This window comes from Brevibacterium salitolerans (genome assembly GCF_039531405.1).
GTDB lineage: Bacteria > Actinomycetota > Actinomycetes > Actinomycetales > Brevibacteriaceae > Brevibacterium > Brevibacterium salitolerans.
On sequence record NZ_BAAAPZ010000018.1, the window covers coordinates 26,108 to 108,523 of the forward strand.

68 protein-coding genes and 1 riboswitch are annotated in these 82,416 nt (G+C 70.9%); of the genes, 22 read left to right on the forward strand and 46 right to left on the reverse strand.

From position 1 onward, the window contains the following. Together ABD240_RS15060 and ABD240_RS15065 are read left to right on the forward strand one after the other, a co-directional pair. Nucleotides 1-441 (forward strand): type I pantothenate kinase (locus ABD240_RS15060; RefSeq protein ID WP_425547047.1); only part of this gene is annotated, 441 nt, incomplete at its 5' end. Between the two features lie 203 nt (nt 442-644). Then, nucleotides 645-2,624, forward strand: coding sequence for an ABC transporter ATP-binding protein (locus tag ABD240_RS15065; protein WP_344338191.1), 1,980 nt, complete (start codon nt 645-647; stop codon nt 2,622-2,624). Nucleotides 2,625-2,700: 76 nt separating this feature from the next. Here ABD240_RS15065 and glmM read toward each other — a convergent pair whose 3' ends face one another. The 3 genes from glmM to rplM form a co-directional block, all read right to left on the reverse strand. After that, nucleotides 2,701-4,065, reverse strand: a complete 1,365-nt coding sequence (gene glmM, locus ABD240_RS15070) for a phosphoglucosamine mutase (RefSeq protein ID WP_344338193.1) — start codon at nt 4,063-4,065, stop codon at nt 2,701-2,703. Between the two features lie 170 nt (nt 4,066-4,235). After that, on the reverse strand, nt 4,236-4,742 hold the full coding sequence (gene rpsI / locus ABD240_RS15075; RefSeq protein ID WP_291796417.1) for a 30S ribosomal protein S9: 507 nt from the start codon (nt 4,740-4,742) through the stop codon (nt 4,236-4,238). A 40-nt stretch (nt 4,743-4,782) separates the two neighbouring features. Continuing rightward, on the reverse strand, nt 4,783-5,226 hold the full coding sequence (gene rplM, locus ABD240_RS15080; protein WP_291796418.1) for a 50S ribosomal protein L13: 444 nt from the start codon (nt 5,224-5,226) through the stop codon (nt 4,783-4,785). 261 nt (nt 5,227-5,487) lie between these two features. Here rplM and ABD240_RS15085 point away from each other — a divergent pair, with 261 nt between their 5' ends. Then, nucleotides 5,488-8,223 carry a hypothetical protein gene (locus ABD240_RS15085; RefSeq protein ID WP_344338196.1) on the forward strand — a complete coding sequence of 912 codons (2,736 nt, stop codon included), beginning with the start codon at nt 5,488-5,490 and terminating at the stop codon, nt 8,221-8,223. Beyond that, entirely contained in the window at nt 8,220-10,331 is a 2,112-nt protein-coding gene (locus ABD240_RS15090) for a hypothetical protein (protein ID WP_344338198.1), read from the forward strand. The genes ABD240_RS15085 and ABD240_RS15090 overlap by 4 nt, the downstream gene beginning before the upstream one ends. A 156-nt stretch (nt 10,332-10,487) precedes the next feature. Here ABD240_RS15090 and ABD240_RS15095 read toward each other — a convergent pair whose 3' ends face one another. The 4 genes from ABD240_RS15095 to ABD240_RS15110 all read right to left on the reverse strand — a co-directional run bounded on the left by ABD240_RS15095 (nt 10,488) and on the right by ABD240_RS15110 (nt 15,348). Then, nucleotides 10,488-10,679, reverse strand: coding sequence for a hypothetical protein (locus ABD240_RS15095; protein ID WP_291796441.1), 192 nt, complete (start codon nt 10,677-10,679; stop codon nt 10,488-10,490). A gap of 258 nt (nt 10,680-10,937) precedes the next feature. Further along, nucleotides 10,938-13,436, reverse strand: a complete 2,499-nt coding sequence (locus ABD240_RS15100; RefSeq protein ID WP_344338201.1) for a 5'-nucleotidase C-terminal domain-containing protein — start codon at nt 13,434-13,436, stop codon at nt 10,938-10,940. A gap of 158 nt (nt 13,437-13,594) precedes the next feature. Continuing rightward, entirely contained in the window at nt 13,595-14,617 is a 1,023-nt protein-coding gene (gene truA, locus ABD240_RS15105) for a tRNA pseudouridine(38-40) synthase TruA (RefSeq protein WP_425547048.1), read from the reverse strand. Between the two features lie 104 nt (nt 14,618-14,721). Continuing rightward, complete coding sequence (locus tag ABD240_RS15110) at nt 14,722-15,348, reverse strand: hypothetical protein (protein WP_291796448.1); 627 nt, start codon at nt 15,346-15,348, stop codon at nt 14,722-14,724. A 141-nt stretch (nt 15,349-15,489) separates the two neighbouring features. On the opposite strand from ABD240_RS15110, the gene ABD240_RS15115 reads away from it, so the two are divergent. Continuing rightward, nucleotides 15,490-16,668, forward strand: coding sequence for a glycosyltransferase family 4 protein (locus ABD240_RS15115; RefSeq protein WP_344338204.1), 1,179 nt, complete (start codon nt 15,490-15,492; stop codon nt 16,666-16,668). A gap of 182 nt (nt 16,669-16,850) precedes the next feature. On the opposite strand, the gene ABD240_RS15120 is transcribed toward ABD240_RS15115, so the two are convergent. The 8 genes from ABD240_RS15120 to ABD240_RS15155 all read right to left on the reverse strand — a co-directional run bounded on the left by ABD240_RS15120 (nt 16,851) and on the right by ABD240_RS15155 (nt 24,346). Beyond that, the gene (locus tag ABD240_RS15120; RefSeq protein WP_291796452.1) at nt 16,851-17,462 is read right to left on the reverse strand and encodes an energy-coupling factor transporter transmembrane component T family protein; all 612 of its coding nucleotides are present in this window, start codon (nt 17,460-17,462) and stop codon (nt 16,851-16,853) included. Next, the gene (locus ABD240_RS15125) at nt 17,459-18,298 is read right to left on the reverse strand and encodes an energy-coupling factor ABC transporter ATP-binding protein (protein WP_425547049.1); all 840 of its coding nucleotides are present in this window, start codon (nt 18,296-18,298) and stop codon (nt 17,459-17,461) included. The genes ABD240_RS15120 and ABD240_RS15125 overlap by 4 nt, the downstream gene beginning before the upstream one ends. 164 nt (nt 18,299-18,462) lie before the next feature. After that, nucleotides 18,463-19,113, reverse strand: coding sequence for a biotin transporter BioY (locus tag ABD240_RS15130; protein WP_291796454.1), 651 nt, complete (start codon nt 19,111-19,113; stop codon nt 18,463-18,465). Between the two features lie 229 nt (nt 19,114-19,342). After that, nucleotides 19,343-20,971 carry a glutamine-hydrolyzing GMP synthase gene (guaA, locus tag ABD240_RS15135; RefSeq protein WP_291796455.1) on the reverse strand — a complete coding sequence of 543 codons (1,629 nt, stop codon included), beginning with the start codon at nt 20,969-20,971 and terminating at the stop codon, nt 19,343-19,345. A 153-nt stretch (nt 20,972-21,124) separates the two neighbouring features. Continuing rightward, entirely contained in the window at nt 21,125-21,523 is a 399-nt protein-coding gene (locus tag ABD240_RS15140; RefSeq protein WP_291796457.1) for a GntR family transcriptional regulator, read from the reverse strand. Nucleotides 21,524-21,709: 186 nt separating this feature from the next. After that, complete coding sequence (locus ABD240_RS15145; RefSeq protein WP_291796462.1) at nt 21,710-22,153, reverse strand: DUF3817 domain-containing protein; 444 nt, start codon at nt 22,151-22,153, stop codon at nt 21,710-21,712. After that, a complete protein-coding gene (locus ABD240_RS15150) occupies nt 22,150-23,205 on the reverse strand; it encodes an SURF1 family protein (RefSeq protein ID WP_344338208.1) in 1,056 nt (351 codons plus the stop codon). Before ABD240_RS15150 ends, ABD240_RS15145 begins: the two co-directional genes overlap by 4 nt. A 10-nt stretch (nt 23,206-23,215) precedes the next feature. Beyond that, nucleotides 23,216-24,346: a GuaB3 family IMP dehydrogenase-related protein gene (locus ABD240_RS15155; protein WP_291796468.1), complete on the reverse strand. Its 1,131-nt coding sequence runs from the start codon at nt 24,344-24,346 to the stop codon at nt 23,216-23,218. Nucleotides 24,347-24,547: 201 nt separating this feature from the next. Between ABD240_RS15155 and ABD240_RS15160 the strand changes: the two genes are divergently transcribed. Then, nucleotides 24,548-24,730 carry a hypothetical protein gene (locus ABD240_RS15160; protein WP_291796471.1) on the forward strand — a complete coding sequence of 61 codons (183 nt, stop codon included), beginning with the start codon at nt 24,548-24,550 and terminating at the stop codon, nt 24,728-24,730. Nucleotides 24,731-24,963: 233 nt separating this feature from the next. Here the strand turns inward: ABD240_RS15160 and ABD240_RS15165 are convergent, their stop codons facing one another. The 4 genes from ABD240_RS15165 to thiM form a co-directional block, all read right to left on the reverse strand. After that, nucleotides 24,964-25,761, reverse strand: coding sequence for a TenA family protein (locus ABD240_RS15165; RefSeq protein ID WP_344338211.1), 798 nt, complete (start codon nt 25,759-25,761; stop codon nt 24,964-24,966). Between the two features lie 11 nt (nt 25,762-25,772). Further along, complete coding sequence (gene thiD / locus ABD240_RS15170; protein WP_344338213.1) at nt 25,773-26,645, reverse strand: bifunctional hydroxymethylpyrimidine kinase/phosphomethylpyrimidine kinase; 873 nt, start codon at nt 26,643-26,645, stop codon at nt 25,773-25,775. 102 nt (nt 26,646-26,747) lie between these two features. Next, on the reverse strand, nt 26,748-27,485 hold the full coding sequence (locus tag ABD240_RS15175) for a thiamine phosphate synthase (protein ID WP_344338215.1): 738 nt from the start codon (nt 27,483-27,485) through the stop codon (nt 26,748-26,750). Further along, complete coding sequence (gene thiM, locus ABD240_RS15180; RefSeq protein WP_344338217.1) at nt 27,482-28,417, reverse strand: hydroxyethylthiazole kinase; 936 nt, start codon at nt 28,415-28,417, stop codon at nt 27,482-27,484. Before thiM ends, ABD240_RS15175 begins: the two co-directional genes overlap by 4 nt. Then, a riboswitch (TPP riboswitch) is annotated at nt 28,405-28,522 on the reverse strand. It overlaps the preceding gene by 13 nt. A gap of 159 nt (nt 28,523-28,681) precedes the next feature. Here thiM and ABD240_RS15185 point away from each other — a divergent pair. After that, nucleotides 28,682-29,491, forward strand: a complete 810-nt coding sequence (locus ABD240_RS15185) for an acyl-CoA thioesterase (protein WP_344338219.1) — start codon at nt 28,682-28,684, stop codon at nt 29,489-29,491. Nucleotides 29,492-29,511: 20 nt separating this feature from the next. On the opposite strand, the gene ABD240_RS15190 is transcribed toward ABD240_RS15185, so the two are convergent. The 6 genes from ABD240_RS15190 to guaB all read right to left on the reverse strand — a co-directional run bounded on the left by ABD240_RS15190 (nt 29,512) and on the right by guaB (nt 36,682). Then, nucleotides 29,512-30,204, reverse strand: coding sequence for a metal-dependent transcriptional regulator (locus ABD240_RS15190; protein WP_291794645.1), 693 nt, complete (start codon nt 30,202-30,204; stop codon nt 29,512-29,514). 140 nt (nt 30,205-30,344) lie between these two features. Beyond that, nucleotides 30,345-32,144, reverse strand: coding sequence for a peptidoglycan recognition protein family protein (locus tag ABD240_RS15195; protein WP_344338221.1), 1,800 nt, complete (start codon nt 32,142-32,144; stop codon nt 30,345-30,347). Between the two features lie 130 nt (nt 32,145-32,274). Next, entirely contained in the window at nt 32,275-33,135 is an 861-nt protein-coding gene (locus tag ABD240_RS15200; RefSeq protein WP_344338223.1) for a metal ABC transporter permease, read from the reverse strand. Then, on the reverse strand, nt 33,135-33,950 hold the full coding sequence (locus ABD240_RS15205) for a metal ABC transporter ATP-binding protein (protein WP_344338225.1): 816 nt from the start codon (nt 33,948-33,950) through the stop codon (nt 33,135-33,137). The genes ABD240_RS15200 and ABD240_RS15205 overlap by 1 nt, the downstream gene beginning before the upstream one ends. After that, nucleotides 33,947-34,921 carry a metal ABC transporter substrate-binding protein gene (locus tag ABD240_RS15210; protein WP_344338227.1) on the reverse strand — a complete coding sequence of 325 codons (975 nt, stop codon included), beginning with the start codon at nt 34,919-34,921 and terminating at the stop codon, nt 33,947-33,949. The genes ABD240_RS15205 and ABD240_RS15210 overlap by 4 nt, the downstream gene beginning before the upstream one ends. 228 nt (nt 34,922-35,149) lie before the next feature. Beyond that, complete coding sequence (gene guaB / locus ABD240_RS15215; RefSeq protein WP_291794748.1) at nt 35,150-36,682, reverse strand: IMP dehydrogenase; 1,533 nt, start codon at nt 36,680-36,682, stop codon at nt 35,150-35,152. A gap of 592 nt (nt 36,683-37,274) precedes the next feature. Here guaB and nrdI point away from each other — a divergent pair. The 3 genes from nrdI to ABD240_RS15230 all read left to right on the forward strand — a co-directional run bounded on the left by nrdI (nt 37,275) and on the right by ABD240_RS15230 (nt 39,951). Continuing rightward, a complete protein-coding gene (nrdI, locus tag ABD240_RS15220) occupies nt 37,275-37,769 on the forward strand; it encodes a class Ib ribonucleoside-diphosphate reductase assembly flavoprotein NrdI (RefSeq protein WP_344338230.1) in 495 nt (164 codons plus the stop codon). Nucleotides 37,770-37,825: 56 nt separating this feature from the next. Continuing rightward, entirely contained in the window at nt 37,826-38,863 is a 1,038-nt protein-coding gene (gene nrdF, locus ABD240_RS15225) for a class 1b ribonucleoside-diphosphate reductase subunit beta (protein ID WP_344338231.1), read from the forward strand. 170 nt (nt 38,864-39,033) lie between these two features. Continuing rightward, nucleotides 39,034-39,951 (forward strand): GNAT family N-acetyltransferase, encoded by a 918-nt coding sequence (locus ABD240_RS15230; protein WP_344338232.1) that lies wholly within the window; start codon nt 39,034-39,036, stop codon nt 39,949-39,951. Nucleotides 39,952-40,084: 133 nt separating this feature from the next. Here the strand turns inward: ABD240_RS15230 and ABD240_RS15235 are convergent, their stop codons facing one another. The 18 genes from ABD240_RS15235 to ABD240_RS15320 all read right to left on the reverse strand — a co-directional run bounded on the left by ABD240_RS15235 (nt 40,085) and on the right by ABD240_RS15320 (nt 61,525). Further along, a complete protein-coding gene (locus ABD240_RS15235; protein ID WP_344338234.1) occupies nt 40,085-40,954 on the reverse strand; it encodes a lytic transglycosylase domain-containing protein in 870 nt (289 codons plus the stop codon). Nucleotides 40,955-41,175: 221 nt separating this feature from the next. Next, nucleotides 41,176-41,889 carry an enoyl-CoA hydratase-related protein gene (locus ABD240_RS15240; protein ID WP_344338236.1) on the reverse strand — a complete coding sequence of 238 codons (714 nt, stop codon included), beginning with the start codon at nt 41,887-41,889 and terminating at the stop codon, nt 41,176-41,178. Nucleotides 41,890-42,047: 158 nt separating this feature from the next. Then, a complete protein-coding gene (locus ABD240_RS15245; RefSeq protein WP_344338238.1) occupies nt 42,048-43,307 on the reverse strand; it encodes a pseudouridine synthase in 1,260 nt (419 codons plus the stop codon). 158 nt (nt 43,308-43,465) lie between these two features. Continuing rightward, nucleotides 43,466-44,047: a phosphatase PAP2 family protein gene (locus tag ABD240_RS15250; protein ID WP_291794754.1), complete on the reverse strand. Its 582-nt coding sequence runs from the start codon at nt 44,045-44,047 to the stop codon at nt 43,466-43,468. Between the two features lie 286 nt (nt 44,048-44,333). Further along, a complete protein-coding gene (locus tag ABD240_RS15255) occupies nt 44,334-47,078 on the reverse strand; it encodes an ATP-dependent Clp protease ATP-binding subunit (protein ID WP_344338241.1) in 2,745 nt (914 codons plus the stop codon). 169 nt (nt 47,079-47,247) lie between these two features. After that, nucleotides 47,248-48,156, reverse strand: a complete 909-nt coding sequence (locus tag ABD240_RS15260) for a 3-hydroxyacyl-CoA dehydrogenase (protein WP_291794756.1) — start codon at nt 48,154-48,156, stop codon at nt 47,248-47,250. Between the two features lie 151 nt (nt 48,157-48,307). Beyond that, nucleotides 48,308-48,745 (reverse strand): type II toxin-antitoxin system VapC family toxin, encoded by a 438-nt coding sequence (locus ABD240_RS15265; RefSeq protein ID WP_344338244.1) that lies wholly within the window; start codon nt 48,743-48,745, stop codon nt 48,308-48,310. Next, nucleotides 48,742-49,017 carry an AbrB/MazE/SpoVT family DNA-binding domain-containing protein gene (locus ABD240_RS15270; RefSeq protein ID WP_291794758.1) on the reverse strand — a complete coding sequence of 92 codons (276 nt, stop codon included), beginning with the start codon at nt 49,015-49,017 and terminating at the stop codon, nt 48,742-48,744. The genes ABD240_RS15265 and ABD240_RS15270 overlap by 4 nt, the downstream gene beginning before the upstream one ends. A gap of 172 nt (nt 49,018-49,189) precedes the next feature. Beyond that, the gene (locus ABD240_RS15275) at nt 49,190-50,083 is read right to left on the reverse strand and encodes a tyrosine-protein phosphatase (RefSeq protein WP_344338246.1); all 894 of its coding nucleotides are present in this window, start codon (nt 50,081-50,083) and stop codon (nt 49,190-49,192) included. 2 nt (nt 50,084-50,085) lie between these two features. After that, nucleotides 50,086-51,387 carry an amidohydrolase family protein gene (locus ABD240_RS15280; RefSeq protein WP_344338248.1) on the reverse strand — a complete coding sequence of 434 codons (1,302 nt, stop codon included), beginning with the start codon at nt 51,385-51,387 and terminating at the stop codon, nt 50,086-50,088. 259 nt (nt 51,388-51,646) lie between these two features. Further along, complete coding sequence (gene groL / locus ABD240_RS15285; RefSeq protein WP_291794761.1) at nt 51,647-53,239, reverse strand: chaperonin GroEL; 1,593 nt, start codon at nt 53,237-53,239, stop codon at nt 51,647-51,649. An 83-nt stretch (nt 53,240-53,322) separates the two neighbouring features. Continuing rightward, complete coding sequence (groES, locus tag ABD240_RS15290) at nt 53,323-53,616, reverse strand: co-chaperone GroES (protein WP_029088098.1); 294 nt, start codon at nt 53,614-53,616, stop codon at nt 53,323-53,325. 337 nt (nt 53,617-53,953) lie between these two features. Continuing rightward, nucleotides 53,954-55,120 carry a ubiquitin-like domain-containing protein gene (locus ABD240_RS15295; protein ID WP_344338252.1) on the reverse strand — a complete coding sequence of 389 codons (1,167 nt, stop codon included), beginning with the start codon at nt 55,118-55,120 and terminating at the stop codon, nt 53,954-53,956. Nucleotides 55,121-55,421: 301 nt separating this feature from the next. Continuing rightward, on the reverse strand, nt 55,422-56,636 hold the full coding sequence (locus tag ABD240_RS15300) for a resuscitation-promoting factor (protein ID WP_291793240.1): 1,215 nt from the start codon (nt 56,634-56,636) through the stop codon (nt 55,422-55,424). A gap of 156 nt (nt 56,637-56,792) precedes the next feature. Next, nucleotides 56,793-57,746: a TatD family hydrolase gene (locus ABD240_RS15305; protein WP_291793243.1), complete on the reverse strand. Its 954-nt coding sequence runs from the start codon at nt 57,744-57,746 to the stop codon at nt 56,793-56,795. Further along, nucleotides 57,746-59,293 carry a methionine--tRNA ligase gene (gene metG, locus ABD240_RS15310; RefSeq protein WP_344338255.1) on the reverse strand — a complete coding sequence of 516 codons (1,548 nt, stop codon included), beginning with the start codon at nt 59,291-59,293 and terminating at the stop codon, nt 57,746-57,748. The genes ABD240_RS15305 and metG overlap by 1 nt, the downstream gene beginning before the upstream one ends. Before the next feature lie 374 nt (nt 59,294-59,667). Further along, entirely contained in the window at nt 59,668-60,576 is a 909-nt protein-coding gene (gene rsmI, locus ABD240_RS15315; RefSeq protein WP_425547050.1) for a 16S rRNA (cytidine(1402)-2'-O)-methyltransferase, read from the reverse strand. Between the two features lie 7 nt (nt 60,577-60,583). Next, on the reverse strand, nt 60,584-61,525 hold the full coding sequence (locus ABD240_RS15320; RefSeq protein WP_344338257.1) for a DUF4190 domain-containing protein: 942 nt from the start codon (nt 61,523-61,525) through the stop codon (nt 60,584-60,586). 146 nt (nt 61,526-61,671) lie between these two features. On the opposite strand from ABD240_RS15320, the gene ABD240_RS15325 reads away from it, so the two are divergent. From ABD240_RS15325 to ABD240_RS15360, 8 genes are all read left to right on the forward strand, one after another. Beyond that, on the forward strand, nt 61,672-63,492 hold the full coding sequence (locus ABD240_RS15325) for a dolichyl-phosphate-mannose--protein mannosyltransferase (RefSeq protein WP_344338259.1): 1,821 nt from the start codon (nt 61,672-61,674) through the stop codon (nt 63,490-63,492). A gap of 262 nt (nt 63,493-63,754) precedes the next feature. After that, nucleotides 63,755-64,795, forward strand: a complete 1,041-nt coding sequence (locus ABD240_RS15330) for an FAD-dependent monooxygenase (protein WP_344338261.1) — start codon at nt 63,755-63,757, stop codon at nt 64,793-64,795. A gap of 334 nt (nt 64,796-65,129) precedes the next feature. Then, nucleotides 65,130-66,467 (forward strand): cytidylyltransferase domain-containing protein, encoded by a 1,338-nt coding sequence (locus ABD240_RS15335; RefSeq protein ID WP_344338263.1) that lies wholly within the window; start codon nt 65,130-65,132, stop codon nt 66,465-66,467. Continuing rightward, the gene (locus ABD240_RS15340) at nt 66,464-67,402 is read left to right on the forward strand and encodes an N-acetylneuraminate synthase family protein (protein ID WP_344338266.1); all 939 of its coding nucleotides are present in this window, start codon (nt 66,464-66,466) and stop codon (nt 67,400-67,402) included. The genes ABD240_RS15335 and ABD240_RS15340 overlap by 4 nt, the downstream gene beginning before the upstream one ends. A 20-nt stretch (nt 67,403-67,422) precedes the next feature. Next, on the forward strand, nt 67,423-68,517 hold the full coding sequence (locus ABD240_RS15345; RefSeq protein WP_291795485.1) for a glycosyltransferase family 2 protein: 1,095 nt from the start codon (nt 67,423-67,425) through the stop codon (nt 68,515-68,517). Then, a complete protein-coding gene (locus ABD240_RS15350; RefSeq protein ID WP_344338271.1) occupies nt 68,514-70,103 on the forward strand; it encodes a polysialyltransferase family glycosyltransferase in 1,590 nt (529 codons plus the stop codon). Before ABD240_RS15345 ends, ABD240_RS15350 begins: the two co-directional genes overlap by 4 nt. Next, entirely contained in the window at nt 70,100-71,101 is a 1,002-nt protein-coding gene (locus ABD240_RS15355) for a hypothetical protein (RefSeq protein ID WP_344338274.1), read from the forward strand. Before ABD240_RS15350 ends, ABD240_RS15355 begins: the two co-directional genes overlap by 4 nt. Beyond that, complete coding sequence (locus ABD240_RS15360; protein ID WP_291795494.1) at nt 71,080-72,330, forward strand: DUF6716 putative glycosyltransferase; 1,251 nt, start codon at nt 71,080-71,082, stop codon at nt 72,328-72,330. The genes ABD240_RS15355 and ABD240_RS15360 overlap by 22 nt, the downstream gene beginning before the upstream one ends. 68 nt (nt 72,331-72,398) lie before the next feature. Here ABD240_RS15360 and ABD240_RS15365 read toward each other — a convergent pair whose 3' ends face one another. Next, nucleotides 72,399-72,947 (reverse strand): GtrA family protein, encoded by a 549-nt coding sequence (locus tag ABD240_RS15365; RefSeq protein WP_291795500.1) that lies wholly within the window; start codon nt 72,945-72,947, stop codon nt 72,399-72,401. A 66-nt stretch (nt 72,948-73,013) separates the two neighbouring features. Then, a complete protein-coding gene (locus ABD240_RS15370) occupies nt 73,014-74,084 on the reverse strand; it encodes an acyltransferase family protein (protein WP_344338279.1) in 1,071 nt (356 codons plus the stop codon). 266 nt (nt 74,085-74,350) lie between these two features. On the opposite strand from ABD240_RS15370, the gene ABD240_RS15375 reads away from it, so the two are divergent. The 3 genes from ABD240_RS15375 to ABD240_RS15385 all read left to right on the forward strand — a co-directional run bounded on the left by ABD240_RS15375 (nt 74,351) and on the right by ABD240_RS15385 (nt 79,273). Then, nucleotides 74,351-74,803, forward strand: a complete 453-nt coding sequence (locus tag ABD240_RS15375) for a CDP-glycerol glycerophosphotransferase family protein (RefSeq protein WP_344338281.1) — start codon at nt 74,351-74,353, stop codon at nt 74,801-74,803. Nucleotides 74,804-74,979: 176 nt separating this feature from the next. Beyond that, nucleotides 74,980-77,301, forward strand: coding sequence for a CDP-glycerol glycerophosphotransferase family protein (locus ABD240_RS15380; RefSeq protein ID WP_344338283.1), 2,322 nt, complete (start codon nt 74,980-74,982; stop codon nt 77,299-77,301). Nucleotides 77,302-77,320: 19 nt separating this feature from the next. Continuing rightward, the gene (locus ABD240_RS15385; RefSeq protein ID WP_344338285.1) at nt 77,321-79,273 is read left to right on the forward strand and encodes a capsular polysaccharide synthesis protein; all 1,953 of its coding nucleotides are present in this window, start codon (nt 77,321-77,323) and stop codon (nt 79,271-79,273) included. Between the two features lies 1 nt (nt 79,274). Here ABD240_RS15385 and ABD240_RS17135 read toward each other — a convergent pair whose 3' ends face one another. Continuing rightward, nucleotides 79,275-79,385, reverse strand: coding sequence for a formate--tetrahydrofolate ligase (locus tag ABD240_RS17135; RefSeq protein WP_425547052.1), 111 nt, complete (start codon nt 79,383-79,385; stop codon nt 79,275-79,277). Between the two features lie 128 nt (nt 79,386-79,513). Between ABD240_RS17135 and ABD240_RS15395 the strand changes: the two genes are divergently transcribed. Further along, on the forward strand, nt 79,514-82,027 hold the full coding sequence (locus ABD240_RS15395) for a CDP-glycerol glycerophosphotransferase family protein (protein ID WP_344338289.1): 2,514 nt from the start codon (nt 79,514-79,516) through the stop codon (nt 82,025-82,027). The last annotated feature ends 389 nt before the right edge of the window (nt 82,028-82,416 follow it).

Consider the following 82,416-nt stretch of genomic DNA (forward strand, 5'->3'; position numbering starts at 1 on the left):
GCACCCGTCTACTCCCATCACACCTACGACATCGTCCCCGGCGCCAGCGTCACCGTCCGGCGCCCGGACATCCTCATCGTGGAGGGCCTCAACGTGCTCCAGCCGCCACGGCCGCGGGCGGACGGCAAGGTCGGCGTCTCCGTGAGCGACTACTTCGACTTCTCCATCTACGTGGACGCGGCGGCCGCGGACATCCGCTCCTGGTACGTCAAGCGCTTCCTCCGCCTCAAGCACGGCGCGTTCACGGACCCGGACTCGTTCTTCCACCGCTACTCGGAGCTCTCCGACGACGAGGCCCGCGACCTCGCGCTCGAGATCTGGGACTCGATCAACTCCCCCAACCTCCGCGAGAACGTGCAGCCCTCCCGCGGCCGGGCGGATCTCCTGCTGCGCAAGTCCGCGAACCACTCCGTCTCCCGCATCCAGCTGCGCAAGCTCTGAGCCGCGCCCGGCGCTCCGTCCCCGCCGGACCCGCCGGGTGGGCATCCGGCCCTCTCCCAGGTGCACGCCCGCCTGCCCCTCCCGGTGAGCGGTGCGGCGGCATCCGCAGTACGCTCTGAGCGATATCCGCGGACGCTGCGGAAGCAACCCCCGCTCTGCGGTGTTGCCTGCGATGTCCGCGCCCCGCCCCGGAGGAGAACCGCATGAGCATGCCCAGTCCCCAGTCCCTCATGCACCTCCAGACCGCCAGCGCACGCAGGGCGGGTCAGGGGACCTCCGCCAAGCTGGACGGCGCCACCCTGCGCCGGATGCTGGCCTTCGCCACCCGTCAGCGCGGCAAGCTCGCAGTCTTCCTGGTGCTCTCCGTGCTGCTCTCCGTGGCCGGCGTCATCACCCCGGTGCTCTCCGGGCGCATCGTCAACGCCATCACCGCCGGTGGTCCGGTCTCCGTGATCGTGTGGCTGGCGCTGGCCATCGCCGGGCTCGCTCTCGCCGAGGCCGGTCTCACCCTCGTGAATCGCTGGCTGTCCGCGCGGGTGGGCGAAGGCCTGATCTTCGACCTCCGCACCGCGGTCTTCGACCATGTGCAGACGCTGCCGGTCGCCTTCTTCAACCGCACCCGCACGGGCGCGCTCGTGTCCCGGCTGAACACGGATGTGATCGGTGCGCAGCGCGCGTTCTCCAACACGCTCTCCGGGGTGGTCGCCAACTTCGTCTCCCTGCTCATCACGGTGGGTGTGATGGTGACGATCTCCTGGCAGGTCACCGTCCTCTCCATCCTCCTGCTGCCCATCTTCCTCATCCCGGCTCGCATGCTCGGCGGGAAGCTCGCACGCCTGCAGCACGAGGCGGCGGACCACAATGCGGCGATGTCCAACCGGATGACGGAGCGGTTCGGCGCGGGAGGCGCCACGCTCGTGAAGCTGTTCGGCTCACCGCGGGCGGAGTCCGAGGAGTTCGCCGCGCGGGCCGGGCGCGTGCGGGACATCGGCGTGCGGGTGGGGATGCTGCAGACCACCTTCGTCACCACGCTGACCCTCGTGAGCGCACTGGCGCTGGCGCTGGTCTACGGCCTCGGCGGATGGCAGGCCGTGGCGGGCCGGATGGACGCCGGCAGCGTCGTCTCGCTCGCCATGCTGCTCACCCGCCTCTACGGACCGCTCACCATGCTCGCCAATGCACGGATGGACATCATGAGCGCGGTGGTGAGCTTCCAGCGCGTGTTCGAGGTGCTGGACCTCAAGCCCCTCATCACGGAGCCGGCGCACCCCACACCGCTGCCGGGGGTGACGGGTCGGGCTGCGGATGCCGGGGCCCACAGGGCGGGAACGCAGTCCGCCAAGGATGGAGACGCCACCCGCACGGACCGCACCGTGGCCCGGCCGGATTCCGCCGAGGTCTCCCTCGCCTTCCGCGACGTGAGCTTCGCCTACCCCTCCGCCGCGGAGGTCTCCCTGGCGACGCTGGAGGAGGTGGCGGTCCTCGACGAGCGCGCCGGGCAGGAGGTGCTGCACGGCATCGACTTCGAGGTCCCCGCGGGGCGGACGGTGGCGCTCGTGGGCTCCTCCGGAGCGGGCAAGTCCACCATCGCGTCCCTGGTCCCCCGGCTCTACGACGTCACGGCCGGGGCGGTCGAGCTGGGCGGCGTGGATGTGCGCGAGCTCGGCTTCGACACCCTCAAGGCGGCCGTGGGCATGGTGACGCAGGACGGACACCTGTTCCACGAGTCGATCCGGGAGAACCTGCGCATCGCCCGCCCCGACGCCACGGACGCAGAGCTGGAGGACGCCGTGCACCGGGCGCGGCTGGACGAGGTGATCGGGCGCCTGCCGGAGGGACTGGACACCGTCATCGGCGAGCGCGGCTACCGGCTCTCCGGCGGCGAGCGCCAGCGGCTCACGATCGCCCGCCTGCTGCTGGCCGCTCCCCCGGTCGTGATCCTGGACGAGGCGACGAGTGCGCTGGACTCCACGAACGAGGCCGCCATCCAGCACGCCCTCGACGAGGCCATGCACGGACGCACCGTCCTGGTGATCGCGCACCGGCTCTCCACCGTGCAGAACGCGGACCAGATCCTCGTGGTGGACGACGGGCGGATCGCGGAGCGCGGGACGCACGCGGAGCTGCTCGCGGCGAACGGCCGCTATGCCGTGCTCTACCGCACCCAGTTCAAGGAGGGGTGAGGGGCCCGCAACGCCGCGAGAGCTCAGGATCGCCGCGCAGTTGCGCGGCGATCCTGAGCTCTCGTGCGCATGGGGCTCAGAGCGCCAGGCGCTCCTTGACCACGGCGGCCAGACGCTCGGCCTGGGACTGCGCCACGTCCTCGGCGGAGGCCTCGACCATCACGCGGATGAGAGGCTCCGTGCCGGAGGCGCGCAGCAGCACCCGCCCGGTGTCCCCCAGCTCCTGCTCGACCGTCGCGATCTCGCTCTGCACGCCCAGATCGTCGCCCGCGCGGTGCTTGTCCACGCCCTTGACGTTGATGAGCACCTGCGGGAGCTTGGGCACCTCCGCCGCCAGATCCGCCAGCGTGCGCTTGGCCGTGGCCATGCGGTGCATGAGGTGGAGCGCGGACTGCACGCCGTCACCGGTGGTGCCGTGGTCCAGCATGAGCACGTGGCCGGACTGCTCACCGCCCAGCGAGTAGCCGCCGGCCAGCATGCGCTCCAGCACGTAGCGGTCGCCCACCGCGGTCTCCTCGATGCGGATGTTCCGTTTGGCCATCGCCAGGCGCAGGCCCAGGTTGGACATGACCGTGACGACGAGGGTGTCGTCCTTGAGCCGGCCGTCCTCCTTCATGCCGAGGGCGAGGATGCCCATGATCTGGTCGCCGTCCACCTCGCGGCCCAGCGCGTCCACCGCCAGGCAACGGTCCGCGTCGCCGTCGAAGGCCACACCCAGATCCGCCTGGTGCTCCACCACGGCGCTCTTGAGATTGCTGATGTGGGTGGAGCCCACCCCGTCGTTGATGTTGTAGCCGTTGGGCTCCGCCGCCGTGACGATGACCTCCGCCCCGGCCTGCCGCAGCGCGGACGGACCCACCACGGAGGCCGCGCCGTGCGCGCAGTCCACCACGACCGTGAGGCCCGCCAGAGGGGTCTCCCCCTCCGCGGCGCCCAGGGTGCGGACCAGGTGCTCCGCGAACTCGTCCGAGGCCGCCGGGTAGCGCGCGATCCGCCCCACCTCCTGCCCCGTGGGCCGCTCCCACTCCGAGTCCAGGAGCGCGAGGATCTCGTCCTCCTGGGCATCCGTGAGCTTGGTGCCGCCGGGACCGAAGAACTTGATGCCGTTGTCCGGCATGGGGTTGTGGGAGGCGGACAGCACCACGCCGAAAGCGGCGCCCGTCGCCTTCACCGCATAGGCGATGCCGGGCGTGGGCAGCACGCCCACGTCACGCACGTCCACCCCGGTCGAGGCGATGCCCGCGGCGGTGGACGCGGAGAGGAACTCGCCGCTCACGCGGGTGTCCCGGCCCACGATCGCCACGGGGCGCGTGCCGAACGGCGCCGTCTCCGGGCGTGCGAGCACGCGGGAGCCCGCGACGGCCAGCTGCAGCGCCAGGCGTGCGGTGATGTCCTTGTTGGCCAGTCCTCGCACACCATCTGTGCCGAACAGTCGAGCCATTGCGGAAGATCCTTCCTTCGGGTTCTGCGTCAGTGTACGCGCGCCGCCCTGGAGCGCCTCCGAACCGCGCTACGGACGGCGGCCGCACCACGCGAGAAGCCCCCGCCCGGTGGGAACCACCTGACGAGGGCTTCTGCACTGCGCCGGGCGCAGCGGCGAGCGCGTGGGAATCAGCGCTTGGAGAACTGCGGCGCCTTGCGGGCCTTCTTGAGGCCGGCCTTCTTGCGCTCCGGGACGCGGGCGTCACGGGTGAGGTAGCCGGCCGCCTTGAGCTCGGCGCGGTTGGCCTCACGGTCGATCTGGTTGAGCGAGCGGGCCACGCCCAGGCGGACGGCGCCGGCCTGACCGGAGGGGCCGCCGCCTGCGATGCGGACGATCACATCGAAGCGACCCTCCAGATCGAGGAGTGCGAAGGGCTCGTTCACGAGCTGCTGGTGCAGCTTGTTGGGGAAGTAGGTCTCCAGGTCGCGACCGTTGATGGTCCACTGGCCGGAGCCGGGGACCAGGCGCACGCGGGCGATGGCCTGCTTGCGGCGGCCCACGCCGTTGCCGGGCGCGGTGAGCGACTCGCCGCGGCCGCCGGCCACGTTCTCGCCCAGGCCGGCCGACGCCGGGGTCTCGGTGCTGTATTCGGTGAGCTCGACGTCTGCGACGTCAGCGGTGATGTTGTCTGCCACGATTCTCCTCGGTGAAAGTTCCGTCAGCTGCTCAGCGCGCTTACTGCGCGACCTGGGTCAGCTCGTAGGGCTGCGGGTTCTGGGCGCTGTGCGGGTGCTCCGGACCTGTGTAGATCTTGAGCTTGTGCATCTGCGCCCGACCGAGGCGATTCTTGGGGATCATGCCCGCGATGGCCTTCTCCACCGCGCGCTCGGGGCGCGTGGCGAGGAGCTCGGCGTAGTTCACGCTCTTGAGGCCGCCGGGGTAGTTCGAGTGACGGTAGGCGCGCTTCTGCTCCAGCTTGGCACCGGTCAGGGCGACCTTGTCCGCGTTCACGATGATGACGAAGTCACCGGAGTCCACGTGCGGTGCGAAGGTGGGCTTGTGCTTGCCGCGGAGCAGACGAGCCGCCTGCGAGGCAAGGCGGCCGAGGACCACATCAGTGGCGTCGATGACGTGCCACTGGCGCTGGATGTCACCGGGCTTGGGGGTGTACGTACGCAAAGTTGCCTTCTTACATTCGTTGTCAGATGACCCGCACACACTCGCCCCTGCTCCGGTCGTGAGTCGGAGAGGACGAACGGGTCGTACCTTCGGTAGCTGCGCTCTCAGACACGGAAGACCCGCCACAGAACCTGCAACGCGACTAGAGGCCCAGCGGTAGAACGTGTTGACGCGGCAACGACGCTCAAATCTACCGCAGGCCGCACAGCTCCTGCAAACCGGATCCAGGCTCCGCCAAGGCCTCCCCGGTAGTCTTGTGCGGTGTTCGTCCGACTGCTCACCGCCCTCGCCTGCACCCTGGGCCTCGTCCTGCCCGCCCATGCGTGGCCGGGAACGGCCCACGCCGCACCCGTGCCCGCCCCGGCGGAGCAGACCGCACCGCTCGCCGCACCCGCGCAGGACGCGACATCGGCGCAGGTCACCGGTGCCGCACCCGTGTCCCTGACCGCGCAGCCCCCGCCCGAGGCCGTGCCGGCGGACGCGGACGCCCCGGCCTCGGGCACGGTGGTGATCGGCTCCTCCGGCCTCAGCCTCGAGGACCTCTCTCCGGAGACCACCCCGCACCTCTGGCGGATGGCCGAGGAGGGCGCGGCGGGCAACCTGGCCGTGCGCACTCTCACACCGGCGACCTGCGCGGCCTCCGGCTGGCTGTCCCTGGGGGCGGGGGCGCGCATGCGGGGTGCGGACCTCACCCCGGCCTGGCAGCACCCCCTCTTCCTCGACCGCGCGTGCCCGCGGATGCTCGAGCCCACCTCGGAGGCGGCGGACGCGCCGGAGAGCACGGGACCCCAGCCCACGGGCCTCGCCCCCGCGGCGTTCTCCGAGTTCCACCGGGTGGACGATCTCAATGCGACCGGGGGCTACGGCGCTTTGCCGGGCGCCTTCACCCATGCCGCGGACTCCGCCCTGGCGAGGGAGGGAGCGCCGGACGCGGATGCGACGCCGCCCGCTGCCGAGGGTGCGCAGGCGGACCGCAGCGCGGAACCGTCGTGGTGCACGGCCGCCGTGGGCACCGGCGCCAGCTACGCGGCCGCGGACCCGGAGGGCCAGGTGGGGCTCTGGTCCCCGCTGTCCACGCTGCTCGACGAGCCGGAGGACGCGGACGAGCGCACCCGTGAGAAGCGGGCGGCCGAACGCACCGCCCTGCTCTCCGCCTGCTCCCTCACGCTCGTGGACGCCGGCACCGCCGCCGATCCTCTGTGGGACCCGGCAGCCTCCGCCCTCTGGTCCGAGGCCACGCTGGGCACGCTGCGCTCCGCGCAGATCCAGGAGCTCGACGACCGCGTGGGCCTCATCCTCGAGTCCGTCCCGGACGACTACGACGTGGTCGTCGCGGGCCTCGGCGACTCCGCCTACCCCTCCCGGCTGCGCGCTCTGCTCGCCACCGGCCCCTCCTACCCCGAGGGGACGCTCACCGCCTCGTCCACGCGGCAGGCCGGCCTCACACAGCTCACGGACGTGCTGCCCGCCGTGCTGAGGAACACCGGGATGGAGGCCGCGGGCTCCTCCCCCGCCGCCTTCACCGTCGACACCGGCACCGCCGGGAAGCCCGCGCAGGAACGCCTCGACAGCCTCACGGCCGATGCGCGCAAGGCCGCGACGGTCCACACCCACGCACAGACCTTCGGGATCGTCCTCGACGTCCTCTTCTACGCGCTCTTCCTCTTCACGATGATCGGCTTCACGGTGCCGGTGGTCCGGTTCATGCGCCGGCGCAGCCTCGCGGCGCGGCGGCGCGCGGACTCCCTGCGCCCGGCTGCGGCCGTCGCCGCGGACGCCCCCGCCGTCCCGCTGAGCGGCTGGCGCACCGGCGTCTCCTGGGCCTGCTTCGCCCTCGGCCTCCTCCCGGCGGCCAGCTTCTTCGCCGGTTTCCTCCCCTGGGGCCGTGCGCCGGATCCCGCCCTCGCGCTCGCACTGTCGATCGCCGCGGCCGTCCTGGTGCTGCTGCTGGCGGCCGTCGCCGGCCCCTGGCGGCGGACCTGGGCCGGACGCATCGCGGCCGTGAGCCTGCTGAGTGCCCTCGTGCTCCTGGCGGACGTGGCCCTGGGCTCCCGCCTGCAGTTCAACTCCCTCATGGGCTACAACCCCATCGTCGCCGGGCGCTTCTACGGCCTGGGCAACCAGGGCGCCGCGCTGTTCCTCGTCGCCTCCCTGCTGGGCCTGGGCATCGTGGCCGCGCGGCTGGGCGCCCACGGCCGCGCCGGCTGGGCACGTGCGCTCACCGCCGTCTACGCCCTCGTGAGCGTGTGCGTGCTGGGCAACCCGGCGTGGGGCGCCAAGTTCGGCGGCACCGTGGCCGCGCTGGTGGGCTTCACCGTCCTCCTCCTCGCGCTGTTCCGCATCCGCGTGAACCTGCTCAAGCTCGCGGGGATCGGAGCAGGGGCCCTCGTCGTCATCATGGGCGTGGCCTGGCTGGACTACCTCCGTCCGCCGGCGGAGCGCTCGCACTTCGGCAGCTTCTTCGCCCAGGCTCTCGACGGTGAGCTGCTGGACGTCATCGGCCGCAAGCTGGGCGCCAACCTCCGCATCGCCGTCATCAACCCCGGCCTGGCGATCGTCGTGCCCCTGGCCGTCCTCATCGTCCTGTTCGCGCTGGCCTACCTGCGCCGGAGCAGGCGGACCGCCGTGCTCGCTCGGCCCTGGGACGGGTACCTCCCGGAGGCGCTCACGGACCCCCACGTGCACGCCGGCTTCCTGTCCGCCGTCCTCGCACTGGCCGTGGGCCTCGTCATCACGGACTCCGGGATCGCGGTGCCCGCGACGGGCGCCATGATGTTCGTCCCCTTCCTCGTGGTCCTCAGCCTCGACGCCGCACAGCGGGCGGAGGGCGAGGACGCTTCCAGCACGGCGGACGGCACGGTCCGGTCTGCACCTGCGTACGCGCCCGTCACGCCCGCCGCCGCAGAGACCGGCGAGGCCGGTGCGACCAGTGCGGCCAGCGCGAGCGGGAGCACGGAAACCGACAGGAATGCACCCGGGCCCGAGGCCACCGCATGATCCGCCGCCTGCTCACCACCCTCCTCGCACTGCTCCTGGCCGTGGGCGGGTTCGCCGCTCCGGCCTCGGGCACCGACCGCACGCCTGCCCGGACCGGCGAGGGACCCGTCATCCTCCTGGGCTTCGCCGGACTCACCTTCGAGGACGTCCACCCGGACCGCACGCCCCATCTCTGGCGCCTGGTCTCCGAGGGCGCGGTGGGCACCATGACCCCTCGCTCTGTGCGGGACACCAGCTGCGCCGCGGACGGCTGGCTGGGCGTGGCCTCCGGCAGGAGAGCGGCCGACGAGCCCCGCCCCACCTGCCGCGTCCTCGCCGACCCCATCGGAGGGTGGGTGCCCGACTGGGATGTGTACCTGGCCCAGGCCGCCGAGGACAACTACACACCCGGCGTGGGCGCACTCACCCAGACCGCGGAGGACGCGGGCGTGGCGGTGCGCGGCATCGGCCCCGGTGCGGCCGTGGGCACGGCCGCACCGGACGGCAGGGCCGAGGACTGGGAGCCGCTGGCCCCCGCCGGCGAGCGCGGCGCGCAGGTGGTCGACGCCGCCGAGGACGCCGGAATCGTGCTCGTGGACCTCGGCAGCGTCTACGCCCCCGGCAACTCGGTCACGGACCTCGACGCCGCGGTGGGAGAGGTGCTCACGGCGGTGGACGCCGCCGGGGCCGAGGGGCGGCACACCTCCCTCGTCGCCGCCTCCCTGGCCGACGGCCGCACGGACGAGTCCCGCATGCAGTTCTCCGCGGTCTACGGCGGGCGCGACGCCTCCGGCGCGTCCGCCGGCGAACCGGGAGCGGAACTGCTCACCTCGCCGTCCACCCGGCAGCCCGGCCTCGTCCAGGTCTCCGACCTCACCCCCACCCTCCTCTCGCTGGCGGGGGTGCAGGGCGGCTCCAACTTCGCGGGAGCGCCCATGCAGTTCCAGGACGGACCGGACGGGGCGGGCGGCAAGCACCAGCTCATGCTCGACCGGCAGACGGCCGTCCTCACCCAGCAGAGCATCTCCGCGTGGATGTACGCCGCGTGGGGAGGCCTGCTGCTGGTGGGCCTGGTCCTGTGCACCGTCATGGCGCGCCGCTCGGGCACCGCGCGGGTCGCGACGCTGCTCGCCGGAGGCGGCATGCTCATGGCCTCGCTGCCCGTCTCGACCTACCTGGTGAACCTGCTCCCCTGGGAGCGCTCCACCTCGCCGGACGTGGCGATGCTGGGCGGGGTGATCGGCTGGGCCATCGTGCTCACCGCGCTCGCCGTCGCAGGGCCGTGGCGCAGGCTGCGGGGCGGCAGCCTCGCCTTCGTCTCCGCAGTGACGGTCGCGGTGCTCGCCGCCGATGTGCTCACGGGCTCGCGGCTGCAGATGTCGACGATGCTGGGCGAACCGCTGCTCATCGCCTCCCGCTTCTACGGGATCGGCAATTCCGCGCTCGCCCTCTACTGCACCGCGCTGCTCGTGGGGCTGGGGCTGGCCTGCTCATGGCTGCGCAGCTCCACGTGGAGGCACCGCAGATGGGTGACGACGACGGTGGTCATCGCGGCGGTCCTGGCCTCGTGCGGGCTGCTCGCGGCTCCGGGGCTGGGCACCAAGTTCGGCTCCGTGCCCACGCTGGTGCTGGGCAGCGCCGTGTTCGCCCTCGCCGCCGCCGGCATCCGGCTCTCGTGGAAGCGTCTGCTGGTCTTCGGCGGAGGTGCCGCAGCACTCATGCTCGCCGTGCTCTTCCTCGACTGGCTGCGGCCGGCGGAGGCGCGCACGCACTTCGGCAGATTCTTCGACTCGATCCTCACCGGCGAGGCCGGTGCCGTGCTCATGCGCAAGATCGGCATGAACGTCGACATCCTCACCCAGAGCTGGATGACGCTGCTGCTGCCCCTGCTCATCGCCGTGGTGCTGTGGGCGGCGATCTCGCCGGCGCGCTTCCGCATCCCCGGCCTGGCGGAACAGTACCGGAGGCTCCCCCTTCTGCGTCCGGCCGTCATCTCGCTCGCCGTGCTGCTCGCGGTGGGGACCTTCATCAACGACTCCGGCGTGGTGGTGCCGGCCGTGGGGATGCTGTTCCTCGTGCCCGCGCTCGCCTCCTGTGCGGGCAGTTCCGAGGAGATGCGCCGGGGCTGAGCGAGGAGGCGCGGGGCGCAGGGAGGCGTGCGGCGAGCTTCACGGGCGACGTGCAGAGGTCTGACCGGGGCGTGCAGGAAGCCCACCAGCGACGTGCGGCGAGCTCATCGGCGTCATCGGCGACTTGCAGGGAGCTGTCCGCTGGCCTGCGGGGAGCTAGCCGGCGGCCTCGGCGGACAGGATCACCAGCCACACCGCGATGCCTGCGGGGAGGATCATCAGCGCCAGCGTCACCGTGCCCAGCCGGGCCATGCGCGCGTTGGACCTCTTGCGTCCCCAGCGTCGCAGTGCGCTGCCCAGCACCAGCAGCAGGGCGACGACGACCACGAGCACCTTGACGAACCCCATGCGCAGAAGGCTACCGGAGTCGAAGGGGTCCGGACGCCGCAGAAGGCCACGTACCCCTCACCCCCAATCCAGCCACGCACCCCAAGTTACGTCTGCGTACCGGCCGTGTAGGGCGGCCGGTACGCAGACGTAACTTGGGGATTGCGGCTCCGGACGGGGTGGACCGCTGTGCCGCGCGGCCGCGCGCCTCACCTCTGCGGCGCCGCGCGCCTCAGCCCTGCGCGGCTGCGGCGCCTCGCCCCGGCGGTGCCGCGGACCTCAGACGGTGCTCTTGCGGCGACGGGACGCCGCCAGAGCGGTGCCGCCCGCAGCGACGAGCACGGCGGCCAGACCCAGCGCACCGGCGAACTCCGCACCGGTGCGAGGCAGCCTGCCGTCGTCCTTCCGGTCATCGCCGGAGCCGCTGCCGTCACCGGAGCCGCTGCCGTCGTCCTGACCGTCACCGCTGCCGGAGCCGTCCCCGTTGCCGTCCTCGTCCCCGCTACCGGAACCGTCGTCGTTGCCCGAACCGTCGTCGTCTCCACCTTCACCGGCGGCCACGACCTGGACCTCGAACTCCACGGAGGAGGGCAGAGGCTTGGGGTTGTCGTCCCACCAGGCGTGCTCCGGATCCGCGACGAGGTTCGCCTGCACCGTGTAGGTGCCGGGAGCCACGTCGTCACCCGCCGTCACCGTGAGATCCGAACTGGTCGTTCCCTCTGCGATGGACGGCAGCACGGTCGACTCCGCAGTCTCCGCAGCGGCCGTGGAGACGGTGTCCACCGCGGTGAGGTCCGCGGAGAAGCCCGCGGGCAGCTCCAGAGAGAGGAGGAACGGCCCCTCGATCTCACGGGTGGCCTCGGTGTCGAAGGTGAGCGGCAGCTCTGCGCCCTGCTCCACCTGCGCCCGCTCCGGCGAACCCAGGCTCGCAGTGAGCTCCCCCGTGTTCATCACGTCCAGGGCGTAGTCCGCCTGGCGCTCCTGGTGGTCTGGGGAGACGGGCGTGTTCTCCTCGAAGTACTTCTCCCACACGTCGAAGTCCGTGAGACCGGACTGTTCGAAGGTGCCATTGGCGAAGCCCGCGTAGTTGTCCCCGCCGGAGGCGAGGAAGCTCAGCGTCGCCACACGATACGTGGCCTCGGGGTCGATCTCCTCACCGTCCACAGTCACGGAGAGGACCCGTTCGCCCTTCGGAGCGGTCGAGTCGTAGACCACACCCACCTCCTCGGAGACGCCCAGATGGAGCATCGGCCGCGAGGCGCCCTCCGGCTGCCACTGCTCCTCGAACACCTGCAGCACATCCGCACCCGTGAGCGTCACGACGCCGTGGTCGTTGGCGAAGGGCAGCACCGCGTTGAGCTCGGCCACCGTCACCTCGGCCGGCTTCTCGCCGTTGTAGATGTCATCCACGAGGAGGTCCGTGCGGAGTCCGCCGGAGTTGGTGAGGCCGAAGTCCGCCTCCTCCAGCTGCGAGTACTCGACGCCCTCCTTGAGCGCGTCCGCCACGAGGTTGCCCAGCGTGGACTCCTTGCCGCGGTCCTCGCTGCCGTCCGTCGTGGCCCGGGTGATGTCCTCGGTGATGGTGCCCACCACGGTGGAGCCGATCTCCTTGGCCTGCGCCTCCGCATCCGCCACGATGTCGCGGACCTCGTCCACCACGGGCGAGGTGACCTCGACGCCCTTGGTCTCCAGCAGCGAGGCGTCATCCGTCGTCCACTCACCACTGCCGTCCGCGGTGAGCGTGAGGCTGCCCACGGCCTCGCCGTACTTCTGCGACTGCAGGATGGGACGCTCGCGGTCCGTGCCGGGAACGGGCGCGGAGAAGTTGGCGGGCAGGTGCGAGTGGCCCATGAACATCGCGTCGATCGACGGGTCGGACTGCTCCACGATCGCCTTGAACTCCGCGTTGGAGGCCAGAGCGGAGTCCAAGTCCGAGGTCACGGCGGGCCCCGCATGCGCGTTGAGGACCGTGACGTCCGGCCGCTGCTCCTCGGGCAGTCCCTCCAGCTCGGCCGCCGCCCGGTTGATCGCCTCGACGGAGTCGCCGAACTCGATGTCCGCGATGCCGTCCGGGCTCACGAGCGTGGCGGTGTCCTGGGTGACCACACCGATCACGCCGACCTTGAGGTCACCGGCCTCGATGATCTCCCAGGGCTTCAGGCCCGCGGCGACGTCCTTGGTGCCCTTGGCGTAGACATTGGCACCCAGGTGCGCGAAGTCCGATTCCGCACCCACCCTGTCCCGGAGGTCCGCGTAGCCGCGGTCGAACTCGTGGTTGCCGGCAGCGGACACGTCCAGACCGATCGCGTTCAGGACATCCAGCGTGGGGGTGTCCTGCTGCGAGGAGGAGACGTAGGTGGAGGCTCCGATGTTGTCGCCGGAGGAGATGAAGGCGGTCTCCGCACCGGCCTCGGCCGCCGCGGCGCGCTCGCGCTCCACGACGCTCGCCACATTCACCCCCGCCTCGCTGATGCGGCCGTGGAAGTCCGTGATGTTGAGGAGCTGCAGCTCGGTGCCGGCGGCCGGGGCCGCGGCGGTCGCGAGTCCGTCGGTCTCCTCCGCAGCGGCCTCGCCGAGGCGGTCCCCGCCGTCCTGCTCCTGCTCGCCGAGGCCCTGGTCCTCCGAGGCGGAGGGGGCCTGTTCCGGGGCGGCCGGGGCGGAGTCGCGCTCAGCGCCGCCCAGCCCCGGTGCCGCCACGGCCGGCAGGGCTCCCAGCGGCACCAGCAGGCCCACTGCCGCGGCGCCGGCGACGGCCCCGCGGATGAGATTCTTCTTCATGTCCGTCCTTGACAGTCGAGGGAACGAGGTTGCGTGTCAGCTGTCATTATCCTGAGCGCAGACCCCGGAAATGCTGTACGCACCTGAACATACCGTGAACACTCCCTGAGCGCGCGCGAATCTCCGCAGAGCGGAATTCGGCACCGCACCGCAGACGCTCAGCCCTGCAGCTCCTCCGCGCTCCGCCTGTTGCGAGCCGTCCCCGCCTGCTCCGCCCATCCCGCGGGGCCCTCCGGATAGCCCACCTCCTCGAGCACGAGACCGTGCGCGGGCATGAGGTGCATGGGGGCGAGCGCCGTCTTCGCCGCACCGGCCTCCGCGCGGGCCAGCTGCTCCGCGGGTGCCGTGACGTCCCAGGAGCCATGCCCCACCTTCACGAGAGCGCCCACCAGCGCACGGACCATGTGATGGCAGAAGGCATCGGCCTGCAGTCCCAGCGTGATCGCACCGTCGCCCGCGCCGCGCGTGACCGTGAGCGCCTGCAGCGTGCGGATGGTGGTGGACTCCGGACGCGGCTTGCAGAAGGGCAGGAAGTCGTGGAGGCCCAGCAGTTCCGCGGCGGCAGCGGCCATGCGCTCGACGTCGAGCTCGCCCCGCAGCTGCACCGTGTGGCCGACGGCCAGCGGGTCAAGGAACGCGGCGGCATCCGCGATCCGGTAGGAGTAGCGGCGCCAGACCGCGGAGAAGCGCGCGTCGAACTCCGCGGGCACCTCCTGCGCCGCATGCACCACGACATCCGGGGCCTCCAGGTGCGCGAGCACTCCTCGCAGACGGCTCGTCAGCCCTTCCGCGGGCGTGCGCCGCCGCTTCCCCTGTGTGCCGCCCAGCCTGGCCGCAGTGGTCTCCGGCAGGTCCAGGTGCACCACCTGCCTGCGCGCATGCACCCCCGCGTCCGTGCGGCCGGCGACGACGGTCCGCACGGGCACGCCGCAGATCTTCGCGAGCGCGGCCTCGAGAGTTCCCTGCACCGTGCGCAGACCCGGCTGGGTCGCCCAGCCGTGGAACCCTCCCCCCGCATAGCCGAGGTCGAGACGGAACCGCACCGCGGCCTCGGCGACCGAGGCCGCGGCAGCAGGCACGCGCGCGTCTTGCCGGGATCCCAGCAGCCCGGGGGCCGTCGCCGACCGCTCGCGAACGGACTCGGCTGGCCCGCCCACGGATCCCGCCTCTGGGAGTGCCACCCCGGCCTCCTCGCCCGCAGGCCCCGAGTCCGCGTTCCCCGAGTTCGCAGGCCCCGAGTCCGCAGCCCCCGGCCTCGCAGGCCCCGATGCCACAGACTCCGGCTTCACAGGTCCTCGCTCAGCCGGCCGGGGCGGTAGTCCTCGCCGCCGTCCGGGGAGACGAGGTCCGCGGACGGGCCCGCCGCATCGTCGTCCCCCGCGTCCGCGAGGGAATAGCCGATCTCCGCAACGGGCCGGAACGCCCACCGCCAGGGCAGCGAGCCGAGCAGTCTGCGCCGGTCCTCGTAGGCACGGACGCTGCTGTTGTGATGCCGCGCTGCCGCGCCGATGTGCGTCTCCTGCGTGCGCAGCTGCTGGAACAGCTCCCGGGCCAGCGCCCGCGAGGCCGTGGGCCGCTCGCCCTCGCCGGAGGCCACGGAGCGCACCCGGGCGTGCACGGCGGCGACGCAGAGAGTGAGGCGGAACTCGGCGGGACCCGTGGCGCGGCTCTCCTCGGACTGCCCGGCGGCCCGCACCGCGCTCTCGAGCCGATGGGTCTCCACGGAGTCGCCCACGACCTCGCGCGCGGCGATGAGATAGGTGGGCACCAGTCCGTGCCGCGCACGGCGGGCCTCCGTGTACTGGCGCAGCGCCTCCGCCGTGAGCGAGCGGTTCATCGAGAGCTGGTTGAACCGGATGACCAGGAAGGTCACCAGCGCGGCGAGCACCACGAGGAGGACTGCGAGCAGCACCCACTTCATCCTTGTGTTCCACCTCTGTTCAGCTGATGAGCACTCGCAGAATACACAGTCCCCAGAACGTCTGCAGACGTTGGCCTGCCGGTCATCTGCCGCCGCAGACGTCCGCAACCTGCACCGGATGGAGTGGGGGACGTGAGAGTCGCAGTCATCGCAGAGTCCTTCCTGCCCCAGATGAATGGTGTCACGCACAGCCTCCTCCGCGTTCTCGACCACCTGGCCGAGCGCGGCGACGACGCGGTGGTGATCGCGCCCGGCACCCGCCGCAGCGGGCCCCACGAGGTCGCCGGGTTCCCGATCCTCCGCGTCCCCGGGTTCGCCATGCCCTCCTACCGCTCCGTGCGGGTGGCGCCCGGCGGTGTGCCGCGCATCCGCCGGATGCTCGCGGCCTTCGCACCGGACGTCGTCCACCTCGCCTCGCCGTTCGTGCTGGGCTGGCGCGGGGCGCTCGCGGCGCAGGACCTGGGTCTGCCCAGCGTGGCCGTCTACCAGACCGAGGTGCCGGCCTACGCCGCCCGCTACGGCATGCCCGGGGTCGAGACCGCCCTGTGGAACCACGTGCGCGCCCTCCACCAGCGCTCGTCCCTCACCCTCGCGCCGTCCTCGTACGCCCTGGCCCAGCTCGAGGGGCTCGGCGTGGACGATGTGCGCCTGTGGGCCCGGGGCGTGGACGCCTCCCGCTTCGACCCCGGTCACCGCTCCGCCGCCTTCCGCGCTCGGGTGGGCGTCTCACAGGACGGCTCCGGGCCCGAGGTGGTGGTGGGCTACGTGGGCCGCCTCGCCGCGGAGAAGCAGCTCGAGGACCTGCGGGTGCTGGACGCGCTGCCCCACGTCCGCCTCGTGATCGTGGGCGAGGGGCCGCGCAGGGCAAAGCTGGAGCGCCTGCTGCCGCATGCGCACTTCACCGGGTTCCTGGGCGGCGATGCGCTGGCGCAGGCCGTGGCGAGCTTCGACCTCATGGTCTCCCCCGGTGAGTTCGAGACGTTCTGCCAGACCATCCAGGAGGCGATGGCCTCGGGCGTGCCGGTCATCGCCCCCGCGCGCGGCGGACCCCTGGACCTCGTGGACTCCTCCCGCACCGGCTGGCTCTACGCACCCGGGGACCTCGCGGGGCTGCGCGCGCACGTCCGGGACCTGGCCGGCGACGCGGCCAAGCGACGCGCCTTCGGCATCGCCGCACGGAAGGCCGTGCGGGGGCGGTCGTGGAAGAGCGTGTGCTCGCAGCTGCGGGGCCACTACGCCACGGCGATCGAGCGGCCCGAGGCGCAGGTCACCGGCCGCTGGTCACTCGCCGAGGTCGCAGGGGCTCGGTGAGACGCAAGGGGCTCGGCGCAGTCACGAGGCCCGGAGACGTCACGGAGTCCTGGTACGGACGTGGAGACCTGGTCAGGACGCGGAGGTCCGGTGGGGTCCCGGAGTCCCGCTGAGGCCCCGGAACCCCGCTGAGAACACGGGTGCCCGGATGCGCGCGCGGCGCAGGCACCGGCCGCACACGCTCAGCCCAGGCCTCGGGCCTCCAGTGCCCGGCCGGTGTCCTGCGCGTACTTCACCGTCCCCAGCACGAGCGGCACGGTGCGGGCGCGCAGGTTCCGTTCGAGGCCTCGGGCGCGGGCGGAGTCCCCGGACACCCGCGCCAGATCGGCGAGCACGGGCAGGCTGCGGACCATGAGCGCGGCGGCGAGGCTCACCTTGTCCGGGTCCGCGCCCACGTACCGCAGCGGTGCGGCCAACACGCCGAACGCGGAGAGCAGGGCCGCCACGGAGGTCGTGAGCATGAGCAGGGATGCCGCCGTGAGGCAGACCGCGATGGTCGAGACAACGCGCAGGCCGTTCGTCCAGTCCGTGAGCAGGGCGTGGATGACCACCACGCCGGCCACGATCGGCCAGATCCTCAGCAGCGGTGCGAGCGTGCTGCGCAGCGGCACGCGAGCGGTGAGCGCGACCACGAGGAGCACGCCCAGAAGCACGGCGTTGACACGCGCGTCGCGGAACAGGAGGACGACGACGCTCACCGCCGCCACCGCGCCCAGCTTCCACCCCGGCCCCAGCCGGTGCAGCCAGCCGTCCCCGGGGATGCGCCGGCCCAGGAACTGCTGCCGCTCCCTCATCGCGGGGGCCTGACGGTGTGCCGGGCCTCCGCAGTGTCTCGAGCTCCGGACTCCCTCTCTCCCAAGACCAGGGCACGGTAGGCGGCGATGGTCCCGGCAGGAGCGCCGTCGGCGGCAAGACGGCCGTCGGCGATGCAGAGGGTGCGCTGCGCATCCGCGGCGAACTCGAGATCGTGGGTGGAGACGAGGATCCGCACCCCGCGCCGCTGTGCCAGATCCGCCAGCACGCCTCGCAGCAGCTCCCGGTTGGCGAGGTCCAGCAGGGTGGTGGGCTCGTCGAGCACGAGCACGGCGGGGTCCACCGCGAGCACGGCCGCCAGCGCCACCAGCTGCCGCTGCCCCCCGGAGAGCTCGTAGACGCTGCGGTGGGCCAGGTCCGCCACCCCCAGCTCGTCCAGCACCGCGAACGCCCGCTGGGTGCGCTCCTTCCGGTTCCGCACGCCGCGTCGCAGCGAGAGCTCCACGTCCTCCAGCGGAGTGGGCATCACCAGCTGCGCCGCGGGATCCGTGAAGACGAAGCCCACGCGCCGACGCACGGCAGCGCCCTTCGCCGCGACGTCCAGACCGTCGACCGTCACGGTGCCCGCATCTGCCGTCACGAGCCCGTTGACGAGCTGCAGGAGCGTGGACTTCCCGGACCCGTTCGCCCCCACGACGCTCACGGTCTGCTCCGTGAGGGTGCAGCTGATGTCCTCGAGCACCGGCCGCAGGCGCGTCTCACCGGGCCGCCCGCCGGGCACCGGTTCCGGAACGCCCACCGTGACGGAGTCGAACACCACGCCCGAGGCCTCGGCGGCTGTGCGCTGCCCGGCCGGCTCCGGCACTTCAGCGAGCACGAGGGCCTCCGGCGGTGCTGCACACGCGGCTTTCGCGGCGGCCTTCCCTGGGGTGCTCCCTGCGGTGTTCCCTGTGGCCTTCGCTGCGGTCCTCCCGGCGGCCGCCGCGGAGGCCGGGAGTGAGGCGGAGGCCGGGAGTGAGGTCGTCAGCGGGCGAGACGGGGTCATCGGCGGACGAGGACGGCGGGGAATGCACGATGGACCGTGACCGCCAGGACGGCGGCGAGCAGGTTCTTGAGGACATCACCGGGCCAGAATGCCATGTCCGCGAACAGCGCCTGCTGCAGGGTGAGGTCGAGGTTGATCGACATCCCCAGGATGCCGCCGGGGTGGTTGGTGAGGAAGCTCCCCAGCAGACCGCCGAGGGCCAGCACGCACCAGAGGCGCGGGCCGGTGAGGCGCTTGACCGCCCAGCGGGCGAGCAGACCGCAGATGAGCGCGTAGAGGGGGAAGGAGAGGACGTACCCGGCGGAGCCGCCGGCGAGCACTCCGAGGCCGCCGGAGAAGTTCGAGAAGATCGGCAGGCCCAGGAGCCCCAGGGCCACGTAGAGGAGTGCCGCGAGGAATCCGCGCAGCGGGCCCAGCACCATGCCGCAGAGGGCGATGCCGATCGTCTGCAGCGTGATGGGGACGCCGGAACCGCCCGTGGGGATGCCGGGCACCGCGGAGAGCGCGGCCGCGAGGGCGGCGAAGACGGCGATGAACGCCACGTCGCGGGAACCCAGTCGCGGGGTGCGCGCGGCGGCTGAGGCGGTGGCTGACGATGCGGAGGTCTCGGTGCGCACGGCCTGGGGCGACGATGCGGCAGAAGTCATGGCTCACTCGGCTTTCACGGACGGGAGGGAACGGCGAGGGCCTTCCGGCACCACTGAACACCGTTCAGGACACGCCACACGGTACCTGAACACCGTTCAGGGCGGCAACTGTGAACCCACGCAGCCCGCAGCACTCCCCCAAAAACAAGTTACGTCTGCGTAGCGGCCGTGGTGGGCGGCCGGTACGCAGACGTAACTCAGAGGAGGGGGAGCGTGGCTCCCTCGCGCTTCACTCCCACTCGATGGTGCCCGGCGGCTTCGAGGTCACGTCGAGGACGACGCGGTTGATCTCGTCGACCTCGTTGGTGATGCGGTTGGAGATGGCGGACAGCGTGTCGTAGGGGATGCGCGTCCAGTCCGCGGTCATGGCGTCCTCACTGCTCACCGGACGCAGCACGATGGGGTGGCCGTAGGTGCGGCCGTCGCCCTGCACGCCCACCGAGCGCACGTCCGCGAGCAGCACCACGGGGCACTGCCAGATCTGTGCGTCCAGCCCGGCGGCGGTGAGCTCCTCGCGGGCGATCGCATCCGCCTCACGCAGGATCTCCAGGCGCTCGCGGGTGACCTCGCCCACGATCCGGATGCCGAGGCCGGGGCCGGGGAACGGCTGGCGTCCCACGATCGCCTCGGGCAGGCCCAGCTCGCGGCCGATCGCCCGGACCTCGTCCTTGAACAGCGCGCGCAGGGGCTCCACGAGCTCGAAGTCGAGGTCGTCCGGGAGTCCGCCCACATTGTGGTGGGACTTGATGTTCGCGGTCCCCGCTCCCCCGCCGGACTCCACGACGTCCGGGTAGAGCGTGCCCTGCACGAGGAACTTCACCGGAGCGCCGCCGGAGGCCTTCGCCTCCTCGACGAGGTCGCGCTGGACCTGTTCGAAGGCGCGGATGAACTCCCGGCCGATGATCTTGCGCTTGGCCTCCGGATCCGTCACGCCCTCCAGGTGGCCCAGGAAGGTGTCCGCGGCGTCGACGGTGATGAGGCGCACGCCGGTGGACTCGACGTAGTCCTTCTCCACCTGCTCCCGCTCACCCTTGCGCAGCAGGCCGTGGTCCACGAAGACGGCGGTGAGCTGGTCGCCGATCGCCTTGTGCACCAGCGCGGTGGACACGGCGGAGTCCACGCCGCCGGAGAGCGCGGAGATCACGCGCGCCTCGCCCACCTGGGCGCGGATGCGCTCCACCTGGTCGTCGATGATGTTCTCGTTGGTCCAGTCCGGGGTGAGGCCGGCGACGTCGTAGAGGAAGTTCTCCAGGACCTTCTGGCCGTGCTCGGAGTGGAGGACCTCCGGGTGCCACTGGACCCCTGCGCACCGGCGCTCGAGGTTCTCGAACGCGGCGATGGGCGTGGACTCCGTGGAGGCGAGGACGGTGAAGCCCAGCGGTGCGCCGGTGACGGAGTCGCCGTGGGACATCCAGGTCGTCTGCTCCTGCGGCATGCCCTTGAGCAGCGTGCCCGGATCCGCGGCGAGCCGCGTGTGCGTGGAGCCGTACTCGCGCTTGTCGGTGCGCGCGACGGTGCCGCCCAGGCGCGCGGCCAGGGTCTGGAACCCGTAGCAGATGCCCAGGATGGGCACGTCGAGGTCGAGGACGCCGTCCGCCAGCCGCGGCGCGCCCTCGTCGTTGACGGAGGAGGGGCCGCCGGAGAGCACGATGGCGCGCGGGGCGCGGGCCGTGAACTCCTCAGGGGTGGCCGAGTAGGGGATCACCTCGGAGTACAGACCGGCTTCCCGCACACGGCGGGCGATGAGCTGGGCATACTGTGCGCCGAAGTCGACGACGAGGACGGGATTGTGCTGGGCCGAGGCCGAGGCGTCTGGCGCGCCCCCGCCCTCCGGCTGCGCGGATTGGGGTGAGGTCATACGTGCGATTCTAGACGGTGAGGACGGCCCTCCGGACGCGGAGGGCCGGGCCGGTTCGCGCCTGTTCCCACACCTGCACCGCACTCGTGACGGCCGCCACCACCCGCGGCCGTCGCCCGTGCCGCCGAGGCCGCTCGCAGCACCGACCGCCCCTCAGGCTCCGGCGGAGACGCGGGTCACTTCGTCACGGACGGCGGCGGCCAGCTGGTCGAGCGGCAGGCCCCTCTCAGCGGCGACGGCGACGACCTCGGCGGCGTAGCGCAGCACGGCAGGGTCCTCACCCTCCGCGGTGGGCAGCGCGGAGACGTCGAGCCCCTCCGCGATCCGCGTGCCGGCACCGCGGCGGGTCGTGATGATCCCGCCCTCCTCCAGCTCCCGGTAGGCACGGGCCACGGTGCCGGGGGCGAGGCCGAGGTCGGCGGCCAGCGCACGGATGGCGGGCAGGCGGTCGCCGGGCAGCAGCACTCCGCGCGCCGCCTGGTCGAGCACGCCCCTGCGGATCTGCTCGTAGGGCGGAGTGGAGTCGTCGGGATCGACGGTCAGCCGGGTCATGCGGGGACCTCCTCGGGGTCTGTAGGGCAGGGCGCGACGACGAATGGACGCACGCACCGTTCCCGGTGGGGTGACGCCGGACATGCAGGCCCCCGCCCCATCAGCGGCGCGGGGCTCACCAGCGGCGCGGGGCTCAGCAGTGAGGGGCGCGGGCAGACGTCCAGCAGGAGGCCGAACACTCCCGCCTCACTCCTTGGGCGCGACCACCACTGCCGCGTCCAGCTCCTCCTCCACCTGACGGTGGATGCGCCGCTCGAGGATGAAGGACATCACCGGCACGACGCCGGCCAGGGCGAGCACGAGCAGCCGTGCCAGCTTCCAGCGCATCGCCTGGTTCAGCCAGAAGCAGCCGATGAGGTAGACGACGTAGCACCAGCCGTGGCAGATGGCGATCGCCGCGGCGAGGTTGAAATCGCCGAACTGCAGCGCCTCACTGGGGGACCCGCCCAGCACCAGAGGCACGTAGACGTACTTGTACAGCATCTCCACCGTGAGGATGAGGAGCATGGTGCCGGTGAGCAGCGCCATGACGCGGTAGAACCGCATGGCGTTGCGCGCGGACGTGAACTGCTTGACCGTCCACACCTCGTCCGGGTCGAAGGCCGGGGCGGCATCGGGATTCTGACTCAACGTGGGGCTCCTTGGGCTCCGTGGTCCATGTCTGCGGGCTGCGCTCCGGCGGCGGGTTCGGCGGCGGTGCCACCACCGGCGGCCTCCGCATGGGTCGCACCACCGGCACCGGCGGCATCCGCCCCCGAGGCGGTGCCCACCGCCGCAGGCGCACGCATGTCCCGCTCACCGGCGCGTTTGACGACGACGTACTCCTGCGGGGCTCCCCCGCCGCGTTCGGCCTCCTGCCGGTGGTAGGCGTCACGCAGCAGCTGGAACCAGATGTAGAGGGCGAAGCCGGCGAAGAAGATCCACTCCAGCGCATAGATCGCCGACTGCAGATCGAGCCCTCCGCCGGTATCCTTCTCCAGCACCACCGGCTCCAGCGGCGTGTTCTCCGGCGACGCGACGACGGCCGCGACGTCCTCGGGGAAGAGGATGCCGGAGTACGAGTACACGTCGAAGAGGTTGACGAGCTGCGCGGTGGAGACGCTGTGCACCTGCCCCTCCGGCAGATCGCCGGTGGGCTCCGCGCCCTCCACCGGGCCCAGCCGCGCGGTCATCTCCTGCACGCCGGCGGGCGCGGGGGCATCCGCCGCCGAGGCCGCATCCGGGACCCAGCCCCGCACCACCGGGACGGCGATGGGCTTGGGACCGGCGGCCCCGGCCTCGGGAGCGGCCCCGGCATCCGTCCCGCCGGCGGCCTCCTCACCGTCGGCCGGCGCCAGCTGTGCCTCCTCGCCCAGCCTCGCGCCCTCCGGGACGAACATCGTCACCACCCAGAAGCCGGTCCGCCCGTCCTCGATGCGGTCGGCCACGAGCACCTGCGCGTCCGGCAGGTACTCGCCCGTGAGCGTCACCCGCTGGTCGGAGAGGTAGCCGGGCATCATCACCTGCGCGTCGAGCGTCTCCGTGAAGGGCCGCGGGGTGTCGACGTCCTGCGCGGAGACGACGTCGTTCTTGTGCTGGGCACGGTCCGCCTGCCATGCGGAGAGTCCCACGAAGCAGGTGGCCAGCACCAGCACGAGCGCGAGGAAAGCCAGCCAGCGCGGGGTGAGGGCGAGTCGTAGCACGTGGGCGGTCTCAGATCTCCGGAGCGGTCTGGGGCGTCACGACGACGTCCACCCGCTGGAACTCCTTGAGCTCCAGGTAACCGGCGGTGGACATGGAACGGCGCAGGGCCCCGGCGATGTTGACCTCACCCAGAGCCGTGTGGCCGGGGCCGAACAGGAGCTGCTCCAGCGGCCCCACGGAGCCCAGCTCCACCTTGCGGCCGCGGGGCAGCTGCAGGTGGTGGGCCTCGGCGCCCCAGTGGGAGCCGCGGCCGGGCGCCTCGTCCGCACGCGCGAGGGCCGCACCCAGCATGACGGCGTCCGCGCCCATGGCGAAGGCCTTGACGATGGAGCCGGAGTCGCCCAGGCCGCCGTCTGCGATGACGTGGACGTAGCGTCCGCCGGACTCGTCCATGTAGTCGCGGCGGGCGGCGTGGATGTCCGCGAGCGCCGTCGCCATGGGCACGTTGATGCCCAGAGCGCGGCGGGTCGTCGAGGAGGCGCCTCCGCCGAATCCCACGAGCACACCGGCCGCGCCCGCACGCATGAGGTGCAGGGCGGGCGTGTAGGAGGCGACGCCGCCCACGATCACGGGGACGTCCAGTTCGTAGATGAACTGCTTGAGATTGAGGGGCTCCTCCGCGCTGGAGACGTGTTCCGCGGAGACGGTGTTGCCCCGGATGACGAAGAGATCGCAGCCGGCCTCCACGACCGTCCGCCAGTGCTCCTGCGTCCGCGCGGGAGTGAGCGCGCCGGCGACGGTGACGCCCGCCTCGCGGATCTCCCCCAGCCGCGCCGTGATCAGCTCCGGCTGGATGGGGGCCGCATAGATCTCCTGCATGCGCACGGTCGCCGAGGCCGCGTCCAGGCCGGCGATCTCGTCCAGCAGCGGCTGCGGGTCCTCGTAGCGGGTCCAGAGCCCTTCGAGGTCGAGCACGCCCAGGCCGCCCAGGCGTCCCAGCTCGATGGCGGTCCGCGGTGACATCACCGAGTCCATGGGGGCGGCGATGAAGGGCAGGTCGAACCGGTAGGCGTCGATCTGCCAGGACAGATCGACGTCGCGGGGGTCGCGCGTGCGGCGGGCAGGGACGATGGCGATGTCGTCGAGGGTGTAGGCGCGGCGACCGCGCTTGCCCCGGCCGATCTCAATCTCTTGGCTCACGGCCCCAGGGTACCGGTCCACGCCTGGGAGGCCTCTGGGCGGGGCGGTATGTGAGAAGAAGCGGCCGTATGACGGAACTCTCACTCGGCCCTCTTGTCAGTGGGGCGACGGCGGTTCCATCCTGGATGTACGCGGACACCGCCGCCCGCCGAACCGCGCCACGGCGCCGCCTCCGCACCTCCTCCGCGCAAAGGAGCTGTCATGCTCTGCTCAGTCCTTCTCTTCCTGACCCTCGGCCAGCTCGCCTTCTGCTTCGTCATCGGCCACCTCGCCTGTCCCAAGCACGACAGGATCCGGCTGGCGGACATGACGCAGGACGACCTCACCGGCACCATCGCGCGCGGCTGGAACCAGCTGGGCGCCGCCACGGACCGCCGCGGCTGAGAGGCGGGGCGGCGCTGCCTGCGGCGCGGCGGCGCTGACGGTGCGGAGCGGCCGCGCTGACGGTGCGGAGCGGCCACGCGGGAGGCGTGCCGCGCTCCCCGTGCTCAATCAGACCGGAACGCCGCCGGCCTCGTTCCCGTCTGCAGATTCGCCGCTCCCGAGTCGTCCAAGCGGCGAATCCGCAGACATGAAGCCCCCGGGGCGGGCTTCCCGTCCGCTGCGAAAAGCGTAGGTCAGACGCTCCAGTCCTCCAGCGCACCGGCCCGCTGCCAGAAGTGGAGCTCGTAGACCGCAGCGCGGCGGAAGGCCTCCTCCATCTGCGCGCGGATCCGCTCCGTCGCGCCCGCGGCGAGACGTTCGTAGACCGCCACCGCCTCCTCCGCCGCACGGTCGAACTCCTCGGAGTCATAGGCGCGGATCCACGCCTCGTACGGGTTCCCGGCCAGGGCCGCACTCGCGTCGCCGCCGGAGTCCCCTGCGGCCGCCCGCGCCGTGAGCACCTTGCCCATGTGCGCGTAGATCCAGAAGCACGGCAGGATCGCCGCGACTCCCACCTCGTAGGGTTCGGTCGCGGCGGCGGCCACCAGGTACGAGGTGTAGCCCAGCGTCGTGGGGCTGGGTGCCGCCACGCCGTCTGTGGCCGGGCCGGTCGAGCCGCCCATAGCCAGGGCACCCGGAGCCGCACTGCCGGAGTCGCTTCCCACAGCCAGTTCCACCGCCAGGCCGGCGAACCTCGCGTCCGCGAGCAGGTCCGCCTGCATCGCCTCCTCGTCCGCGATGGCACCCGCCGCGGACGAGTTCCAGAACCGCGACTCCTCGCGGCTGCCCGCCTTGGCGGCCAGCAGGCTCATCGCCCGCGCGTAGCCCTGGAGGTAGATCCCGTCCTGGAGGATGTAGTTGACGAACCGGCGGGGCTCCAGGCTCCCGTCCAGCATCCTCGTGAGGAACTCCAGCTCCTCGATCTCCCGCAGCGTGCCGGCCACGGAGTCCCAGACCCGCAGCGAATGCGGGCCGCAGTGGTACGTGCGCATCTCTCCGCTCCTCACTCAGCAGTCCTCATCAGGTCGACCATGTGATCCACCGGCCCGTGCGCGCCGGCAGGCTCGTACATGACCTGCCACTCCGCCCCGGAGGCCAGCGCCCGCGCCAGATAGTCCAGCGAGGTGCCCACCACCTCGGCGAGCTCCTCCGGTTCGCGCGGGTCCCGTCCTGCGCGCGCACTCGCGGCGGCCTCGGCCGTGATCGCAGCCGAAAGGGTGCAGCCCGTGCCGTGCGTGTGCTCGGTGGCGACCTTGGGATGCCGGAACTCGCGCAGCACGATCCCCTCCCCCACGCGGACGGCCAGGACGTCCAGCAGCTCGTTCCCGGCCATGTGCCCGCCCTTGAGGAGGACGGCGCGGGAGCCTCGGGCCACGAGTTCGAGCGCGTGCGCGCGCTGTTCCTCCGCGTCCGAGGCCGGGGCCACATCGTCGCCCAGCAGCAGCGCCGCCTCCGGCAGGTTGGGGGTGATGAGGTCCGCGACGGGTGCGAGCAGTGTGCGCACGGCCTCGACGGCGTCCTCCTCCAGCAGCCTGTGACCGGAGGTGGCCACCATGACGGGGTCGACGGTGAGGAAGCCGAGGTCGCGGGTGCGCACCTGTTCGACTGTGAGTTCCACGAGCTCGCGGGAGCCGAGCATGCCGGTCTTCGCGGCGTCCACGGGCATGTCGTCGAGGACGGCGGCGAACTGGTCGGCGACGAAGTCCGCGTCCACGGGATAGACACGGCTCACGCCGTGGGTGTTCTGCGCGACGAGGGCGGTGATGACGGTGGTGCCGTAGACGCCGCGGGCGGAGAAGGCCTTGAGGTCGGCGTGGATGCCGGCGCCGCCGGAGGGATCGGTGCCGGCGATGGACAGTGCTGCGGGCGGACGCATGGGTGCCTTCCGTGAGGAGCGTGCAGGGGTGGCTGCGAGGAGCGTGCGGGGGTAGAGCCGCGAGGAGCGTGCGGGGCGAGGAGCAGGGAGGAACGCGGTTCCTCAGCCTGGGGCAGCACCCAGGTAGGCGGCCCGGATCGCGGCCGCGGCGGCCCGGGGATCCTCCGCGCGGCAGATCGCGGACACCACGCAGATGCCCAGCAGGGGCGCGGAGGCGAGTTCCGGGGCGCGTTCAGCGGTGATCCCGCCGATCCCCACGGCGGGCAGTCCCATCTGCACCGCGGCCGAGGCCAGCGCGGCGATGCCGTCCGGCCCGAAGCCCGCCGGCGCCCCGGCCTTGGTGGTGGTGTCGTAGGCGGGGCCGATGCCCAGGAGATCCACGAGGCCCGCCCCGGTGTCCTCGTCGTGCAGAGCCGCCGCCGCGGCGAACTGCTCAGGGGTGCGGGCGGACAGCCCCACGAGGGGTTCGGGTCCCAGCACACGCCGCACCTCGGCGATGGGCTCGTCCGTCTGGCCCACGTGGATGTGGACGTCCAGGCCCTCCTCGCGGAGTCTGCGCACCACGTCCAGTCTGTCGTCGACGAAGACCGGAACCCGGGCCGAGGCCCGCTCGGCCGCACCGCGCTCCACCGCCGTGAGGACCTCGCGGGTGAGCGCCTCGACCTCTGCGTCCGAGGCGTCCTTGTCCCGCACCTGGACGATGCCCGCACCGCCGGCCACGGCCTCGGCGACGGTCTCAGCCACGGTCCGGCCCACGGACGCGCACTGTGCGGTGTCCGTGACGAAGTAGAGCGTCCAGTCGTAGGGCGCCAGCCTGGGCGGGAGGGCGGACGTGCTCATGCCGTCACCTCCGCACCGTCGGCCGGCAGCGGGACGCGGGAGAGGGTGACCTCCGCCCCGGCCACGGCCTCGGGCCCGGCGGCCCAGAGCGCATCGAGGAACTCCGGCTGGAAGCTGCCCGGCCCCTGCGCACGGGCGCCCGCGGCTGCACCCGCCACCGCGAAGTGCGCGTGGGCGGCGATGACGGCGTGGAAGCGGGAGTCCGCCGCAGGATCCGCACCGGCAGAAGGGTCCGTACTGGCCGCAGCGTTCGCCTCAGCCTCCGCCGCGCCCAGATAGGCGGCCGTGAGCGCTCCCAGCGAGCAGCCGGTGCCCACGACGAGGGGCATGAAGCGGTGTCCGCCGGCTATGCGCGCGACGAGAGCGCTGTCACCGCGGGCGGTCACCACGGCGTCCACGGGCCCGGAGACGGCCACGACCGCACCGGTGCGCGCGGCGAGGACGGCGGCGGGAGCGAGGACGTCGTCCACCGTGTCGATCGACTCGATGCCGCGGCCGCCGGAGCCGGTGCCTGCCAGACCCGCGATCTCCGAGGCGTTGCCGCGGATGGCCGCCGGACCGGAGGCCGCGAGCCGGCGGATGTGCATGGAGCGGTGGTCCGCCGCGCCCAGCGAGACGGGATCGAGCACCCAGGGCGTACCCAGCACCCCGGCGGTGCCGACTGCGGCGTCCGCCGCGAGAAGCTGGTGGCTGGTGGCGGTGCCGAAGTTCACGAGGATGCCCCCGGCGAGGGAGGCGAACTGCGCGGCGTCCGCCTCGTGGTCGAGCATGGCCGGGGACCCGCCTGCGGCAAGGACCACGTTCGCGCTGAACTGCTGGACCACCGTGTTGGTGATGCACTGGACGAGGGGCACGGTGCCGCGCACCTGCGCGGCGGCCCGGCGGAGTGCCGAGGAGAGCTCCCCGGCGGAGGAGACGTCGACGCCTGTCATGACGATCCCTTCGCTAGTACTGGCTAGATCAGGTTCGATGGGTGTGTTCTCAGCTCGCTTCCGCACCCGCTGGGCCGGCAGTGACGAGCACCCCATGTCACTGCCCGCCACTGTATCCCGCAGGCGGGACGCCGTCACGTCGGCCGGGGTGCGACGCCTATCATCGTGGGCAGAGAGCCCGGCGCGGGCGGAACTCCCCCTCATGGGCGGATGGTGCCGCGCGGGCGGAACACCGCAGAGGAACATCGACGCAGGAGGAACACGATGACCGAGGTCGGCTTCACGCGGCTGGATCCGCTGGAGGGCTCCTTCGTCGAGATGATGGAGCTGGAGCGGATCGACCCCAACATCTACCGCGCCGGCTACGTCTTCGAGGAGCCCTACGCCCTCTACGGCGGGCAGGTGGCCGCGCAGTCGCTGCGTGCGGCCGGGCTCACGGTGGACGCGAACCGGCGGCCGCACTCGCTCCACGGCTACTTCCTGCGCCCGGGCGACGCCTCCCAGCCCACCGTCCTGCAGGTCCACCGTGACCGCGACGGACGCTCCTTCTCCGCCCGGCGGGTCGTGGCGCTGCAGAACGGGAAGGTCATCTTCAACATGTCCTGCTCCTTCGCCGCGCCCTTCGACAGCCCGGAGCACTCCGAGCACATGCCCGTCGAGGAGGCGCCGATGGGCACCACCTCTGCGCTGCCGCGCATGTTCGGGTTCGAAGCGCGTCTGACCGAGCAGGTCTACGAGTCCCGCGACTATCCACTGCGGTTCTGGGCGCGCTGCACGGAGGATCTGGGCGATCCGGCGGAGGACCAGCTCATGCACCTCTGCGCGCTCACCTACCTCTCCGACATCTCCAGCGGAGTGGGTGCCTGGAACACGGCGGAGTACCGCTCCGGCTCCAGCCTCGACCATGCGGTCTGGTTCCGCCAGGACGTGGACATGAACAGCTGGGTCCTCATGGACCTCCACCCGGAGTCCGTCTCCCGAGGCCGCGGCCTGTATCGCGGCAGGCTGGGCACAGAGTCCGGCGAGCAGGTGGCGACGATCGCGCAGGAGACGCTGTTCCGGCCGGTGCACTGATCTGCGCCGGACCGGCACCCTCAGCCCCTGACGGAGACGAACACCTGCGCGGCGGCCGTCGCGCCCAAGCTGGTGGCTTCGCCGCCGGCGGGAGCCGCAGTGCCGGCGGGAGCCACGGACAGGGCACCGGAGAACGGCTCCCCCTCCCCCACCTCGAGCACGGTGCCCACCGTGATCCCGCGCGAGGCGAGATGCTTCAGCAGGGCGGAGTCCGCATCGGAGATCCGCTCCACGACCACCCGCGCTCCGGGCTGCACATCCGTGAGCGGCACGGCAGAGGGCGAGGTGACGCGGCCCTGCGCATCAGGGATCGGATCGCCGTGGGGATCCCGCTCCGGCCTGCCCAGCAGCGCGTCGATCCGTTCGACCATGAGATCCGAGACGGCGTGCTCCAGGTGTTCGGCCTCCTCGTGGACCTCGTCCCAGCCGTAGCCGAGCGTCTGCACGAGGAACGTCTCCAGCAGCCGGTGGCGGCGCACCATCGCGACGGCGACCGCACGCCCCGCCTCCGTGAGCGCCACACCGCTGTACGGCTCGTGGACCACCAGACCCTGCTCGGCGAGCTTGGGCAGCGCGCCGGAGACCGTGGACAGCCGGAGACCCACCCTCTGAGCGATGAGGCTGGGAGTGGTGGGCGCCTCCGTCCACTCCTGGAGGCTCCAGATGGCCTTGAGGTAGTTCTGCGTGCTGATGGAGAAGCCGGAGACGGACATGCCTCCAGCCTATCCGTGGGGGCGGCACCAGGCGGGCGGTGCCCGGCAGGAGGCGAGCAGCGGGGGCACCCGGCGGGCACCACCCCGCAGGCGGCATCCGGCGGGCATCACCCCGCGGGCATTACCCCGCAGGCGGCGCCTCAGCTGAGGTCGGCGGCGCCTCCGGAGATCCCGTCGACGACTCCGCCCTCGAGGCCGCTGCCGTCCTTCTCGGAGTCCTTCTCCTTCTCCTCCTCGTCGGTCTTGTCCTTCTCGGCCTGCTCCTTCTCCGCCTTCTCCGCGGCCTTCTTCTCCTCGGCCTCCTTCACCGGATCCTTGCCCTCTTGGAAGGCGACCGCGGTCTTCCGGATCTCACCGAAGGTGTCGTAGAACGCCTCACCCGGGCAGTCCGTGTCCCCCACGTCCCGGTGACCGACGATCGTGTTCATCCGCTCGCCCTCGATAGTGGTCTTCCCGTCGGCCGGGGTGTCCGACTTCGCCAGCTTCCAGGCGATGACCTGGGCGACCGCATCACGCGTCTCCCGGGGCGGGGCCTTCTTGCTGTAGTCGCCCAGCACGGAGATGCCGAAGGTCCCGGAGTTGTATCCCTGCGCGTGTGCGCCCAGGACCGGCTTGGCGACTCCGCCGGCGCGTCCTTCCCACAGGCGCCCGTACTTGTCCGCGAGCACGTTGTAGCCCACGTCCGCCCAGCCGCGGCCCTTCACGTGGAAGGTGTAGATGCCGCGGAGGATCGAGGGCACGTCCTCCGCGTCGTAGTCGTTCTTGCCGTCCGTGTGGTGGATGACGGCTGCCGTGGGAGCACTCGTGTACTCCGGGGAGCCCGCCCGCAGCGACTCGTCCGCGCCCCAGTCCTTCCGGGAACGGATCGTGGGCTTCTTCACCTCCTTCTTGGAGGTGGGAACCGCCGCCGAGGCCGACCCCGGCTGGTAGACGGTCTGCGCCGCGCCTGCCCCCGCGCACTCCGGGCACGTGCATCCGCCGGTCGCGGTGCACTCGCGGCCGTGCTCGCCGCGCGCCGAGGTGCCGACGATGCCGGGGGCCGCAGCGCCGGCCTCACCAGAATCACCGGCCGAACCGGAATCACCGGACTGACCGGACTCCTCGCCTGCATCGTCGGCAGGGACGAGGGGCTGGTTGTCCCGGACCGCTTCGGCGTCGCTGTCGAGCTTCTTGGGATCGACGAGCATGATCGAGGTGCCCTCGGGCACTCCTGCGTCGCCGAGCACGCGGATCTGCAGGCTGGACGCCCCCGCCACGTAGTACGGGTCCGTCCCGGGCTCGCCCTCCCCGGAGTTCTCGACGTGGATGTGGGACCACTCGGACCACTGGCCGTCCGTCTTGGCCCGCACCTCGAACTCCACGTCCGCGTATTCGTCATAGGTGAGACCCACGACTGCGGGGTTGCCCTCCGGCACCTCCATCTCCTGCGAGAGCGCCGCGATCGCGATGCCGTCCTCCGTCGTCTCCGTGACGGAACCGGAGGCGTCCGGGAGCGGAACGGTCTCGTCCGCGGTCCGGATGTCGCTGGTCCCGGCGCTGCCGGTTCCAGCGTCGCCGGTGCCTGCACCGCCCGAGGCGACGGCCGCCTCGGCAGCAGTCCCGGCCTCGGCGGCGCCCTGCCCGCTCGCGGCGGAGGACGAGGCGACATGCGTGGCGACGGAGGCGGTGAACCCGCGGGAGACCTCGCCGTAGGCCGCCGGCGCCCGCAGCAGCGGCGGCAGATTGGTGGTGTCCGCACGCGTGACCGCGGAGGTGGCCTGCGATCCCGCACGTGCTCCGGCGAGTTCGAGCCCCTCCGGGTCGACCTCGGTGAGGGCGGATTCGGTGATGTCCGGGGCGTTCTCCGCAGCCAGCGCGCTGGTTCCGCTGAAGAGGCCGAGGGAGGTGACGATGGCCGCGGCGGTGCCGCACGCGGTCACCGCGGTGAGACGGTGGTGCATGGAAGAACCTCAGGTGTCGGGGAAGTGACGGCGCTGGGGCGAGGAGCGTGAGACCGCAAGGCGGCCTGGCACTCCTCGTACCGGCGTCGAAGGGTTCTGTGGGAGTCGATCCATCGGTCATGGTTGCACATCAGAGAGCGGCCGCCGTGGTGCGACGCGCCCGGAGCATCCCTGGAATGAGACCGTGCGCGGGTCCGAACAGGTAGGCGAGCGCGAACATCACGGACTGCGCCAGGACCACCGTTCCGCCCGAGGAGGCGTCCGCCCAGTAGCTCACGCAGATCCCCAGTACGGCGGCGGCCACGGAGATGCCGGAGGCGAGCAGGAGCATGCGTGGAAAGCTGTCCGTGAGCAGATGTGCGGCCGCGCCGGGGATGATGAGCATCGCGACCACGAGCACCACGCCCACGGCCTGCAGCGCCGCCACCGCGGTGAGGGCCAGGAGGCAGAGGAGCAGTGCGCTCAGCAGACGAGGGCTCAGTCCCACCGCGTGCGCGTGGACGGGATCGAAGGCGAACAGGGTGAGATCGCGCCGCTTGACGAGCAGGGCCGCCATCACCGCGCCCGCGAGGAGCGAGACCTGCACGACGTCCGCGCGGGAGACGCCCAGCAGGTTCCCGAACAGGATGTGGCTCAGATCCACGTGGCTGGGCGTGACGGAGACGAGGACGATCCCCAGCGCGAACAGCGAGGTGAACACGATGCCGATCACCGCGTCCTCGCGGATGCGGCTCGTGTCGCGCACCACGCCGATCAGCAGCACCGCGAGCAGACCGAAGACCACGGCCCCCACGGCGAAGGGCACCCCGAGGATGTAGGCGAGGACCACCCCGGGCAGCACGGCGTGCGAGACCGCGTCCCCCATGAGGGACCAGCCGATGAGCACCAGCCAGCAGGACAGCAGGGCACACACCAGCGCAGAGGCCACGGCCACGACCAGTGCCCGGAGCATGAAGTCGAAGGCGAACGGTTCGAGGAGGAGGTCGATCATCACCGGTCTCCTTCCGAGGCCGGGGCAGGAACGGGAATCGAGGCAGGGGCGGGCGCCGAGGCAGGGACGAGGCCGAAGGCCTGGCTCAGCACGTCCGGGGCGAGCACCGCCTGCGGAGTGCCCGCGGCGACGAGGCGGCGCAGGAGGAGTGCCGCCTCATCGGCGAGGGAGGGCAGGGTCGTGAGATCGTGCGTGGAGACGAGGACCGCCGCGCCCTCGGCCGCGAGTTCGCGCAGGAGTGCGGTGATGAGTGCCTGCGACTGGGCGTCGACCCCGGCGAAGGGTTCGTCGAGCAGGAGGACGCGCGCACCCTGCGCGATCCCGCGGGCCACGAACGCCCGTCGCCGCTGCCCTCCGGAGAGCTGTCCGATCTGCCGCCCGGCGAGTGCGCTCAGGCCCACGCGCTCGATCGCATCGCGCACAGCCTCTCGATCCTCCCGGCGCGGCGTGCGCATGACGCCCTGGCGGCCGTAGCGTCCCATCATCACGACCTCGCGGACGGAGACCGGGAAGTTCCAGTCCACCGCCTCGTGCTGCGGCACGTAGGAGAGCAGGTTGCGCCGCCGGGCACGGGACACGGGCTCACCGGCCACGCGCACGCTGCCGGCCTCCGGTCGCACCAGCCCCATGATCGCCTTGAACAGGGTCGACTTCCCGGAACCGTTCACTCCGATCAGCCCGCACACCCGGCCGAACTCCACGCGCAGGCTCACGTCCTCGAGCGCGGGGGCGGCGGAGCCGTAGCGGACAGTGAGCCCCGCGGCCTCGATGCCGATGTCGCTGCGGGCCGCGGGAGCATTGCCAGTCGCGCTCATGCGCCACTCCCCTCGAGCCCCGTTCCGTGTCCCGCCCCGAGCCCGGCGGCGATGACCTCCGCGTCGTGCCGGATGAGGTCCAGGTAGGTGGGCACCTCTCCCCCGGGTGCGGACAGGGAGTCGACGTAGAGGGTGCCGCCGAACTCCGCACCGGTGGCCTCCACCACGCGCTGCATGCCCCGGTCGGAGACCGTGGACTCGCAGAACACCGTGGGCACGTCCTCGGCCTCCACGTATTCGATGACGTCGCGGATCTGCTGCGGCGTGGCCTCGTTCTCCGCATTCACGGCCCAGAGGAACTCCTCTTCCAGACCCGCGTCCCGCGCGAGGTAGCTGAAGGCGCCCTCGCAGGTGACGAGCGTCCGCGTGCCTGCCGGCAGACCGTCGAGCGCCTCCGTGAGGGAGTCGTGGACGCTCTGGAGCTCCTCCTTGTAGGCGGTGGCGTTCTGCTCGAACTCCGCACGGGATCCCGGCACCAGCTCCGAGAACGCGTCCACCAGGTTGTCCGCGTAGTCCTGGACCACGAGGGGGCTCATCCATGCGTGCGGATTGGGGCGGCCCGCGTAGGCGTCCTCCGCGATGTCGATGGGCTCGATGCCCTCGGAGGCGACCGCGCGCGGGACGTCCAGCTCGGCGACGAACTGCTCGAACCAGGCCTCCAGGCCCAGTCCGTTGTCGATGAGGAGGTCCGCATCCGCGGCCGTGCGCAGATCACCGGGTGTGGGTTCGTAGCCGTGGATCTCCGCTCCGGGCTTGGTGAGCGAGGCTACCTCGACCTCATCCCCGGCGATGTTCTGCGCGATGTCCGCAAGCACCGTGAAGGTGGTGAGCGCGAGCGGCTTCGCGTCCGCCTCCTGGCGGTCTGCGGCTCCCGCCCCGGCACAGCCCGCGAGCAGGAGGCCTGTGAGAGCTCCGGCGACTGCGTGGAGGTACCGGCGCGGCCAAGTGCTGATGTCCATTGATCCGTTCATGCCCTGGACGGTAATTCAGATGTTTGGCAACAACAACATTAGAGTTGCGCAAGCGATTACATGACGGAAGAAGGGCGCAGCCGAGGCCGACGCACACACACGCGAACGGCGCACCCAGCAGTGCTGGGTGCGCCGTCTGCAGTCAGGCCGACGGGCGAGGAGCGCCGGGAACGGCTCCTCGCCGCCAGTCGCGGCCGTGCCCACCGGGCCGGACGCCCGGGGACACGCTCACTTGGAGTGGTAGTTGGGAGCCTCGACCGTCATCTGGATGTCGTGCGGGTGGCTCTCCTTGAGCCCGGCCGTCGTGAGGCGGACGAAGCGGCCGCGCTCCTTGAGCTCCGGGATGGTCCGCGCGCCCACGTAGAACATGGTCTGGCGCAGACCGCCGGTGAGCTGGTTGGCGACCTGCCGCAGCGGACCGCGGTAGGCCACGCGACCCTCGATGCCCTCGGGGATGAGGTCGGTGTCCGTCGCGACATCGGCCTGGAAGTAGCGGTCCTTGGAGTAGGACTTGCCCTTGCGCGGTGCCATCGCACCCAGGGAGCCCATGCCGCGATAGGCCTTGTACTGCTTCCCGTTGACGAGGATGAGATCGCCCGGGCTCTCCGCGGTGCCGGCGAAGAGGGAGCCCAGCATCACGGAGTCCGCGCCCGCCACGAGCGCCTTGCCGATGTCGCCGGAGTACTGGAGGCCGCCGTCGCCGATCACCGGCACACCGGCCTTCCGCGCAGCCTGCGCGGCGAGGTGGATCGCGGTGACCTGGGGGACACCTACACCGGCCACCACGCGGGTGGTGCAGATGGAGCCCGGGCCCACTCCCACCTTGATGGCGTCCGCGCCCGCGTCGATGAGCGCCTGCGCACCCTCCGTCGTGGCGACGTTGCCGCCGATCACCTGCACGTCACGGAACGCCGGGTCCTGCTTGAGACCGCGGATCATGTCCGTCACACCCCGGGCGTGGCCGTTGGCGGTGTCGACGACGAGCACGTCCACACCGGCCTCGGCGAGCAGCCCCGCACGCTCCTGGGCATCGCCGTAGAAGCCCACTGCCGCACCGACGAGGAGGCGCCCCTGGCCGTCCTTGGACGCCAGCGGGTACTCCTCCTTCTTCACGAAGTCCTTGACCGTGATGAGGCCGCGCAGCACGTTGTGCTCGTCCACGAGGGGGAGCTTCTCGATCTTGTGCTCGGCGAGGATCCGGTACGCCTCCTCGCGGCTCACCCCCACCGGCGCGGTGTGCAGCGGCGCGGTCGTCATGTGCTCGCCCACCGTGGCGGTGGAGAAGACGTCGTTGGGGATGAAGCGCAGATCGCGGTTGGTGATGATGCCCACGAGGACGCCGCTCTCGTCCACGACGGGCAGACCGGAGATGCGGTACTGGCCGCAGATCTCGTCGAGCTCCGCGATGGTCCGGTCCGGCGTGATGGTCACCGGGTTGTCGATCATGCCAGACTCGGAGCGCTTGACGTAGTCGACCTCCTCCGCCTGATCCTCCTTGGAGAGGTTGCGGTGGACGATGCCCATGCCGCCGATCCGCGCCATCGCGATCGCCATCCGCGATTCGGTGACGGTGTCCATCGCGGCGGAGACCAGCGGGATGCTGATGTCCAGCTCACGGGTGAGCTTCGTGGCGGTCGATGCCTCCGAGGGGATGACGTCCGTCTCTCCCGGAAGCAGCAGGATGTCGTCGTAGGTGAGGCCCGTGAGACCGAAGGGGTCCCCCTGTGCTGCCGCCGCGTTGCCCGTGTGCTCTGCCGCCATTTCTCCCTCTCGCGCAGTGTCCCGCCGGGGCAGGCGTCGCGCCTCCCGGCCTGACCGCAATCGTACTCTGCACACGGGCCCGCGCGGCAGGCCGCTGCGGCATGAGAGCCCTCACTCTGCGGAGGGTGCGCATGCACCGGAACACAGCACGCGAATCGGCGACATGCCCCGCGCCGAGGCCCGTGCCGTCATGGCGCACCTCCGGCGCCTGCCCCCGCGCACCGAGTGGGGCACTGAGACGCTCACCTGCCCCTTCGGGTCAAAGCGCAGGAACGGCGACCCCCTGCTGCAGAGATCCGATGCCCGCACCAGCGTTCCGGCGAGGAACAAGCGCTGCCGCCCAGATCCGGTTGAGGAGTGCGGATGGCATCGCCCCCTCCCCGCATCCGCCGAGCGGCGCACCGCCTCGGCTATGCGGAGTCTCATGCGCACGAGTCCACAGCCCGCGTGTTTGCAGCACCAAACTTTTTTTATTGTCACGCCGTTGTGACGAAGTTACATGGGATGGTAGAACTAGATATCGCGCTTCGATCACCCGATGAACACAAAATGTGGGGGCGCAGGACTGATGTCGAGGATGAGGAGACCGAACATGCCCGCACTGGACGACCGCAGACGGACCGCCCCGCCAGTCCGGAGAATCGCCGCCGCCGACTCCCCCAGCCTGGTGTACTTCTCCAGCGCCTCCGGGAACACGAAACGCTTCGTGGAGAAGCTGGGGCTCCGGGCCGCGCGCATCCCCCTGCGACCTCGCCGGGAGGGGATGATCCGCGTCGCGGCCCCGTACGTGCTCGTCGTCCCGACCTACGGCGGAGGTGAGCGCGGCGGGGCCGTCCCCCGACAGGTGATCGCGTTCCTCAACGACCCTGCCAACCGCGCTCAGCTGCGCGGTGTGATCACCGCGGGAAACACCAACTTCGGTGAGCACTACTGCCTCGCAGGCCCGGTCATCTCCGCGAAGTGCGGGGTGCCGGAGCTCTACCGGTTCGAGCTGCTGGGCACCCCGACGGACGTGGAGCGCGTGCGCGAGGGCCTCCCCGGGTTCTGGGAGCGGGAGCGCGTCCGCCGCCGGCCCACGGGGGCCTGACCCTCACCGCTCGTCGGAGCAGCACGGCAACCTGAGACACCTACGGAAGAGGAGCCATGACGACCACAGGAACCCCCGCACACCGCACAGACACTGCAACGGCGGCATCGATCACTCCGCCCGGGTATCGGCACGATCCCACAGCCCCGCTGAGACCGATCAATTGGAACCGGGTGCCGGACGAGAAGGACCTGGAAGTCTGGAACCGGCTCACCGCCAACTTCTGGCTTCCGGAGAAGGTGCCGCTGTCGAACGACCTGCAGGCCTGGCGGGGGCTGGCACCCGAGGAGCGCACGCTGACCATGCGCGTATTCACGGGACTCACGATGCTCGACACCCTCCAGGCGACCGTCGGAGAGATCTGCCAGATCCAGGACGCACGCACCGAGCACGAGGAGGCCGTCTACACCAACATCGCCTTCATGCAATCGGTGCACGCGCGCTCCTACTCCAGCGTGTTCTCCACTCTCACCAGCACCCCGGAGATCGATGACGCATACAGATGGGCAGTGGGCAACGGCCTGCTCCAGCAGAGGTGCAAAGCCGTGCTGAAGCACTACTACGGCGCTGATCCGCTCAAGCGGAAGGTCTCCTCCACACTGCTGTCGTCTCTCCTGCTCTATGCAGGGTTCTACCTGCCGCTGCACTTCTCCGTCCACGCGACCCTCACCAACACGGCGGACATGATCCGCCTCATCCTCCGCGACAAGGCCGTGCACGGCTACTACTCGGGCTACAAGTACCAGAGAGGACTCGAGGAACACCCGCGCGACAAGCAGGAGGAGATGAGGGAGTTCACCTACTCCCTCATCGAAGACCTCTACCGTCTGGAGCTCGAGTACTCCGGGGAGCTCTACGAGCCCCTCGGCCTCATGGACGATGTCGCCGCGTTTGTCCGCTACAACGCGAACAAGGCCCTCATGAACCTCGGCTGCCCTGCGCGCTTCACCCCGGAGGAGACAGAGGTGAGTCCGAAGATCCTCGCCGCGCTGTCCCCGGGAGCGGACGAGAATCACGACTTCTTCTCCGGGTCAGGTTCCTCGTACGTCATCGGCAAGGCCGTGGACACCAGTGACGAGGACTGGGCATTCTGAGCGCCCAGACGTTCTCGTGCACCCGGACCCTCATGCACCCGGACCGGCTCGCTGTGCGACCGGTGCCCTCCTCGCCTTCCGGACGAACGGCCGCTGGTCTCCCGCATCTCGGTCATACGCTTTCCGTGTCACTGAGGAATCTCTGAGACCCCTCACCTAGTCTCTGGAGCATGAGTGAACGCGACGGCACCACCGAGAGCACTCCCGCGCACACGGAGTCCGGACCGCCTTCCGCCCGCACGCTGCGGGTCTCCTCCGGCAGCGGCCAGGTCCGGCTCTCCTCGCCGTCCGGCTCACCCGCAGGTTCGCCGACCGCCGCGACCCACACGTCCGCAGCACAGGCAGACGCCGCTCATGCACAGGAGTCCTCAGTGCCCACATCACCCGTGCACGCTCCGCACACGCCCTCGCAGCACACCGCTGCACAGGCGGCACTCTCCCGCAGACGGCGCCGGCACGAAGCCCCTCCCGCGGAGCCTGCCCCCGAGGACTTCACCGCGGCCCCGGCAATGATCGGGGAGCGGGTGCGCCTCGAACAGCTCAGCCCGGATCACGCGGCCGACCTCGCAGAGGCCGCCGGTGAGCTCGGCGACGTCTGGGTCACCACGGTCCCCGCTCCGGAGGAGGTGCCCGCGGAGATCGCACGGCGCCTCGAGCTGCAGCACGAAGGGTCGATGGCGCCCTTCGCCGTCGTGGACACGGCGACCGACCGCGCGGTGGGCATGACGACGTTCATGCACATCGACGCGGAGAACCGGCGGGTGGAGATCGGCTCCACGTGGATCGCCCCCGGCGCGCAGGGCGGGAGCATCAACCCGGAGATGAAGCTCATGCTGCTCACGCGTGCGTTCGAGGAACTGAGGTGCATCGCCGTCGAGTTCCGGACGCACTTCCACAACCACCGCTCACGCCGCGCCATCGAGAAGCTGGGCGCCAAGCTGGACGGGGTCCTCCGCAGCCACCAGATGCACCGCGGGGTCCTCCGCGACACCGCCGTCTACTCGATCATCGCCGCGGAATGGCCCACCGTCCGGTTCGGGCTGGAGCATCGGCTCAGTCTGGAGCAGGGGCTCAGCCGCGAGAGCTGATCGCGGCAGGCCGCACGTCTGCGCTGGTCTCACACGTCAGTGCCGACCCGCACGTCTGCACCGATCCGGGCCAACCGCCTCGGGCGCGGACCGGCCTGGTCACACCTGCCCCGGTCCGCCCGCCGGCTCAGACTCACACGTCCGCGTAGTACTGCGCGGCGGTGAAGACGCTGTCCGCGTACTCCTGTGAGGCGTTGTAGGCGAAGACGGCGGCCATCCAATCGTCGTCCTGCGTGAGGTCGCGGTCTCCGCTGCACAGATAGCGGGCGGTGCTGAAGGCGGCGTCGTCGATGGAGTGCGGGTCTGCGAAACCGGTGCCGCGGGCGTCGACCTTGTAGCGCTCCCAGGTCTGCGGGATGAACTGCAGCGGCCCCACCGCCCGGTCATACTCCGCATCCCCGTCGAGTGCGCCGCCGTCCGTGTCCGGGATGCGCGCAGTCGCCCCCTCGCCGTCCAGGGGGACGCCGATGATCTTGGGCCGGGCGATGCCGTCGGCGTCCACGGCCGCCTCTCCCAGGGTCCCGTGGTGGCTCTCCACCCAGCCGATCCCCGCGATCGTGTTCCACCCGATCCCGCAGGTGGGGTACGCGGACTTGGCCCACTCAGCCGCTCCCGCGTAGGCGGAGAGTGCCCGTGCGCCGATTCCGGTGCGCGTGCTCATCTCCTGCGCCCACTCGGCGGAGACCGCGAACTCCGCGGCCGGTGATCCCGGGGTGTGCGGTTCGCCTGCGATCGCCCGGGCCGCCTGCCCCTCGCCGCCCACAGAGGCGTCCTCGCCCGAGGTGCCGTCATCCGCCGTGGCACCGTCCACCACCGGGACCGCGGGCAGGGCGGGCGCACCCTCCGCGGGACCGTAGTCCGCCCCGGCGGGGCCAGGCTGCTTCTCGAGAGGCGCCGGACCGGGTGCGGACAGGAGGGCACTCAGCGCCCACACCGCCGCCGCCAGGGCGAGCACGATGACGACTGCCACCGTCGTGATGAGCGCAGTCAGTCCCCGTCGCATCCGTCTCCTCTGGTCCACTGCCGCATGGCGGCCGTCTCACGCCGAGCGCCGTATGCGGTCCGTCTTCTGACGTCGACCGTCGACACCGGCACTCAAGAATATCGACCCCGGTGGAGTGCCCGCTGAATGCCGCTGAGAACCGGCTCAGAGCGCCGGCTCACAGAGCCGACCCGGAGTAGCAGGCTAGAGCAGCACGGTCGCGGCGATGCGGCGCAGTGCCCTCAACCGTTCCTGCGCGCGAAGGCGAGCGCGAACTCCTTCTGGCTGTCGGCCAGCGCCTCCCGTTCGAAGGCGTTCTTCCAGGTGCGGAACAGCCGCTTCTGCTGGGCGATGACGGCGCGGTCGGAGGCCATCGTGTCGCGCAGGTAGCCGAGTGCGCGCTCCTCCGTCTCCGCGTCCTCGACGAGCGCATTGAGGAACCCGCACCGGTCCATGTCGTCCGCGCTGAAGCGATTGCCGGTGAGGATGAGTTCGCTCGCCTTGGTCCAGCCCATCACCCGGTGCAGGTTCACGGCATCGAGCACGGAGGGGATGCCGATGCGCACCTCGGGCATCGAGTACCACGAGCTCCGCCCGCCCACTCGGAAGTCCGCCGCCGCGGCGATCTCCAGTGCACCGCCTACGCAGTAGCCCGTGAGTGCGACCGCGACCGGCGCCTCGCAGTCCTTCACGGCCTCGCACACCCTGCCCAGCTGGGCGATGGTCGCCGCGGCGCGCACCGCGCTCGAATGCTCGAACTGTGCGGTGTCCATCCCGGCGGAGAACCCCCCGCCGCCGGCCGAGGTGAGGAGCACTCCCCTCACGGATTCCTCGGCCGAGGCCGCTTCGAAGGCCGTGACGAGCTCCTCGAGCATGGCGGCCGTGAGGGCGTTGGCCTTGGAGGCGTTGTCGATGGTGAGGGTGACGATGCCGTCTGCGTGTGTCTGAGTGATCATGTGCTGAGTCTGCCGCACCTGGCCCCGCCCATTCGACGGAATCTCACTGCCGGAGGCTGCCAGGTCCTCGGCGGCCGCCGCCTGCCGGCCGCTGGCTGCTGGCTACTGGCGCACCGTGCTCAGCCCGCTCCCGCAGGTGCTCCAGCAGCGACTGTCCGCTATTCCATCGGCGGCCGCAGGCCGAGCCCGCTCTCGAACACCCGCTCCTCGCCGCTGAGCGGATCCCGGAACTCGAGGCGGCTGGCCAGCAGCTGCAGCGGCGAGGAGAAGTCATAGGGGTCCGGCTCCAGATCCACGGGATAGACGGGGTCACCCACCAGCGGCATCCCCCACGCATTCATGTGGACCCGCAGCTGATGCGTCCTGCCCGTGTGCGGGTGGAGTTCGAACTCCCCCACGCGGCCGCGCGCCGGTCTCCCGCTCCCGGCCGCTGCGGGGCCGCCGGCCGCCTGCTCCCCACTCCCGGTGGCCGCCGCAGTGCCCCCAGCAACCGCCGCCGCTGTACCGCCGGCCGCGGCGCCACCGCGCTCAGCAACCGCTGCCGCAGTGCCTCCGAGCCCCTCCGCCGGAGCTGACTCCCACACCCGCAGCAGCCGTGCCTCTGTGCGCGCATTGGGCGCGCCCGGCACCTCCACCACCTGCCGGCCACCGTTCGGCTTGTGCAGCCGGGAGACGCGGCAGGCGGCCCAGCCCGCAGACACCTCGGCGACGGGCTGCACCGGGCCGGCGCTGTCCAGGGCGGGGCCCGCCGCTCCTGTCACGGCCGGGCTTCCCGCGGCCCGCCTTGCAAGCGGACCACCGGCAATCTGCTCGCGTGCAGCGGCCTCGGGCCCGGCATACCCAGCTCCGCTCGGCCCGTCCAGCCACGCCAGCGCACGGTAGGTCTTGCGGATCCGGCGCTCCTGGAAGAGGCGCTGGTAGGCCCCACGGGTCTCAGGCCGGCGGGAGAGAACGAGCAATCCGGCGGTGACGCGGTCGAGGCGGTGGATGGCGACGAGATCCGGCTCGCCACGCTCCACCCGCAGGCGCGTGACGGCGCACTCACGCACGAACCTGCCGTTAGGGGTGCTGGCGAGGAAATGGGGCTTGTCGATCACCAGCAGCTCCGCGTCCTCGTGCACCACGGAGATCTCCACGGGTACGCGCTCCTCCGGTGGGAACTCGCGGTGGAAGAAGTAGATGCCGCCGGGTATGAGGAGGCTGGTCAGCGTGACGCGGCGGCCCGTCTCGTCGCTGAGCTCACCACGGGTGGTCAGGGCCTCGAGCTCCGCGTCCGAGGCCTCGGGGAAGTCCGCGCGCAGCCATTCCCCCACTGTCGCCGGAGGGGTCTCAGACGCCCGTGGATGGGTCCGGCGGCCGCCGGGAGCCCGGAGCCGCTGGGCGGTGATCCCGTCGCGCGGGGGCAGAGGCGAGCGCATGGCTGCTGACAGTAGCAGGTGCGCGGCGCCGGGGCGGGCACAGTGCGCGGGCGCGGCGCAGGAGTGCGGGGCGGCGGCGCGGCTATGACACCCGGTTCTCGTCCCAGACGCCCGCCTCGCTTCGGAGAAAAGCGGGTGTCCAGGACGCAAAGCGGGTGTCATGTGCGGCGGGACAGCCTCGCGGCCAGCGGGCGGAGGGCCACCACGAAGACGAGCACCACCAGCGCGCCCAGACACAGTCCGGTGGCGACGTCGTGGACGTAGTGGACCCCGCCGCCCACGCGTGAGGCGGCCGTGAGAAGCGCCAGCGGCACGGTCAGCCAGGTCAGCCGCGGCACGATGAGCAGGCAGGCGACGGCGAAGGACGCCGCGATCACGGAATGGTTGGACGGCCACGACCAGCTGCCGGGTTCCGGACAGGCGAGAGCGGCGTCCAGCACCACCTCCCGGCATGGGCGCTCCTCCCGCACCAGCGACTTCACCAGGTCATTGAGCAGATAGGCGACGATGGTCCCCGCCCCCGCAGCGGCCAGGATCCAGAACCGCTGCCGGTTGCGCAGCCAGGTCACGATCACCAGCACGCCGGTGACTCCCACCAGAAGCAGGAGGAGAGGATCGGCGAGCGGCGCGAGCACCCGCCCCGTCGCGCTGCCCGCAACGGCGCGGACCGCCGGCTCGTGCGCAGGGTACGAGAGGACCGCGGCCAGACCGCAGACCGCCGCCGAGGCCAGCACGGCCACCAGCACTCCTCGCGGTATCACAGGCGGCCGGTCGCGGAGACGAGGTGTCCGCGGTGGTGCAGCGTGCGGAGAGGTGTCGCTCGACGCGCCGGTGTGCGGAGCGCCGCTGCCCGGCGTGCTGTCGTACGGAGAACTCATGGCACGCGACCGTACGGGTTCTCCGGCCTCGACCCAAGTCAGCACAGCAGCGAAGACACCCGGTTCTCGTCCCGGACGCCCCTGATTCTCCGAAGAGAAGCGGGCGTCCGGGACGAGAACCGGGTGTCATGCGCGGGGGCTGCTGCGATCAGTGCGCGGCGGGAGCCTCCAGCTCACGCACCGGCTCCTCGACCGTGACCCGGAGCTCGCCGTCCGGCGCGGCCACCGTCACCCGTGCACCGGCGGTGAGCGCCGAGCTGAGGACGAGATCCGCGATCCTGTCGTCGAGCTCGTGCTGCAGGACGCGGCGCAGGGGCCGTGCTCCGTACTCCGGCTCGAAGCCGCGGTCCGCGAACCAGTCGAGCGCGTCCTCGGCCACCTCCAGCTCGAAGCCCTGCGCACGCAGCCGGCGTTCGGTGTCCCCGAGCTGCAGCTGCACGATCCTGCGCAGCTGCGCGCGGTCGAGCTTGCCGAACAGGACGATGTCGTCGATCCGGTTGAGGAACTCCGGCCGCATCGTCTCCCGCAGCCGGGACATCACCCGGCTGCGCACCCCCGCGTCCACCGCGTTCGCCGCGTGTCCGTCTGCGCCGCCGGCAGGCGCGGACTGCGACTCCGCGGAGAAGCCGATCGTGCCGATGGAGCTGGTGAGGAACTCCGCGCCGATGTTGGACGTCATGATGACCACCGTGTTCCGGAAGTCCACGGTGCGGCCCTGCCCGTCCGTGAGCCGGCCGTCGTCCAGCACCTGCAGGAGCAGGTTGAACACGTCCGGGTGCGCCTTCTCGATCTCGTCGAGGAGGATCACCGAGTACGGGCGGCGGCGCACCCGCTCCGTGAGCTGACCGGCCTCGTCGAAGCCCACGTAACCGGGAGGGGCGCCCACCAGCCGGCTGGCGGTGTGCCGCTCACCGAACTCGCTCATGTCGAAGCGGATCATGGCCTTCTCGTCGCCGAACAGCGAGGCGGCGAGCGCACGGGCCAGCTCCGTCTTCCCCACGCCCGTGGGGCCGAGGAAGAGGAACGAGCCCACCGGCCTGCTCTCGTCGCTCATGCCCGCGCGGCTGCGCCGGACGGCGCGCGCCACTGCGGAGACCGCATCGGACTGGCCGATCACCTGCTCGTGGAGCTCGTCCTCGAGGCGCGCCAGCCGGTCCCGCTCGCCCTCCGTGAGCCGGGCGACGGGGATGCCGGTGGAGCGGGCGACGATCTCCGCGATCTGGTGCTCGTCCACGATCTGGTTCGCCTCGCCTGCGGCGGCGGCTTCGGATGCGCCCGAGGCCGTGCTCCCCTGCGCGGCGGCACCCTCCGGGGCGCCCGAGGCCGCGGGGACGTCCTGGGCAGCCGTATCCCGCTGCGCGGTGCTCCCCTCGGCCGCGGCGATCCGCCGGTCCACCTCCTCGATCTCGTCACGGAGGCGGGCGGCCTCCTCGAAGCTCTCGGCGGCCACGGCCGCGGACTTCGCGGCGTCCAGCTGTGCGCGCTTCTCGCGCAGCTCCAGCAGCTCGCGACTGGGCCCACGGCGCAGGCTCATCCGTGCACCTGCCTGGTCGAGCAGGTCGATGGCCTTGTCCGGCAGGAACCGGTCCGTGATGTAGCGGGAGGACATCTCCACGGCCGCACGCACGGCCTCGTCCGTGAAGCGCACGCCGTGGTGCTCCTCGTAGCGGTCCTTCACTCCGGCGAGGATGCGGACGGCGTCCTCCTGCGAGGGCTCGTCCACCGTCACCTGCTGGAAGCGGCGGGCGAGGGCCTGGTCCTTCTCCACCCGGCGGAACTCGCTGAGGGTGGTGGCGCCCACCAGGTGCAGGTCGCCGCGGGCCAGCCGCGGCTTGAGGATGTTGCCGGCGTCCATGCCCTCACCGCTGCCGCCGGCGCCCAGCACCGTGTGCAGCTCGTCGATGAAGGCGATGACCTCGCCCTCACTGGCCGCGATCTCCTCGATCGCCTTCGTGAGACGCTCCTCGAAGTCCCCGCGGTAGCGGGTGCCGGCGAGCATGGCCGGGAGGTCGAGGGAGATGACGCGCTTGCCGAGCAGCTGCGCGGGCACCTCGTCCGCGACGATCGCCTGCGCGAGCCCCTCCACCACCGCGGTCTTGCCCACACCGGCCTCGCCGATCAGCACCGGGTTGTTCTTGGTGCGGCGCGCGAGGATCTCGACGGTCTGCTCGATCTCCTGCGCGCGGCCGATGACCGGATCGAGCCGCCCCTCGCGTGCCAGCGCGGTGAGGTCGAGACCGTACTGGTCCAGCACGGGCGTCTCCGAGGCACCGGGCGCGCCCTCTGCGGATCCCGCCGCCGAGGCGCCGCCCGCCGTGCCGCCGGCGGGAGCGGAGGCCTGCCGCGCCGCCTGCTCCGCGGCGGCCTGGTGCAGGGTCTGCGGGGTGACGCCCGCCTGGGCGAACAGCTGTCCTGCGGACAGATCCTGGTTGAGCACCAGCGCGAAGAACACGTGCTCGGGCTCGATGTAGGTGGAGCCGAAGCTGCGCGCCACCTGGTAGGCGTCGAGCAGAGCGCGCTGCGTGGCCGCCGTGAGGGAGACCTGCGCCGCGGCCTGGTCCTCGGAGCTCTCCGCGGCGCCCTCGGCGGGCTCCGGCATGCGGGACTCCGCCGCCTGTGCGATCGCCTGCGGGTCTGCGCCGGTGGCAGCGACGTGCCGGCCGATCTGGTCGTGGTCCATCATCACCCGGACCAGGTGGAGCACATCGAGTTCTGCGTGGCCGTGCTCTGCCGCGAATCTGCCGGCGACCTCGAGCAGCGCATGCGTGCGCCGGGTGAGGAGGCGCGTGATGTCGATGGGACGGCGCGCCTGTCCCTGGCTCTGCATGAGCCGGGCCAGGAAGCTCTCGAACGAGTCGCCGCCCGCACCGGACGGACCGAAGAAGGTGGGCAATTCAGCCTCCCATTGAGTTGAGCGTATGTCACTCAAGTCAACACTCGGGAGCGCTGGATATTCCCGCCCGTCCGCAGATCCGTCGTTCCTGCCCGAGGCCGCCGTTCAGCACCGCTCCGGCGCTCAGCCGCCGCTCCCCCGCGGGAGCCGCGGCCGCGCGCCCGGCGGCTCAGGAGTCCAGCCGCCACGCCTCGACGGGAGCCACGGCCTCACCGTCTTCGTTGTAGGTGTAGAAGCCCGCGCCGTCCGCCCTGCCGGCGCGCCCCTGCTTGATGCCGCGCTCCTCGAGCAGATCCGCGAACTTCTGCAGGGTGGCGTCCTGCGGATTGTTCCGGATGATGTTCACCGCCACGTTGAAGCCCACCGTGTCGTAGATCTCGAAGGGGCCGTTGGGGGCGCCGGTGGCGACCTTCCAGGTCTTGTCGATGTCCTCGGGGCTCGCGACTCCGCCCGCGTACAGGTAGGCGCCGGCGTTGAGCAGCGGGATGAGGAGGCTGTTGAGCACGTAGCCCGGCGTCTCCTTCCGGATGGCGATGGGCTCGAGCGCGATCTCCGCGGCGAACTCCAGCACGGTGTCGAAGACCGCGTCGTCCGTCTGCTCCGTCCGCATCACCTCTCCGGTGTTGTGCAGCCAGACCATGTTGGCGAAATGGAGGGCGAGGAACTTGGCGGGGCGACCCGTCGAATCCGCGAAGTCGCTGGGGCGCAGCGAGGAGGAGTTCGTGGCGAAGATCGTCCGCTCCGGGGCCGCTTCGCCGATCTGCGACCAGACCTTCTTCTTCAGTTCGAGGTTTTCCGGGACGGCCTCGATGACGAGGTCCGCGTCCGCGACGGCCTCGGCGATGTCAGTGGTGGTGCGGATGGAGGCGATGGCCTCGTCGAAGCGCTTCTCGTCGAAGTCCGGCAGGTCGCGGCGGTAGAAGCCGCGCATCCACTCCCAGCGGTCCGGGAGCTTGGCGAGGAGTTCGTCCGAGATGTCGTAGCCCGTGACCTTCTTGCCGTTGTAGGCCGCCTGCATGATGATCTGGGAACCCAGGACCCCAGTGCCGAATACGGTGACGTTCGCGATGTCCGTCATGTGCGCTCCTCCGTGCTTCCGGCCGAATCAGCCTGTCCGCGGGAGTGCGGGCAGCGCCTCGGTCACCTGGCACAACGCACGGAGACCCCGCAGGATTTCCTGATGTGAGACACGGATCAGCCTTCCAGGAACAGCCCACGGTTCCGGCGAGTCAGTGCGAACGCGGCTGGTCCGCACCGGCGAGCAGATCCCAACCGAGTCGCTGTGCGGCCCGTCTGTCAAAGGTCACCACTCGCTCCACTCCGAACAGCTCCATCGAGCTGGCGATAAGAGCATCTCCGAAGTCGGCTCCCTGCTCCGCGAGGACGAGGGCACGCATCGCACCCTCACCATCGTCGAATTCCAGGGACTCCGTTTCCAGGAGGCGACGCATGATTCCCAGCCCTTCCTGCGGTGACAGCCCGAACGAACGCCGGAGCACCCAATACATCTCCACGAGCGTGATCTGCGTGACGAATCCGGGAGCCTCACGAGAGAAGGACAGCAGCACTTCCGCCGCGACAGGCGACTGCGCCGCATCGTCCTGCAGAAGAGCCCGGAGAAGCACGTTGGTGTCCACTCCCGTCGACGGACGGCCGAGCGCGCTCACTCCCTCTCCCGCTGCTCCATGCCCTGCACACCACTGGCAGCCCAGCCGTCGGCAATCGCTTCATTCATCTCCTCGATCGTCATCGTCGGGCGATCCGGGTCGTGCAGGATACCGATGAGGTCCCGGACGCTCCCCGTCCGGGGAAACAGCCGATAGAGCCCTTCTCCCGCTCGGATGAACGCCACTTTCGAACCCGTGGTGAGATTGAGCTCGTCCCTGAGCTCCTTCGGCAGAGTGATCTGGCCCTTGCTGGTCACCGTCGCCTCAGACATCGGATCTCCTTTCAGAAGACACTCATATCTTACGATCGGCCTGCAAGTAAGGCAATGATGCGTGGAGCCGACGAATGCCGGCGAGGGCCGGCGAACCAGCATCATTCACCATCCGCCAGCAGCTCGCCAGGGTTCGCATGACCGAGAGTGCACGCTCAGCCGGCTCACCAGCTCAGCCTTCCAGGAACAGGCTCCGCAGGCGGGTGAGCTCGTCCTCGCTCAGACCCAGCCCCTCCCGCATATAGCCCTCGATGCCGCCGAACCGGGCGTCGGCCTCGGCGAGCGCCGTCACGAGGTACTCCTCCCGGACCCCCAGCACCGGCCGCAGCATCTCCGGACTGCCACCGGCCTCCGCGAACTGGTCGAAGACCGGCTGCAGCGCGGGCAGGAGGTCCGTGTTGGTGCGCAGGTAGTCGGCCATCACCGCATCAGGCTCAACTCCCAGCGTGAGCAGCAGCGAGGCCGCCGCCCATCCGGTGCGGTCCTTGCCCGTGGTGCAGTGCACGAGCGAGGCGGATCCGTCCGCCGCCAGCAGGCCGCGGAAATACCCGCTGTAGGCCTCGAGCGCGCTGGGCAGGGAGACGATGTCCCGGTACGCCTGCGCGAGGTGCTCGACCGCGCGCCCGCCGCCCAGGAACTCCTCCGCCTTCACCGCGTCCTCGAAGAACGTCGCCATCTGCGCGGGCGCGGTCTGCTGGGAGTCCCGCAGGACGTCGAGGGCGACTCGGTGTGCGCCTGCGGGCAGCCGGTCCGGCCTCTGCTCGCACTCCGGCGCCGTCCGCAGATCGAACACCGTGCGGATGCCCAGGCCCTGCAGCACGTCCAGACCATCCGCATCCACGCGGCTGAGATCCACGGACCGGTAGAGGATCCCTGCACGCACGCGCCTGCCGTCCGTGGTGCGGTGCCCGCCCAGATCGCGGAGGTTGGGCAGCGTGGGGATCACCGGCACTGCGGCGGAGGTGCCCGAGGCCCCAGCGGTGCCAACCGCGTCCGCTCCGGAAGCGTCCCGGGCCCCAGCGGCCTCCCAGTCCTGCGTGCTCGTCGCGGCATCGTCTGCAGCCATGCTCACTGTCCTTCCCGCTGGTGGAGGATGCGCCCGGCGCCCACCACGAGTTCACGCGCAGGGCCCCGGACCAGCAGGTCCATGGGGTTCTCCGCGTCCGCCAGCACCACGTCGCCGCGGCCGCCCACCACCAGGTCGTGGTCGTCCCGGCCCACCGCCCACGCGCCGTCGCTGCTGGCCAGACGCACCACCTGGGTGAGGTCCTCGTCCCGCACCCAGCCCCCGGCACGGGAGAACTGCCAGGCGATGCCCATGATGTCGCCGGTGCCGTAGGGGCTCCACAGATCGCGGATGCCGTCGGTGCCCAGCCCCAGGCGCACGCCCGCCTTCTCGAGCTCCCGCATGGGGAGCTGCTGTGCGCCCATGCGCGGCGGGGCGACCGTCGTCATCGACATGCCCAGTTCGCCCATGCGCGAGAGGAGTTCGCCTCGGCGGCCGGCGTCCACCTGTGCCACCGCGAAGCCGTGGGCGATGTTCACCTTCCCCTGGAGCCCGAACCGCTCCACCCGCTCGCAGACGAGCTCGATCTGGAAGACGCCCAGCTCAGCCGGATCGTGGAGGTGGATGTCCACGCCCGCCTCGGCCTCCCCCGCGATCTCCATGATGCCGTCGATCTGGCCCACGGGATCCCTGTCGATGGTGGCCGGGTCGAGGCCGCCGATGCTCTCCGCGCCGGCCTGCAGCGCGTCCTTCAGCAGGGACATCACACCCGGCCTGCGCAGCACGCCGTCCTGCGGGAAGGCCACGATCTGCAGCTCGAGCGCACCGGCATACTCCGCGGCCGCCTGCCGCACGGCCTCGATGCCGCGCAGGCCGAGCCCGAGGTCCACGTCCACGTGGCTCCGGATCGCCGTGGTCCCCTGCGCCACCATGCGCTCCAGCACGGTGCGGGTGATGCCCACACTGGGGATGCCCAGACCGTCGCGCTCCGCCCGTTCGTGCCGGATGCGGCCGTCCGTGCCCGGTTCGCCGCCGTAGGACTGCCACGGCAGCCCCCACCAGGACTTGTCCACGTGGGCGTGGGCGTTCACGAGGCCGGGGATCGCGAGGAGGCCGCGTCCGTCGATCTCCGGGACGGCCTCGGCGGAGGCGGGCACGGGGCCGGCGGGAGTGAGCGAGGCGATCCTGCCGTCCTCGATGAGGATGTCCTGGGCCGCGCCGCCCCAGGGACGGACGTTGCGGAGCAGGAGGCTGCCGCTCTGTGCAGAGCCGGAGGCAGCGGGGGCAGAGCCGGAGGCGGCGGGGGCAGAGCCGGAGGCGGCGGAGAAGCCGGCAGCGTGCGATGGGGTCTCAGCAGAACTCATACCTGCATCGTCGCACAGCTCACACTGCACGGCTCACACTGCACGCGCGGCCGCCGCATCGCCGCCCACCTGCGCGAAAGCTCAAAGCGCACACGCACCTGCACAGCGCTGACGAGCTTCCGCGCCGGCCGTTCAGCCGGATGCACGAAGGCTCGGGCTCGCCGTGCACGTGCACAGCAGGCCCGAGCCTTCGTGAACACCAGCGCCTCTCAGCGTCTGGGACACCAGCGCTTCGCAGCGCGAAGGGAGGGAGAGGAGATCAGTCCTCGTCCTCCTCGTCCTTCTTCTCCACGACCAGCGTCTCCGTGGTGAGCACGAGAGCCGCGATCGAGGCCGCGTTGCGCAGAGCGGAGCGGGTGACCTTGACCGGGTCGATGACGCCGGCGCCGATCAGGTCGCCGTACTCGCCGGTCGCGGCGTTGAAGCCCTGGCCGGGCTCCAGCTCTGCGACCTTGGAGACGACGACGTAGCCGTCCTCACCGGCGTTCTCCGCGATCCAGCGCAGCGGCTGGGCCACGCTGCGGCGGACGATGTTCACGCCCGTCGCCGCATCGCCGGTGAGCTCGAGGTCGTTGCCCTCGAGGACCTGGGCGGCGTGGATGAGCGCGGAACCGCCGCCCACCACGATGCCCTCCTCGATGGCCGCACGGGTCGCGGACACGGCGTCCTCGACACGGTGCTTGCGCTCCTTGAGCTCCACCTCGGTCGCGGCGCCCACCTTGATGACGGCCACGCCGCCGGCGAGCTTCGCGAGGCGCTCCTGGAGCTTCTCGCGGTCCCAGTCGGAGTCCGTGTTCTCCACCTCGGCGCGGATCTGCGCCACGCGGGCGGAGACCGCGGCCTCGTCGCCGGCACCGTCGACCACCGTGGTGGCGTCCTTGGTGACCGTGACGGTGCGCGCGGAGCCCAGCTGCTCGAGCGTGACCTGGTCGAGCTTCATGCCCATGTCCGGGGTCACGACCTCGCCGCCGGTGAGCGTCGCCAGGTCCTGCAGGATCGCCTTGCGGCGGTCGCCGAACCCGGGAGCCTTGACGGCCGCGACGTTGAGGATGCCGCGGATCTTGTTGACCACGAGCGTGGAGAGCGCCTCACCCTCGATGTCCTCGGCGACGATGAACAGCGGCTTGCCGGCCTGCTGCACCTTCTCCAGCACCGGGAGCAGATCCTGGATGTTGGAGATCTTGCCCTGGTTGATGAGGATGTACGGGTTCTCCAGGACGGCCTCCTGGCGATCCTGGTCCGTCACGAAGTAGGGCGACAGGAAGCCCTTGTCGAACTGCATGCCCTCGGTGAACTCGAGCTCCACCGAGGAGGCCTGCGACTCGTCGATCGTGATGACGCCGTCCTTGCCCACCTTCTCGAAGGCCTCGGCGATGAGCTCGCCGATCTCCTGCGACTGTGCGGACAGGGCTGCGACGAACGCGATCTCCTTGGAGCCGTCCACCTCGCGGGCGATCTCACGGAGCCGGCCCTCGACGGCGTCGACGGCCTTCTCGATGCCGGCCTTGAGCTGACCGGGAGCGGCGCCCGCGGCCACGTTGCGCAGACCCTCCTGGACCAGCGCCTGGGCCAGGACCGTGGCGGTGGTGGTGCCGTCGCCGGCCACGTCGTTGGTCTTGGTGGCGACTTCCTTGGCCAGCTGCGCGCCGAGGTTCTCGTACGGGTCGTTCAGCTCCACCTCACGGGCGATGGTCACGCCGTCGTTCGTGATGGTGGGTGCGCCCCATGCCTTGTCGAGGACGACGTTGCGGCCGCGGGGCCCCAGGGTCACCTTGACGGTGTCCGCGAGGACGTTGACGCCGCGCTCGAGGGCCTTGCGCGCCTCATCGTCGAACTGCAGGGTCTTTGCCATTCTTCACTTCCCCTTCGTATGCGTTGGTCCTGCGACGGTGCCGCGCCGCTCATGGGCGGGGCGGTGCGTCAGCGAGGAAGTGGTCAGGAGATGACTGCGAGGACGTCGCGCGCGGAGAGCACGAGGAACTCCTCGCCGCCGTACTTGAGCTCGGTGCCGCCGTACTTGGAGTAGACGACCTTGTCGCCCTCCTTGACGTCCAGCGGGATGCGAGAGCCGTTGTCAGCGACGCGGCCGGGGCCCACTGCCACGACCTCACCCTCCTGCGGCTTCTCCTTGGCGGTGTCGGGGATGACCAGGCCCGAGGCCGTGGTCTGCTCTGCCTCGACCTGGCGGATGACGATGCGATCCTCGAGCGGCTTGATGGAGACCGACATGTGCGGACACTCTCCTTATGACGAAGGTTTGTCTTGTCGTCGTGCGACAGTGAGCCTCAGGTCGCGGTGGTCCGCGATGCGCTGCCCGTCGTCGCGGGTGCCAGGCAGCAGGCCGGTGTCGCACAGTTAGCACTCACATGGTGCGTGTGCCAACTCGACTCTAGTGACGGCCTGGCACTCGCGCAACTCGAGTGCCAATCCTTCGCCCCGGTTCCGGGAACTCCCAGGAAACGCGGAGAGCCGCGGCCGAGGCGGCACTCACGTCCCGCCTCGGCCGCGGCTCTCCGCACCGCTGATCCGGCAGCGCCCGGCTGCCGCATCAGCCTCCCGGGAGCGGTCAGCCCACGCCCACCATGCCGGCGCACTCCCACTGGCTCCAGCCGGCGCGCTCCTGCAGCATCTTGGCGCGCATGAACTGCTCCTGCGGGCTGGCGTCCGCGGGGTTGCCGGAGCCGCCCACGCCCTCCCAGGTGGGGATGCCGAACTGGAAGAGGCCGAAGTACCTGTTGTTCGACCGGTTCACCGCCTTGGGGTTGAACTCGGACTCGCACTGGGCGATCTTGTACCAGGGGCTCGAGGGTCCGCCCAGCATCTCCTTGATGGCGGCGGTGGACATGGAGCCGCCCTCCTGACCGTCCGGGGAGATCTCGTAGCTGTCCGGGTCCGTGGGGTCTCCAGTGCCCACGAGCACGATCTCCTCCTTGGGCTTCTCGAGGACCTTCTCGTCCTTCTCGACGCGGGAGACCTCCTCGCCGTCGAGCAGGCCGACCTCGTAGGTCACCTCGCGCTTGCCGTTGTGGCCCTTCTGCTCGACCTTCTTCCCGCCCTCGACCATCTTGTCCGTCTTCTTCTCCGTGACCTTCTTCTTCACGGTCTCCTCGACGGTCTCCGTCTTGGTCTCCGTGCGCATGACGTCCACGGTCTGTCCGGAGGCGATGGGCGCGGTGAGCGGAGCGGAGACGACATCCGTCTCGTCGACGGCGACGCCGGCGAGTTCGAGCGCCTCACCCGTGGTGGCGGGGGTTCCCTCCACGGGAACGGTCTCACCGTCCGCGCGGACGGTGACGGTCTTGGGGGTGACCACGGTGAGCTCCGTGGCTCCTGCGGAGTCCAGGGGCGCATCACCGGCGACGGAGATCTCCGCGCCGGCGGGGTCCACACCCAGATCCGCCAGCGCCTCGTCCACCGTGTTGGCGTGCGTGGTCTCGTCGTAGGACACGCCATCGAGGGTGAGCGCCACGTCCTTCTCCGTGTTCACCACGATGTCCATGCCGCGGGTCACGGACGCGTCCGTGCCGGGCTGGACCCTGTCGTCCTGGGCGAGGTCCAGGTTCTGTCCGGCGAGCACCTCCTCCACGGAATCGGAGAAGGTGCGCACCTGCTGATGCTCACCGTCGACCACCAGATCGACGGTCTTGTTGAAGCCGACGAATGCGGCAGTGGCGCCCACCATTGCGGTGATGACGACGGCCTGCCCTGCGATGTGGATGCCCTTGCGCTTCATTTCTCCCCTGCGGCGTCTGCCGCGCTGTTCGTGGTGCCCGTGGTGTGGTGGTGGGTGGTGCGGGTGCTGCTGTGTCCGCGGTGAGGCGGGCGGTGCCCGAGGCCGGTGGTGCCGTGGTCTCGAGCGGGTGGTGCTGCGGTCGTGCGGGTGGTGCGGTGTGGCGTACGGGTCGTGCGGTGTGGCGTGGATCCGGCCCGGTGCGGCCGGTCACACCCGAGAGCCGGGTGCCGCGAACGCCGCCCTCACACGGCGGTGAGTGCGGCGTTCGCGGATGGTCAGCGGATCGGTACGGTGCAGAGCCTCAGGCGCATGCCCACTGGCCCCAGCCGGCCTTCTGCTGCAGGATCTTCGCGCGCTTGAACTGCTCCTGCGGGCTGGCATCGATCGGGTTGCCGGAGCCGCCCACGGACTGCCAGGTGGCGAGCTTGAACTGGAACAGGCCGTAGTGCCCGTTCGGGTTCACCGCGCGCGGGTTGAACTCGGATTCACACTTGGCGATCTTGTGCCAGCGGCTGCCGGGGCCGCCCAGCATCTCCTCGATCTCCGCCTTGCTCAGGTCGCCGGAGTAGTCGCCGCCTCCGCCGGAGCTGCCCTCGTCCGAGCCGCCGTCGGATCCGCCGTCACCGGAACCGCTGCCCTCGTCCTCCTTGGGAGCGGGTGCGGGCTCCGGCGCCTTGGTGCCCACGCGGACCACCTCGTCGACCGGCTTCTCCACGACCTTCTCGGACTTCTTGTCCTTGACGACCACTTCGCCGTTGACGGTGGTGACGGAGAAGACGATCTCCTTGGAGCCGTCCTTGCCCTTCGTCTCCACCTCGCGCTTGCCGCGCTCCAGCGAGTCGTCCTTCTTCTCCGTGACCTTCTTCTTGACGGTCTCGGTCTCCTTCTTGTCCTCCGTCTTGGTGCGCAGCACCTCGACGACCCCGCCGTCCGTCACGGGGGCGGAGGCAGGAAGGGAGAGGGTGTCGGTCTTGCCGAGCTTCACGCCGGCCTCGTCGATGACCTCCTGCGCGGTGGCGGCGGTGATCTCGACGGGCTTGCTCTTGCCGTCGGCCACGACGGTGACCGTCTTGGGCGTGACGACGGAGACGTCCTGGTTCTGCCCGTCGGCGAGGCTGGCCTCCAGATCCGTGGAGATGTCCGCGCCCTCCGGGTCCACGCCCAGCTCCGCGAGCGCCTGGCCCACGGTGTTGGCGGTGGTGGTCTCCTGGCTGGAGACGCCGTCGAGGGTGAGGTTCACGTCCTTGGCCGTGTTGACGACGACATCCATCCCACGGGTGATGTCCGCATCGGCGCCGGGCTGCACCTGGTCGCCGGCCGAGACCTCGATCTCCTGGGACTCGAGGAAGTCCGAGACGCTGCCGGAGAAGGTGCGCACCTGCTCCGACTGGCCGTCGACCACGAGGTTGACCTGCTTGTTGAGTCCCACGAAGGCAGCCGTGCCGCCCACCAGAGCGGTGATGACGACGGCCTGACCGGCGATCTGCACCTTTCGGTTGCGCAGAGCTGAGATCACGTGTTTGTCCAATCAGAAGACGGGAGGGAAGGAACGACTGCAACGAGTGTAACCGGTTCGTTATCTAACCGCTACCTCCGTTACAAAGGTTGTGAGCGAAGACTCAATCGCCGGGCCCAGCACCGGCGGTACCAGCCCGCGCCTTGCCCCATTTTCCTACAACCCCCAGCGCCCGAACACCTGTTCTGCGTTGGTCGTGAGCTGGGCGCAGAGGTCGTGCAGGTCCGCCTCGCGCACCTCGGCCAGTTTCCGGACCGTGACCGCAGTGAGATACGGACCGCCCGGCTTCCCCCGGTGCGGGTGCGGGGTGAGGAACGGGGCGTCCGTCTCCGTCAGCAGCAGCTCCGCCGGCACCAGCGCGGCGGCCTCGCGCAGACCGGCCGCGTTCTTGAACGTGATGTTGCCGGCGAACGACATGAAGTAGCCGTGCTCCGCACACTCCCGCGCCATGGCGACGTCCCCGGAGAAGCAGTGGAACACGGTGCGCTCCGGTGCTCCGGCCTCGCGCAGGATCCGCAGGACGTCCGCGTGCGCCTCCCGGTCGTGGATCTCCAGCGCGAGGTCCAGCCGCTTGGCGATCTCGATGTGGGCGCGGAAGGACTCCTCCTGCCACCGCCTCGCCTGCTCCGGCGGGACGGGCACTCCGCCCACCTGGGCCTCCTCCAGGCGGAACCAGTCCAGCCCGGTCTCCCCCACCACGCGCATGCGGTCCGCACGGCACAGCTGCTCGATCTCCGTGAGCGAGTCCTCGAGCAGACCGGCGGCGGCCAGGCGCGGCGCCTCGTTGGGGTGGATGGCCGCCCCGCCGAGCATCCAGTCGCGACCGGCAGCGGCCTCGGCGGCCACGACCTGCGCCGTCCACCGGGCGGCTCCCATCTCACACCCGATCTGCACGATCCGGCTCACCCCGGCCTGAAGCGCGGTTTCGCGGAAGAAGGAGAGCGGCGGGAAGCTCTCGTCCTCCGCCGGGACGACCTCCGGAGCGGGCTCGCCGGCCTTGAGCGGGCCTCGGGCGCCGGTGCAGATGTCCAGGTGCGTGTGCGAGTCGATCACCGGATGCGGCAAGGGCTCCGGCACCGGCGGGTAGTCGCCGGCCGCGCGGGAGGCCATCAGGCGGTCTCCCCCTCCGCCGGCTCCACGTGCTTGGGGAACACCGGCGCGGGCGCGGGCAGCTGCGTGCCGGCGGGAACCGGTGTGCCGAGGCCGGCGAAGGTCCGCGCGTCCGCGTCCACACCCAGCTGGTCGAGGATCTGCGCCGTGGATCCCGGCATGACCGGCTGGAGCAGGAGCGTGACCCGGCGGACCACCTCGAGGGTGACGGCGAGGACGGTCGCCATGCGCGCGGGATCCGTCTTCTTCAGCTTCCAGGGCTCCTGGGCGCTGAAGTAGCGGTTGGCCGCGGACAGCACCTTCCAGGCCGCCTCGAGGTAGAGGTGCAGGCTCTGGACCTCCACGTGGGCCCGCGCGGTCGCGTGCAGATCACGGGCGGCGGCGAGGATCTCCTCGTCCTCCGCGGTGAGGTCCGCGAGCGCCGGCATCACGCCGTCCAGGTTCTTGCGCACCATCGACAGGGAGCGCTGGGCGAGGTTGCCGTACTCGTTGGCGAGGTCCGCGTTCTTGCGGGTGACGATGCCCTCGGCGGAGTAGGAGCCGTCCTGGCCGTAGGGGATCTCGCGGAGCACGAAGTAGCGGACGGTGTCGAGGCCGAACGAGTTGACGAGGTCGTAGGGGTCGACGACATTGCCCACGGACTTGGACATCTTCTCGCCCCTGTTGAAGAGGAAGCCGTGCGCGTGGACGCGGCCGGGCAGCTCGAGGCCGGCGCTCATGAGGAAGGCCGGCCAGTAGACGGCGTGGAACCGGAGGATGTCCTTCCCGATCACGTGGACGTTCGCCGGCCAGCGCGTGCGGAACTCCTCGGAGTCGACGTCCGGGTAGCCGGCACCGGTGAGGTAGTTCGTGAGGGCGTCCACCCACACATACATGACGTGGCGCTCGTCCCCGGGGACGGGCACGCCCCAGTCGAAGGTGGTGCGAGAGATCGAGAGGTCCTTGAGCCCGGAGGCCACGAAGGAGGCGACCTCGTTGCGGCGGGAGTCCGGGCCCACGAACTCCGGGTGCTCGCGGTAGAGCTCCAGCAACGGCTCCTGGTACTTGGACAGGCGGAAGAAGTAGGACTCCTCCTCCGTCCACTCCACCGGGGTGCCGGTGCCCACGGAGTAGCGGACGCCGTCCTCGCGGACCTCGGTCTCGTCCTCCTGGTAGTAGGCCTCGTCGCGGACGGAGTACCAGCCGGAGTAGGAGTCGAGGTAGATGTCCCCTGCCTCCTCCATGCGCCGCCAGATCGCCTGGCATGTGGCGTAGTGGTCCTCGTCCGTGGTGCGGATGAACCGGTCGTAGGAGGAGCCCAGGAAGTCCTGCAGCGCGCGGAAGGCGGCGGCGTTGCGGTCCGCGAGCTGGCGGGCAGTGATGCCCTCCTTCTCCGCGGTCTGCTGCATCTTCAGGCCGTGCTCGTCCGTGCCGGTCATGAAGTAGACGTCCTCACCGTCGAGGCGGTGGAAGCGCGCCATCGTGTCCGCTGCGATGTACTCGTATGCGTGGCCGATATGAGGGGTGCCGTTGGGGTACGCGATCGCGGTGGTGATGTAGAACGTCATAGTGCCGCCCAGTCTAGCGATCCCCCGGGGCCTCGCCGCGCAGCGCCGCCCTCCCCGCGCCTCCCCTGCCCCTCTCCGCACCACCCCTGCAAGTTACGTCTGCGTAGCGGCCGCCCTACCCGGCCGCTACGCAGACGTAACTTGGGGGATGAGGAGGGAGGGGAGGGAAGGGAGGGCGCGGAGCGGGGAACGAGACACCCGTGAGCGCGCAGTGCCGCCCGCATATAGGTGGGCGGCGAAGCGAGTACGCGGGTCCCGCTTCGGAGCCCCACCCCGAAGGCGCTCAGCCGCCCGCATATACCTGGGCGGCTGAGCACGTATGCGGGCTCAGCGCAGGCTCGCGCCTGCACAGCACGCCCACGCAGCAGCCCTGCTCACTTCTGCTTGAGGTAGGCCTCGTAGACCTCCCGGGTGCGCAGGCCGTGGGCCGAGGCCACCTGTGCCGCCGCCTGCTTGGCCCGCGCCCCTGCGTCCACGAGGGCGGCGACCTCACCGGTGACGGCCTCGGGTGCGGGTGCGGGCTCCGGCTCGCCGGGAGCCACCACGATGCAGATCTCCCCGCGCAGGCCCTCGGCCGCCGCATCTGCGAGCTCACCCAGGGTGCCGCGGAGCACCTCCTCGTACGTCTTGGTGAGCTCGCGGCAGATGACGGCGGAGCGATCCGCGCCCATGCCGTCCGCGAGATCCCGCATGGCATCCGCCACCCGGTGCGGGCTCTCGTAGAACACGAGCGTGCGCTGCTCATGTGCCAGCGAGGCCGCGAGCCGGCGCCGTTCGCCGGCCTTGCGCGGGAGGAAGCCCTCGAACGCCCAGCGGTCGCTCGGCAGCCCGGACACGGCCAGTGCCGTCACCACCGCCGAGGCCCCGGGGGCGCTGGTCACGGGCAGGCCCCTCTCAGCGACCTCCTTCACCACCCGGTATCCAGGATCCGAGACCGCCGGCATGCCGGCGTCCGTGAGGAGGACGACGGTGCGGCCGGCCGCCACGTGGTCCGCGAGCTCCGGGGCGCGAGCGGCCTCGTTGTGGTCGAACAGGCTCAGGACCGAGGCGGAGGTGCGGATGCCCAGGCGGTCGCAGAGGCCGTGGAAGCGGCGGGTGTCCTCCGCGGCGATGACGTCCGCACACTCGATGGCGCGACGCATGCGCGGGCTGGCGTCGTCGATGTTGCCGATGGGCGTGCCGACGAGCACCAGCGCGGCGGCAGGGTTCGGGTGCGGCGTGCTGGTGCTCGCAGGTTCTGCCTCTGCGGACGGAGCGGCCGCGGCGGGAGCAGTGTCTGTCACAGGGGCCTCAGTACGTGGATGAGGTGGTCGCGAAGAAGATCCCGAGGCCGATCACGAAGACGAAGTACAGGAGCCAGAAGCCGGCCACGATGTACCCGGTGATGATGCCGGTGAGGGCCATGCCTCCGCCCTGCTCGCCGGACTGCGCGATCTGACGACGGGCGATGTGGCCGCAGATGATCCCCACCAGGCTGGAGATCCCGATGATGAAGCCGGCGAGCCCGGCGATCATCGCCACGATCGCCAGGGTGTTCGTGGGCCGCGGGACGTATCCGCCGTAGCCCGGCTGCGGGACGGCACCGTAGGGCTGTGCCGCATAAGGCTGCGCCGCGTAGGCGGGCTGAGCGCCGTAGGGCTGCGGAGCGCCGGAGGCAGGGGCACCGTAGCCGTCCTGCCCACCGCCGTAGGGCTGCGGAGCGCCGTAGGGCTGCGCCGCGCCGTCCGCAGGACCGTACGCACCGTCGAAGGACGGTGCCATGTGGCTGGACCCGGCCTCGGGCACACCGGACGAGGTGCCGCCGTAGGCGGAGCTGCCGTACGGATCATGGGTCGCGGTGCCGTAGCCCCCGGACGCGCCGGAACCCGGTGCACCCGGAACGGAGGTGTCATAGGGGCTGCCGGAGGACCCGTAGGAGCCGCCCGCGGATCCGTACGCTCCTGCCCCTTGGGAATCGGAGGCGTAGGGATCAGAGGCATAGGGGGCGGAGCCGTAGGGGCTGGAGCCGTAGGGGCTGGAGCCGTAGGGGTTCGTACCAGAGGGGCTCGATCCGTACGGAGCACGGGACGAGGCGCCGGGGCCGAAGGTGGCCGGTCCGTCACCCGCTCCCGTCCCGGCAGGACCGTAGGAGCCTGAACCGTAGGAGGACCCGCCCGAATGGTCCGGGCCGGAACCGTATGGGCCGGGGCTCCCGGATCCGGAGTCGTAGGGGCTGTTTCCGCCTGCGCTCACGCCGGCCTCCTCCGTACTGCGACGCGGGTTTTCCCGCACGCCTGCTGTGCTGCTTGCCAGCGTCCAGGCTACTGCTCCCGCTCGCACGGGTACAGCCGCTCCCGTGCTCCACCGAGGCCGCGGACTGCGCAAGTACACTGGCGCCTGTGACCGCCCCCTCCCCCGATTCCCGCGCCTCCCGCACCCCCGGCCCTCCCCCGCGCACCTCCGGTGCCGCGGCCGGATCCCGCGCCGCGGCCGGATCCCGCGCCGCAGCGGGCTCCCACGGCACAGCGGGCTCCGGTTCGCACAGTGGCTCCCGCACAGTGCTGGGGCTGGGCGCGCAGACGTGGGGCTGGCTGCTCCCGGCACTCATCGCCGCGGTGGGCGGCTTCTTCCGCTTCTTCCGTCTCGGCACGCCCAACACGCTCATCTTCGACGAGACGTACTACGTGAAGGAGGGCTGGTCCCTGGCCAACTTCGGCTACGAACGGGACTGGCCGGAGGAGCCCAACGCCGCCTTCGAATCGGGCGATCCGTGGGTGGTGCTGGACACCGGCGACTTCGTCGTGCATCCGCCGCTGGGCAAGTGGCTGATCGGCTGGGGCATCGAGCTGTTCGGGCAGTCCAACACGTTCGGGTGGCGGTTCTCCGCCGCGCTCGTGGGCACACTGTCCATACTCATGCTGGGCATCATCGCCTGGAAGCTGCTGGGCTCCGTGTGGATGGGCACGATCGCCGCCCTCCTGCTCGCCGTGGACGGAGAGCACCTCGTCCACTCGCGCACCTCCCTGCTCGACATCTTCGTCATGTTCTTCGTGCTGGCCGGATTCGGCCTGCTGGTCGCGGACCGGCTCCAGACCCGCCGCCGGATCGACCGGGCGCTCGCCGAGGCCGGGCCCGGGGCCTCGGCGGCGGACCTGGGCGCGTACCTGGCCGCCCGGGCTCCCTGGCTCACGCCTGCGGCCTGGGGACCGTCGCTGGGCATCCGGCCCTACCGGCTGGCCGCGGGAGTGGCGCTGGGCTGCGCGATGGGCGTGAAGTGGTCGGGGCTGTACGCGCTGGCGGTGTTCGGCCTCATGACGGTGATCTGGGACTGGGGCCACCGCCGCCGGATGGGTGTGCGGCACCCCTGGCGCGCGGCACTGCTCAAGGATGCGTTCCCCGCCTTCTGCTCGCTGGTGCCCGTGGCCTTCGTGGTCTACGTGCTCACCTGGATGGGGTGGATCGTCAACCGGGGCGGCTACTACCGGGACTGGGCGGAGCAGAACTCCGGCTGGTGGGACCCACTCCCGGACTGGCTGGCGAGCCTGAGCAGGTACCACAAGGCGGCCTACGACTTCCACGTGGGACTGAACTCCGAGCACACCTACATGTCGAACCCGTGGGGCTGGATCGTGCAGTGGCGCCCCACCAGCTTCTACTACAAGAACGCCGAGGCCGGTGATCAGGGCTGCCTCGCGGACCAGTGCTCCTCGGCGATCACCTCCGTGGGCAACCCGGTGATCTGGGGGCTCGCACCGCTGGCCGTGCTCGTGCTGCTGTTCGCGTGGGCGGTGCGCCGGGACTGGCGCGCCGGGGCGATTTTGGCCGGCCTCCTCGCCACCTGGGCGCCGTGGTTCGCCTACCAGGAGCGCACCATCTTCACCTTCTACACCATCGTCATGGTGCCGTTCGTGGTGCTGGGAATCGCCTATGCCCTGGGGCTGCTGTGGGGACGGTGGCCGGAGAGAGGCACTGCCGCCGAGGCCAGGGCGGGCGCTGTCGGCAAGAGCGCCGGCGAAAATGCTGCCGACGGTGCTGGAGGCCCGGCCGGAGGTGCCGTCACCGCCCGCCCGGACAGCGCTCTCGCGCTCCGCCGTGTGCTGGTGGGCGTGGTGCTCGCCGCAGCGGTCATGGCGTTCGCGTTCTTCTGGCCGGTGTGGACTGCCACGTGGATCCCGCGCGAGGCCTGGGAGCTGCGCATGTGGAACCCCACCTGGATCTGAGCGGCAGGTCTGCGCTCTGAACCGCAGAGAGGCCTGCGCCGCGCGGTTCAGGCCGACTGCTCGTGCCGCACCCGGGTCTGCTCCACGACGTTCGGAGTCCCCTCCCCGAGTGATCACTTCGCCCGGCCATAACTGCGATCCCGGCTGGGCGAAGTGATCACACGAGCGGGAGTCTGCTGGGCCGGTCCACTCGTCTCACGCGGCCCCCCTTCGTCCTCGTCCTTCCCGTCATCCCGGCTTCAGCACCCGGTAGATTCGGACCATGACCACCGTGCACATCGTGGGCGCCGGGATCGCCGGACTCGCCCTCGCCTCGCAGCTGCCCGCCCGCTGGGACGTCCACCTGCACGAGGCCGCATGGCAGGAGCCCACGGTCCCCACGCTGTTCGCCCTCCAGGCCGGCGGGCGGCGGGCCCTGGAGAGGCTCGGCCTCCTCGAGGAGTTCCGCCGCCGCTGCGTCACGGTCACCGGCGGGATGCTCGCGGACGGTCAGGGCCGGCCTCTGGTGCGGATGAGCGGCGTGGAGATCACGCTCCTCCCCCGCCCGGAGCTGCGCGATCTCCTCCGCTCCGTCCTCCCGCACTCGGTGCAGGTGCACCGCCACTCCGTGCACTCGGTGACGGGACTGCACGCGGATCTGGTCGTGGGCGCCGACGGCGTGCACAGCACGGTGCGCCGGGACTTCTGGGGACCGGCCTCGGCCGCTCGGCGGCTGGGCGCCACGGTGATCCGCGGCGTCATCGACGCCGACCCTGTCGAGGGCCGCTTCCAGGAGGTGTGGCGGCCGGACGGGATCTTCGGGATCACCCCGCGGCCCGGCGGCGGCGTCAACTGGTTCTCCACCGTCCCGGCACAGCGCTTCGACTCGCGGGCCCACGCGCTGCGACATCTGCGCGAGCGGTGGGAGGGCCATGCCGAGGACCCACAGCGGGTCCTCGCCCATGCGACCGAGGCCCAGACCCTCGTGAACGACGTCTGGGTCTCGCGCTGGCCTCGGCGGCTGGTGCGGTCCGTACCACTCCGTGGTGCCGAGCGGCACGCGGTGCTTCTGGGCGACGCCGCCCACGCGATGGCGCCCAACCTGGGGCGCGGGGCGAACGAGGCCCTCATCGACGCCGTCGCGCTCGCGCGATTCCTCCGCGAGGACGGCTCGCTCCCCCGCTCCCTGCGGCGCTACGAGACCGCCCGGATGCTCTCCCCGCAGGTCATGCGCGTGGGCTCCACCCTCATGCACCGTCTCTCCGCCACGCGCCGCGACCGTCTGCGCAACGCGCTCCTCTCCGCCGTGCCCGCGCGGGGGTGACGCCCCGGCAGGCATGAGTCCCCGGCGGGCACAGCGGCCCCGGCGGACGCAGCGACCCCCGCAGGCACAGCGGCCGCGAGGCGTTGCGGCCGCGCAGGCGGGAGCATCGGCGGAACAGAGACCCACGCCTGTGTCTTCCGCTGAGGCCGTCCGCAGGCCTCGCACCGGTGCAGCCGCAGCGTCTGTTCCCCACACGGAATCCGGCCTGCGGGCGGCTCACCGGCGTACGGTTCGCGACCCCCGGGTGAACACCGGATGACAACACCCGAACCTTGCGCAGCCGCCGCCTTCCGTTCACCTGGCGGCCACACTCACCGCCCTACAGTGGCCGCCTATGACAGCTCCTACCACCGGGACGGCGCCGCCGCGCACCGCAGCGGCCACCGCCTCCCGCACCCCGCACCTCGGGAATCCGCAGACGCCCCTCGAGGCCCCGCACACGGCCGCCGCACAGCGCACGGTCGCCATCATCCCGGCCCGAGGCGGGTCCAAGGGGATCCCGCTGAAGAACCTCCAGAAGGTGGCGGGCAAGAGCCTGCTGACGCGTGCCATCGAGTCCGCACAGCACGCCCAGCGGATCGACCACGTGGTCGTTTCCACGGACCATGACGGCATCGCCGAGGAGGCTCGTGCCGCCGGCGCACAGGTCATCCGGCGCCCCTCCGACATCTCCGGCGACCACGCCACCAGCGAGTCGGCGCTCCTGCACGCCCTCGCGGAGCTCGGCACCCCCTACGCCATCACGGTCTTCATCCAGTGCACCTCCCCCTTCATCGACGCGGCCTCGCTGGACAACGCGGTGGACCGCGTCGCCTCGCACTCCGCGGACGTCGTCTTCTCCGCGGTCGCGGACCACTCCTTCCTCTGGAAGCTGGGACCGGACGCGGCGGCGGAGGCCGTGGGGCACGTCGCCTCCCACCGGCCGCGGCGCCAGGACCGCGAGCCCCACTTCAACGAGACCGGGGCCTTCTACGTCATGCGGACCGAGGGCTTCCTCGAGCACCGGCACCGGTTCTTCGGCCGCATCATGATCGAGGAGGTGCCGGAGGAGCACGCCCGCGAGATCGATTCGATGAGCGACCTGACCCTGGTGCGCTCCATCGCCGCGCAGCAGGACGCGCACCCCCTCCTGGACGTGCAGGCGCTCGTCACGGACTTCGACGGCGTGCACACGGACGACTCCGTCCTCGTCGCGGACGACGGCCGCGAGGTCGTCCGGACCCACCGCGGCGACGGCCTGGGCGTCGGCCGCCTCGTCTCCGCCGGGTTCCCGTTCCTCATCCTCTCCAAGGAGCGCAACCCCGTCGTCAGCAGGCGCGCGGAGAAGCTGCGGACGGAGGTGCTCCAGGGCATCGACGACAAGGCCGCCGCACTGGAGGCCTGGATGGCCTCCAAGGAGGTCGACCCGCAGAAGGTCGCCTACGTGGGCAACGACCTCAACGATCTGCCCGCCTTCGGGGCGGTGGGCTGGCCCATCGCCGTGGCCGACGCCCATCCCAAGGTCCTCGCGGCCGCCCGGGTCGTCCTCTCGAGACCCGGGGGCCACGGCGCCGTCCGCGAGGTCTGCGACCTCATCCCCGATTCCGCGCTCCCGGCGCGCACCCCCGACCTCACCTCGTCCCCCATCGCCTTCGCGGCCCCGCACACCCACAAGACCAAGGAGTTCGCATGATCCAGACGCTCGCACCCCGCACCGCACCCTCCGCCGCGGCACGCACCTCCGCAGCGCCCTCCTCCGCGCCCGCACCCGTGCGGATCGGGGAGCACTCGGTGGGCGCCGGGCAGCCGGTCTACATGATCGGCGAGATCGGCATCAACCACAACGGCGAGGTCGAGCTCGCCAAGCGGCTCATGGACGTGGCGGCGGAGGCCGGCGCGCAGGCGGTGAAGTTCCAGAAGCGGAACCCGGACGTGGCCGTGCCGGAGGCGCAGAAGTCCAAGATGCGCGAGACGCCCTGGGGCACCATGACCTACCTCGAGTACAAGTACCGCGTGGAGTTCGAGCGCGAGCAGTACCGGGAGATCGACGCGCACGCCAAGCAGCTGGGCCTGCAGTGGTTCGCCTCGCCGTGGGACACGGATTCCGTGGACTTCCTCGAGAACGAGTTCGATGCGCTCACCTACAAGGTGGCCTCGGCCTCCCTCACGGACTTCGAGCTCCTCCGCGCGATCGCCGCCACCGGAAAGCCGGTGCTGTGCTCCTCCGGGATGTCCGACTGGGACATCCTGGACGCCGCGGTGGAGGTCTTCGACCGCGAGAACCTGGTGCTCATGCACGCCGCCTCCACCTACCCGCTGCCGCCGGAGGAGGCCAACCTCCGGGCGATCCCGGCGATGGAGAGGCGCTACGGGGTCCCGGTGGGCTACTCCGGGCACGAGATCGGCACGGAGATCTCGCTGGCCGCCGTGGCACTGGGCGCGGTGACGGTGGAGCGCCACATCACGCTCGACACCACCATGTGGGGCTCGGACCAGTCCGCGTCCATGGAGCCGGACGAGTTCATCGCGCTCTGCCGCGGCGTGCGCGTGCTGGAGCGCGCCCTGGGCGATGGTGAGAAGCGCATCATGCCCGGCGAGGAGTCCAAGATCGCCTCGCTGCGCAAGTAACGGCGGGAGAACACGCACCAGTGACCACGTCCCCCAGGCTCTCCGTCATCGTCCCCGCCAAGGACGCCGAATCCTACATCGCGGAATCGCTCACCTCCCTCACCCTTCAGGGGCTCCCTCCCGAGGACATGGAGGTGGTGGTGATCGACGACGGTTCGGAGGACCACACCGCGGAGATCGCCGGGCGGTTCGCGGACCGGTTCGGGGCATTCCGCCTGCTCCGCAATCCGCAGCCCACCGGCGTCTCCGCGGCGCGCAACGCGGGGATGCGCGCCGCGACCGGCACCGGCATCACCTTCCTCGACAGTGATGACTGGTACGCCGACGGGCACCTCGCGGTGATGCTCGAGGCCTTCGAGCACCTCGAGGTGGACTCGGTGCGGACAGACATCATCCTGGCGGCGGGCAAGCACCGCACGCTCAAGTCCGCCCCGGTGTACCTGCGGAACACCCGTCTGCGGACCGCCGACCACACGGTGCGCGGATTCGACCAGACGATGGTCGACTACCCCAATCCGCCCACGGGCCTCTACCACCGCAGGCTGCTGGAGCGCGGGCTGCTGTACTTCGACGAATCGCTGCGCAGCGCGGAGGACCGCGAGTGGAACTGGCGGATCATGCTCCGGTCCGAGACCTTCGCGGTGGTCACCACACCGGGTGCCTACTACCGGCGCGGAGTGGGCGGTTCGCTCACGGCGGTCTACAACGAGACGCAGCTGGACTTCATCCGCAGCTGCGAGAAGACCCTCGCGCTCACCCGGGAGCTCTCCGGCGGGGCGGAGGGCGATCCGCGGACCCTCAAGGCCGCGCACAACCTCTTCGCGCTGGCGGACATCCACCTGCAGCGCCGCGCGGAGATGACCAGGGGCCTGCGCACGCAGCTGGTCTCCGAGCTCACGCGCGTGGCGGAGGGACTCAGCGAGGCGGAGCTGGGGACACTCGTGGACACCTTCAGCCGCAAGCGGCGCGACCATCTCCGGCCGGTGCTCCGCGCACTCAGCAGGCGGAAGGCCGCGCGTTCCTCTGCCGGCGCCCGCGCCCCGCAGAATTTCCGCGCCCCGCAGAACCTCCGCACCCCGCACAACCCCCGCACCGCAGGAAGGACCATGCCGTGAAGCAGGTGTTCGCCGTGTCCTCCTGGCTGCAGCTCGCCAGTCTCGCCGCCGCCATGGACTCCGGGCTGCTCGAGGAGGCGCAGGAGCGCGTCCTCCTCGTGTCCGACAACCGCGTGGTCAACGAGGTGGGTCCGTCGTTCGCCCAGAGGCCGGAGGCCGCGCCCCTGCTCACGCGGTTCGACAGGGTGATCAGCCTCAACGAGTGGATCTGGCCGATGCATCCGGCCCAGTGGGGGCCCAAGGACATCGAGCGCACGATGTGGTCCAAGCTGTTCACCCGCGCCTGGGAGCTGGAGAGCGCGGACGGACGCGTGCAGCTCTTCCTCGAGTCCGTGCAGTCGAACCCCGGCCGGGCGCTCGCGGCCGTGTTCCTCGAGGCGGAGCTCTTCGTGCACTCGGACGGCCTCATGGGCTACGGCCCCACCCGCAACCGGCTCTCTCCGCTGCTGTGGAACCGTCTGCGGGGCTTCGTCTATGTGGACCTCGTGCCGGGTCTGCGACCGCTCATGCTCTCCGAGTTCGAACGGGTGGAGCACCTGGTGGTGCCGCCCGAGGCCGTGCGCGCCGCCATCGGCGAGGTGGCGGACAGCGCTGCGGTGCAGCTCCCGGAGGAGCGGGAGGGGACGGCGCTCATCATCGGGCAGTACCTCTCCGACATCGACCTCCTCACCCACGAGCAGGAGACCGAGGTCTATGCCGCCATGGTCAGATCCGCCCTGGATGCCGGCTGCACCTCCGTCGTCTTCAAGCCCCACCCGGCCGCTTCGTCCTCGGTCAGCAGTGTGCTGGCCGCACGGGCGGCAGAGGCCGGCGCGGCCTTCGAACTGGCGCCCTCGTCCGTCCCGCTCGAACTCTGCCTGGACCGGATGCGGCCGGCCGCGGTGTACAGCTGCTTCTCCACCGGCATGGTGACGGCCTGGCGGCTCTACGGGGCGAAGGCCCGGTCGCTGGGCACGGATCTGGCTCTGGAGGCGTTCGCACCCTATGAGAACAGCAACCGCATCCCCGTGACCATCTGCCGGTACCTCTTCGACGACGCTCACGGCGCGGAGGCCGCTCACACTTCGGAGAGCACCCACAGCGCCGAGGCAGCTCACGGCCCCGAGGCAGCCCACGGCGGAGCGCAGGGTGGGGCCTACGGCGATCGGGCGTTCTCGCTGCAGGAGCTCACGGACGCGGTGGGCTACTGCATGCAGTCGCGCATCTACCCGCATCTGCGGGACTCGGCACAGGCCTTCCTGACCGCTCACTACTCTGCCGCGCCGGAGTACTTCAAGCGCCGCCGGCTCACCAAGCTCGGGCTTCCCGGCGGCCTCCCTCCCCGTACTCGCACAGTGCTGGACCGGGCACGGAGCACCGTGGCTCAGACCCTGCCGGAACCCGTCGCAGCCCGTGTGCGACCGCTGGCGGCGAAGGTCAGGAGCGTGCTGAACGCGCGCGTCCCGCGTGCCGCCGCACCCGCACCCGCCTCTCCCACAGTCGCGCCGTCGGTTCCCGCACCCGCGCCCGCGCCCACAGCCGCGCCTTCGTCACGCACAGCCGCCTCGCTCATCCCCACCGCCACAGGCACCGGGAGCCGCCGATGACCGCACGCGCCCTCGTCGAATCGCCCTTCCAGTTCGTCTCCGCCCTGGAGGCGCTGCGCGGCACGGAGGAGGCAGTGGTGCACGCGCGGCCGGACGCACGCGGGATGGAGCAGTTCCTGCGCCAGCTGCCGGAGGGCTGGCTGCCTCCCGGCGTGACCGTCTCCACGCGCCCGCCGTCGTACGCACCGCAGGCACGGACCACACGTCTGCTGGTAGGCGACCTGTGCTCAGGACGGATCCAGCGGACGGTCTCGCAGAGCTACCTGCTGTCACTCCTGCCGGAGCTCACGATCCTCGACGACGGCCTCGCGACCCTCAGCGTGGTGGAGCAGCTGGTCTCCGGCACCGGTCCGCTGAGCCGTCCCCGCCAGCGGCTGAGCCCGGTGCGCAGCAGGCTCTCCGCGTTCTTCGCCGCTCGGCTGCGCGGCCTCGCACGGAAGGGACGGGTCGACTGGTTCACGGCGCTGCGCCCCGGTCCTGAGCTGCGGGCGAGCGCCGCCGCGCGCAGTGTCCGCATCCGCGAGCACCGCTTCGAGCACGCCCGCAGCGTGGGAAGCGGTGAGGCACCGGAGTCCGAGGCCGTGGTGATCGGCTCCGCGATGGCCGCGGACGGGCTCATCCGGCCGGCGGCGTACCTCGACTGGGTGCGCGGTGCCGCGGGCCGCGGCACCGGCCTCTCCGCCCGTTCCGCGACCTACTACCCCCACCGCCGCGAGTCGCCGGACTTCCTCGCGCGCGTCGCTCAGCTCGAGGGCGTGCGCGTGGCCGAGCCCGGGCTGCCCCTCGAACTCCGGCTCTCCTCGCTCCCACCCGGCGTCCACGTGCTGAGCCTGCCCTCGACCGCGGTGGTGAGCCTGGCGACGATGAACCCGGAGGCGGTCTTCGCGGTGACTCCCGTGGAACCGGCCTGGTGGACGGATGCGGCACCCGCGGAGTTCCGGGCGAGCACCGCGCGGAACGGGAAGGCGCTGCGGGAGTGGACGAGGCAGACATGCTGATGCGGGGCTCGGCGGCGCCCAAGATCCTCGCCGTTGCCGATTCGGAGTCGTACCTCAAATGGGCAGCGCATCTGCTGGCGGGCCTGCAGGGCGCGGGGACGGCAGATTTCCGCACCGAGCTCCTGCTCCTCGACACCCCGCTGCTGCCGGTGCCGGAACAGCGGAGCGCGGCACTGACCGGCACACGGTGGGAGGGGCGCTCCCCCGGTGTCGTGACGCGCAGAGCTCTGCGCGGGGAGCTCGAACGCCTGCGGCCGGACATCGTCCTGGCGGCGGCCACCGGTCCCGTCGTGCAGCAGATCCACTCCACCGCCGCCCGCGTGTCACCGCGCCCGGCGCTGCTCTCCGGCCTGCCCGGGGTGGGTCTGCCGGCGACCACGAAGGGGGCCCGGTACAGGCGCCTCGGCGACGCCTTCGTCACGCATTCGCATGCGGAGGCCGCCGCGTACCGCAGGGTGTACGGCGCGCTCCGGTACCCGGCGGACATCCTCGTGACCCGCCTGCCGATGCTGGCTTCAGCGGCACCGCCGGAACCTGTGCGGGGCGGTGGGCGGGTGCACCGGATCGTGTTCGCCCCGCAGGCCAAGGTCCCGCCGCTGCGCAGCCAGCGTCTGCAGATCCTGCGCGCCCTGGACGACTGGGCGCGGGCCGAGGCCGGCCGGACGGTGGCGATCAAGCTCCGTTCGCGGGAGGGTGAGCAGGAGACCCACCACGAGCATGTGCCGTACCGCGAGCTGCTGGGGCGGATGCACACCTCCGGCGAGGCGAGCGCGCGGATGCGGCTGGAGTACGGGCCGATGGCCGAGTTCCTCACTCCCGGCACGGCGCTGGTGACGGTCTCCTCCACCGCCGCACTGGAGTCGCTGGACCGGGGCCTGCCGACGCTCGTCGTCTCCGACTTCGGGGTGAACGAGGAGATGCTGAACGCGGCGTTCTCCGGCTCCGGGCTCGAACGCACCCTGGAGCAGCTGCGCGCCGGTGACTTCCCGTTCCCCACGCGGGACTGGCTGCGGGAGAACTACTTCCACCCGCCGGAGGACTCCTTCGAACGCGCCCTGGTGCTGCTGGCCGCACGCTCCCGCCAGGCGCAGCTCACGGACCTGGGGCGGCAGGCGCTGGCACAGGATCTGCGAGGTGTGCGGGCGGAGCTCCGCACCCTCGCACCGGCGCCGGTCGTGAGCGCCTACCGCAGCGGTGTCACCGCGCTGCGCAGGATCCGCAGCCGCTGAGCCGGGCAGCCGCACTGCGCAGGGCTCCGCCTCAGACGCTCCGCAGTTTCACCGCGGCTGAGCGCGGCTCACTCCACCACCTCGCGTGCGGCGCCGCGGTCCGGGAACACCCAGGTGCGGTAGGCCCAGAACCTGAAGACCATCGCGAGGCCGATCCCCACGATGTTCGTCGAGATGTTGTACGTGACCGGGTCGCGCATCTCCAGCAGGTACCACGTCATCCCCAGCGGTGCGACGACGATGACCATGCCGATCGCGTTCGCCACCGCGAACTTCCAGATCGTGGAGAACTCGGAGCCGGAGTCGCGGCCGCCGTAGGTGAGGAATCGGTTGCCCAGCCAGGCGACCGCCACGGAGACGAGGGTGGAGACCACCTTGGCCTTGATGGGGCTGCCGTCCAGCAGAGCAGGGATGCCGGCGAAGCCGAACAGCAGCAGATTCGAGAGCCCCACGTCCACGATGTAGGAGATGCCGCCCACGGAGAGGAAGGACAGGACCTCACGGACGAAGCGGCGCAGCCGCACCCAGCGGGAGGCGCGCTCCGCGTCCGCGGCGCCGGCCTCGGCAGCCGCCGGCTGCGGACCGTCCTGCTCGGCGAGCTGTTCGGCGGTGTCCAATACGCGAGTCCTCAATCCGGGTGGGGCGCGCTGAGAGCAGCGGGCCCGTGGTGACGGTCATCCACTCTACGACCGGTGGCGGGGTGAGGATGCCTCCGACACCGCAGACTTGCTGGGGATCACCTCAGAACCAGAGCCCGGCACACGTCGCATCACGGCCGCGGCGAGCCGCTTGGAGGGTTCGGAGACGAGCCAGTGCAGCGGCCGCAACGACAGCACCTGAGCCAGCGCCCATGCGAGCAGCGCGCACAGCACCACGGCGCCCACCTGGACCCGCCGGTCGTACCCGCCGTCGTAGATCGAGGCCAGAGCCGGTGTGAGCACGATGACGGCCAGACCGTGAAGCAGATAGACCGAGAGCGAGCGGGCGCCCATCGTCGTCACCACGGTGCTCCGGGAGGGAACGCCTGCGAGGAGCGCGACGATGACCAGCAGGGAGATGAGATAGAGGCAGAGCCGGACGAGGATGCCGTGGAGCGTGCCCACCTCGAGCCATTCGTAGTTCCGGCTGCCGTAGAGCCACTCGCGCTGGAGGTCTGCGATGAAGAGTGCCAGCAGCGGGCACATGGCGGCGAAGGCCAGACCCAGCTTGGTCCACAGCGGCATGGCGGACAGCCATGAGAGGGCGCAGGACCCGTAGACCTTGCCCAGGACGAACAGGGGCCAGAACACCAGCATGCGCGAGAGCGAGAACTCGTAGTCGGCGGCGGGAACCGCTCCGGCGAGCAGGCCGGTGGCGACGGAGACCACGGCCATGATCCGCGGGACCCTCTCGATGAGCGGCACCGTGAGGTACCAGGCGATCATCGCGAAGAGGAACCACAGGATCCAGTGTGGTCTGATCCAGCTCCACTCGAAGGGATCGCCGGCGAACCGCTCCACGACGTAGTAGACGAGCTGTGCGGCGAGGAGCGTGAGGAGGAGGTTGAGGACCCGTTCGCCCAGCCGCTTCGACTTGGCGGTGATGCCCGCGAGGAACACGAAGGCCGGCATGTGGAACGCGTAGATCGAGGTGAGCACGAGGCACCCGAGGCCGTCGTCCCACCCGGAGCTCAATCCCTCGAGCAGGTGCCCGAGAACCACGAGCACGATGAGAGCGCCCTTGGCGTTGTCGATCCGTCCGTCCCTCACAGGCATCGGGACAAACTAGCATCCGCTTCTGCACTTCCCCCGAACTCGCCTCATCATCCGCTCATACTTCTGTCAGGAAACGCAGAGCATTCATTCCGTGAATCGCAGAATCACCGCGGTCAGGGGATTCCCACTCGGCCCCATTCCCCCTTCAAGGCGCTTTCTTGAAACCGAGATGTACAGTGCGACAGCAGGAGAAAGAGAATCCGATGGCGAATCATCGAATTCCGACAATTACGCTTCACGGCATTTCCCCGACGCAGGAGACCTCGATGGCACAGCTTTCCTTCAGGAGTCGCGCGCACAGGCGCCTCGTCGCGGAGACGGTGGCCCGGTCCCGCCGCCTCCCCGTCAGGAAGAACACCGTCCTCTACGAGGCGAACTCCGGACGGGGAGCAGTCTGCAACCCTGAAGCGATATTCCGTGCACTCATGGCAGCACCGGACATGTCCCACCTCAAGCACCTCTGGGTGCTCGAGGAGGACTGCCTGAACGATCCGATCGTCGCGGAGTTCGAGAAGGCGAAGAATGTGCGCTTCATCGAGTACAAGTCCCTCGAGTACTACTACGCACTCGGAACGGCCGGCTATCTCGTCAACAATTCGACTTTCCCGCCGGAACTCTCCAAGAGACCGGAGCAGACCTACATCAACACCTGGCACGGCACGCCGCTCAAGCGGATGGGCTACGACGTCGAAGCACTCGCCGCGGTGAGGGCCGCGTGAGTCCCCGCCGCGCGCGCCGCGCACTCACTGCGCTGGGACAACGCCTCACCGCACGGCTGCGGCCGGACGGACAGGAGAGGACGGCCTCACGTGCAGAGAGGGCCGGGAGCCCAGAGAGTGCGACGGGGACTACGGCCTCCGCTGCGGCCCCGGTGGCCTTCGGACCCGTGCACGGTGTGAGAGCTGATCTGCGCGCCGTGCACTGGGAGGGCCCCGAACTCCATGTGGAGGGGTGGGTGACGGTGGACGGCCGTGCGCGGAAAGCACCCCCGGTTCTCCGCGTGTTCATGGTCCCCGCCGGCGACGAGCAGTCGTTCGACGATGCCGCGACCCTCCTGGCGGCCGGAACGGAGCTGAGGACGGAGCCCGCTCCCTGGCTCGACGTCAACGGCTTCGTGGACAAGAATCACGATCTCTCCTCCGCGGCCTTCCGCGCCGTGTGCCGGGTACAGGATCTCTGCGATTCCCCGCACGGCCGGGTGCAGCTGGTCGTGCAGTACGACCGGAAGGCCGCGCAGGTGACCTCCTTCACGCACAGGTACGGCTGGGGTTCGGCAGGCCATCTGCAGGCGCTCGTCGTCTCCGGCCGGCGCCTGGCACCGGAGTGGAGCGGGGAGCGCGGCCTGTGCCTCGTCCGGTCCTCACCCGCGGCCTTCGCGGACGGGCCGCCGCAGGCGCAGGGAGAGCAGATCGTGGTGCCCCTCCGGCTCGTTCCGGACTTCGTGCCGGTGAGCGCCGGGTGGAGCCTGGAGAAGGCCTCGTGCCCGGTGCCCCTCGACCTGTCCCGCAGTGCTGACGGCCGCAGCGAGCTGCGGATCGGCGCAGCCGGGCACACCCCTGCCTCAGGGTCCTGGGCCATCGCGCTGACCGGCGGCGACGGTGCGCGGCGGCACGTGCACTGGAACAGCACGGACTGGGAGTCCGTGCCTGTCTCCGGCGGCGCTCTCGAGAGAGGGACGGGCGGTCTGGTCCGGCTCACCCGTGCACCCCGTCGCTGCCCGGCGGCGGAGGTGACGCTCTCCGACGGGCGTCTCGCGATCACCCTGGCTGCGACGGCACCGGACTCCGTCTCGCATCTGCTGCTCCGCGGCGCACGCACGGAGCTCCGCGGTGAGCGCGCGGAAGCGTCGCGCTTCAGCATCCCCCTGGCACACCGCGCGTGGCGGGCGGAGGTGGACGCACCGCCCTCCGGCGGGTATCGCGCCTGGGCCGTGCTCGAGGACGGGGACGAGGTCCCCGTGGTCCTCACCGGACCGCTGAGCGCCCGGACTCCGCTCCCCCTGCAGGATCCCTCCGCCGCCATCCGCGCAGAGCATGCGCCGGACGGACAGCTCTACTTCGACTTCGCCGCGCCGCTCGGCCCCGACGAGAGGGGGCGCAGCAGCCGCAGATCGCTGGCCTCGGCCTGGACCGGCCCCGGCAGGCCCTCCCCCGCCGGCGGTGTGTTCCTGGAGTCCTGGTACGGCAAGACCGTCTCGGACAACCCTCCGGCCCTCCTCGAGGCGCTGCAGGCGGAGGGCGTGCCCGGCCCCTACTACGTCACGGTGGCGGACCGCTCGGTGGAGTACCCGGCCCAGGCGGAGCCGGTCATCGCGGGCGGCCGCGCGTACTGGCAGGCACTGGGCGCCAGCAGACTGGTCGTCTTCAACACCTGGCTGCCGGGCGGGTTCCGGAGGCACAGGGACCAGTACATCGTCCAGACCTGGCACGGCACGCCCCTCAAGGCCCTCGGTGCGGACGTGCCCCACCGGCGCGGCAAACCGGAAGCGGTGGAGCGGCTGCGGAAGGGCTCCCGCGAATGGGATCTCCTCCTCTCCCAGAACCCCTACTCCACGGAGATCCTCCGCCGCGCCTACGCCTTCGAGGGCGAGGTCGCGGAGACCGGGTATCCGCGCAACGACCGTCTGAGCGGCAGCGGACGGGATGCGCTGCGTGCGCGTGCCCGTGCGGACCTGGGCCTCGCCCCCGAGGCCGCGGTGGTCCTCTACGCCCCCACGTTCCGCCCGGAGGCCAAGGGCAGCCTCGGCCCCCTGGACACGGCGGGGCTCATGGCGCGCCTTCCCAAGGACGCCGTGCTCCTCGCCCGGGGCCACAGCGTCACCCTGCGGCGGGGGAAGGACCTCGGGAGCGACCGGGTGGTGGATGTGACCTCGTATCCGGAGCCCGCGGACCTCATGGCCGCGGCCGACTGCCTGGTCACCGACTACTCCTCCATCATGTTCGACTTCGCCGTCACGGGCAGGCCGATCCTGTACTTCACCCCCGACTACGAGGACTACCTGGAGACGGGCAGAGGCGGGTACTTCGATCTCGCCGCTGAGGCTCCAGGGCCGCTGCTGCGCACGGAGAGCGCGCTCGCGAAGGCGCTCACGGACACCCTGTACGGAGGCTGGGCCCCGTCCGAGGCCTACAGACGCTGGCAGCGGGAGTTCGTTCCCCACGACGACGGGGAGGCCGCCCGCAGACTGGCCGCCCGGATCTCCGCGGCGCTGCGCTGAGACCGATCAGGGAGGAAGCATGTCGACCATCGTCAATCTCGTTCCCAATCCCGGCTTCGAGCAGACCGCTCCCGGTTCCCGCGGCCGCTCGGACTTCGAGCTGCCCTATGCGGAGGGCGGCCTCTACACGCACGTGCACAACACCGCCCGCGCCTCGACCGCCTGGTGCGCCGGCGGCCGGCAGTCGGTGTTCGTGGAGGGGACGAGCCGCAGCAACGACACCCACATCGCTCCGGGAGGGCGGAACGAGGAGGGCACCTTCCGCCTGGGCATGCGCCCGGGCGAGACATACACGGCACAGGTCACCGTCCACCTCGAGGAGCGGCTCCGGGGCGCGCTGCACAAGGACGCCCTCACCATCGCGCTCGGCTGCGTCATGGGAGGGAGGACGGACTGGCGGGTCGCGGTCTCGGAACCGGCGCCCAACAGGCCGGGGACACGGCAGCTGACACTCACCTTCACCGTTCCGGCGGAGGCCACCGCCGCCTGGATCCGCCTGGTGTGCGGCATGAGCGCAGGCGCAGGCGGAGTGCACTGGGACGACGTCATGCTCACACAGTCGCCGGGCGCCCTCCCCTATTTCGACGGAGACACACCGGAGGACGCCTGCTTCACCTACGGCTGGACCGGAGCGAGGCAGCTCTCCCCCTCCACGCGGACGCTGAAGGACCCGGACCTGATGCTGCGCGATCCCGGGACGCGGGAGCCGTTGGACGAGGAGCAGCTGCAGGACGTCTGCCGCCTGCTCGCGGAGGCGGGCACGGCGGAGGAGCTCGCGCTCGTGTCGGAGCACATCAGGCGGCTGCCGACGCTCACGGAAGAGACGGCGAGGCTGCTCACGGCGATGCTCGGGGAGGCTCAGGAGCGCATGGAACGGAGGCGCGCCCGGGTCTCGGCCTCGGCCGGTCTGGACCGCGTGCCGGAGCACCACGTGCAGAAGGCCCGCGCGCTTCTCAACGAGCGGCGGTGGCGCTCCGCCGCGGCCGCCTATGAACGGGCTGTCGCCCTCGCTCCGGAGGACGCGCAGCTGCGGTACGAGCTCGCCGAGGCTTACGACCGGGTGCGCGACGACGCCTCCAGCCTGCGGGTGTGCCGGGAGGCGGTCGCGCTCGACGCCCCGCTGCCGTTCGATGCGCTCGCCGCGCTGGAGACCTACCCGCGGGCATTCCGGGCGAGGAGGACCACGGGTCTCTTCGTGGCGGAGCGGCTCGCGGAGATCAGGCGCCGAGCGGATGCCGCCCCGGGAGGGGAAGGGAGCGTGGGCGACCCGCTCCCGGTCTTCAGCTACTGGGCACAGGGCAGGGCCGCAGCGCCGCCCCTGGTGCAGCGCTGTCTCGCACGGATCGAGGAGGCCGCGGAGGGCAGTGCGCACGTGCTCAGCGATGCGGACCTCCCCTACTATGTGAGCATCCCCCGGAACATCGAGGCCGCGGTGGGGGCGAACAAGACGTACTTCTCGGACATCCTCCGGGTCGAACTGCTGCACCGCTACGGAGGCGCCTGGCTGGACTCCACCTGCTGGCTGGGCACGGCGGCGGCGCCGTTCCTGGACCGTTGCCTGACGGCCGGTTTCACCGCCCCGAGCTACACCGGGCCGCGCATCTCGAGCTGGTTCATGGCGGCGCGGCCGGGCAGCCGGATCGTCGCACTCCTCCGCTCCGCGCTGCACCTGTGGTGGGAGGAGCGCCCGTACCTGCCGCACTACTACCACCTGCATCACGTGTTCGAGATGCTCTACCGGCTCGACGAGGAGTTCCAGCAGGAGTGGGATGCGGCATACGCCCCTTCGTCACAGGCCGCGCACGCGTTCCACGCACGGCTGCTGGAACCGCGCAGCGGTGTGGACGTGGAGGCGATCCTCCGCCGCTCTCCCGTGCAGAAGCTCCGCTACAAGTACGACCCCGCGGCGGTGACGCCGGACCTGCTCGTCGCACACCTGGTGCGCGGCGAGGCCTCCCTCGTGCTGCGCTGACTCAGAACAGCCCGGTGATCTGTCCCTCCGCGTCGACGTCGATCCGCTCAGCGGACGGCGAGGCGGGCAGGCCCGGCATCGTCATGATGTCGCCGCAGATGGCTAGGCTCATTTCCGTCCCGCCCAGTCGTTGCATGTACAGTTCTTTAGGGCACGGCCAAGAGCAGGCATTCCTGTTTGGCCCAAACCATTCCAGCGGAACGTTCGAAATCAGAGGTCTCGATGGCACAGCTTTCCTTCATGAGTCGCGCGCACAGGCGCCTCGTCGCGGAGACGGTGGCCCGGTCCCGCCGCCTCCCCGTCAGGAAGAACACCGTCCTCTACGAGGCGAACTCCGGACGGGGAGCAGTCTGCAACCCTGAAGCGATATTCCGTGCACTCATGGCAGCACCGGACATGTCCCACCTCAAGCACCTCTGGGTGCTCGAGGAGGACTGCCTGAACGATCCGATCGTCGCGGAGTTCGAGAAGGCGAAGAATGTGCGCTTCATCGAGTACAAGTCCCTCGAGTACTACTACGCACTCGGAACGGCCGGCTATCTCGTCAACAATTCGACTTTCCCGCCGGAACTCTCCAAGAGACCGGAGCAGACCTACATCAACACCTGGCACGGCACGCCGCTCAAGCGGATGGGCTACGACGTCGAAGGCGGGGGCCCTGACACCCGGAACATCATCAAGAACTTCCTGGCAGCAGATTGGATTCTGTCGCCGAACCCCTTCACCACAGAGACCATGCTGCGCAAGGGCTATCGCCTCGACGGGATCTTCCGCGGGAAGATCGCCGAGGTCGGCTATCCGCGCGTCGACCACCAGTTCCAGGGCCCCCTGGGCCGCAAGCAAACACTGGAGCGTCTTCGCGCAAGCGGGACCGTGGTGCCCGCCGGTGCGAAGATCGCCCTGTACGCCCCCACCTGGAAGGGCGCGTCCTTCTACGATCCGCTCGACGAGATGGCCTCCACGGCGGAGTTCGTCACGGAGCTCCAGGAGCGCCTCGGTCCCGGCTGGCGGGTTCTCCTCAAGGTCCATCAGCGCGTCCTCGCGCAGGCGGATGCGCATCCTGAGCTCCGCGACCGGCTCGTGCCGAACCACATCCCCGCCAATACGGCGCTCGCGGTCTCGGACGCACTGATCACGGACTACTCGAGCATCTTCTACGACTACCAGGCCCTCGAACGGCCGATCCTGTTCTACATTCCCGACTACGACTCCTACTCCGGCTACCGCGGCCTCTACCAGGAGCCCGCGGACTGGCCCGGCCCCATCGTCACCACTGTCGAGGCCGCGGCGGAGGCTCTCCTCGCAGCTCCGGACGAGGCCGTGACGGACCGCCTCCGCGCCGCGCGGCAGACCTACAACCCCCACGACGACGGACGAGCCTCGCAGCGTGTGGTGGACCTCGTGTTCCGCGGCAAGGACACCGGCGGGACCGTGATCTCCGACTTCTCGGACGGGCGGACGAGCCTGCTGCTCTATCCCGGCGGCCTGCTGCCCAACGGCATCACGAGTTCGTGCGTCAACATGCTCAACTCCCTGGACTTCGACCGCTTCGACGTCTCCGTGGCGTACGGCCACAGCACCAAGCCGGATGCGCTCAGCTTCCTCAGCCGGATCGATCCCCGCATCCGCCTGCTCCCCCGCATAGGCCGCTTCACCACGGGCAAGAAGCCGCTGGAGCAGGTGCTCGGAGCCGAATTCCCCTGGGGAGACGACGCCCGCGCGCCCCGCGCCCGGAAAGACTTCCACGACGAGTGGCGGCGCTGCTTCGGAGACGCCCGCTTCGACCACGTCATCGACTTCTCCGGGTACGGACCTCTGTGGGCGGGGATCTTCGCCGCCGCGCCCTCGGGCGTGAAGTCCATCTGGCAGCACAACGACATGGTCTCCGAGGTGTCCAAGGAGATCAACGACTCCACGCCCCACGAACGCCGCCTCAAGCAGGTCTTCGACCTGTACAACGACTTCGACACCGTGGTCGCCGTGTCGCCCAGCCTCTGCGAGCTCAACCGTGCCGGGCTCCAGCACTACGCGCCCCACACCGCCTTCACCTACGCGCGGAACCTCATCGACGGCGAGGCGGCTCTCGCCCGAGCCCGCCCGCGGTTCGAACTGCAGCGGCCCCAGGCAGAGGCTCCGCAGGGCGCGGATCTGCGGACGCAGGTCCGCCTGCTCACCGATGCGTACGGCGGCGAGGCCGTCGCCCAGGCGGTGGAGTTCGAGACCGTGCTCTCGACGTTCCTGCCGCCGTCCGAGGACACCACCTTCCTCACGATCGGCCGGATGAGCCCGGAGAAGAACCAGGCGAGGATGATCCGCGCCTTCGCACAGGTGCACCGGGAGAACCCGGCCACGCGTCTGGTGATGGTGGGCGACGGCGTCCTCCGCGAGAGTCTGCGATCGCTGGTGCAGAGCCTGGGGCTCGGGGATGCGGTGGCACTCACGGGCCAGGTGTCCAATCCCTTCCCGCTGTACGAGGCAGCCGACTGCTTCGTCCTCTCCAGCGACTACGAGGGGCAGCCGATGGTCATCCTCGAGGCGAGGGTTCTCGATCTGCCCATCGTGTCCACGCGGTTCGCCTCCGTGACGGATGCGCTCAGCGACGATCAGGGGCTCATCGTCGATCGCTCCGACGACGCGCTCGCCGAGGGCATGCGCGCCTATCTCGCGGGCGCCGTACCGCAGCAGGCGTTCGACTGGAAGGCGTACAACGCCCAGGCGCTCGGCGAGTTCCTCTCCGCGGTGAGGGCCGCGTGAGTCCGCTGTCTCCTCTCCCCTCCCCAGACCGGGCAACCGTCACGGCATACCAAGGGAGCGGACCAGCACCATACGAATCGACTGGCTCGGTGTCATGACAGCCAGACGCACCACCTGTCTCCCAGGGCTGCAGGGCTAGGCGCACTTCCCCGGCAGATCGTGAACAGCTGATCTCAGCAGTGACCTCCGCGCACGATGCGGACTGCCGCACCCACGGACGTCGTCGTGTCGCACACCTACGCGCTTGCGACACCCGAGGAGGAGTGCCGTCCAGCTTCTCGCGTAGTCGATGAACACTGAGCGTTGCGCCGAGCAGCCGGATGGCTCCAGCTCTCGCCAGCGACCATGAAGCAGCGGGCTGTTGCCGCCGCCGACCTGCGGTCCACGAG

Coding starts and splice junctions, on each gene's coding strand:
- ABD240_RS15305 (WP_291793243.1), bottom strand. CDS start 57,746: ATGGCCTCCCGCGCGGCCGGCGACTACCCGCCGGTGCCGGAGCCCTTG.
- ABD240_RS15395 (WP_344338289.1), top strand. CDS start 79,514: ATGAGTCGCGCGCACAGGCGCCTCGTCGCGGAGACGGTGGCCCGGTCC.
- guaB (WP_291794748.1), bottom strand. CDS start 36,682: ATGGCGGCAGAGCACACGGGCAACGCGGCGGCAGCACAGGGGGACCCC.
- ABD240_RS15210 (WP_344338227.1), bottom strand. CDS start 34,921: ATGAACGGATCAATGGACATCAGCACTTGGCCGCGCCGGTACCTCCAC.
- ABD240_RS15330 (WP_344338261.1), top strand. CDS start 63,755: ATGACCACCGTGCACATCGTGGGCGCCGGGATCGCCGGACTCGCCCTC.
- ABD240_RS15205 (WP_344338225.1), bottom strand. CDS start 33,950: ATGAGCGCGACTGGCAATGCTCCCGCGGCCCGCAGCGACATCGGCATC.
- ABD240_RS15295 (WP_344338252.1), bottom strand. CDS start 55,120: ATGAAGCGCAAGGGCATCCACATCGCAGGGCAGGCCGTCGTCATCACC.
- ABD240_RS15095 (WP_291796441.1), bottom strand. CDS start 10,679: ATGGGGTTCGTCAAGGTGCTCGTGGTCGTCGTCGCCCTGCTGCTGGTG.
- ABD240_RS15230 (WP_344338232.1), top strand. CDS start 39,034: ATGAGTGAACGCGACGGCACCACCGAGAGCACTCCCGCGCACACGGAG.
- guaA (WP_291796455.1), bottom strand. CDS start 20,971: ATGACCTCACCCCAATCCGCGCAGCCGGAGGGCGGGGGCGCGCCAGAC.
- ABD240_RS15175 (WP_344338215.1), bottom strand. CDS start 27,485: ATGAGCACGTCCGCCCTCCCGCCCAGGCTGGCGCCCTACGACTGGACG.
- thiD (WP_344338213.1), bottom strand. CDS start 26,645: ATGCGTCCGCCCGCAGCACTGTCCATCGCCGGCACCGATCCCTCCGGC.
- ABD240_RS15280 (WP_344338248.1), bottom strand. CDS start 51,387: ATGAGTTCTGCTGAGACCCCATCGCACGCTGCCGGCTTCTCCGCCGCC.
- ABD240_RS15235 (WP_344338234.1), bottom strand. CDS start 40,954: ATGCGACGGGGACTGACTGCGCTCATCACGACGGTGGCAGTCGTCATC.
- ABD240_RS15370 (WP_344338279.1), bottom strand. CDS start 74,084: ATGCCTGTGAGGGACGGACGGATCGACAACGCCAAGGGCGCTCTCATC.
- ABD240_RS15355 (WP_344338274.1), top strand. CDS start 70,100: ATGACCGCACGCGCCCTCGTCGAATCGCCCTTCCAGTTCGTCTCCGCC.
- ABD240_RS15185 (WP_344338219.1), top strand. CDS start 28,682: ATGACCGAGGTCGGCTTCACGCGGCTGGATCCGCTGGAGGGCTCCTTC.
- ABD240_RS17135 (WP_425547052.1), bottom strand. CDS start 79,385: ATGAGCCTAGCCATCTGCGGCGACATCATGACGATGCCGGGCCTGCCC.
- ABD240_RS15340 (WP_344338266.1), top strand. CDS start 66,464: ATGATCCAGACGCTCGCACCCCGCACCGCACCCTCCGCCGCGGCACGC.
- nrdF (WP_344338231.1), top strand. CDS start 37,826: ATGACGACCACAGGAACCCCCGCACACCGCACAGACACTGCAACGGCG.
- glmM (WP_344338193.1), bottom strand. CDS start 4,065: ATGGCTCGACTGTTCGGCACAGATGGTGTGCGAGGACTGGCCAACAAG.
- ABD240_RS15130 (WP_291796454.1), bottom strand. CDS start 19,113: ATGACTTCTGCCGCATCGTCGCCCCAGGCCGTGCGCACCGAGACCTCC.
- ABD240_RS15120 (WP_291796452.1), bottom strand. CDS start 17,462: ATGAGGGAGCGGCAGCAGTTCCTGGGCCGGCGCATCCCCGGGGACGGC.
- metG (WP_344338255.1), bottom strand. CDS start 59,293: ATGACGTTCTACATCACCACCGCGATCGCGTACCCCAACGGCACCCCT.
- ABD240_RS15275 (WP_344338246.1), bottom strand. CDS start 50,083: ATGGCTGCAGACGATGCCGCGACGAGCACGCAGGACTGGGAGGCCGCT.
- ABD240_RS15240 (WP_344338236.1), bottom strand. CDS start 41,889: ATGATCACTCAGACACACGCAGACGGCATCGTCACCCTCACCATCGAC.
- ABD240_RS15065 (WP_344338191.1), top strand. CDS start 645: ATGAGCATGCCCAGTCCCCAGTCCCTCATGCACCTCCAGACCGCCAGC.
- ABD240_RS15260 (WP_291794756.1), bottom strand. CDS start 48,156: ATGACGGACATCGCGAACGTCACCGTATTCGGCACTGGGGTCCTGGGT.
- ABD240_RS15190 (WP_291794645.1), bottom strand. CDS start 30,204: ATGTCCGTCTCCGGCTTCTCCATCAGCACGCAGAACTACCTCAAGGCC.
- ABD240_RS15335 (WP_344338263.1), top strand. CDS start 65,130: ATGACAGCTCCTACCACCGGGACGGCGCCGCCGCGCACCGCAGCGGCC.
- ABD240_RS15200 (WP_344338223.1), bottom strand. CDS start 33,135: ATGATCGACCTCCTCCTCGAACCGTTCGCCTTCGACTTCATGCTCCGG.
- ABD240_RS15375 (WP_344338281.1), top strand. CDS start 74,351: ATGGCACAGCTTTCCTTCAGGAGTCGCGCGCACAGGCGCCTCGTCGCG.
- ABD240_RS15140 (WP_291796457.1), bottom strand. CDS start 21,523: ATGACCCGGCTGACCGTCGATCCCGACGACTCCACTCCGCCCTACGAG.
- nrdI (WP_344338230.1), top strand. CDS start 37,275: ATGCCCGCACTGGACGACCGCAGACGGACCGCCCCGCCAGTCCGGAGA.
- ABD240_RS15270 (WP_291794758.1), bottom strand. CDS start 49,017: ATGTCTGAGGCGACGGTGACCAGCAAGGGCCAGATCACTCTGCCGAAG.
- ABD240_RS15165 (WP_344338211.1), bottom strand. CDS start 25,761: ATGCGCACGTACCACTGCGGCCCGCATTCGCTGCGGGTCTGGGACTCC.
- ABD240_RS15100 (WP_344338201.1), bottom strand. CDS start 13,436: ATGAAGAAGAATCTCATCCGCGGGGCCGTCGCCGGCGCCGCGGCAGTG.
- thiM (WP_344338217.1), bottom strand. CDS start 28,417: ATGACAGGCGTCGACGTCTCCTCCGCCGGGGAGCTCTCCTCGGCACTC.
- groES (WP_029088098.1), bottom strand. CDS start 53,616: ATGTCGGTCTCCATCAAGCCGCTCGAGGATCGCATCGTCATCCGCCAG.
- ABD240_RS15195 (WP_344338221.1), bottom strand. CDS start 32,144: ATGCACCACCGTCTCACCGCGGTGACCGCGTGCGGCACCGCCGCGGCC.
- ABD240_RS15385 (WP_344338285.1), top strand. CDS start 77,321: ATGTCGACCATCGTCAATCTCGTTCCCAATCCCGGCTTCGAGCAGACC.
- ABD240_RS15160 (WP_291796471.1), top strand. CDS start 24,548: ATGCTCTGCTCAGTCCTTCTCTTCCTGACCCTCGGCCAGCTCGCCTTC.
- ABD240_RS15245 (WP_344338238.1), bottom strand. CDS start 43,307: ATGCGCTCGCCTCTGCCCCCGCGCGACGGGATCACCGCCCAGCGGCTC.
- groL (WP_291794761.1), bottom strand. CDS start 53,239: ATGGCAAAGACCCTGCAGTTCGACGATGAGGCGCGCAAGGCCCTCGAG.
- ABD240_RS15090 (WP_344338198.1), top strand. CDS start 8,220: ATGATCCGCCGCCTGCTCACCACCCTCCTCGCACTGCTCCTGGCCGTG.